Genomic DNA, 115,343 nt, shown 5'->3' with positions numbered 1-115,343 from the left:
TACTTTATCTGCTTCTTTAATCGCTTCTTTAACTTCTTCACGCGCACGCTCAATCACTTCTTTTTCTTTCTCTTCGTTCCATAATTCTTTTTCTTCTAAGAACTTTCTGAAACGAACGATTGGGTCTTTTTTCGCCCATGCATCGTCTTCATCTTGTTTTCTATAACGTGTTGGGTCATCTCCTGACAGTGTGTGTGCACCGTAACGGTAACATACTGTTTCGATAAGAGTTGGTCCTTCACCTTTAATTGCACGGTCACGTGCATCTTTTGTTACTTTATAAACTGCAAGTGCGTCCATTCCGTCCACTTGAACAGATGGAATACCTGCTGCAACACCTTTTTGCGCTAACGTTTTAGCAGCTGTTTGTAAAGATCTCGGTGTTGAGATTGCATATTGGTTATTTTGAACGACGAAAATCGCTGGTGCTTTATAAGCGCCTGCAAAGTTAATACCTTCATAGAAGTCACCTTGAGACGTACCACCGTCACCAGTATACGTAATTACGACGTTTTCTTTTTCTCTCTTTTTAAGACCTAAAGCGACACCAGCCGTTTGCACGTACTGTGCCCCGATAATAATCTGCGGGCTTAAAGCATTTACACCTTCTGGGAACTGGTTACCTTCATAATGCCCTCTTGAGAATAAGAATGCTTTGTATAACGGTAAACCATGCCAAATTAATTGTGGGACATCACGGTACCCTGGTAAAACATAGTCCCCTTTTTCAATTGCAAAATGACTTGCAATTTGTGATGCTTCTTGTCCAGCCGTTGGTGCGTAGAACCCAAGTCTACCTTGACGGTTTAAAGACGTAGAACGCTCGTCTAATACTCTCGTCCACACCATTCGCGTCATAATCTCCACTAATTCATCATCAGAGAGTTCAGGCATTTCGTTTTTATTTACGACTTTACCTTCCTCATCTAAAATTTGAAAAAGTTCAAATGACGCCTCAATATCTTGTAATTGAGCAACCGGATCGAATCCTTTTTTCTTCGGTGCCATACTTCTTCACCATACCTTTCATAAAAATGCTTACAGTAATAATAACATAAAGTATTCACGCATTTAAAAGATATCGACTTTTAAACGGTACTTCTGTTTCATTATATAGTATTTTGGACGTATCAGTAACTCTTTTTGTCATACTTCTATAATATAATGTATAATTAAAAAATGAATTTTAGCTTAGGAGAGATTTTATGCTTACAATGGATGATATTGTTAGAGATGGACATCCAATATTAAGAACAAAAGTAAAAGAAGTCACTGAAATTGACGAAGAGACAAAACGTCAATTACGTGAAATGCGTGAGTATTTAGTAATGTCACAAGATGAAAAAACCGCTCAAAAATATAATTTAAGAGCAGGTGTTGGACTTGCAGCACCGCAAGTGAATATCGATAAACGTATGATCGCGATTTACATTACAGATGAAATGAACGAACCAGTGTATGATTATATGCTCATTAATCCGAAATTAGTGAGTCACTCTGTACAAGAGACATATCTTCCAGGTGGAGAAGGATGTTTAAGTGTCGATGAAGATATCGACGGAATCGTCCACCGCTATAAACGTTTTAGAGTATCTGCATTAGATATTGACGGCAATAAAATTGAAATTAAAGCAAAAGGATTACTTGCAATCGTCCTTCAACACGAGATGGACCACTTAAACGGTGTGATGTTCTATGACCATATCGATCAAGAAAATCCAAACGAGCCGCATGAAGGTGCAGTACCATTTGAAGATTAAATAAAATCGTCATTTCTAGTGACGTAACGAATTCCTTTATCGTTTAAAATATCGATGAGTTGTTCGTACGTCTCTTCGTTTAAAATAAGTGGATCTGCCTCATGTGGTATAAAGTGATGTTCGTACGTATTTGAAGTCACATAATCATAAATTAAATTCATAATGTACATGTCATTTCTTACGTTAAACTCTATGAAATCGACGCGTTTATCTTCACGCGCCATCTCACGGCGAATCGTATCGTAAATTTGTAAAGCATCCATTGCCTTACCCCCTTTATTATTATTATAAAGTCTTTGCAACACATTCGTCTATGAGGTAGAATAAACTTAAGTATAAAGGTACGAATTGTGTTTATGAAAATGAGCACAAATTGACATGTTCAATAACATCTAAAAGCCGAAATGGCAGTTGGCAACTTAGTATAAAAGGATATCTATCCGGTTGAAGATGTGCTTTCATGAACGAGCACATCTTATTTTTTATAAAACATTTAAGGAGTTTATTTGAAATGGAAATTTTTAAAGTATTTTATCAAAATCATAAAACGCAACGTATTATTCGTGAAGAAACAAAATCAATGTACGTTGAAGCAGAAAATTTAGAACAAGTAAGAAAGTATTTCGGTGACAAAGAAGTCACTTTAGAGCACATTGAAGCGTTAACTCCCGATCATTTAGCATACGAAAAAGAACATAACGAAGACTTTGAGGTTACGAAACTATAATGACTCAAACATCCAAAGTAAAAGTGTTCGCCCTAGGTGGACTTGGGGAGATCGGGAAAAACACTTACTGTGTGGAATACAAAGACGAAATTATTATTATTGACGCGGGGATTAAATTCCCAAGTGACGATGAACTTGGCGTTGACTACGTCATACCGGATTATACGTATTTAAAAGAAAACGAACATAAAATCAAAGCTCTCGTCGTCACACATGGTCACGAAGACCATATCGGTGGAATTCCATTTTTATTAAAAGAGATTTCAGTGCCTATATACTCTGGCCCACTAGCACTTGGCCTTATTCAAAACAAATTAGAAGAACATAAGTTAATGCACTGTACATCATTAAATCCAATTACTGAGTCAGACGTGTTAAAGTTTGAACATATGTCAGTAGAATTTTACTTAACGACGCACTCTATACCTGAAGCGTACGGTGTCGTTGTAAAAACACCTGAAGGTAACATCGTCCATACGGGTGACTTTAAGTTTGACTTTACACCGGTTGGAGAGCCTGCGAACATTACAAAAATGGCCAATTTAGGTGAAGAAGGCGTACTTTTACTTCTATCAGACTCAACGAACGCGACTGTACCAAATTTCACAATGAGTGAAAAAGAAGTCGGTCAAAACGTTGAAGATATTTTTAGACAATGCTCCGGTCGTATTATATTTGCGACATTTGCATCTAACATTTATAGAGTTCAACAAGCAATCGATGCTGCTGTAAAATTCAACCGTAAAATTGTCGTTTTCGGAAGAAGTATGGAAAACAACATTAAAATCGGTCAAGAACTCGGTTATATTAAAGCGCCAGTAGACACATTCATAGAAGCAAAAGAAATTAACCGTTACGAAAAACACCAAATTATGATCCTTTGTACAGGATCTCAAGGTGAACCGATGGCAGCATTGTCTCGTATCGCAAACGGTACACATAGACAAATTTCAATCATTCCAGATGATACAGTCGTCTTTAGTAGCTCACCTATTCCTGGGAACACGATGAGTGTCAATAAAACAATTAATGCTCTTTATAAAGCAGGTGCAGACGTAATTCATGGACCGTTGTCAAACATCCATACGTCTGGACACGGCTCACAAGAAGAACAAAAACTAATGCTTAGACTCATTCGCCCAGAGTACTTTATGCCTATTCACGGTGAATACCGTATGCAAAAAATCCATAAAGAACTCGGTATCGACACAGGTGTCGATAAAGATAAAATCTTCTTAATGGAAAATGGTGACGTCTTATCTATCGATAGAAACGGTGCAGAGATTTCAGGAAAAGTACCAGCTGGAACAGTATTTGTAGACGGTATCGGAATTGGAGATATCGGAAATATCGTACTACGTGACCGTAAAGAACTTTCAGAAGAAGGTCTAGCAGTCGTCGTCGTATCTATCGACTTTAAAACACAGACACTACTTTCAGGTCCAGACATTATTTCTCGAGGATTTGTGTATATGAGAGAATCATTTAGACTGATACGTAGTGCAGAAAAACGTCTAAAAGAATCTATCGAAGAATTATTAGAAGAAGACAACGTCGAATGGTTTAACGTCAAACAACTCATCATTCAAGACTTATCGAATTACTTATACAAAAAAACACATCGTAAACCGATGATTTTACCAATGATTATGAGAGTTAACGACGAGACGTTAGAAGATAAATAAAAACTTGAAAATACCCGTTACTTAATTGTAACGGGTATTTTTTAGTTGTCCCCCATCACTATTTCAAAGTGTGAGAGATCTTCATCGCTTGCAATTAATATTAAAATATCGTCTTCAAGAATTGGCGTGTGCGAATCTGGCGACACGATAATGTGCTCATGTCGTTTAATGGCTAATACGGATACTCCAAATTTATTTCTAAAGTCTAACTCATCTAGCGTACGATTTGTAAAAGCTTCAACTGCTTTAAATTCTACGATTGAGTGGTTATCTGAAATTTCGAGTATATCGAGAGTATGTGTCGATACGAGTCGGTGTGCAAGTAATCGCCCGATATCTCTTTCAGGGTGAATCACAGCATCTGCACCGATTTTTTCTAACACTCTACCGTGATAATCATTTTGAGCTTTAACCGTCACTTTTTCGCATCCGAGGTCTTTTAATATAAGTGTCGTTAAAATACTGCCTTGAATACTCTCACCAATCGCAACGATGACGTGGTCGAAGTTAGTAATACCTACACTTTTTAAGACGTTTTCATCCATCGTATTACCGATCACCGCTTCAGTGACAAGATCCTTATATTCGTTAATAACCGCTTCATCTTTGTCAATCGCAAGAACGTTCACATTTAACTTTTGTAATTCTTTAACGATACTCGAACCGAATCTTCCGAGTCCGATTACCGCAAATTCTTTTTTCATAACTTACTCCTTACCTTGTACGTAATCTTTGTCGAATAAGAATAATCTCATTAATATTATAAGACTTGGAATAAGTAATAGTAAACCTAAAACGAACACAATGACGAGTGCGATGGCCATCGAGTCGTTAACGACCGCATCGAGTTTTATAAACGGATATAAAATATAAGGTAATTTACTAATTCCATATCCGAAAAATGCGAACGCAAACTGTAACATCACCATAACAAACGCGACACCGTAATTTTTCTTTTTATAAACTAAGTAAGCCGCGATTGCCATAAATACAATACTACATAAGAAGAAGTACCAATAGTTTTGTGTGGCATTGTCAAAGTGCTCTCTATTCGTTGCGCGAAGCTCTAGGAACACAAATTGAGAAATGACGAGCATTGGAATTGTCCATGTTAAAAACCATGTACGTGTTAACTCTACTGCTTGCTTTGCTTTTGCACGATTCGAATAGAAAAGTAAAAAACCACTCGAAATATATAACACAGAAATGACTGCTAAAAATACGACCGACCACGTATACCCGCTAAAAAATAGTTCTACATAGTCTAAATCAAGTCCAGCAGCAGTTTCTTCTATAAAACCACCTTCTGCTATGACTAATGCGACTGAAAGCGACGCTGGGATAAATAACCCTGTTACACCGTATAAAAACGTCCAAACCATATTCGTTCCTTGTGAATATTGGTTAAAAGCATAATAACTTCCGCGAATCGCTAACATGATTAACGAAATGGACGCTGGAATCAACAATACCGTACCGAAATAGTATGCCGAGTCCGGGAAAAATCCGACGATCCCAACGAAGAAGAATACGAAGAATACGTTTGTGACTTCCCATACAGGATTTAAATAGCGGTTAATAATCGGTGTAATAATATTATCTTGATTCGTTAATTTTGCATAGAAGTTATAAAACCCTGCACCAAAGTCAATCGATGCAATGACGACGTATCCGTATAAAAACGTCCAAAGTACTGTAATACCTAGTGTTGCAAAATCCATTAGAATCGACCTCCAGTCTCATCTAAACTTTCAGTACCATAATATTGAATTTGGCTATCTTTTGCTGATTTATCTTTAAACATACGCGTTAACACGAGAATAGTCGTCGTTACTAATACGAAGTATAAAACACCGAATAGGATTAGCGTTAACCCTAAACCACTCGCCTCGGTGATCGCTTCACTGACGCGCATATATCCACGTACCATCCATGGCTGACGACCAAGTTCAGCTGTAAACCAACCCGCTTCAATTGCTAAAAATGATAACGGACCGGTTAAGACATATATATACAACATCAACTTACTGTGTAGTAACTCCGGTTTTAACCATTTTAAGATAAAGTATAAAAGACTCGCTCCGAATCCAAACATTCCAAAGAATACCATGACGTCAAAGAAATAGTGAATGACAAGTGGTGGCCATTCATCTTTAGGGATATCGTTTAACCCTGTCACTTCAGTACTCGGTTTCCAGTCCGATAAAATACTTAACGCGCTCGGAATTCTGAGTGCACCTTTCACTTCTTGGTTTTCTTCATCGAGTACACCAAATAAAATTAAATCCGCGTTACTTTCTGTTTCAAAGTGCCACTCCATTGCAGCAAGTTTTTCTGGTTGATGATTATGTAAATACTTTGCAGATAAATCTCCTGCGAGTAAAGTGAGTCCAGACATAATTAAACCAATGACCATCATCACTTTTAAGCCTTTTTTGTGATACTCACGATCTTCATCGAATTTAGACTTTAATAAGTTAAACGCTGCGATCGTCACCATAATAAACGCTGCTGTCATATACGCTGTAACGAGTACGTGGAACACTCGTTCTGGCATCGACGGGTTAAACATCGCTTTTAAAGGATCGACATTTTTTAACACACCGTCAACGATTTTAAAGCCTGCTGGAGAGTTCATAAAGCTATTTACCATCGTAATAAACACCGCGGAAATTCCTGCACCAAGTACGACTGGAATTGTTAAATACCAGTGGTGCCAGCGATTTTTAAATCGATCCCACGTATATAAGTAAATACCTAAAAATATCGCTTCAAAGAAAAACGCAAATGTTTCCATGAATAGTGGTAACGCAATAATATGACCGGCAAGTTGCATAAACTGTGGCCATATTAATGATAATTGAAGACCGATAATTGTACCGGTAACAACACCTACGGCAACAGTGACTGTGTATCCCATCGCAATTCTACGTGCCATCGTTAAGTAGTGATAATCATTCTTTTTAATGCCTAGAAATTCCAGTACCATAATGAGTAACGGAATTCCTACTCCTACTGTCGCATACAGAATATGTACACCTAACGTTAAACCAGTCAATATTCGACCAATTAAAACATCTTCCATACTTTTCCTCCTCTATTATTAACACTTCTTGTATCTAGTATAGTACACATGTTCAGACTTTCACAAAAGATTCATAATTAAAATCAAAAAATCCTAAATACGAGTGTATTTAGGTTGATTTATCGAGTTTGCGTGCGATAGACAGCAGTTCTTCTTCTGTTTCAATTTGTGCGAGTAAAGGACGCAGTCTTTGCAGCTGTTTAATTTTTAACTGTGAAATACGAGTTTTCACTTCTACCATTTTATTAGGATCGATACTAATATGACGAATACCAAGTCCAAGTAATATCGGTAATGCTTCTAAATTTTGGCCGAGCACACCGCATATTGACACAGGGATATCGTATTTTTTCCCGCTCATAACGACGTTACGAATCACTTTAAAAATACTAGGATGCATCGATTGAGCGAGTAAATCAAAGTTCGGGCTCGTACGGTCAAACGCAAGTAAAAACTGTGTTAAATCGTTCGTTCCGATACTTAAAAAATCCGCATGTTTAGCGAAACTATCGACGTGTATTGCTGCAGCCGGTGTTTCAATCATCGCACCGAGATCGATTTTGTCTGTCATTCGTAAATGAATTTTTTCTTCATTTAAGATGTTTTTAATCCATAAAAACTCTTCGACGGACGTGACCATCGGCACCATAATTTTAACCGTACCAAATCGACTCGCACGAATGATCGCACGGATTTGTTGACGAAGTGTACGTTCATGTAGTTTTAAAAATCTTACTCCACGGGTACCGAGTGCTGGGTTGACTTCATCGAGCAACTCTTCAGGATGATAAGGTAAAAACTTATCCCCACCGATATCGAGTAATCGAAACGTCACGTCATCTAGTGCTTTTACGACGGATTCATAAACTCTATTTTCATCTGTCTCTTTTGGGAAATCATTGTGACTCATATACATGAATTCCGTGCGCATTAACCCCGCGCCATCAGCTTTATATTGAATGGCTTCTTCTACGGATGACTGAACAGAAACGTTAGCAGATACACGGATTTTTACGTGATCTTTTGAATACGTATCTTTCGTCAGTTCGATTTGTTCATTGTTTTCTTTCATAAGAAAAATTGCTTCTAGTTCTTCTTTTGTCGGAGAGAAATTAATGACACCGTCCGCGCTGTTTAAAATCGCATAATGGCTGTCCTCTGCGTAACTTAAAACGTCACCGACGTTAAATAACGCAGGGATTCCCTTTGACATTAAGAGTAAGCCTGTGTGAGAATGTTTTGCACCGGATTCTAACACGACGCCTTTAATATACTTTTTATCGAGACTTGCCGTAATAGACGGTGGCAATTCTTTTGCAACGATAATCGTATCAGAATTTAGTTGTGAAAAGTCTACACGTGGCGTATCTAAAAGATTTGCAATAATACGTTCTGTTAAGTCAATGACGTCGTTACGACGTGCACGTAAATACGCATCTTCAATTGCATTAAATGATTCCGTCAGTGCTTCTTTTACAAAGTTAACCGCGTATTCTGCCGTCTTCCCTTTGTTAATAACATCTCGAATATCCTCGATAAAGTACGGATCTTCGAGCATCATAATTTGTGCTTCTAATATCGCTTCATCACCTAAAGAAATAGAGAACTCCCTATTATCTTGAATAACACGAAGTTCTCTTTTAGATGTCTCTATTGCGATATCGAGTCTTTGATGCTCTCTCCAAATAGAAGCAGCGTCTACCTCGTTCTTGTTAATATCAAAGTTGACGTCTCTTATGACGACAACTTTTCCACTAACGATTCCTGGTTCAACTGTAATACCTGTGAGTTTACTCATCACCTATCAGACCTTCATGAACTAATGTGTTTTGAATTGCTTCAAGCGCTTCTGTTTCATCATCACCGTCTGCGTGAATCGTAATTTCAGCACCCTTGCCAACACCAAGTGACATGACGCCCATGATAGACTTTAAGTTTACTTTTTTACTGTTATATTCTAAGTCAATGTTTGCTTTAAACTTCGTTGCTGTTTGCACAAGTTTTGTCGCAGGTCTCGCATGAATACCTGTTTCATCGACAATAGAAAAAGTCTTTTGTTGCATAATCTCTCTCCTTTACAAGTCGTTTAAACATCTGAATTAAACTAATTGTACACGATTTCATAAAAAAATTCATCTGAGACTTTAATTTTTTATTTTTTTAATTGTTGAACGACAAAATCGATATGGTTGTCACCGAGTTTTTTCATTAAGAAGTAACTCACTGCACCGTTTACACTATGCGTAACAATTTTAGAAACTGCAAGCGACGGTTTATTATTCTTTTTAGAGATTACTTTTAAAATTGCTTTTGTAGAAAACTTAGATACGACGTCACCGACTCCACTTGAGAACATAATCATAATACGTGTTTTTATAGAGTCTGCATTATTTTCGATTTCTTCTTTCGTCACACCGAATACTTCGTTAATTTCGTCTTCAATTTCTGTCATATATTTAACGTCTGTTCCTAAATCGAGTAAAGGGACAGGTAAAGCTGCTGCAATTCCAGATTTAATTGCTTTCTTTTTAACGAGTTCACGTGCGATTTCTATTTTTTCATTTAATAATTGTTCACTATATTCGTACATGTAAATTCCTCCATGTTATTTATTCTTCTCTGTGAGTAATGTTAACACAATGAATGCAGCTAAACTTGAAGTACGCTCATTGATATCAAGTGGTGGTGATACTTCTGAAACGTCAAATGACGTTAAATTGTTTAACGTTCCGAAATATTTCACTGTCGAAACGACTTCTTCAGCAGTAAATCCGTTTGGTGACGGCGCACTCGTTCCAGGTGCCACTCCTTCTTGAACGCTATCCATACATAGCGTCATGAAGACGTGATCATAGTTTTCGAGTTCTCCCTTAATTGTGTCAAGTAGTGATTCGTTTTGTCGTACTTCGTCGAGCGTCCAGTATTTCACACCGAATTCATCTGCAGTTTCAAATAATGTTAACGTGTTTCCGAGTTGTTGTATTCCGATGACGTAATAATCGATATTGTCGTCTTCAGAAAGCATTTCATAAAACATCGTGCCGGAACTTTTACGTTCTTTTCTAAGATCAAAGTGGGCATCTAAATTTAAAACGGCAATTTTTTCTTCTTTAAACGCATCTCTTACGCCTAGGTAATGCCCGTAAACTGTTTCGTGACCGCCACCTAAGATTACAGTGAAGTTATCATTTTGAAGAAGTTTTGATACGACATTCCCGAGTTGTTGTTGGGACGCTTCTAAATCTTCGGTACCCTCAATACTACCAATGTCATAAACATCATTCATGTACGCCATTGACGACATTCTCTCACGAATTTTAGTCGGTGCTTCTTTCGCACCGACTCTTCCTTTATTTCGTTTCACACCTTCGTCAGACATAAATCCGACGATGACGTCTGACTTTGTTTCATTCGTATACGACTGAACGACTTGGTGGAAACGTTCTTTACGATCTGAATCAATGCGACCTGTATATTCGTGTTTAATCATTTCTCTCACCTCTAAATGTTTTAAATATACTCATTAAAAGAAGTGGCGTTGTCAGTAACACGAGCGAGATATTCAAAGGTAATATAAAAATGCTTAACTCGACATCTCTAAATAATGTTATAAAGAGACTCGTCGTTACTTTTAGCCATAAAGCGACGATGATAATCATTTGTCTGTTGTATGCTTTATCTTTTAACGTATTAAGCACTGTAAATAAAATATACAGTACCGCAAGCAGAAACGTTAACGCTAAGTTAAACCACTCGTACATATATTTTACATTTGAAATTTTAAATAGCCCTTCAAATACGACGTTGTTACGGTTGTTAAACTCTAAAAAGATAACGATTAACGTCAAGAATCCAAAGACGAGTTCAAAGTAATTCACTTTTACCCAGCGGATCGGCTTAATTTCAAAAAAGTTATAAAAAGCGTTAATTACTTTGTCACGCACACGGTATACAGCATGCATAAACGTAAAGTATTTGTTGACGTCTACGTTTAACTTAATTTTACGTCTCGCGTGAACACGTGACATTTCTCGTTCTTCATCTTTCACTGGTCGTTTTAAAATGTTTTCTGATTTAGATAAAAAGACACCGACTGATAGTGTGAGTAATGCGAGTGTCCACGTCATCGTGTAGTACATGTTGATCGATAATACGTCTGTTGGACGAAGCCCAGAATCGATATTAGAGTACACGCTATTTTGCGTAACAAAATAAGCCACACTGTAAAAGAATAAAATGACTAAATATTGTGCTTTACGATATATTTTATCGAAATACTCATTAAAGACGTTATAAATCATATGTACACTAAACGCGAGTAAAAATAAAATACTGCTCCATCCGTATACGTGTGACATTAAAAATGTCGACCATAAAAACATGACAAACGTTAAACTAAAAAAGAATACGATAAAACGACGGTCGTAAGCTGTCGTTCTATTCATTACTTTCGCAAACTTAAACATCAGTAGTCCGAGTCCGACAAGGACAACGCCTGACAGTAACGTAATCAGTATAGAATGCTGAAACACAATACCTAAAATATTTTTAAGCTCTATAAAAAATATATTGATAAAATCAAATACGTTTTTAATCTTTTCCCCGGAAATATCTTGTTTATTTGTAATACTTTTAAAGTTAATTAATATAAACAATCCTTGTATAAGAAAAAATACGCCAAGTAGCGTACAAGCGATTGTCTCTTTGTGGTCATTAAATCGTTTATACATGACTTCACCTCTTTAAATATTATACAGAAAAGAGACGTGTAAATCATCAAATTAAAAGACGAGCTACTGCTCGCCTTTCTCTTTACTGCTATTTAATGCACGGTGACCGATATCTTCTCGGTAGTAAAAATCTCCGTCATTGTATTTGATTTGTTTCATGTGTTTATATACTTTGTTTAACGCTTCTTCGATTGTATTACCGTGGTTACACACCATGAGGACGCGTCCTTTACTTGATATATAACTGCCATCTTCTTTTTGAGATAGCCCACTAATATACATATGCTCTTTTAAAGATTCAGGGAAATCTAACTCGAGACCGACGTTTTCTTTATATGGATAGTCTTTTGTCGCAAGTACAGCACCTGCCATAAAGCCTTTTTTCCACTTCATTTCAAAAGACTCTTTACGTTTTAACTTTTCAAGCATATTTAAAAAGTCGTTTTCTAACATACTCATTAACACTTGTGCTTCCGGGTCACCAAAACGTGCGTTATACTCTAACACTTTTACGCCGTCTTTTGTATGCATCGCTCCTAAAAATAGGACCCCGAAGTATTTCATCCCCTCTTTAACCATCGCGTCAACTGTAGGTTTTACAAGTGTATCAATCGCTTCTTGGCGTACTGAATCGTCAAGGTGTGTGATTGGAGCATATGCTCCCATACCGTTTGTATTCGGTCCGACTCCACGCTTATACGCAGATTTATGGTCTTGAGCGATAATTTCAAACGGATGAAATACATCTTCATTGACGAGTACCATTAACGAAAACTCTTCTCCGTCTAAATATTCTTCGATAATAATCGGCTCGATTTTAGGTGTGTCTTCTCCTTTAAATTGAGCGATATAATCGAGTGCTTCATACGCTTCATCTTGTGACTGTGCGACGACAACTTTCGTGTTGTCACCGAGTCCATCATGTTTAATAACGATTGGATATTCAGATTCTGTTAAATAGTTTTTTGCTTCGTTGTAGTTTGTAAATATTTTATAATCCGCAGTTGGGATATTGTATTTATTAAGTAATTGCTTCGTAAATATTTTAGAAGTTTCTATTTGAGCCTCGTGTTTACGTGGGCCAAAAACAGTTAAACCGTACTCATCGATTAAAAAGTCTGCTAAACCTTTTTCGAGTGGTTCTGGCGGTCCGATAATGACCCAGTCGATTTGTCTTTCGATACAAATACCTGCAATTGCATCAAAGTCATTTGGGTCTACTCTATACATCACTTCACAAATATCATTCATGCCAGCATTACCAGGTATTGCAATGATTTTATCTGCAGCCTTAGAGTCTGCTAACATTTTTACGATCGCATGTTCTCTTCCGCCGCTACCTATAACTGCTACATTCATTTTACATTCTCCTAAATTACCTGTTGTACTTCTATTATACAAAAAACGCTTTCACTTTGAAAATAATAGGTTGTTTTTTATCGACCTTTGTTTAGTAGAATTTTTTGAAAAAATTTGTAATAATAACAGTAACACGAATATAGGGGGATATTTCATGACAGCAGAATTATTAGACGGTCGCGAGATCGCGAAAGATTACCGAGCAGGTTTACAAGAACAAGTTGAAGCATTAAAAGAAAAAGGAATTACACCAAACTTAACAGTCGTTATCGTTGGTAACGATGGTGCTTCATTATCATATGTAAAATCTAAAAATAAAGCCGCAGAAAAAATCGGTATGTCGTCAGGTATTATTCACTTAGAAGAAGACGCAACAGAAGAAGAAGTACTAGACACAGTTCGTCGCCTAAATGAAGACGACAACGTACACGGTATTTTAGTTCAAGTACCACTTCCAAAACAAGTAGATGAAAACAAAGTCCTCGAAGCAATCGCTCCGGAGAAAGATGTCGATGGATTTAGTCCAGTAAACATCGGACGAATGTACACAGAACAAGAAACGTTCATTCCATGTACACCACTTGGAATTATGGAGTTATTAAAACATACAGGATCACTCGAAGGAAAAGAAGTTGCAGTAATTGGACGTTCACATATCGTCGGACAACCAGTTTCTAAACTATTAACAAACGAAAACGCAACAGTCACACTGATGCACTCACGCACAAAAAACATGGTCGAAAAATTAAAAGACTATGACGTCGTAGTATCAGCAGTAGGAAAACCAGGACTCGTTCACGGAAAAGACCTTAAAGAAGGCGCAATCGTGATTGACGTAGGAAACACAGTCGTCGACGGAAAACTCGTCGGAGACGTCGATTTCGAATCTGCAAAAGAAGTCGCTAGCTACATCACACCAGTACCAGGCGGTGTTGGCCCACTTACGATCACAATGGTATTAAACAACGCACTCATCGCAGCAAAACGCTTAAACAATGTAGAGTAAAAAAATGTCCAGCACTCTGCTGGACTTTTTTATGGAAGTGACCCCACTGTTAATGTGACGCCACTGTGTGTCGCGTCAGTGGGTGGTTTTTCTCTTGGTAATAGTGAGGCAGCGTGGTTGTTGGTGTGTTTTTACTCTTTAAAGGGGTTTGGTGTTTTTCTTCGGATTTTATTTAACATATTTCGCCTCGACGGCGACGTTTTTGTTAATTATAAATTTTTATCTAACAAATTCCGGTGCTGCGATCCGATTTTTGTTAATTATCTTGATATATTTAACAGATTAGCAGTTTTTTTGTAAATAAGGGAGGCTCTGAAGGGTCTTTATCCTCTTAAAAGATAAAAATACTCTTTCCGCCCATTTTATTTAACAAAAAAATCGCGATTTTGTTAGATATCGTGGTTTATTTAACATATTTCGCCTCAACACCACTGTTTTTGTTAATTATAAATTTTTATTTAACAAATCCCAGCATTACAACCCGTTTTTTGTTAATTATCTTGATATATCTAACAGATCAGCTGATTTTTTGTAAATAAGAGATGCACAGAAGGTTCTTTATCCTTTAAAAAGATAAAAATACCCATCCAGCCTATTTTATATAACAGAAATATCGCGATTTTGTTAGATATCCGAATATATTTAACATATTTCGCTTCGACGCCACTGCTTTTGTTAATTAAAACTTTTTATTTAACAAATCCCAGCGCTGTGAGCCGGTTTTTGTTAATTATCCCAACATATCTAACAAAAACAAGCAAATTCTGTTAAATAAACGAAGCAAGCCACACCTTCACTCAAGTTGATGCTTTTTTCTTTTCAGATTTCATAGTAAACTATTATTAAGATGTTTGAAGGAGAAATTTGTATGAAAACTGCTTTAATTAAAATTATGATTGGTATTTTACCGACTGCTTTTTCTGCTGATGCATTAGAGCATGCTACGATAGAAGATAATAGCGATAATTCTGTTCAAATTGATAAACTAATCGAGGACTACGACGGCAACTATCCGACGATTTACAACATCGGTGAAGTGAATGTTCAAGTCGGTGATAGCTTTGATCCGCTCGCTGGTGTGTACGCAATTGATTCTAAAGATGATTTAACTTCTGACATTGAAGTATCTGGTGACGTTGATACGAATACTGAGGGTCAGTACGTATTAAATTATAAAGTAACAGCTGAAGACGGGTCATGGTATGAAAACTCTAGACTCGTTACTGTGTCACAAGAGCCGTCGACTGAACTTCCTAAGTCACCTTCAAAAAGTAAAGAAGGTCCACGCGTCACATTTAAAAACGTGAAAGACGTGACAGTTTCTCAAGGCGAGTCGTTTGATCCTAAAAAAGATATCACTGTCATCGACACAGACGGCCATGATATTACGGAAGATGTCTACATCGTTGGAGATGAAGTAAACACTGACAAGCCAGGAGAGTACTATATCGCTTATACAGTCATCGACCGCTTCGGTAAGCCGAACGCGAAAGCCATTACGGTGACTGTCGAATAAAACACTCCCGACAAAACACCACAACACAACAAATACTCAATACACAAAAAAGGGTGAGACGCATTTACTACGTCTCACCTTTTAAATTTATTTAAGAGCTTCTTCGATTGCTTTTGTGAAATCATCGAAGTCATCTGGTGTACGGCTCGTCACTAAGTTGTTGTCGACGATGACTGATTTGTCTTCCCAGTCTGCACCAGCGTTAATTAAGTCAGTTTTAACGTTTTTAACTGACGTTAAATTTCTGCCTTTTAATAATCCTGTGTCGATTAAAAACTGTGGTCCGTGGCAAATTGCAAACACTGGCTTATCTGCTTCTAAGAAATGTTTTGCAAATTTTGCTGGTCTATCTTCAGCGTCTCCACGTAAAACGTCTGGTGAGAATCCACCTGGTACGAGAAGTGCTGCGTAGTCTTCAGCATTTGCATCGGCTACTGAAACATCCGCTTCAAATTTTCCGCCTTGCTTACCTTCAACTACTTTACCTTCTGGTGATACGACTTCTACTTCGTATCCTGCTTCTAAAATTGTATCTTTTGGTACTGTGTACTCACTATCTTCTACTAAATCTGTCATTAATACTGCAACTTTTTTAGTCATAAAATAACTGCCTCCTAAATCGTTGTAGTACATATATAACCGAATTTACATACACTTAAACATTAAAACCATAAAAGATAAACCGTCGTGACTGTAATAATCATCGTAATAATCGATAGCGGAACTCCGACTTTAATATAATCGGTAAACTTATATCCCCCTGGCCCGTAGACGATTAAGTTTGTCTGGTAACCAATAGGTGTGATAAAACTACTGCTCGCAGCGATCGTAATCGCAATTACAAATCCAAGATAATGCGTGTTCATCATTTCCGCGACTTCAACAGCAATCGGGAACATAATTACAGCAGCAGCACTATTCGTAATCAGCTCTGTAAATATATTTGTAATCAGATAAAGTGCAGCGAGTAGCGCGAGTACTCCAATTGGTTTAGCGAACATTACGATATGCTCTGCGACAAACGTTGCGAGTCCGCTATTCGTAATTGCTTTACCGACTCCAAATGCACTTCCTATTAACAGTATGACGTCAAACTGAATCGAAGTCATCGCATCTCTTGGAGATATAATTTTAAACACGAATAGTATAACGACCATAACAAGCATCGCCTTTAACATCGATAAAATACCAGCAACGACTAATCCGATCATAATACCGAGTAATAATAGAACACCAAATCCTTGACGTTTATTTTGCATAAACTTATCTGGCGGTGTTAAGTTACTCACGATATAAAAGTCATCGCTATACTTATTAACATCTAAAAACGATTCGTCCGCAAGTAATAGTAACGTATCCCCTGCTTTTAAGACGATATCTCCAACTTTTGAGTTGATACGTTTATTGTTACGGTGAATCGCGATAACCCCAGCTTGATAACGCGTTTTAAATCGCGATGTTTTTAGTGTCTTATTTAGAAGAATCGAACGGTGTGAAACGACCGCTTCAATCAGTACGGCCCCTTCAGTTTGAAGGTCTTCAAGCGTGAGTTCACTACCTGTTCTTAACTTTAATCCTTTGACGTCCTTTATATCTCCAATCGCGTCTAGCGTCGCACTAAATATAATACGGTCTCCAGCTTGAATATACGAATGGGCGTTCACTTCAGGGAGTGGTCTTTTATCCCTAATAATTTCAATGATATAAATCCCTTTTATCGCATGTTTTGTCACGTCAATAATCGAATGATTACAATACTCAAAGTCTTCACTTATCTCAGCTTCTGCTAAAAATTCTTTTGCCTCACTTTGAATTTTTTCAGTCGCAGTTAAATGCTCTGGCAGTAACTTGTAACCAACTGTCACGATATAAATAAGTCCGAAAATTAAAATCACAATACCGACAGGTGCAAGCTGAAAGAAACTATACCCGTCTTTACCACTAGAGATTAACAACCCGTGGATAATTAAGTTCGTCGACGTACCAATTAACGTGAGCGTACCACCGATAATCGTAATATAAGAGAGCGGGATTAAAAACTTCGACGGACTAAAGCCACGTTTTAACGCCCAGTCTTTAACAATCGGCGTGAGTGCTAATACGATCGGTGTATTATTTAAAAATCCTGACGACACACCGACTGGCGGTAAAAGTTTTAATAATGCGCCTCTTGGCGTCGTTTTATCGCCGAGTAATTTGTAGACGACTCCTTCTATAATGCCGTGCTTTTCAATCGCACTCGCGACGACAAATAATAGTAATATCGTCATTAAACCTTCGTTACTAAAACCGCTAAGTGCGTCTTCAGTCGAAATGACATTCGTCATTAAAAATATTACTAAAAATAAAAATACGACAAAGTCAGCTCGGCTTACTTCAAACAGTAATAACGTAAGCATAACAACGACCATGCCGAGTACAAACAGCATTTCTAATGTCATAGGCATCTTCCTTAAAAAGATTGATTACTTATATGATGCCGTATTTTATAAAAAAATAAACCACTTGATAAGTTTACCAAGTGGTTTAATAACACATATGTTAATTTTTAACGAATTTGTGTTTAATATTCATCAGCACTTCATATACAATCGGTACAACGATTAACGTCAGTAACGTAGACGATACGAGTCCGCCGATTACAGTAATACCGAGTGCTCTTGAAATTAATATCGATGAATCTCCACCGAAAATAAGTGGCGTTAACGCACCGATCGTTGCGAGTGCTGTCATTAGGATTGGACGGACACGTGTCGATGCCGCTTCAAGTAATGCATCTCGCGTTGAAAGTCCTCTTTCTTCCATATGAATGACTCGGTCGATTAATACGATTGCATTTGTAACTACAATACCGATCAGCATGAGTAATCCAATGAGTGCTGGTACGGATAACGTCTCACCTGAAATGAGTAATGCGATAATTACCCCAGTAATTGTAAATGGTAGACTAAATAATATTGAGAACGGTGCAATTCCACCGTGGAATGTTAACACGAGAACGACATATACGATAAGAATCGCGGCTAACATCGCAAGGCCAAGTTGCTGAAAGCTTTCTTCAATATCATCGTTCGTTCCACCAACTTCAACTGTAACACCGTCTTCTACTTCTAGTTTATTCACTTCTTGAATGACTTCAGATGTAACAGTACCGACGTCATTTGATAATATTTTACCGCTCACTGTCGCGTACATATCTCCGTTTAAACGTTTAATTGTATCTTGAGTATCTCCAGTTTCAATCGTAGTAAACTCACTATACTTCACGTCTTTACCGAGTGGAGATTTAATCGTATTATTTTTTAAATCGTCTTCTGTCCAGTTCTCTTTTTTATCGTGCTTTAAGATGACTTCTTGTGTTTTACCTACTTCACCGACTTCAGTCACGACTTGTTTCGGTTCGTATTGGTTTAACTCCATCGCGATTTGACCTGCAGTTAACCCGAGTTTTGCTGCCTTTTCTTGGTCAACGACGATACGATACTCTGTATACGAATCACTGACATCGGATTTGACATTAGATAATTCTTTGTGCTCACTTAAAACAGCTTCTACTTCTTCAGATGCTGCTTTAATTTTATCGAAGTCTGTACCTTTAATTGTTACTTTGACTTCGTTAGACGCACCACCTGTTGCGACATCGATACTCGACCACGTACCTTTATGGTCAAATTGTTCGAGTTTTTCTAACACTTTTGCAGATTCTTCTTCGAAGTTCTCTGTATCAGATTTATACTCGACCATCATCGCCATATCATTCGATGCGACTGGGTTAAATGGATTATCTCCTCCAGCAGAATATTGAATGTTCGTCACGTCACTATTTTTCTTAAGTTCTTGTTCAGCCTCCTCACCATGTTTCACGACTTCTTCGATCGTTTCACCTGGTGACGGTTTATATGTGAGTGCTAAAAACTTATCTTCACCTGTTGAAATAAAGCTCGTTCCAACAAATGGTGTTAACGCTAAACTTCCAACAAAAATGACAACAAGGACGATGCTAGAAATCACTTTGTGTGATAGTGTCCACTCTAAAATCTTTCTATAGCTATCTGCGATACGGTTTTTCTTATGATGTGGTTTGACTTTCACACCTTTTCTAAAGAAGAAGTGCGCAAGCATCGGTACAATCGTGATTGCAATTAAAAGTGACGCAAGTAGTGCAAATACGACTGTTAACGCGAACGGTTTAAAGATCTGACCGACTTCACCCGTAATAAATGCAAGTGGTACGAATACGACAATCGTTACAATTGTCGACGACATAATCGGGATAAACATTTGTTTTGTCGCAGCTGTAATCAGTTCACGACCCTGCAACGTTTCATCCTCTTTCGTAAGTCTTCGGTATATGTTTTCTATAACGACGATCGAGTCATCGATGACACGCCCAATTGCGACAGTCATTGCACCGAGTGTCATGATGTTAATCGAAACGTCGAGTTGTTTTAAAATAACAAATGCCATTAAAATCGACATTGGAATCGACACGACAGAAATTAACGTCGACTTAAAGTCTCTTAAGAAGAGTAAAATAACGATTACTGCAAAAGCTGCTCCGAGGAGTGCTTTTTCGAACATCGTTTTAATTGAATCTTCAATCGGCTTTGCTTGGTCCATCATTAAAACTGCGTCGATATCTTTGTTATCTTTTAAAAACGTATCGACTGTTTCTTTAATTTCATTCGCAACTGCTACTGTGTTCGCATCGTTAGATTTTACAACTTGTATCGCAAGCGAGTCTTTACCATTTGTTTTAGAAATAGACTCTCTTTCTGATACCGTATTAATTTCTGCAACGTCTTTTAATTTAACTGTTTTCAGTCCTGCATCTAACGCTTTTTGTTCCATTTCTTTTTGGAATTCTTCACGCTCAGCGTCACTCATTGCAGCAAGTTTCATTTTCGTTTCATCGTCAATTTCAGGTGCTTCAGGTTCTCCAGCTGGTATGTTTAACTCTTTTAACTCCTCTACCGTATTAAAACGACCATCGATTAAAATAGAACGGAGTTCATCGTCAAACGTATATAATCCGAGCGGGAAATCATTTGACGTTCCCGAAATAAATTGTAAGACATCATCTTCTTTTAAATCATGCTTTTTTAATGCTGCTTCATCGAAAGAAAGCTCGACTCTTTCGATTTGTTGACCTGAAAATGACGCACTTGATACGCCTTCGACTCCTTCAATTTCAGGTATTAAATCTTCTTCTAAACGCTGTGTTAAATCTTTAAGATCATTGTCTTTTTCGGTAAATGAATAACTGATAATTGGGAATGTATACATCGAAATCGTATCTATACTAGATGACTCCACACCGTCTGGTAAATCTAATTCATCAATTATCGTTTCGACTTCGTCAGTCGCCTTATCCATATCCGTACCGTAATCATAAATCACAGTGATTGCAGACGCATTTTGCAGCGACTGACTTTGAATATCTTCGACACCTTCCATCGATTTTACACGTGACTCTATTTTTTCTGTCACGTCATTTAATACCGTCTCTGGCGTCGCACCTGGATACGGTGTTGTGATTGTCAGCACTGGCGAGTCGATGTCCGGTAACATTTCCATCTTCATTTTTGAAGCGGAATACACTCCACCAAGCGTGATGATAATCGTCATTAATACGATCGCGAGTTTGTTTTTAATCGAGAAATCTACAATTCTTTTTACCACATTTGCACCTCTTTATTTATTTCAATATGTATTTCTAATTGATAAAAAGCCAAAGGGCAACGTTACGATATCCCCTTGGCAAATGTTAGTCTTCATTCGTCGGTATCAATTCACCTTCAACGACTGCTTTAATTGTCGGCTCTAAAAATTCGATGACGTCTCTAAACGGTATTTCTACTTTTGGTGTTCCCATCGCACTACTTCCAATTTCGTTTTGATCATAGTGGAACTGTACGACGTCTCCTTTAAAGTCAACATTCGAAAACGTCTTTGAAATATCCATCGTTCGATCTTCTAATTTTTTCGCGTCATAATACGGTGCATACGCCGGATTATCACGAATCGCCTGATCTAATCGTTTAAATAACGCCTCTCGTGATGATTGACCGATGTTAAACAAGTTGTCGCTTATAACCGCTTCACCACTCGCGGTATTCACTACAAGTACACCGTGAATCGAGTATTCCGTATCTTTAGAAAGCTTAACAACTCTCGTAATGTTAAACATGTAAATATCGCCTCTAACATCATGTGCGTTAAAAACAATCTTTAACGATGAATCCATATGCTCATCATCATCTTTAACAATATCTATGAAATCATCGAACTCCTTATTACGTGCACCTTCGATCTTTTTATCGATACGTTCCACACCAAAATGTGGGTAGTGAATTTCAACGTTATAATCATTCGCAACAAATTTCAAGTCATCAAAATCTTGATTATTTGAATGTTCCTTATATACAACACCATGTTTTAACTTAACAGGCTCATTCGTACTCGAACATCCAGCAAGAATAAAAGCAAAAATCATGAACAGTGAAAAGAGGCCAAAACGCTTCATATAAATGCCTCCAATGTTGTTTATATTATAATTGTAGCAAAGCCACGATGAAATTAAAAAGAATATCGACTCATGTTTTTAGTAATTGTTTGGTCATTTTTGAATTCACAAATAATATAGTGTAAAATTTTAGTAAATCATCGAAATAAATAAGTGGAAGGTGTTATTTATGATTTACGCTGGTATATTAGCTGGAGGAATTGGATCAAGAATGGGGAATGTTCCTCTCCCAAAACAATTTTTAGATTTAAATGATAAACCAATTATTATCCATACAGTGGAGAAGTTTATTTTAGAAAATGATTTTAATAAAATTATTATTGCAACTCCTGAAAAATGGATCGGACATACAAATGATATTCTCTCTAAACATAATATCAACTCAGATAAAGTAATCGTAATAAAAGGTGGAGAAGATCGTAATGAAACGATTATGAACATCTTAGACTACATCGATGAACATCACGGTACAAATGATGACGATATTATCGTAACTCATGATGCGGTAAGACCATTTTTAACACATCGCATTATTAAAGAAAATATTCAATTAGCAAAAGAATATGGTGCTGTAGACACGGTTATAAGTGCGATTGATACCATAGTGACTTCAACAGATGGTAAAACAATTTCAAGCATCCCTGTCAGAGATCATATGTATCAAGGTCAAACTCCACAATCTTTTAACATAAAGTTATTAAAAGAAAAATACAGTTCACTTTCAGAAGAACAGAAAAACATTTTAACTGATGCTTGTAAAATTATTGTCGAACAAGGTGGAGAAGTTCGCTTAGTAGACGGTGAATTATTTAACATTAAAGTCACAACACCATACGACTTAAAAGTTGCGAATTCAATTATTAAGGGTGGTATAGCAGATGATTAATCAAATTTATCAGTTAGTATCTCCTAGACAGTTTGAAGTAACTTATACAAATAAAGATATTAACTCAAATAAAGTGGTTGTAAGACCAACATATTTATCTATATGTGCTGCAGACCAACGTTATTACACAGGTACACGTGGCGAACAAGCAATGAGAGAAAAGCTACCAATGGCTTTAATTCATGAAGGTGTTGGAGAAGTTGTTTATGATAGTAAGGGGCAATTTAAAGTCGGCACAAAAGTATTAATGGTCCCTAACACTCCAACAGAAGTGGATGAAGTAATTGCAGAAAACTACTTAAAATCTAGCAAGTTCAGATCTAGTGGTTATGACGGTTTTATGCAAGACTATGTCTTTTTAGATCACGATCGTGCTATTGTTTTACCTGACGAAATGGACTTCAGTACTGTTTCTTATTCTGAATTAGTTTCAGTAAGCATACACGCAATCGATCGCTTTAAAAGAAAATCTATTTCAAATACATCAAGTTTCGGAATTTGGGGAGATGGCAACCTTGGTTATATAACTGCCATTTTACTCAGAAAAATATATCCCGATGCTAAAATTTACGTGTTCGGGAAAACGGAGTATAAGTTAAGCTACTTTTCATTTGTCGACAAGACTTTTTATATAGATGAAATCCCTGAGGATTTAACTTTTGATCATGCATTTGAATGCGTCGGAGGACGTGGTAGTCAAAGCGCAATTGATCAAATCATTGATCATATAAATCCTGAAGGCTCAATAGCATTGTTAGGTGTTAGTGAGCATCCTGTCGAAATAAATACAAGAATGGTATTAGAACGTGGACTTACACTCATCGGTAGTAGTCGTAGTGGTGCAAAAGACTTTCAAGCAGTTGCTGATATTTATCGACAGCATCCAGATATTGTAGATAAACTATCATTATTAAAAGGAAAAGAATTTACAGTTCGCACAATTGATGACGTTACAGCTGCTTTTGAAGCAGATCTATCAACATCATGGGGTAAAACAGTCATGAAATGGGAAATCTAAATTAACGAGGTATAAACATGAAAGAACGCAAGGTTGTAATTGAAAATATTAGATGGGAACGCGTGCAATTCTTTATAGAAGGACGCTTCTTAGATGGAGATTTTTCATCTCCAGAATTCTATTTAAGAAATCTAGATGAATCGAAAGTAATGACTGCCAATGAGGTCAACATCGAGGGGGATAAGTTCTCTGCACGATTTTCTTTATCTAACATAAATAATGGTAATTACTTACCAGAAGATGATTATTTAATAGTCGTTGAAGATGAATATACGTACATTGCTCAAACTTCAGAGACACTTCTAGATGCTTCAAAACTTGAACTGACAAATGACGAACAAGAAACATTAAATGAGATTATAGAATTAGGCGATGAGAATACTATTCATAATTTTGTCTTATCATATTATGGAAAAGAGTTTAAACGAAGTGGAACTTCAAAAAGTACAGTTTATACTGTAACTCCAATGTTATCTACAGAAGTCAACGAGTTCTTACTTTCAATATCTTTTAAACAACCAAAAGAAAAATTGGATTTCTATGAAGCAACAATGAAAAGTATTCGTAGAAATTATAATAAAACATCATTCTCAATCAGGGATTTTATATTCCATCTCATCTTTAACTGGTCAAAATATAGAAACAAAAATAATACGAAAGATGTATTATTTACATCAGACTCAAGAGCAGAAATGTCTGGAAATTTCGAATATATTTTTAGAGAGATGATTCGACAAGATAAAGATAAGGAGTATAATATTCACCAACAATTTAAACGCCATATAACGGATCGAAGAAACTTTTTTGACAAGTTTAAATTCCCCTACCTACTGGGTAAATCTAAATACATCTTTGTGGATGACTTTCATCCAATGATATATAGAGTCAATTTTAGAAAAGATCAGGAAATCATCCAAGTATGGCATGCGGTCGGTACATTTAAAACATTTGGCTATAGTAGAGTTGGTAAATCAGGTGGTAATTTCTTTAATACGCGTTCTCATAGAAACTATACAAAAGTATATGTTTCCGCAGAGAATGATATTCCATATTATGCTGAAGCATTTGGTATTAAAGAATCTAATGTCATTCCAACTGGAGTTCCAAGAACGGACATATTCTTTAATGATAAATATGAGAAAAAAGTAACGAAGGAATTATATTCTATTTACCCACAAATTAAAGATAAACAAGTGATTCTTTTTGCACCTACTTTTAGAGGTAATGGTCATAATTCTGCTTATTATCCGTTCTTTAAAATAGATTTCGCAAAATTAGCGAAATACTGTGAAGAATCAAACTCAGTCGTACTGTTTAAAATGCATCCATTTGTAAGAAACAAACTAAAATTCCCTATGAAATACAATAAGTATTTCATCGATATATCAAGCTACAGGGAAGTAAATAACATTTTATTTATTACAGACATTTTAATCAGTGATTATTCGTCATTAGTATATGAGTTCTCTTTATTCAAGAAGCCAATGCTGTTTTATGCATATGACTTAGAAGATTACGTTTCTAAAAGAGACTTTTACGAAACTTATACAGACTTCGTACCAGGAAAAATTGTACAAGATTTCGATGAGCTGATTACATCTCTATATAACAAAGATTTCGAGGAAGAAAAAATTACTAACTTTATAAATAAACACTTCAAATATACAGATGGTCGATCAAGTGAGCGTCTTGTTAATGACGTGTTTAATAAAGAAAAGTAATGACACCTCATACCCTAAAGCTATCAAGGAGATCTTATGAAAAAAGTTAGTTTCTGTATTCCTGTATACAATCGAGTAAATAAAATTGACAAATGCATTCTATCATTAATCAACCAGACTGAGCCTGAAGAAAATTATGAAATTATAGTTGTTGATGACTGTTCTACAGATGGAACATTCGAAAAAGTTAAAAGCATTTTTGAAGAAGAAGAATTCAAAAACTATAAGCTGTTAAAACTTGATGAGAACTCTGGTAATGCTAGTATTCCAAGAAACACAGCAGCTGAACACGCTGAAGGAGAATATTTGTTTTTTGTAGATTCTGATGACTTTGTTGCAAAAGAGCTAGTAACTCACCTATATGATTTTGCTAAAACAAACAATTCAGATATCATCTACCCTAAGTATGTGAAAGGCAATGAAGATAACATCAAAGGTAACGTACCGAGATCATTTGCCAAGCATGGATCATTAGGTAATGCAGATATTATCGAGAATAATATGCTAACTGCCTTATCCGTACTTAAAGCTTTTAAAAGATCAGAGTGGGATCGGTTAAATTTAAAATTTGACAAAGATGTCTTGATTGGCGAAGACATGCTCGTGACAGCACGATTTCTTTTTAACACAAAAGTTCATAGTATATTAGCTGATCAGCCTTATTATTATATCGTACATCATACAGATGACCGGTTAACCTCAAGTAAGCAGTCTAAAAACAGGACGTTTGAAAATTATAAAGAAATCTTAAATATAATTTATGATGGTGAACTTGGTGACCAAGAGTTTAAAGATCGTGCTGCTGCTGCTTTTGTAGATAGAATAATGAATTTTGGTATTGGAAACACACTTAATTATTTAATCCATATCCATAAGACAAAAGTCCACAATGACTGGCTAGAACTGTTTGCTGACTTGTTCAATAGCTCTTTCCCAGAAAGGGCCGAAGAATATGTAAACGATCGCTTTTATAACCGATTAAGGGCTTATCGTCAAAAAGATGGTAATGCTGTACTATTAGCGTATAAAGCTGAATTGCAACAATTAAAAATAGATGAATTAGAAAGAAAAATAAATGCATTAACAAAAAAAGATAATTCATTTATAAACCGAAACAAAAAGAGAGTAAAACGTAAATTAAAAAGCGTCGCAAAAAAAGTGTATTATAAAATAAAATAATAAATGCCCTTCTGTATATTTTTAAAAATACAGAAGGGCTCTTTTATTTTACTATGAATTTATTCACTTTCTTTTGTATATTTCGCATTCAACCAAACTTGTTCATTATCAATTATTGCTTTATACCATATATTACGACCGATGAACCATGTCTCAATGACATGTATTTCTGTCCCTGTCAGTTTCTTTAAATCTGCAAATGCTGCGTTTTTCTTACCACCCCATGGCATATAGAACGCACTACCTTCACCGTTCAATATGACATGCTTATTATCTTGGTCTATTAAAGAAAATGTATGTGATTGAATGTCTTTTTCTTTCATCCAACCAATGACTCCATCTTCTGCACTTCGTGAAGTCGATAATAAATAATACTTCTCAAATCTATAATTTGCTGATCGGGTAATATAATATACATGATGTTTAAAGTCATTAGATGATTTTACATTCTCTCTACTATTTGGTGCTTCATATACAGATGATTTACCACCTCTAATATGGCCTAATCTACTTTCCATGTGAAGTTCATAATCATCTTTTTCTGTAATGTACTCATCTGTTTGAGAATAGATTACCGTATTACCTATTTCTTGTTTATTATCTGTTGTGGCTGGAGACGATAATATATTATTACGGTATTCATCGCGTTCTTTCTTTGTCATCTTTTGCCATTTTCTTAAGTATCTTTCATACATGCCGAGAACTTCATTCGTTTCACCATATGCTTTAACACGACCAAATTCTAACCAAAGTATTTTGTTACAAAATTGCTTCATTTGACCGAGCGAGTGCGAAACGAAAATCATCGTCTTGCCTTGTTCTTTAAAGTCTTTCATCTTTTGTAAACTTTTCTCAGCAAATGCCTTATCTCCAACTGACAGCGCCTCATCGATAATAAGGACATCCGGATCTACACTTACTGAAATTGCAAAACCAAGTCTAGACCTCATACCACTAGAGTATGACTTTACTGGCTGATCAATAAATTCCCCTAGCTCTGAAAATTCGATTATTTCTGGCTCTAATTCTTTAATTTCCTGTTTACTAAATCCGAGCATTAAACATTTTAACTCAATGTTCTCTCTGCCTGTTAAATTGTTATTGAGTCCTGCAGCAACTGCAATTAAAGCAACATCACCACGGGTATGTACCTCTCCTTTTGTTTCGGGTACAATTCCTGCGATAATATTAGATAATGTTGATTTACCAGATCCATTTGTTCCAATAAATCCAACAACATCACCTTCATATGCTGAAAAACTCACAGAATCTAGTGCATAAAAAGCTTTTCCATATTTTTCTTTATTAAACAAATTTAAAAACTTTTCTTTAGAGTCATTGAACAACGTATATTTTTTTGAAACATCTTTTACTTCTATAACTTTCTCCATATTATCCAACCTCTATAAGTAATCAATAAAGTTTCTTCTAAATCTCATGTGAAGCGTTGCACCTATTAATAATAATATTAATACTACTGCCCAGAAGTATAATCCATACTTCCAATGTTCAATAATGTACCACCCTGAACCTAAAAATGCATATCGATATCCATCAATGACGTAGATAAGTGGGTTAAATTTTAATACGTACATCACTTTCGGGAAATCACTTAACATCGTTAATGGCCACAGTACTCCTGAAACATATAGACCCATTCTGAGTGTTGAGTTTAAAAACAGGTGCACATCTCTGATAATTGTAGATAACGTCGACATAATTAAGCCAAATGCAAAAGTAAAGACGTATAAACAAAAGATGAAGTATACGACCTGTATTAAATAAATTGAAACATAATATCCATAAATTTGATGTACGATAAGTGCAATAACTAGCATTCCAAAATGTATATAAATTTTAGACAAAATAGGAATATTCGGTATAACACTCATTGGGAAGTTCATTTTAGATAACATTCTAAGTCTAGTATATATAGATTTAGATGCTTCTATTGAAGCTTGGTAGAAAAAGATCCACACTAAAAACCCAACTATTAGCCATAATATAAATGGTGTTTCATCACCATTGACGATAACTGGCGCACGGTTTCTTAGAGTTCCAAATACGAACCAATAGATTAGTATTTGAGTGAGTGGATTTAATAATTCCCAGAGCATACCTAGATAATTGTTTTTATTACTACTTTTTAATTCATATAATGACAATCGTCGTGCTAAGTAGAAATATTCTGTTTGTTCTTGTATTAGTTTAAATAAAGATTTCATTTTATTCCCTTTCAATCATTACCGTAAAATACTATTAACTACACGCTCGGACGCTTTACCGTCCTCTAATGCGCAAAACTTTTCTCTAAATTCGTGTCGAATGACAGAATAATCTTGTAGCTCAATATTCTGTATGGCATGTAAAACTTCATCAGTATTGTACAATAAAGGACCTGGTGCTTTTTGTTCAAAATCAAAATAAAACCCTCTTACAACATCACGATAACTGTCAATATCATACGTAAAGAACATCATCGGACGATCTAAAATCGCGTAATCAAAAAACACAGATGAATAGTCGGTAATTAGCATATCCGATACTAAGTATAAATCGCGAATATCTTCATAATTTGAGAAATCGAGTACGAAACCATTGTATTTTGCCACATCTAGATTCTCTGCAATTAAGTAATGCATACGTAATAAAATTATGTAATCATCACCTAATTCTTTTTGCATTTGATCTAGGTCAAGTTGGATGTCAAATTTATAACGTCCACGCTCGTGATATTCATTGTCTCTCCAAGTTGGTGCATAAAGAATCACTTTTTTCCCGCGTTTGATACCAAGTTCGACTTTAAGTTTATGAATATAATCCGGAATATTAAAATTGACTAAGTAATCATTTCTAGGGTAACCCGTCTCTAACATTTCTTTATTAAAATTAAATGCGCGTTTAAATATTTCTGTTGAATATGGATTCGGAGAAATTAAATAATCCCATTTACTAGATTCTTTAGTAAAGTTTTTCTTATATCTTTCTGTGTCTGTATCAGCCATAAGTACTTCATCCATATCTAATGCTAGACGCTTTAACGGCGTACCATGCCATGTTTGTAAATACTTTGTAGATCTTGGCTTAGGAATCCATAAAGGTAACCTACTATTTGAAACCCATATATGTGATGTATTCATTGCGATTAACCACTTTAGTGAGAATCTCTTAAAATACGGCACGCCATGTTCTTCGAATGTTTTTACGTGACGCTTATCCGCACTCCAGATAAGTTCGTATTCGCTATAATGCATTTTCATATATTCATATAATGCACGAGGATTATCACTGAATTGCTTTCCTAAAAAACTTTCGAACATAATTCTCTTTTTATTTTTAGGTAGAATTAGTCCTGCAGTAAAAAAGATAAACTTGTATATATTTAACCAAAATGACTTTAAAAATTTCATTTAAATCTACTTTCTTTCTTCATTAATTATAATATATAGACTATATTATACCGAAGTTTTGTCAAAATGCGTAAAGTAATATACTATAACAATCGTAATTTGTACAGTTTTGGTATAGACTGAAAAGATAGAAATAATTATTAAGGTGAAATCCAATGAAAAAGATTATAACATATGGAACTTTTGACTTATTACATGTCGGACATATCAATATTTTAAAACGTGCGAAGCAGATGGGAGATTACCTTGTTGTCGGATTATCAACCGATAGTTTCAACAGCTTAAAACATAAAGAAGCATATCACTCATATGAGGATCGTAAACTTATTTTAGAAGCGATTAAATATGTCGATGAGGTAATTCCAGAGAATAGTTGGGATCAAAAACGTGATGACGTAAAAAATCACAACATTGATACATTCGTAATGGGTCATGACTGGGAAGGTGAATTCGACTTCTTAAATGATTTATGTGAAGTCGTATATCTACCGAGAACCGAAGGTGTATCAACAACTAAAATTAAGAAAGATCTTAATCAAAATGATTAAAGAACTTTTTATACGTGTGTACAATTTTTTTGTCTCACGTTTCTTTTTATTGATGCGCGTATTACCTGTTAAAAACTCTGTCGTGATTTTAACTTCTTTTGGCGATAATATCGATTATATTATCCGTCATCCGAAAATGCGTCTCTACGATGAAGTTAATATTTTTTCATCGCGCCAGTATGATTTTAAAACGTTTGATAACGTTAAAGTGTATACACATAGTAGTTTAAGCGTAAAAGAATTATATGAAATTGGTCGTGCAAAAAATATTATTGTCGATAATCATTTCCCTGTAATTGGTGGTATGTCTACATTAAAACCTTATGTTAAAGTATTTCAAACGTGGCATGCGGTTGGTGCTGTAAAGGCGTTTGGGTTAATGGATGAGTCATTTAAACACCGTCCAGACTGTGCAAAAACTCGGTTTAAAAAAACGTATCAAAATGTGGATTATTATGTCGCTGGATCTAAACGTATGGCAGATATTTTTAAACAGACGTTTTCTATTGAAGATAAAAAAATCATAAAAGCAGCGATGCCACGTCTTGATTTTTATAGAGAACAGTCGAATATTCAATCGACTCGAGATAATGTTCGAAGTCGCTTAAATTTAGACGACGAAGTTATCGTTGTAACGTATGCGCCGACGTATAGAGAAAATCAGTTTAATATTTCTGATATACCACTCGACATCTCTAAAATGAGTCAACAGTTGCCAAGCAATTATAGAATCGCGTTAAGACTACACCCTACTGTTCAGTTAGACACTGATATTAAGGGTGTCATTGATCTAAATGACGGATTTTCGTTAGAAGAAGTGTTAAGTGTGACTGATATTTTAATTACAGACTACTCTTCTGTCGGCTTTGAATTTGCGAACCTTATGCGCCCAGTTATCTATTATCCTTATGATTTAGATGAGTATAAGAATACAAAAGGTTTAATAGATGATTATGAATCTCTCGTCACGACAAATATCGCATATAGCACAGATGAAATTCTTGAAATGATTAAAAATGATGACTTCTCTGCGGAAGAAATACGTCAATTTAAAGATCTTTGGAATGATTATAACAACCAAAATAATACAAATACTCTTTTATCAATGTTACAATAAAGGTTATTATATTATTTTGAAGTTCGGAGATTACTATGAAAAAATTCCTTAAAATTATTTTCGTCATACTTTTAGTACTCGGCATTGCTGGGGCCGCTTATGGTGGTTATATATACTATACAGTCAACAAAGGAGTAAACTCTTCATTTTCCGGATTAGAGGATAAGTCGAAACTTCGTGAAGATGGTGAAGAAGTAGATATCGAAGATAGTTTTACAGTACTAATATTAGGAATTGACGAAAACGAAAAACGTGCTAAAAAAGAACAATTAAAAAGAGATGAATTTAGAACGGATACGATGATTTTAGCTACGTTTGACCGTGAAGGTAACGTCATTAAAATGATCAACATCCCTCGCGATACGCTAAGTCTAATTAGTGATGAACAAGCATTCGACAAAATCAACCACGCACATGCACTCGGCGGAATTGAAGGAGCTGTCGATTCAGTTGAAAACTTATTCAACATCCCTGTCGACTTTTACATTCGTGTAAACTTTGACTCTGTTGTGGATATTGTAGACACACTTGGTGGTGTTGAGTTCGACGTACCTTTTGATATGGAAGAACCTAACCGAGATGATTCAGGTAAAACGAAAGTTAAAAAAGGTCGTCAAATGTTAAATGGTGAAGAGGCACTTGCAGTAGTTAGAAGTCGCCGAGTAGACTCAGACTTTGGACGTGGTGAACGTCAAATGCAAATGATTCAGGCGATTATGAATCGTTCAAAATCTACTGGTGCAATTACAAAAATCGATAAACTCGTCGATGTTGTATCTGAAAATGTCACACATAACTTTACGATGAATGAAATTACAAACTTAGCAAAATATTTTGCAAGTAATGATGTTAAATTTGAAACAACAAGATTACTCGGTGAAGATTATATTGGATATACTGGTGCATATTACTACAAACCAAGTGAAGAACACTTATTTGTACTAAGCAAAACATTAAGAGAAATTCTTGATTTAAAAGCACCAGACGTCAATGACTTCGCAAATATTCGCCTATCCTACTGGTTAAACCCAACAGTACTAATCGGCGAAGATATTATTAATAACTATAAACTCGAAGGCGAAGATATACCGTTTTTCGCCGATCCAACATATAAAAGTAAGTATGGTGACGGCTTTAACATTCCAAAAGAACAATTAGAAAACTATGAAGACAATGAAGGCGACACAGATGTTAGTCAACCTGACGGACAAGACTACACTGAACCAACAGAAGAAGAAAATTTAGATGAGTCATATGACGACGATTATTATTACGATCCAGGTACAAACCCAAGAGATGAATACTTCCCACCTGAGCGTGATGATAGAGAGAATTATGAATAGTGTTATATAATGACTAGGTACTGCCTAGTCATTATTTTTTTAGGAGTGTCTATTATGAATATATATATTACAGATGATAAGAAATACTACGATGATTGCGTGGAGATTAGAAATAAAGTATTTGTAGAAGAACAAGGTGTTCCAGCTGATTTAGAATTAGATGAGTACGAAGAAGAATGCGTTCATATCATTTTACTATTTAACGATGAACCAGCCGGTACAGTACGTTACCGAGTGCTTGATGATTCTACAATTAAAGTCGAAAGAATGGCTGTTTTAAAAGAATATAGAAAGCTCGGATTCGGACATAACTTAATGACGTTCGTTCATATTCATGCGAGACAACAAGGTTACGTATGGGCAAAACTTGGTGCACAAACTCACGCGATTAAATTTTATAACAAACTCGGCTATGAAAATTTTTCCGATGAATATTTAGACGCAAACATCCCACATATCGATATGATTAAACAGTTGTAATAAAAAAACTCTAACAAAAATGTTAGAGTTTTTTTCGTTCCACCGCTTCATATATACGTTTACAGTTATGTTGATCTTGATATTTAATAATGCCACTAATATCTTTTACTTTATTTTCATAGTTATGTTTAATCGAATCTTCGATATAGCTAATCAGAAGTTCTTCTGTTTCCGCGATATCTCCTAAAAATGTTTCATTTACAGGTCGTAATATCCCTCTACTAAAGAATCGATCTTCGTCGAAGTGATAGTATATTACTGGTTTTTTCATCATTGTAAAGTCAAAACTTACACTACTAAAATCTGTAATGAGTAACGCATGTTCAATGAGTAAATCTTGTACAGTACGTTCTCCTAGCGTAATAAATTCAATGTTATCTGTCGCTTCAATATGCTCTTTTGTAAAGAACTGCTGTGCACGATAATGCGGGTAGAAATTTAATTTGACGTTATATTTTTTTAGTACTTCATGAAGGCGTTCGTTTTCGATTAAATTTTTATAACGGTGATAATACTCACTGTTTAAAAATCGTTCGTCAGTGTTAATCCAGTCACGCCACGTCGGCATAAGTAATATGTCTTTCCCTTTTTTGCCAATCGGTAATTGGTCAAATCGTGCAAGACCTGTAACGATGACTTCATCTTCATCGTATCCCATCTCTTCAACGACGACGTCGTACTTCTCACTTGAACTCGATACGATAAATATATCAAACGGATCCTCATAGTATTTTTTATGATATTCAGCTGGTTTTCTACCGAGTACACCGTGCTGTAGAAACACTTTAAAAGTATCACCATAGTTAAAGAATTCTTTCGCTGGTTTGTACGGTAAAATATTTTCAAAATCGTGCGTACATAGTAATACCCCTGCTCTTAAACTAATGTCGTAATGTGCATCACTACCGAAAACGAGTACGTTTTTTTCGTCTTTAATCTTTTCATAGTCTTTAGATTCTCCGTCTATCACGTAGTACGCTTCGACTTGTTTGTCTTGTAAATATTTAAACAATGCATATCCATTTTCTTGTGCAGTATCTGTACGTTCTCCGAGTAACCATATATTGTTGTCTCGCGTGACATTCGTGTTGACTGATTTTGGTACAACAAATGTTTCGATTTTTAAATTGTTAAATGGTGTTGTCGTCACGAGTAAATAAACTTCTCGGTCTTTTTCTTGGACAATTTTTAAATCGTAAAAATCATCTTTTTTATAATCTGAATGTTTGTATGGGATTTTTTCCCTTGCGATGATGTCGCCGTCTTCATTTCTCATACCGACGTAAATATCAATCACTGTCTTACCACGACTCATCAAATTGATGATATCTTCAGGTACTACTTTTATTTTAAATTTATCGTCTACTGGATATTCGACAGTTTTTTGACTGATACGATCTTCAAATATAATGACGTTCTCAGCATTAGAGAACGACTCTCTCCCCTTCATAAAACCTTTAAACGTAAAGTCTTTAATAGATGTCATACGTCTTCTTATACGTGGACGAGATACTTTAAAACCTAAGTAGTTGTCTTTTCTTCTATAAAAATGAGTGTTGAGATACTCATTGTCATGAAGATGTTTACCGACCATATCATCGGTAATTTTTGCATATCGAATATCAAGTTGATACACGATACCATCATTTATAAAGTTGATTTTTTTATTTGTAAATCCGTCAATCAGCACTCCAATTGGTATATCACATCGTAATTGATCTGTTAAATCGATATCCACCGACGTATCAAGCCTCGGGTTAAAGATACTTAATTTCGGTTGATTGATTAACATATCTTTTTCTAATTGAATATTGACTGTGACGACGTTATCTTTTATTTCACTCACGTAAAATGATTCGAGCACGATCACATGCTCTTTAACTTCAAGCGTTAACTCCGGCTCTGTCTTAAGTGTGTACGAATAATATTCAGTAAAAAGTTCTTGTTCTTTTAATTTGCCTTTTAATAAATAAACATCTTCTTTTTGAGCGATATAAAATACCGCTTCACCGTTTGTAAGTTGTTCTAGCCCCGTTACTTTTAACGTATAATCATCAACTAACGTCGTCGGTATTTCTACGAACTTATGAATATAACTTAAAAAGAGTACAGAATCTTTGTCCACTTTCGTATTAAACGTTAACACTAAAGAATCTTTTAATACGTTCGCGTCATTTACAAGTTGTGTTTCATCAGTAAAGTTTAACGTCATATATCGTTTAGAAATATGTACATCTCTTTTTACTTTAATGTTATATAGTTTATTGTTCACAAAATATTGAGTACGCGCTTTAAGTTCCTTACTTCGTTTTATACGCATTGGTTTATTAAATGAATATAACTGAATAGATAAATTATCCGGTTCATGGTTAAAATACGTTTCAGATATACGCACTGTAATATGATCGTTATTATATTCACACGGAACTTCATGTTCTATTTCATCAATTAAAACAGTCGCATTATAATTTGAAATCACCCGAACATTAATAAACGGGAGGACTTTATAAGTGAATATAAAGTCGCCCCCTCTTCTATTAATATCGATGAGTTCAATTTCTTTTATAAATCGTTCTCTTACATGTTTAGAGAAATAATTTGTAAATCGACTCATACATATTCACCTTTAACTTTCATCAAAATTATTGACGACACCTAAAATCTCTATTCCACTTTCTTCTAGTCGTGAAGCCAGTTCGTTTGACTGAACGATATGACGTTCCTTATTTTTTACAATCACCGCCGCATCGATTGCTTCTTTTGTTGCATCGACATTCGCCGCGTCATACATTCTCATGCCAGCATCAATAATACAATAATCAAATTTATTTCTTAACGTTCCAATTATATATTTAAATTTACTCGATAGAAACACTTCGTTGCCAATCGACGTTTGTAGCCCAACATGAATCATAGAAAGTCCATATACTGGTGTGTCATACGTCACTGATAGTATGCTTTTGTCAGTCGCTATCGCATCTGTAATACCGCTTCTTAATTGAACGTGAAATGTGTCGTGAATTGTCGGGTCGTCTAAATTTGCATCTAAAAATACGACGTTAGCGCCCCTACGTGCTAAAGCGATCGCAACGTTAGTTGCGATTGTCGTAACCCCTTCTTTTTGATATTCAGATGCAAATAATAACACTCGTTGCTTGTTTTGTGTGTAATATTTAATACGGTCTGCGATATTAAAATATTTTAAAGCGACATCACTTTCTGGCTCATTCACTACGATATGTCTTCTATTGTCTAACATATATTATCACTCACTTACACTAATATTTTGGTATCGAACCAAGTACCGTATAATCTGATTCCGCTGATTTACGTTTGCCGACACGTGGTTTTTGAAATGTGTCAATTAACGTACCAACAAAATATCCAATAATAAGCCCAACAATAACGTAGATTAATTTAACTTTATGTGACTTGTCTTCTACTACACCGTCATCTGGAGCTGTCACATACTCCACTGTACTCCCTTGTACAAATGTTTCTATTTCATCAGTAGCGATTTGTGCAAGGCTCTCTGTGATCAGTATAGAGTCGCGTCTATTGTCTAAACTTACCGAAACTTTTAAAGTATCTGAATCTTCGTTATACGTGACAGTAATCTTCTCTTTTAATTTTTGAACAGGAAGCGTAATGTTCTCTTGTTCTTTTAGTTTTGTAACGACTTTATCAGATTTAATAATCGCCTCATAAATTCCTGGATCTACTGATTCTTCCGTATGCACGTTAAATTCAGCAGTCGCGTTGTACTGATTATCAATAAAAAACAACGTAAATAACGACGCAACTATTCCACCAATTAATATACTCGCTAATAATATAAAATCTTTACTTGATACATTACGTTTTGACATAGAATCTTCCTTAACGTTTAATCATTTTTTAGTAGTGTTTTTATCATAAAACTAAACACTTTAATATTTCTTTTAATGCGTTCTGGTTGTTTAATCATGCGGTACAACCATTCTAAGTTTAATTTAATCCAAATATCTGGCGCACGTTTCACTGCTTTCGCATGGACGTCTAAACTTCCACCAACACCGATGAATAGCCCTTTTTGTGCATTTTTAATATGACGATCGATGAATAATTCTTGCTTTGGTGCACCGAGCGCGACGAATACGATATCTGGTGACTGTTCATAAATCTCATCATGAATTTTTTCATCATCAATATCGATATATCCGTGATGTCTGCCGACAATATTTAAATTCGGATAAGTCGATTGAATTTGTTTTGCCGCCTCTTTATTGACAGACTCTTTTGCACCGAGTAAATACACACTTAAATTTTCGTCATCGGCATATTGCAGTAAATCGACCGTTAAATCAAACCCGGTAATTCGCTCTTTTAGCGGACGTCTTTTTAACTTTGAAAGTAATACAACTCCGATACCATCCGGCGTGACATAATCCGCACGTTTAACGACATGTTGAAATTCGTTATCTTCTTTTGTTTTCATTAAAATTTCTGGGTTTGCTGTTACGACGAACGTCTTTTCTTTTTGCTCAAGACGTCTCTTTAGTTCGTCTACAAACTGTTCATGTGTCGTATTTACAAACGGAATTCCAAGTAAATGTACTACCCTTTTAATCATGTCTTTCACTACTTTCAGTCTTATCTATATCATACATGATTTTTAAACTTTTTTCTTAATTATTCGGGCTCTTTTTTTGTTGTAAAATACGTTCGAGTTGTAGAATCGGAACGTAACCAATCGTAACTTTTCCATCTTGTTCTATATACGTTGGCAATTTATCGACCTCAGTAAATGGAACTTTTCCGCGTTCAAAACGCCCAATAATCGTGTATAACCTATGAATCAGTCGTGTAATATCGTCTAATATACTTTGTGATATTCTAGCGACTTCGATATGGATAAACGGATTCTCTTTTTCTTTTTTAGGATATCGATATTTTTTAATCCAATGAATGTCTTTTTGAGACATTTCATCTTTTGATTTATACTCAATCGCAAAAAATGGGAGTCTATCGTCTTCTTTAAACGCTTCGTCAAATTGCTGTCTAAAACTATAAAACTCTAAATGGTTTTCTTCTTTACGAATGACGTACTGCTCTCCATTTTGTTGGATATAAAAGATCGTACTGTTCGGTACACGGTATGTTTTTTTAATATCGATATATAAATCTGACATTTTAATAAACTGTGTATAGTCTAAATCTAAGTGTGCGATATTTTTATCTTTACTTTCTAAAATTGAGAGTTCTAGCGTTAAATCATCTGACGATAACTTCGCTTTATTTAAAGCATCGAACAACTTATTTAACTTCATTTCATACAATTCGCTATACGAATACTCACCATATGTTAGCTTAGATACTTCATGTGTTAAATATGGTAAATCGTCTGTTAACAACGCAATCAAATCTCTTACTTTTTGATCAAGTGATAATTTATATTTAAAAATTTGTAATTGATGCGTACTATCTTTAACTTTGACTTTAATTTCCATACTATCCCTCTTTTCGCATCATGTCATTAGTTTATATTATACATTGTTTTTTTAGTTTCTGCGCTTAAATATCTTCTTCTAAAATGTCTAAACTTCACGTACCTGTCATATATTTGCGTCGCTTTTACATACTGACTTTCACATTGGTTATATGAAATTTCGACATCTAACGTATCTCCACATATAAACTCAATCGTCGTACCACTTTCACGTTTTATACACCGATATACTTTAGCCAAATTAATAAAATACACGTTCTTATTTTTATTTGAATTTAACGGAAACATAATAAATTGATATTCGAGATCCACACAAATCGGTATCATACGATGGATGTTGAAATTCAATTGAACATGTTTACGTATTGCAGATAGATTCGTCGCATAAAAATATGTTAAATACTCATTTAACCAGTTTTCCGACGATTTCTTATATTGAACGATACCAGATTCTGATACAGCCTGACACATATATGTTGGATCATAAATCGGTTCTATATATTTAACGTCTCTTGTAAAATATGGCAATCCTTTCATAGGAAGTCCTCTTTCATTAAAATTATAGTATTAGAACGAATTATACATCATTTCATGTTTAAATACATTACATTGTTAACTATTATTATAGTTAAGGTTAACTTTTGTTAATTAAGGCGCCTGTTTGAACGATTAAAAACCCGGTACATTACACATATCCGGAAATAATTTAAGAATCGATTCTTACAGGAGTCACAATGGAAAAGATTATATCGTATGAACCGATGATTGCTTCAATTATTAACAGGCTGAACATTTTATATGACCGAGATGAGTATATGCAAATTGGCCGATTAGCGGTTTACGAAGCGTTAAACAAGCACGACGAGTCCATATGTAAAGAATCACAATTTGTCTACACGATGATTTATCAACGTTTAATCGATGAAATTCGAAAAAATGCACGTCGATTAGAGCGATATCAAGTGACAGAAGATGGAGTTCTAGATACGATCCCTATCGATTCTATCGATGCGAATTTGTATTTAATCGGTGTAAAAGAAAAACTAACTGAGCGAGAATATGCATGGCTACTTATGACGATTGATGGATATGCACTCGTTGAGATCGCCAAACATTTAGGGGTGAGTTTATCAACAGCAAAAAACATAAGAAAACAAGCGAGAAAAACGTTGTATACACACTTCTATTGAGAAAAATAGTTGAAAATTGTATAATAGTATAATGATTATTTGGAGGGGTTACGATGAGTAAGAACAAAGACGAAGTAGAAATTGTACCAGCAGAAATCGGAGATATTGTTGAGTTCGATGGCATGCTTGGTAAAGTTGAAAAAATCAATGAAAATTCAGTCATCGTCGACATTACAATAAACGAGGACTGGAACGAAAACGAAGATTTTGAAAAGACAGTAGTAAACCATAAACGATATACAATCAAAAAATAATGATTAAGGCGTAAGCTCGAATGCTTACGCCTTTTTTCTTTTTATTCTTATTTCTAACCGACTGTTAAATGCTCTGTCGGATATTTGATTATCGTCTTTTTCTTGCTACCAAAACTTAATAAGAAACTCACAAAACCGACACGGCCAATAAACATCAGTGCAATCAATATAAGCTCACTGCTTGTCTGTAAGTCATTTGTTATGCCCATCGACATCCCGCACGTTCCGAACGCGCTCGATACTTCAAAGATGATAGACATTAAACTATGTTTGTCACCTTCAACAAACGTGATGACGGATATTCCTAAAAATAGTAAAACAATTGACATGACGAACACGACAAATGCGCGTTCAACATCTTGTTTTGCGATCGTCCGTTTAAATATCGTCGGGTATTCTTTACTTCTTGCAAATGCAATTACTGTCAGTAACAAAATCGCAAATGTCGTCGTACGAATCCCCCCACCCGCACTGGATGGTGATGATCCGATAAACATTAACATACTTAAAACAAGCTGTGTGGCTTCGTTTAGTAACGACGGGTCTTCGATAACGATTCCTGCACTTCTTGACGATACACTCATAAACGAGGCGTTCGTCATTTTAGTAATAAATGAATCTTGAAAACGCGGACCATTCCACTCGATGATTAAATAAAACACTGTACCAATTACATAAAGTAACGCATACATCGTCGTCGTCACTTTCGTAAACAAACTAAATCTAAAGTGAGGGTTTTTATGACTAAAGAACTCTTTCACTTCGATTAATACAGGATATCCAATCGCTCCGAGAACGATTTGGAACATTACTGGAACCGTAAGAAAGAAGTTTGTACTATGTCCGATCAACGATTGATGATATAAATCAAATCCAGCGTTTGTCGTCGCAGATACTGATAAAAACGTCCCTTGAAGGAGTGCATCTTTAAACGAACCGGTTAAATAATAAAACACTGACGTATAAATAATTGCACCAATCAGTTCGATTAAAAACAGTAAAGACACGATATTTAAAACGAGCTGTACCCCACCTGCAATTGCGGATTGGTTGTTGTCGACCATGATTGCTGCTCGGTTTCTTAATGTGATCTTTCTACCGAGTAAAATCCATATAAACGTCGACGTCGCCATAATACCAATACCGCCGAGGTTGAGTATGAACATTAGGAGAATAATCCCGTACGTATTAAACGTGTCGACAATATTTACCGTCGTAAGACCCGTAACAGAGATACCTGAAGCTGTGACGAATAACGTATCCATAAATGATATGTATGTACCTTCATTATAGAAAAATGGCAGTTGCATGAGTAACGTAGAAACAATTAACGCGCCTAAATAATAAACAAAAATGGAGCGTTGCGGGCTCATACGGTCTAATAAATTAATGATTATTTTCACACAGTATCTCTCCTTTAGACATACTATACGCCTATTAAATCAATCTTTCAATTTATTTTAATATAAAAAAAACGAGCATTACTGCTCGTTTAAAATCTTTTTATAACTGGACGTCAGTCTCATACTGTCTACCGTCTAAATAATACGTTACAGTAATCGTGTCGCCTGATTTTTTGTTGCCATATAAATATTGTCTAAATTCCATCGCGTTATTGACTTCAGTGTCATCTAATTTCGTAACGACCGCTAATTCTTCTAATCCTGCATATTCAGCTGGAGAACCTGGTTCAATACTTGAAAGAACGACGCCTTGTTTAACATTGCTCGGTAATTTTAAATAGTTACGTTGATCGCTCGTACTAATTAAATATAAGTCGAGCAAGCCAACTCCGATAAAAGGACGATCCACTTCTCCACCAGTTTCTAACTCTGAAACAATTGCTTTAACATCGTTTGATGGAATCGCAAAACCAATACCTTCGACATTCTCTAAACCAATTTTCATCGAGTTAATACCGATTAATTCACCTTTACTATTTACGAGTGCACCACCAGAGTTACCTGGGTTAATAGCTGCATCTGTTTGAAGTACTGCCGCTTCCCAGTCATCCGTACCGTTTCCATCAATATCAACCGGTACACGTCTATCTAATGCAGATACAATTCCTCTAGATACAGATCCACTAAACATATCACCGAGTGGTGAACCAATTGCGATTGCCTCTTCACCGACGAGTAATTTATCGCTATCTCCAAATTCGATTACATCAGTTATGTTACCTTTTGGCATTCTTAAAACTGCTAAGTCTGTCCAAATATCTGTGCCGAGAATCTCTGCTTCAACACTGTCACCTTCAGAAGTGTTTACTTGAACTTCAGTTGCTTTATCAATTACGTGATTATTTGTAATAACGTAAGCATATTCGTCATCTGTTTTATAAATGACTCCAGACCCAGTTCCCGCTTCAGCGAGTGACGACTCATTACCAAATAAATTCGTTTGGCTTTGTAAGTTAATGACTGATACGACTGCAGGCTTTGCTTTTTCAACAGCGACAATTGTATCTGTAATCACTTTGTCCTCATGTTTACTTTCAATTTCTTGACGAACTTCTGCTGTGTCTTTTGTGTTGTTTACGACATCATCTGCGTTGTTTGAGTCGTTAGATAAAAAGTGATACAACGAAACGACTAAAATCGCACCGATAATACCAGCGAGTAATCCGGGTAAGAACGATGATTTCTCACGTTTAGCGCGTGGTTTAGGTGTATCTTCTTTAGGTACTTCATGTTCTTCACGGAAATCATCGTGAGATGGTGCTTCTCTTTCATCAACATGCTCGTCTTTGACATCATCTTTTAAATCATCATCATCGATCTTTTCAAATTGAACTGTATCGTGCTCATCTAAAGCGTGCGTGCGACGTCTATATTTTTCGTCAAAACTTTCTCTTCTATCATCATTGCGCATTCATATCATCCTTCACATCTGTTTTTTTACCACCAGCAAACCATCCGATTAGGATAATGATAAGCATTACTGCCCAGAATGTTAATTTCCAAATTGTTGAATGTGGGAAAGTCTCTGGTAAAATACCGACTGCTTCATGCGAGAGTGTTAACACTGCTAACTTAACACCAACCCAACCAACGATAGTAAATGCTGCGACTTCTAAACTTGGTCGTTCGGCAAGTAATTTTACGAACCAGTTCGCAAAGAAACGCATAATAATAACTCCAAGTAAACCACCGACTAACATCACTGTATATTGACCCACGTTTACTCCGAAGAAATCTCCACCGACTTGTGGTAACGCGAGTGCAATTGCCGCAGCTGCTAAAATCGAATCGATTGCAAACGCAATATCTGCGATTTCTACTTTAAGTACAGTCATCCAAAATCCTGAACCCTTTTTTTCGTTCTTTTCAATTAATGCGTCAATTTCTTCTTCTGATCGACCTCTATGCTTATATATATCTTTTAAATGACTAATCGATACGTAGAATAAGTATAACGCACCGAACGCTTGGACAAACCACCATTGTACGAGCCAAACGAGTAATAGTATCGCAATCATTCTAAATACGAACGCTCCGAGTAACCCGTAAAATAGTGCTTTCTTACGATCTTTTGGCGATAAATGTCTCACCATAACCGCAAGTACAACCGCATTGTCTGCTGCAAGTAAACCTTCTAATACGACAAGTACAATAAGTACCCATGCGTATTCTAATAATATAGCATAATCCATTTCTTCACTCCTTAAATATAAAAAAGACCACAGCAAATAGACACTGTCTAATTACTATGGTCTCACAGAACAATAAATATTGCTTAACACACCGGGCGATTTGCCGTAATGACGATGTGTTACTAGTAAACTAGTCGTTACTCCCCATATATTATTCATTGACATTATTATACGCGTTTTATTTGATTAAAGTAAACTATATAATTTGATTTCAGGGTATTTATCGCTAAACCATCTCAGTGCAAAATCATTTTCAAATAGAAATACTTTGTTGTCGTAACGGTCATACACAAGTGTAGAACGCTGTGTATCCATTTGCTCTCTGATATCTTCTTCGTTTTCGATCCAACGTGCTTGCTTATTGCCGATTGGTTCCATTACGACATCTGTATTATATTCGTTTTTCATACGGTGCTCAAATACTTCGAATTGAAGTTGACCGACTGCGCCGATAATCGGTTGATTCGTATGAATCGTCTTATAATACTGAATTGCACCTTCTTGAACGAGTTGCTCGATACCTTTATAGAAGTGCTTTTGCTTCATCACGTTTTTAGCAGAAACTTTCATAAATAGTTCTGGCGTAAATTGTGGTAGTTCTTTAAATTCAATATGTTTATCAGATGTTAGCGTATCTCCTATTTGATAGTTACCTGTATCGTATAACCCGATAATATCTCCAGCATACGCAACGTCTACAGTTTCTGTGTCATCCGCCATAAACATCGTCGCACGCGTGACCTTTTGTTTTTTACCTGTGCGTTGTAATTTCACTTCCATGCCGCGGTTAAATTGACCGGATACGATACGTAAAAATGCGAGTCTATCTCGATGTTTTGGATCCATATTCGCTTGAATTTTAAAGATAAATCCAGAAAATTCTTCTTCTGTTGGATCGATCATTTCACCTGATTTTGTTTCAAGTGGTTCTGGACTCGGTGCAAAATCGACGAACGTATCTAAAAATTCCTCAACACCAAAGTTAGATAATGCTGAACCAAAAAATACTGGTGTTAAATCTCCTGCCACAATTTTTTCTTCATCGAATGCGTCTCCTGCTTCTTCAACGAGCATAAATTCTTCAATCGACTCTTGGAATGCAGAGTCTTTTTCGATGTCATGTGGAGTTTCTAATTCGTAATCGTCGTTTAACTTTAACATCGTCTCTTCACGGTACGGATTAATTTCTTTTGTACGTCGATTAATAATCCCAAAGAAACTTGGTCCCATACCAATTGGCCACGTCATCGGATACGTTTCAATATCTAACGTTTCTTCGATTTCTTCTAAAAGCTCAAACGGATCTTTCCCGACTCGGTCAAGTTTATTGATAAATGTAAACACTGGAATCCCACGCATTTTTGCTACTTTAAAGAGTTTTAACGTCTGAGGTTCGATCCCTTCTGCTGCGTCGATGACCATAACAGCACTGTCAACGGCCATTAGTGTACGATACGTGTCTTCTGAGAAGTCTTCGTGTCCAGGTGTATCTAAAATATTTACTTTATATCCGTCAAAATCAAACTGCATGACAGAACTCGTTACTGAGATTCCACGCTCTTGTTCGACTTTCATCCAGTCTGATGTTGCGAATTTACCTGTCTTTCTACCTTTAACGACACCCGCTTCACGAATCGCACCACCGAATAGTAATAGCTTCTCAGTTAGCGTCGTTTTCCCGGCATCCGGGTGCGAAATAATCGCAAATGTTTTTCTTTTATTGATTTCTTCTTTAAGTCCCATACAATCTCCTTAATTCAATTCTATCTATTATTAGTTTTCATATCCTGGAAAGTTATATTTTTTATACGCAAAATTTAATGCAATCAAATCATCGCGATGCGGTTCTTTAATATGATTTTCCATAATTTGATACGGCTCGCGTCCTTTTCCTGCAAGAAACACAGTATCTCCAGGTTCAGCATAATCTATAGCGATTTTTATTGCTTGTTCACGGTCGATTTCTGTCGTGTAATTATCGTGTGTCATCCCTTCTTCGACGATATCAATTAACATGTTTTTATCGTCATTACCCGGATTATCAACAGTGATTACGACATAATCTGACAGACTCGCAATACGACCCATCTCTTCGGCTTTTGAATAATCTCTTTCACCAGTCATTCCATACACTGTAATCAATTTACCATCGTTAAACGGACGAATTGTTTGAATGACTTTTTCTAACGCATCTGGCGTATGTGCAAAGTCGATGATTAAATGAATCGGTAATTCATTGTCTAACACTTCTAAACGACCAGATACAGCTTTCATTTGCTTAATTGCTTCAATCACATCATTTAAGTCGTATCCTTGTAGCCATTCACTAATTATCGCACACATTAAATTCTCAATATTATAATCCCCAACAAATGGCGACTCTACATAAAACTCACCGTCTGGCGTGTGTAACGTAAATGTCGTTCCTTCTAAACTCCCTTTAATATCTGTCGGATAAAAATCTGCACTTTCATCTAGTCCATATGAAATCACTTCATAAGGTGTCATCGTAGCATATTCTTTTGACCACGGATCAGAATTGTTTAATATGACGTATTTTGTCTTTTTTAAATCTTGACCGAGTTGAGAAAAGAGTAGCCCTTTAGTGAACCCGTAGTTTTCCATCGTGCCATGAAAATCTAAATGATCTTGTGTTAAATTTGTAAATATCACAATATCAAAATCCACACCAAACGTACGCCCAAGCTTTAGTGCGTGACTCGACACTTCCATCGTAAATACTTCAGTTTCTTTTTTTACCGCTTCATTAAAATTTTTATGCAAACGAGTCGTTTCAGGAGTCGTATTTAACGATGGATACGTATCTTCGTTAATCATAAATCCATTCGTTCCTAAGTATGCACTCTTTTTATTCATACTCATACTTAAGTTATGAATCATCGTTGAAACAGTCGTCTTACCATTCGTCCCAGTGACACCGACCATCGTCATACTTTCATGCGGGAAGTCATATAAGTATTCTGCAAAAAGCGCAGACACTTTTACTGGGTCTTTCACTTTTAATAACCCAACGCCTTCAGGTAATTCCCTATTTCGGTCTGATAATATCATCCTACTTCCTTTTTCAATCGCTTGATCGATATAATCAAACCCGTCTGTCGTTGCACCTTTTAACGCGACAAATATCGTTCCTTCAGATACTTCTCTAGAGTCGATTGTAATATCGAATACATCTTCCGGTAACGTCCCATATATTTCTTTTATTTTTAGTAATGAAATTAGTTGTTCAGTTTTCATATTCTCACCTCTAACGGTTTGATTTAATTATACATTAATAAAAATAAAATACGCCCCTAGAGGCGTATTTATTCTGCACGTTTTTGTTGACGTCTTTCACGTCGTCTTATAAGTACGATACTAATCTCATATAACACAATCATTGGCGTTAGTGTTATTAAATGTGTGAATACGTCTGGAGGCATAATAATCGCCGTTAAAACTAACAGTCCAAAGTAAACGTATTTTCTTATAGCGACCATCGTTTCTGCATTTAATAATCCTATATAGTTTAAAAATAGTATGACAACAGGCAGTTGGAATATTAACCCAAAAGGAATTGTCGTCATTAATAAAAATCTCATATATTCATCTGCAGTAACAATTACTTCAAAGTTCTTTTCTCCGAGTGAAATTAAAAAGAAATAACCGACCGGGTGAACGACAAAGTATCCAAATAGTAAACCTGCTATAAATAAAATTAACATTCCTGGTAACGAACTTTTAATAAACATCGTCTCTTTTTCGACGAGTCCTGGTTTCATAAAGCCCCAAATAAACCAGCAAATAAATGGTATAGATAACCCAACACTAATCGCACCAGATGTTTGTAAGTAAAAACGAATCACTTCAAAAGGTCCTAATACGACAATATTCGCACCCTTTGACACGTATGGAAACCACCAACCGACCGTCGCAAAAATCACAATAAAGCATAAAACGACAGTGATTGCTGATTTAATAACGACAGATCTTAAATCGAGAATATGGTCCATTAAAGGCGCCATATTATCTTCTTGAGTTAGCTTTTTACGCTTTCGTCTCACTTGTACTTCTTTATATTCATCATTGTTAGACATAAATATGTACCACCTAATCCAATCAACGAATTTTTAAAAATAACGCATTAAATCATCTATCTATTATAGTACACATTGTGTTGATATAAAAGATTATAAACGTGGTTGTAGCTGATTGAAGCGGTTTTATTTTCTAACCTGCGTATAGTTGATCCAAAACAGCGTAATCGTTAAATAGATGAATTACCTTTTTACGCAAAAGGGATTTGCGTTAAACGGACCTCTGTTTATTTCACGCAAACGGCGTAATTGTCAAATAGATGAACTACTCTTTTACGCAAAAGCGATTTGCGTTAAATTAAACGTGCTAACGGCACCTCTGATACATTTCCGACCTATCTTTCAGATGAAAAAACTCGTAAATTTTGATTTGCGTAAAATTAATTTCATAGTCGTTTACGCAATTGCGTGTTGCGTTAAATTGTTTTTCATCTTTTTACGCAAAAGAGATTTGCGTTAAAAGGGGCACTGTTTCGTTGACGCAAACGGTGTAATCGTCAAATAGATGAACTACCCTTTTACGCAAAAGCGATTTGCGTTAAATTAAACGTGCTAACGGCACCTCTGATACATTTCCGACCTGTCTTTCAGATGAAAAAACTCGTAAATTTTGATTTGCGTAAAATTAATTGCATAGTCGTTTACGCAATTGCGTGTTGCGTTAAATTGTATCTCTATTCGTTGACGATAAAGAAAAAAGACTGTAGAAAACATCTACAGTCTCATATAAATTAATTTACTTCTCTAAACGTTTTTTATCTTTATGATACTTAATAACACCTTCTGCACAGCGGTATGCTAATGCACCGACTGTTCCTGTTGGGTTGTAACCAGAGTTGTGTGCAAAGTTTCCTGCTCCAACTACGAATAGGTTGTCTCTGTCCCAGTGTTGTAACCAGTTGTTAACAACTGAAGTCTCAGGGTCGTCTCCCATTGTAGTACCACCTGTGTTATGTGTTGATTGATAAGGTACGATATTGTAATCGCCTGGCTCTTCATCAACGTCTACTTGTTTTGCACCCATTTTCTCTAAGATTTCTCCACATCTATCAGCAAGATATTTTGTTCTCTTTCTATCCATATCTGTGAAGTTATAAGTCAGTTTTACGAGTGGTACTCCAAATGCATCTTTATAGTCATTATCTAAATCTAAGTAGTTGTCTTTATGTGGGCTTGATGCACATTGTCCAGATACTGATATAGATCTCGTATACTGTTTAATAGACTCGTCTTTAAATTCCGCACCCCATGAAGGTGTTCCTTTACGAACAGGGTTCGTTAAGATTGGTCGTGAACCATATTGAGCAACTGTAATATTTCCACCGTGTAAGAAGTCTAGGTCTTCATGGTCGAAGTTATCTCCGTTAAAGTCATCCATTGACATACCTAAAGCACCAGCACCCATGAAAACATTGAACTGTTCATCGAAGAATCCTCTAGCGCCTCCAAACGTCTGATAACAATAGTTACGACCTAGCGTACCTTTTTCAGTTTTTGGATCGTATTGTTCACCAATATCAGATACCGCAAGTAGTTTATAGTTATTGAATACATAACTCGTTAATACGACGATATCTGCAGGTTGAATGAATTCTTCTTTCGTAAGTGTGTCAACGTATTTAACACCTGTAACTTTTGAATTATCTTTGTCATCAGTTAAAACTTCTACGACATTACAGTGTGTACGAAGTTCAAAGTTATCATGACGACGTGCTGTTTTTAATACTGTTACTTCTGGCGTTGCTTTCGCGTCGTATTCACACGCGAAACGCTCACAGAACGCACAATATTGACATGGATTTAACTTTTCACCATCTGGGTTTTCGTATGCTGCTGACATATTTGCTGATGGTAAGAAGAATGGGTGGTACCCCATATCATTTACAGCATCTTCAAACATTTTCATCATTCGAGTTTTAATCATTGGACCGTTTGGATAGTCTTTACTTCTTTTACCTTCGAAGTGGTTTACTGTACCACTGATACCCGCTGTTTGTTCAAACTGTGAAAAATATGGTTCTAACTCATCATACGTAATACCCCAGTCTCTAAAACGGTATCCGTCTTTTTCTTGAAGTCTTTCTTCACCGTATCTCTCTTTCGTTTGAGTTGCGATTTCAAAGTCATATGGTAAGAAACGATAAACGTGCCCGTTCCAGTGAGTTCCAGCTCCACCAACGTTATCACCAAGTAAGAATGATCCTTGTTGACGCATTGGTAACGCTCTTTGATCTGGTTCGTTTCTAAATGTGAGAGTTTCTTTAGAAGTGTCTTGCATTAACTCATAGCGAATCGCATATTTTAATTCGTCGTGTACGTGTTGATAATCTGCTGTACCTCTTTCTTTACCTCTTTCAAGACTGAGTACTTTTAATCCTGCTTTTGCTGCCTCTGCTGCAACAATGCCCCCTGTCCAGCCGGCTCCGACTGTGAGTACATCTACTTTTTCTAGTTCTTTCGCCATTTAATATGTCTCCTCTTAACCAAAGTTTGGTAATGGTTCAATGTCCATAAATTCGTCTGATTCAATTACGTCTAAGTATGAGTGCTGGTGGCCTGGGAATTGTTTCATCTTCCAGCCTTCCATGTTTCTGTTACCGTGATAAATCGGATCACAGTATGCACCTTCTAGAGTTGCTGAACGTAGCATCGTAAAGAAGTAACTTGACGTTGCTGTTGATTTTGGTACACCAAAGTCAACTTCACCTTCTTGGAAGTCTTTTAGAATTTCATCTTGTTTCTTTTCGTCGAGTTGAGAGAAGCTTTCGTCGTGACGACTTTTTGCTTCTTCTTGAAGTTTTTTAACACCGAGTCTGAAGTATTCTGCACGGTTTAAGTTTGACTGATACCCTTGAGTAGGAAGTCCTTCGTGGAAAGGTCCTTGCATATATTCTTTTGAGTTAAATCCGTATGCTCCAGCGAGCTGTCCGTCTAAGAAGTATGCTGCACCGAGCCCTTTAGCTCCTGGTCCAACGTCAGTTTCTGGGAAGATTCTTTCCATTGCCGCTTCAATCGTTGCAAAATCTGCGTCGTTTTCAAAGAACACACGACCTTTGTCTGGTACGTCGAACATACCGCCTCCGCCGCCGTGTCCATCGTGACCACCGTGGCTATCTCCACCGCCTTGATCACTAGAATCTTTTGAACTGTCACTTGATTTACCATCGAGGTTAAATCCGATTAAACCTCCAAGTAAACTACCACCGATAATACCACCAGTAGCTACTCCCGTTGTTTTTAGGAAATCACGTCTTGAGAATTGTTTCTCATCCGCCATAATCCTCACTCCTTAATAATTTTCATCTGCAAAAACAGAATAGATAACTATAATTGTACACCTTTTAAAGAAGATATAAATAGGTTTTGACAATTTTATGTCAAAATTGTGAAATAATTTTCGAATTGTCTTTATAAATTGTGAAAAATTGTCTATAATTAAAGTATTAATAGGATATTGAAAGGGAGACACCACACAATGAAGTTTTTTGAAGCATTAAGATGGCCAAATGATCACATGGATCTGCGTTATGAGACAGATAAGTATACGAACTTACCAGTCGTTACTCGCGTTTACGATACTGATAGAGCAAACGATGCTGACGTAGGTTTTGTTACACGTGAGTTTGCGTCAAGAATTAAACAAGCACAAGATCAAATCGAGTCAAATCGTATTATGATGCTCGTGTTATACATTGCTGCAGTATTGCTTCCTGCACTTGTATTAACTGTCGTCAAAGGGACGATCTTACCAGCTGGATTTGCTGTTGTATATGCATTCATTGTAATTTTCGTCGTTGAAATGTTCAACCAAGTTACAATTAACAGAATGTTAAAAGAAATTGATGACGGTGCCGGAAATAACGGTCGTCGTAAATAATTAAAAGGCTTCAAATCTTAACGATTTGAAGCCTTTTTTTATTTAAAATGACCATAAATATTTTGTTGAGTACCAGATGACACATATCCAATATTTAACTTTAACCAATAGTGTCCGTCTTTATAAGTTACTGTTCTAAACTGTAATCTATCATTCGGTTGTGCAGATGAAATAACTTCCCCTTTTAAGCTCGGTTTATTTCTAATGTTCATATTGTATTTCGGGATAAATATCCCGTTAAAATATCGATCTTTTCTTAAATCAATATCGTATGCACTAATACCATTGCATACAAAATCTTTTTCTTTTAAATACCCATATCGCTGAAACTGAATGTGAAGATGGCTTGCCATAGGTGCATTTAAATTGTTTGTATCTCCTTGATATCCAATTGTTTCACCGTACTTCACATGTTGACCGATTGTCACGATTAAATTTCTCTTTAAATGGCCGTATATTACTTGGTAACCAAGTGCTTTGTTTGCAATTACGACTGTTCCACCAAAATTTCCGTAATTACTCGTCCCTTGTACGACGACCCCGCTCATCACTGCAGGAATCGCTGCACCGTCATGTTTTGCAAAATCATACGCTCTGTGAAACCCTCCACAATACGCGTCATAATTAAATCCATTCACAATATAATTTCTAAATCCAAACGGCGTCATCGCATGCGGATTACTCGTCATTTTAAAATTATGTTTCTTTAAAGTATTAATTGGATTCAAAAAAATCCCCTCCTTGCTCTATATATCGAGTACAGGAGAGGATTAAGCTATTTAATACTTTTGTTTTGGTACTTTAACGTCACTTATTAACGTTTGACTTAAATCACGTCTATAACGCCAGATGTTTTGAACGATGGATTTTAAAACAGCGTATGTCGGAATCGCAATTAAAATTCCTAAGAATCCTGCGATATTTCCTGCTGCAAGTACAATTGTAATAACTGTTAAAGGATGTAACGCAAGTTGCTGACCCATAACGTTTGGCGTAATGATATTCGACTCGATTTGCTGCGCTGCAAGTGTGATGAGTGATACCCAAATGAACATAATTGGATCTTGAATGAGCGCTAAAATCGCTGCTGGTAAAAATGCGACCCATGGTCCAACGAACGGTACGACGTTCATAAATAGCGCAAACACCGCGAGTAATAGTGCGTAATCTAAACCGATAATCTGATAACCGATAAATAAAATAATACATAATATAAACGACACGAGCATTTGTCCTTGTATAAATGCACGGAGTGTTTTATCGATATCTTTAATCGTATCGAGTAAAAATAATTTAAAACGACCTGTAAATGGACGTGTAATTGTCGGTACAAATTTTTCGTGATCTTTTAACATAAAGATAAAGAAAAATGGTACTAAAATAAGTGAAATCACAATCGATACTGTACTCATTATAATTTTAAATGCATTCGCTACGACGCTACTAAACATCGTAGACCCTGTTTCAAATACTTGATTCGTTATTTCATCTAAATTTACTTCAAACGGTAAACGGTCCCTTTGAGTAATTACTGTGTTCATGAAGCTTTGAATTTCACGTTGAATGAGCGGTCCACGTGTAATTAAGTTTTGAACTTGCTCAGTGATTACCGGAATAACTGAGATTGATAATACAGTTAGAACGATTGCAATAATTAAAAATACAGAAGTCATCGATAGCCAGCGTGGTGCGCTATGGCGTTCTAGGTATTCTTGAATTGGAATCGTAATGTAAAATAAGACGCCAGCAAGTAGTACAGGTACGAAAATTGTCGCAATGATTTGGAAAAACGGTACAAATATATACTGTACTTTCACTGTCATGTATATAATGATGAGCGTCATAATCAGCGCTACACCACTTTGAAACCAAATCTTATTCAGCATAGACTTGTCTCCTTTCGAAACTTGTTTTTATTATATCATTGAATGCAAGAAATAGTTGAAAGAATTATCCTGATTAACTGCAATATTTTGTAAATACGTTACACTATATATAAAAAGGAGATAACAATGGATTTTACAACAGGCATTCATAACAATGAAATACATTCCAATATTTTAAACGAAACGATTATGTTCGAGTACTATATACCAAAAGATTTTGACGAAAATCGTAAATATAATGTCTATTATACGTTTGACTCACAAGACTTTTTTAAATACGGTCAAATCAATCGTATTTACGAACGACTTTTTAAAGATGGTGAGATAGAAGCTGCGATTATCGTCGGAATCCCATACCCGAGTGTCGAGTGGCGTAACCATCACTTCCAACCAGAAGGTGAACATACAGACGAGTTTATGGAATTTATAGCTAAAGAATTTGTTCCGTTTGTCGACGATACGTTTCCTACAATTCAAAATCGCGACAGTAGAGCTTTAATGGGTGAAAGCTTAGCGGGTAGTTTCAGTATTAAACTCGCGATTAATTACCCAAAAATGTTTAAAAATGTTCTCGCTTTTAGTCCCGAGGTTACTGATGAATTTTATAATGAAATTATCGAAAGAGAAGGCACTGAAAACATTCATCTTTACCATACAATCGGACTTGAAGAGCAAGATTTCATAACAATTACAGGCAGACAAGCGAACTTCTTAGATCCAAACCGCGAATTAAACGAAGTGCTCTTTTCAATTCCAGAACGATACGAGTATAAAGAGCTAGACGGTGGCCATATATGGAAGACGTGGAAACCAGAAATTGAACACGCACTTAGATTCTTTTATGGAGTGTAAAGATAAAAAAGCTAAGACCAGATGGTCTTAGCTTAATTTTTATGCCATTGCGTGATATCCTGAGTCGACGTGTAATACTTCTCCTGTAATTCCTGATGCTAAATCTGATAATAAGAACATTACAGCATTACCAACTTCTAATTGGTCGACGTTTCTCTTTAATGGTGCACGTTCTTCGATTTCTTTAAGAATCGTTTTGAATTCACCAATTCCTGATGAACTTAACGTACGAATTGGACCAGCTGATACCGCGTTTACACGGTATCCATCTTCACCAAGGTCAAGTGCTAAGTATTTAACACTTGCTTCTAATGCCGCTTTCGCAACACCCATAACGTTATAGTTTGGAAGTGCACGCTCTCCACCTAAGTAAGTCATCGTTACGATTGACCCACCTGGGTTTAAGATTTTCTTCGCTTCTTTTGAAACGATCGCAAGAGAATATGCTGAAATGTCTAATGCAAGTTGGAATCCTGCACGTGATGTTTCAGAGTATCCACCTTTTAACTCGTCTTTATTCGCAAATGCAATTGCGTGTAACACACCATCAATCCCACCTGTGTGTTCACCGATTTCTTTAAATGCACGCTCAACGTCTTCGTCTGACGTAACGTCACAGTTTACCATGAAGTCATGGTCGCCTTCGAGTTCACCTTTTAACTTTTCGATTTGATCTTTAAAACGGTCGTTTAACGTCGTGAATACGATATTCGCTCCCGCTTTGTCTAATGCACGCGCTGCTCCCCAAGCAATTGAACGTTGGTTCGCAACACCCATTACTACATATGTTTTACCTTTTAAATCCATGAGAATCCCCCATTCTTATTAGTACCTACTACTAATTTTAAATTGATTCTCAAAAAAATGCAACGAAAATCTATACTAAAGCACTCATTAATGCATTTGCGAGTGAGAAATAGATCATTAAACTAATAATATCGTTCGATGTTGTAATAAACGGACCACTTGCTACTGCAGGGTCAATTCCAAACTTTGACATCCCCATCGGTATAAATGTTCCAGACAACGTCGCAAATGTCATCGCTACAAATAATGAAATACTTACAATAATTCCGACGACAGGTTGTCCGAATAGAATCGTAATGATAATGAATAGTAATACCGCGCAAGTGAACCCTGTCATCATACCTGTAAGAATATCTTTAATCGCAAGTTTTAATAGGCTCACACGTTTAATTTCACCTGTAGCAAGTCCACGGACAGCGACCGCTAAACTTTGCGTCCCAGCATTCCCTGACATTCCACCGATAATCGGTATAAACGCTCCGAGTAACGCTACTTTTTCAAGCGTTTCTTCAAACGTAGATAACATCGTCGCGGTAATCATACCCATAAGCGTTAAACCAATGAGCCATGGAAGTCTCTTTTTAGCTGCTGTAAATGATGAATCGTCAAGTGGTGACCCTTCATCACTCATACCGGCAAGTCTATAGTAGTCTTCCTCTGCTTCTTCTTGGATAACGTCCATGATATCGTCGGCAGTAATGATACCGACTAAGTGTTCTTGATAATCTAGAACTGGTACTGCTAAGAAGTCATAGTCTCTCATCATGTACGCAACTTGTTCTTGGTCGTCTGCGACATTTACCGAGATGACACGTTCTTTCATAATATCGCCAATATATTCGTCTTCATCCGCAATTATTAAATCTCTAAGCGAAATAATACCGACGAGTTTGTTGTTAATATCAGTGACAAATAAGTAGTAGATCGTCTCGCTATCTGGAGCTACTTTCCTTAAGTGCACCATCGCCTCATGGACAGTCATTTCACTGTCGATTGAGACGAACTCCGTCGTCATGATACCTCCCGCAGTATCATCTTCGTAGTTCATTAATATACGAATTTCTTCGCGGTCTTCTTTTTTCATTAGTGCTAAGAAGCTCATCATGACTTCTTTTGGTAAGAAGTTCATAATGTCCGCTGCGTTGTCGTACTGCATTGCACCGAGTACTTGTGCAGCGTATCTCGCGTCCATACTTGTTAAAATCTCTTCCATTTCCTCATTCGAAATAGATAGCGTGTCAAAGAAATCCGCCACTTCTTTTGGACTGAGTAAATGATATAATTTTTCTCTATCTTCATCATTTAATAGACTGAAGAACTCACCTTGTTCGTATTCGTGGAGTTTTAAAAACTCTTCTCGAAACGGCTCATAAGATTCTTGTTCTAACAGCATAATCAAGTTATCATATGCTGCTTTTATCTCTATGTCTTCCACATGTTTTGTGTAGTCTTTTTCTTCTGTTTCAACTGACATCTTACTCACCTCTCACTTGATATAAACGACTCCCTGACTCGATGCCAAAATGGAAAATGTCTAAAACGGGCAAATTTTATCGTTTCCTCTGCCACTTGATATTCAATTGAACGAATACCATTTTTCTGAAAATGTAGGTGATCGATTGTCAGTAAATGCGTATCTGCTTTATTTGGATACACGTTTAACGTGTGATGGCTCGGTAAAATAATCGATGAACCAATCGTTCTAAATACTCGGTTGTTAATCGATGCGATTTCTGTAAGTTGAATCGATCGAAATGACGGGTGAATTAACGCACCACCCAGTGACTTGTTGTATGCTGTAGAACCAGACGGTGTGGACACACAAATACCGTCTCCTCTAAACTTTTCAAAATGTTTCCCACCGATACCAACATCCACCGCAAGCGTCGACCCTTGTACCATTTTTAATGTCGTCTCATTTAACGCGAGATGACGTTCTTCACCGTCATCTGTATTTACTGTAACAGCGACTAATGGGAATTCTGTTTCAACAAATTTCCCACGGTCTATTAAGTCTATTAACAGGTCCGCTTCTTCTGGATGAAAGTCTGCGTAAAATCCAAGGTTTCCAGTATGGACACCGACAAACATCGTTTCTTTTAATAAATGTTGATACATATGAAACGCACCGAGTAACGTTCCATCGCCACCGACGGAGATAATAATTTCCGGATGTATATTATCTTCTTCCATACCGCGTTTTTTCATCCCTTGAATTAAATACTCGCGTGTATACTTTGACTTTTCGTCGTTTTTTGAGATAACTGTAAATCGCATAATTATCTCCTCCTCGTTTAGATGTTGCGCTTCTTAGAAAAGAACTTCTGTGCCTCTTGAACTTCCTCACGTATTAATGACATTTCTTGGTCGAGCTGATACGCAGCGTCCGCTGCATTTTGAAGTCTTTCTTTAATTTCTACTGGGTACTCACCTTTATATTTGTAGTTCAGCGAGTGTTCAATCGTCGCCCAAAAGTTCATAGAAAGTGTACGGATTTGAATTTCAGCTAATATATTTACCGTACCGTCTACTGTTGAAACTGGGTATTCTATAATGATGTGATACGAACGATATCCACTTTCTTTCGTATGTTTAATATAATCACGCTCTTCGATAATTCTCATATCTTCTCGCTTATCGATTAAGTCTCTAATAATCATAATATCATCGACGAACTGGCACATAATACGGACACCAGCGATGTCGTACATATCTTTTCTAAGTTCGTCATAAGAGATATTATTTTTACTCGCCTTCTCAATAATACTTTGTACTGGCTTTACTCTTGCAGTAACAAATTCTATTGGAGACGAACGGTTCGTTAATTTATATTCTTGTCGAATACCTTTTAACTTAATTTTAAGTTCATCGATGGCTTGTCGATACGGAGATAAAAATACGCTCCACTCATCCATATTTTAAGCCCCCTTTTAAATTGTAAAAGTTTCTACAATTTTACCTTCAAACTCTTTGCCATAATTACTATTATCTTTAATATTGTCGAGTAACACATCTAATTCCGTGAAAAACTCTTTAAGCTCTACTTGATCGTTTACAGTGACAGTTTTGTTATAGTATCTCGCTAACATTTCCCACGTTTCGGATACGAAATGTGTGCGGATGTACTCTTCACCATCATCTAATATGTAAATAATCGTAAAGTTATCAGAGTCTACAATCATTTGCTCTGTACTTATGAGTGTTTTATTCGTCAAATCATTTTCAACATAACATTTTAATGTATCGTCTTCATATTTAATTTCATTAATATATATATCCATTACTTTCACCTCTACCGGTACTTATTCTACCACACTTGTACCCTTTCGACGTACTTAATGTGTAATGCTTTACTTAATCTTATGAAATCGCAATAATAATGAATAGGAGGTCATTATGCAAGAGACTGAAATTGAATTTAAAAACTTATTAACTAAAGATGAATTTGAAAATATAGAACGTGCGTTATTTAAAGATGTTGAAGCTGTCTCTCAGACGAATTACTACGTCGATACGGACCGTTTCGATTTAAGAAGTAATCACTTAATGCTACGTATTCGAAAGCGTGAAGATATGAATATGTTGACGCTAAAAGTTCCGATGGATGAACACGTGACTGAAGAGTTTCACAACCCTCTTTATGAAGATATACATATCGGAGATATTGTAAATAAAGATATGCTCAGTCGTCCGATGTTTTTAATTATACGTAGTCATTTAATTAACCGAACATTACGTGTCGTAGGCAAATTAACGACACTTCGTAAAGAAATAGATTATAATGGTGGAACACTCGTTTTAGATTACAGTACATATTTAGGTCATGAAGATTACGAAATCGAATTTGAAGTAGATGACGTGTCGAAAGAGACGGTCTTCAATGAGCTGTTAGATACGTTTAACATTACAAAAAAAGATACACCCGTTAAAGTTGAACGTTTTTATAATGCATTAGAGTCGAATTAAGGAGAAATAGATGGTTACAGTATATAAGCAACTTGGTGAAGAGACAATCGAAGCGTTAGTCGATCGTTTTTATGATTATGTTGATAAAGACCCACGCATGCGTTTTTTATTTCCAGATGATTTAACTGAAACGCGCTACAAACAAAAACTCTTTCAAATCCAATTTCTCGGTGGTCCAAATAAGTATAATGAAACATTTGGTCATCCGATGTTAAAAATGAGACATATGCCGTTTCCTATCACAACAAAGGAAAGAGATGCTTGGCTCGACAATATGTCTAAGGCAATGAATGACTTAAACATTCCAAACGAAGTTAAAATTCAAGTATTAAGACGTTATGAAATTACAGCAAACGCGATGGTTAACAGTCGCTGATTTATTATTATTTAGAGGTGACAGATTTTGAAACATTCAAATGTAATTTCACTATTCCTCGAACCAGTAGAACATCAAATTGAAATATATTATTTCTTTGATCCGTTCCATAAAGATGCTTTAAAAATGGAAGCAATCGTAAACAAGCTACTACTCGAGTATGGTGATTATGTTCGTATCAATAAAATACTTGCTCCCTCATTAAGAGTACTGACAAAATGTCAGGCACAGTCGACTTCAAAGATTGACAATATCGCTCTTGCGTACAAAGCAGCAGAAGTGCAAGGAAGAAATAGAGCACGTAAGTTTATGCGTTATTTATTTAACAGAATTTCACCGACGAATTCTGTGTGCACAAAAGAACATATTATCGATAGCGCAACGCTCGCAAACCTTGATATTCATTCATTTATGGATGAGATGGAATCTGAAAACTTACACACGTTATTAAATCGTGATCTTGCATTATATCATGAACTAGATATCAATCTACTACCAACATTTGTATTTTTTAGTGGTGACATTGAGTCCGAAGGTCTCAAAATTGAAGGTGTTAACGAATATTTCATTTACTCATACGTCATCCATGAATTACTAGAAATCGATATACAAAAGAAAGCATTGCCTCATATTTATGAATATATTAAAAAGAACGAACTCGTCAGCATCGATGAGTTAAAGATAATCTATGATTGGCAAGATTCTGTACTACTAAAAGAATTAAAACAACTACAATTGTCACAGTATATCAGCTCTGTCACACACGGAGATGAAATCTATTTTGAAGCAGTCGGCAACCATGTATAAATGGTTGCTTTTTTTATATATAAAAATATGAGAGTCACGAGTGACTCTCATATTTAGTTTATATCATTATTTATTTTTAATGAGTTGTTCGAATTGATCTAACTTCTCTTCAAAGAATTTCATCGCTTTTTCAATTGGTTCACGCGTTGTCATATCGACACCCGCATTTTTTAAGATTTCAATTGGATAGTTTGATGAACCTTTTTTCAGGAATTCGTTAATGTAGCGATCGCTATCTTCTTTTGTACCGTTTAATACGATTTCAGATAACGTCGCAGCTGCTGAATAACCTGTTGCATATTGATAGACGTAGTAATTCATATAGAAGTGTGGAATTCTTGCCCACTCTTTACTTATTAAATCGTCATATGATACTGCGTCACCGTAGTATTTCTTGTTTAAATCACCATACACTTCGTTTAATTTGTCCGCTGTTAACGGCTCGCCGCTTTCTTTTAACGTATGAATCTTATGTTCGAATTCAGCAAACATCGTTTGACGGAATACCGTTCCTCTGAATCCTTCAAGTTGCTCATTTAATAGATATAATTTCTTTTTATCGTCATCTAAATTTTTATATAGATAATCTGCAAGTAATGCCTCGTTAAATGTAGAAGCCACTTCTGCGACGAAAATTGAATACCCTGATTGGTTCGCTGTTTGGTTTTTACGGCTGTAGTAGCTGTGTACTGAATGCCCAAACTCATGTGCTAACGTAAACATGTTATCAACGTTATCTTGCCAGTTCATTAAAATATATGGATTTGTACCATATGTTCCAGAAGAATACGCACCAGAACGTTTACCTTTGTTTTCGTAAATATCTACCCAGCGGTTGTTAAATCCTTCTCTTAAAATGTCTTGATACTCTTCACCGAGTGGTGCCATTCCTTCGATGACGTGATTTTTTGCTTCTTCGTATGTGACTTTAAAGTCTTCGTCGACGAGCGGTGTATAAATATCATACATCGTTAACTCATCTAAACCTAACATCTCTTTACGTAACTCAGTATATCTGTGTAGTAAATGAAGGTTATCATTAACTACGTCAACAAGTTGGTCATATACTTCTTCAGGAATGTGGTTGTTTGATAACGCTTGATCACGGCTTGACTTGTAGCCACGTGCTTCAGCAGTGAACACATGACTATCGACTTCACCAGAAAGTGTTTGAGCTAACGTATTTTCATATTCTCCATACTTCTTGTATAGAGTTTCATATGCTGATTTTCTAAGCGTTCTATCGCTTGATTTAAGTAAATCAATATACGTCCCTTGAGTTAATACGTATGAATTTCCGTCAGAGTCTACTGCATTATCAAACGATAAATCTGCGTTATTAAAAATCGCATATGTCGATCCTGGGTTGTTTAATACGAGACCTGCTTGAGCGAGTAACTTTTCTTCTTTATCGCTTAATACGTGTGCACGTTGTTTGTTAATCTTTTCTAGGTCGAACTTAAATTCTTTTAATTTATCTTCTTCAGCATAGCTGTTTAACGTCTCTTCATCGATTTGCATAAGTGCTGGAGTTAAGAAGCTCCATGCTGAAGCAAATTTTGTATATAAAGACATTGCACGAGATTCCATGCTTTGGTATTTGCTGTTAGATGTATCCTGGTCATGTTTTAAATGTGAATACACATATACTTGTGATAAAGTAACGCCTAAGTCTCTTTCAGCTTCAAGCACTTCTAGTAAGTCGTCAGAACTTTGAATGCCTTTTTCTCTGAACGTATCCGCTTCAGAAAGACGATCCTCTACTTCTTTATATGCTTCCTCCCATTTTTCATCTGATTCAAAAATTGATGTTAAATCCCACGTATCTTCTACGCGTTGATCTTCACGTTTTAATAATTCTCCCATAATGTACCTCCAAATTTGTAATCACTTACATTTTCTCAATATTTAGACTTTGATGCAACTAATTTTGTTCGCAATTCGAAATATTTCTTTAAATTCTTTTAATAATCGATTCGCGATATCATATTCACTCATCCCATTCACTTTTCGTATACTTAGAGATTTTACAAATTGATTAAAGTCATAATTTTTATTAATTGCAGCATGGTACAAAAAGAGCTTCCATTCAAGTGGATTATTATTAATAAATCTCTCGGATGGTGTCATGTAGTATAGAAATTTTGGTAAATGATTTGTATTAAGGGATAACTGATATAAAAGTGAAATCGTCGGGTTTAAATAACTACGTTTATTTCTTTCTTTTTGAATTTCATTTAATAATTCTTTATCGTTTCGTTCTTTAATAGAAAATAGCGGACAGTAGTGATTCAATATGTCTTCGTAGCGAATCTCTTCGATTTTAAAGTGCCATTTATTTTGTTCAACATTTTTAAGTAATACATAACGTTTTAAAGTTAGTTGATCGTTTATCGTATACAGTACAAAATCTTTCATCACTGCATAGTGAAACTGTGTTAAGTACAGAAGATTCTCTCTTAGAATTAAGTCCTCTTCTTTTAATAACCACGTGACGTCAATTCCTTCTTTTTTATATCCTTTTGTTCGATTTAATATAATCGTCGGAGAAACTTTTGATAGTTGAATTTCAACTGCGTGATTATCATCGATAAGTAAATCTGGTATTTGCTGGATACGTTCTAAATAGTATTCCATTTTCACGTTAAAAATTTGTCCAAATTTAAAGTATAAGTCGTGTTTTAATTTTAGATGAAGTTCCGATTCACGGTTATATAAATGGCGCTCACACATATGAATGCTGATGTGTGAAAAGTGCTCTTTTTTAATATCACCACGTTTTAGTTGAACTTCGCTATTACATACCGGACAGTAATATCTTTCATTTCGTTTGGCGTCTTTTGCATCGATTTCATTTCCGAATTTATCAATTGCGATTAACATAAAAACACCCCTTTTTCTATATATGCTAGAAAAAGGGGCTTTGTCTTTTTTTATTTTTTAATTTCGAATTGTTTTCTTAATTGACGTCTTACATTGTATGCCATAATTGTCTTTCCGTATTCGATTAAAACTGCTTCGTTTCTATCTGAACGTTCACCGTACTCAAGTAAATTGAGTTTCATTTTCTCTGCATACGGATGACCCTCATTTGTGAAGTACACTAAATAATAGAACGAATTATTATATGATAAAAGTAAATCGTCATATAGCGTTTCATCTTCTTCTTGACGATAGCTATAATCAATTAATGTATCGATATCATCAAATTTAACGATAAACGGTCGCGTATAATCACGCTCCATTTCTTCTTGTAACATTTCTTTTAATTTCTCGAATTCTTCTACATCCATTGATTCTTGCGTTTCTAAAAAGTCTTCAATTAAATCATCTTTATCTTTTTTATTATCTATATCATCATCGTCGTTGAACGTTTCATCGAGTAATTGTTGTAATTCAAAATCATCATGTTTACTTGAAAGTCCAAATCCATTTTTGTTTTCTGACTGGGATTTTGACACGATTACTTCGATTCCTCGGTCAAATGCATGAACTTGAATCCATAATGGGCCATCACTCATGAATTCTTTTGTATGTTCGTCACTTACCTCGTTCATGAGTTTCCAGAAAAATTCTTCACCACGTTTACGATCCATCCATAACTCTTCTCGACTAAAACCTCGATTTTCAATATCATTATAAGAAATATAGAATTTCAACGTCTCATCGTCAATTCTTTCAAATCTCATGCACTCACCCCTCACTTTTAATAGTAACGTTCATTATACGAGTTTTGCAACAAAAATGCCAATTTAAAAACTCAAATAAAAAAGCTTGTAACTTTTCAGTTACAAGCTATTAGTTTATATAATTATTCAGCCATACGTTTTGCTTCTTCTAAATGTAATGTACGAACTTTTCTTGGTAAGAAGCGTCTAATTTCATCTTCATTATAACCGACTTGTAGTCGTTTATGGTCGATAATGATTGGACGTCTTAACATACCAGGATTATCCATAATTAAAGTATACAGTTCATTCATTGGTAAACTGTCGATATCTACATTTAATTTTTGGAATGTCTTAGAACGTGTTGAGATGATTTCATCTGTTCCGTCTTCAGTCATTCTTAAAATTTCTTTAACTTCATCAAGCGTTAATGCTTCTGAAAAAATATTTCTTTCAGTGTATGGAATGTTATTGTCTTCTAACCATGCTTTAGCTTTGCGACAAGACGTACAACTCGGTGATGTAAATAATGTAACCATAATTTTCACACTCCAATATTTTCATTTATAGTAAAAACAGACATTTTTTAATTAATTAAACATCTTATTCCTTTACTAATTATATTATATACCTTAAACATTAAAATAACATGAAAATCTCTTAAAAAGTTTGAAAAATATTTGAATTTATGTTAGATAAATGAAGTTTGATAGAAATCTAAAACAGTATTAAAATGAAGATAATACATTTTTCGGAGGCAAATCATATGAAAACATTATTTTCTGGTATTCAACCAAGTGGTATACCAACAATTGGTAACTACATCGGAGCGATTACCCAATTCGTCGAAATGCAAGAAGAGTATGAGTCATATTTTTGTATCGTCGACCAACACGCGATTACTGTACCACAAGATCGATTAGAATTACGTAAAAATACTAAACTACTCGCTGCAATTTATCTTGCAGCTGGATTGGATCCTAAAAAGGCTACACTTTTTATACAATCTGAAGTTCCAACGCATATACAAGCAACGTGGATTTTCCAGACGTTATCGTACATGGGTGAATTAGAACGTATGACACAATTTAAAGATAAAGCACGTAAACAATCTCAAAAAGAAGGTATTCCAGTCGGATTATTTACTTATCCAACATTAATGGTATCAGATATTTTACTATACAATGCAGACGTAGTACCAGTTGGTGATGACCAAGCGCAACACTTAGAGTTAACGCGCACACTCGCTGAGCGTTTCAACTTCCGTTATAAAGAAATCTTTACGATTCCTGAAACACGACTTCCAAAATTTGGTGGGCGTATTATGAGCCTACAAGATCCAACGAGCAAGATGAGCAAAAGTGATGCAAATCAAAAAGCGTTTATTTCTCTAATGGACGATCCAAATGCCGCTGCAAAAAAAATCCGTAGCGCAGTGACGGATTCTGACATGGTTGTAAAATATGATAAAGAAAATAAACCAGGAATTTCTAACCTACTCGTCATTTATTCGAGTTTTACAGATTATACGATTGAAGAAATCGAAGCGAAGTACGAAGGTAAGACATACGGTGATTTTAAAAAGGACTTAGGTGAAATCGTTAAAGAGTTTTTAATCGATTTCCAAGAAAAAGTAAATCATTACTTAAACTCTGAAGAACTCGACGAAATTTTAGATGAAGGCCGTGATCGTGCATTTAAGAAGACAATAAAAACGTTAACTAAAATGGAAAATGCCGTCGGACTCGGACGAAAAAGAAAATAAGCACAAAAATAAAACGGGGAATATTTCCCCGTTTTATTTTATTCTAATTCATGTTTGATAATTGATTTTACTGTATTAAGTTCTTTTTCAACATCTTGAGCTGGTTTTGCTGTAAATAGACTTACAACAACAGTTACGATTAAGTTAACGATGAAACCTGGTAAAATTTCATATAAGTTCCAGAAATCTGAACCCGTCTCACCCATTGGTGAAATAACTGTAATCCAAAGAATAACCGTCACTGATGCTGCGATCATACCTGATAATGCACCTGTTCTTGTTAAACCTTTCCAGTAAAGTGAGAGGATTACGATTGGACCAAATGCTGCACCGAATCCTGCCCATGCGTTACCTACTAAGTCTAGGATTGTAGCATTCGGACTCCATGCAATAACCATCGCTACTGCTGCAACGAGTAGTACTGAAACACGTCCAACCATAACAAATTCTTTTTGACGATTTTCAGCATTTTCTTTACCACGAATTAACTTATAGAAGTCTTCTGTTAACGCACTAGACGTTACGATTAATTGTGACGCAATCGTACTCATAATCGCTGCTAAAATTGCTGCGAGTAAGAAACCACCAATTAATGGGTGGAATAATAATTGCCCCATTAAAATGAAGATTGTTTCTGGGTCTTCGAGTACTAATCCGTTACTATTTACGAACGTAATTCCTGTTAAACCAACGAGTACCGCACCGAGTAGGCTGATTGCCATCCAACCAATACCAAAGCGACGTGCGGTTCTTAATTTTTTAACGTTTTGAACAGACATAAATCGAACGATGATATGTGGTTGTCCGAAGTAACCTAGACCCCATGCAATAAATGAAATAATACCGATAACTGTCGTACCTTTAAACCAATCTAAGTTTGTCGGTTTAATTTCTGCTGCTTGGCTTAAAGTATCAAAGCCTGATAATTGAAGCATCGCCACAATCGGTACCATTACCATCGCAATTAACATAATAACACCTTGGAAGAAGTCTGTGAGTGATACTGCTAGATATCCACCAAAGAATGTGTAAACGATGATGATTACACCAATTAAGATTAAACCGAAGTGGTATGACGTACCAAATGCACTTTCAAATAAACGTCCACCTGCAACGAGTCCTGAGTTTACATATAATGTAAAGAATACAACGATAATCAGACCTGAAATAATCTTAATTAAGTTTGTGTTATCACTTAAACGGTTATTTAAAAATTCAGGAATCGTAATCGAATCATTTGCGATTTCAGTATACACACGTAATCTCGGTGCAACGACGAAGTAGTTCACATAAGCACCCACTGTTAAACCAATCGCAAGCCATGCTGCTGAAAGACCAACTGAGTATACCTCACCCGGTAGCCCCATGATCATCCAACCACTCATATCTGCTGCTCCTGCGGATAGTGCGGTTACATATGGTCCAATGTTACGACCACCTAGCATATACTCGTTTAAGTCTCCAGTAGATCTTTTGTAACTGTACCAACCAATGAATAATAATATTAAGAAGTAAAGTACAATCATAACGTACGTTTGCCAATCTAAAGTGACAGCATCACGTACACGTGTAGCTCCTAATAATAGCACTAATAGCGCCTCCTTTTACAATATAAGTTTAGTATACAAAATCATAAAAGCGTTTTACATAGTATTTAAAGCGTTTTTATATAAATAATTCTTTTTTATTGTTTTAATACATGTTTATTTAGTATAAAAAAATACACGCGATATCAATTTAGATATCGCATGTATTAAAATTTTGCCTATATATTATTCTGTGTATTTTTTTAACACGAGTGTCGCGTTATGACCACCGAATCCTAGACTATTTGTAACCGCATATTCGATGTCTAATTCTTCTTGTCCATCTTTAACATAGTCTAAATCAAGTTTAGGATCTTGATTTGTTAAGTTAATCGTCGGATGGATTTTGCCTTCTTGAATACTTTTCGCAGTAATAATCGCTTCCATAGCACCAGTTGCACCGAGTAAGTGACCAGTCATTGATTTTGTTGAGTTGATTTTTAAATTGTATGCATGATCTCCAAACACTGTTTTAATCGCAAGTGTTTCAAACTCATCGTTGTATGGTGTTGATGTACCGTGTGCGTTAATATATTGAACTTGTTCTGGTTGAATACCAGCATCGTTTAACGCCGCTTGAATCGCACGTGCACCACCTTCACCTTCAGGTGCTGGTGCTGTAATATGATGCGCATCTCCTGTTGAGCCGTAACCGACGACTTCAGCATAAATTTTTGCTCCGCGTGCTTTCGCATGCTCTAACTCTTCTAAAATAACGATCCCTGCACCTTCACCCATTACAAAACCTGAACGGTCCTCTGAAAATGGAACAGAAGCATAGTTCGGATCGTTCGACTTACTTAAAGCACGGTTCGCTTGGAATCCAGCGACACCCATATGCGTAATTGGAGATTCAGTTCCGCCTGAAATCATGACGTCAGCATCGCCTCTTGCAACGATTCTAAACGCGTCACCAATTGAATTCGTACCTGTTGCACATGCAGTTACGGTCGCACCGTTAGGGCCTTTTGCGTTATGGCGAATCGATACTTGACCAGCTGCCATATCTGGAATCATCATCGGTACAAATAATGGGCTCACTCGTTTTGGACCACGGTCGAATAATACTCTTAAACCGTCCTCTAATGCTTGAATACCACCGATACCTGATCCGATCCATACTCCTGTACGTTCTGAAATTTCGTCGATATTTAACCCAGAATCTTTAACCGCTTCATCTGAAGCAGCAACTGCATATTGCGTAAAGCGGTCCATACGACGTGCCTCTTTACGGCCAAAATATTCTTCACCGTCAAAGTCTTTAAGCTCACCAGCGACGTGTACATCATAATCACTCGTATCTATTCTCGTAATTTCACCAATTCCGTTTACACCGTTTAATGCGTTTTCCCACATCTCATCGACAGTATTTCCAATCGGTGTTAATGCTCCCATACCTGTAATTACAACTCTTCTTTCGTTCATTTATATTCCTCCTATTATTTTCCCCAAGTCATACAGACAGCGCCCCATGTTAAGCCGCCGCCGAACCCAACTAAGACGATATTATCTCCATCTTTTATTTTATTATGTTTGACTTCATGTTCAATGCTGATTGGAATTGAAGCCGCAGACGTGTTTCCATATGATTGAATCGTTTCACTCATTTTTTCTCTCGGTAAGTTCATTCTCTTTCTAGCCGATTCCATAATACGAATATTCGCTTGGTGCGGGATGAGCATATCGATATCCTCACTTGACATACCTGCTTTTTCTGTAACAGATACGCTGAGTTCTCCCATAATTCTTACTGCGAACTTAAATACTTCTCTTCCGTTCATTTTAATGTATTTCGTGTCTTTATCGTCATATAGCCACTTACCACCGTCACCGTTACTTCCGAGTTCAAATGATTTTATTCCATAGCCTTCACTGACTTCTCCAACGACAGCTGCACTCGCACCATCGCCAAACAGTATCGCAGTAGATCGATCTTCAAAATCAATCATTTTTGATAACTTATCTGCACCGATGACAAGCACCTTTTTATAAGTACCTGCTTTTATGTAATTATAAGCGGTAACTAACCCATATATAAATCCTGTACAAGCCGCTGCTTGATCAAATGATGGTACATGATTTAACTCGAGTTTACTTTGAACGATATTCGCGACTGTTGGAAAGTGATGGTCTGGTGTTGAAGTAGCAACGATAATCATATCGATGTCATCTTTTGTTACTCCAGAGTTCTCCATCGCTCTTTTAGCTGCTAATACTGCCATATCACTCGTATCCATATCTTCTTCAGCAAATCTTCTTTCTTTTATACCCGTCATTTCAGTAATCCATTCATCTGACGTATCTAATATCTTTTCAAAGTCGTGATTGGTCATTACTTTTTCTGGTAAATAACTACCCATACCGATGATCCCTACATTCGTCATCTCACCACACCTCACCTTTTTATTACTAGGTACTAATTTAGCACATTTTTTTGTTTTAATCAAACAAAAAAAGCTTAAGTACATTAGTACTTAAGCTTTAGTGAGTAGCGAATTACTCTTCATCTACACCGACTTTGTATAATTGGAAGTCAGGGTTATATCCGTACTCTTCAGTCCAGTTTTTAACACGTTTGTTAACTGGTACTACGTATGCACGGTAAAGAGTTGGGAATACTGGAATTTCTTCAGCCATAAATTCTTGCCACTCATTGTATACTTCTTTTCTGTATTCAATATCAAGTGCTTCTTGTGAGTTACCTTTTTTCAGTAATTCATCGTTTTTCTCAGAAGCGTAACGTGGGTAGTTGAATGCAGCTTTTCTTCCGTATAATCCTGAAGGGTCAACGTCAGAACCTACACCCCATGCACCTTGGTAGATGTCAATGTCTTTGTCATCGTTTTTAAGCATGTCGTAGAATGTGTTGAATTCGATTAAACGACCGTTAGTTTTTTCTACGTTAAGTCCAATTTCTTTCCAAGATTGGATGTAGTAGTTTGCTAATGGTTCAGCAATGTCTCCACCTGACATAGAAGCGAAGTTGATTTGTAGTTTTTCACCGTCTGGTGTTTCAACGAATCCGTCTCCGTCTGTGTCTTCATATCCAGCGTCAGCTAAGATTTGTTTTGCTTTTTCTGGATCGTATTTAGGAGTTTCTAAGTCTTCTTTATACCAGTCTTTGTGGTAAGGAGTGATTAATGAGTTCGCTCCCCAACGTAGACCTTTATAGAACTTATTACCGACAGCATCGTTGTCAACTGCGTGCCACATTGCGCGACGTAATTCTTTGTCACCCATTTTCATTTCGTCTGGCTTGTAGTTAACTTCGTTTTTGTCTGCATCCCACTCACCAAGTTTGAAACCAATGTAAGTGTATGCTCCGTCAATTTGACCTAACCATTCAACATTATCCATTTCAGCAACGTCTGGATATTGGTCAGTTGGGAATGATAACGCTACGTCGATATCACCTTTTTGAACCGCATCAGCTACAGAAGATGAAGGAATAACTTTGATTTCGATTCCGTCCATTCCTGGTTCACCTTGCCAGTAATCTTCGTTTTTCTCTAAGATAATCGCTTCACCTGAAGTGATTGATTTAACTTTATATGGTCCAATACCAATTGGGTTTTGACGTGTTTGATCTGCTGCTGCCATATCTTTAACTTCTACACCTTCGTAGTATTTTTCAGGGAATAAGTATGCCCAGAATCCACCAGCTGTTAATGATGGTGCAAGTTCTTTGTATGTAAATACAGCTGTTTTATCGTCTACAACTTCGATACCAGAGATTTCATCAGCTTCACCAGCTTGATACTCTTCGTATCCTTCAATTAATGTAAATCCATCGCTTGATCCGCGAACACCGTCGTAGTCAGGGTGACCGATTACTTCGTATGATGCAACATAGTCTTGGATAGTAACTGGTGTACCATCGTGCCATTTAGCATCTGCTTGTAATTTGAACGTTACTGTGTTGTCTTCTTCGTTTAACTCAAATCCGATTAATCCGTCTTGAGTGTACTGGAAGTCAGCATCCATTCTGAATGCACCTTCATCGAAGTATCCAATCATAGTAGCATCTGGAGCACCTTGGTAGAACGCCCAGTTTAGTGTACCTTCAAATGGAGTATCTGAAGTGTAACCTACTTTTAACGTACCTGAACCAGAAGGTTCACCTGTGTTTGAAACTGTTTTGCTGAAGTCTTCGTAATTATAGACTCCCTCTTCGCTAGGCTCTGCGTTACTTGTACCGCCGCCGTCATCTTTTTTGTCCTTATCGCCGTCAGCAGCGTCATCGCTTCCGCCGCCACTACAAGCAGCAAGAACAAGTGCTAGAGATGATCCCATACCGAAAAGTAAGCGAGACCAATTGTGTTTCTTCATCTTTGTTTCCCCCTTTAGATATAAAAGATAACGGTATAGAAATGTTATCTAATTTTGATATTATCATAAAATTCAGATTAATCAATATCAAAATTGAATTTCTTTTCAAAAAATTGAAACCGTTTTAAATCTATACCAATATTATACCCTATTTTTAAAAAATGTGAAATCGTTTTCGAATATTTTTTAAATTTTTTGTATTTATTAAATAAAACAAAAAAGACCAAGCATTCGCTTGGTCTTAAATGTAATTTTATGCATTACGTTGTCTCGCATCTCCTGCTCGGCGTAACGCCTCACCAACGTTACGTACACAAAGCATTAATATTAAGATTAATATCGCAGCTGGCGCCCAGATCCATGGTCTTAAGCGTAGTGTTTGCGTTTGTGTTGCATAAGATAATAACGTTCCGAGTGACGGTGTATCTTCAGGGAATCCAAATCCAATGAATGAGAGTCCCGACTCAATACCGATATTCGAAGCGAGTGATAGCGTTGAGTTAACAATGATAATACCGATTAAGTTCGGTAATAACTGTGTAAATATAATTTTAACGTGAGAACTGCCTAACGTTCTCGAAGCGTTAATGTAGTCCTGTTCTTTCTCTTGAATCGCTAGTGAACGTATTAATCTCGCTGTACCTGTCCATAAGAACGCACTCATGATGAGTGAGAAACTTATGACATTATAGCTTGGTGAAATTGTAACGTACACAACGATGATCATGATGAACGGTAAAACCATCATAAAGTCTACGATACGCATGAGGATATTGTCCACTTGTCCTCCGAAGTAACCAGAGATTACTCCATAAGCCGTACCGAATGATACTGATATTGCTGTAACGAGGAAACCAATTAGTAACGAGTTTCTCGTACCGATAATTAATTGTCCAAAAATATCACGTCCACCGTAGTCCGTACCGAGTCTAAACTCTTCGTTTGGCGGTTGGTTCAGTGATAATAAGTCTACTGTTACGATTTCTGATTGTTTTAAGAACATCGTTAGTCCAAAAACGTATGATGTAATTGCAATCATAATAATTAAGCTGAAAAGCGCAACTTTATCTACTAAAATTTCTTGAAGTAAAACTTTCCACCCCGGTGTCGATCTCGGCAAGTTCTCTACGTCGATTGAATCGTGTGATTCAATTCCGTACACACCTGCTTGATTATGTGTATCTATATTCGTCGGGTGTGCATCATTTTTGTCATTCTCAAAACCTGTGTTGTCTGGATTGACATCTTTTAACTCACGGTTTTCATCATTTAAATTTTTATTATCCTTTGTCATGTGACACCCTCCTTATTTAATACGAATCCTTGGATCGATAATACTTAAAATAATGTCAGATAATAATGTACCAACAATTGTTAAGAATCCATAGAATAAAATTAATACGTTCGCAACACTGAAGTCACGCGTTGAAATTGATTCTAAGAATAAGCGACCCATTCCTGGATACGCGTAAATCATCTCGATGAAAATCGAACCACCAAGTAATCCTGCGATTTCATAACCAAAGAATGCAGCGATTGGGATAATCGCGTTTCTGAAAATATGTCTTCTATACACTTTACTTTCAGATAAACCTTTTGCACGTGCAAGTGTAACGTAATCTTTTTGTTTCGTTTCAATAATACCACCACGTAAGTACTGAACCGTACCAACGAGTCCAATTAAAGCAATCGATAGGGACGGTAATATTAAGTGGTGTATTTTACTAATGAAGTATTCTATCGTCCATGGTTCTACATTCGGGTTCACTGAACCTGAAGTTGGGAACCAACCTAAATTAAATCCGAATACTAACACCATAAGTAAAGCGAACATGAATGTTGGTGTTGCGAAACCTAAGTATGTGTAACCTGTAATAACGTTGTCTAATAATGAATCGTTATAACGACCTGATAACATTCCTAATGGAATACCGAGTAAGTAAATTAAAATTGTAGAGAATAATGATAACCAAACTGTGTTCATTAAACGGTCACCAATAACATCTAATACTGGCTGTTGTTTAAAGTACGAACGACCAAAGTCTCCTTGAAGCATGTTGAATACCCAGTCTCTATATTGAATATACCATGGGTTATTTAGCCCCATTGCCTCACGTTGTCTCTCTAATGCTTCTGCAGAAATATTCGGGTCTAATACCCCACTTAACGCATCCCCTGGCATTAAACTTGCGAGGAAGAAAATTAATAAACTCAGCAAGAATAATTGTGGTAATGCAATTAAGAATCGTCTAATAGTAAATTTGATCATTTAATTTTTACCTCCTTCTGGCGGTAAAGCGACTCTATGATTCTCAGAAATTTCAACGAGAGGGAAAGGCTTACCATCTTCATCTAAATAATCTTGGAAATGATTCTCATATTCTTCTTGAACTTCTTTACGTTTACGTAAGTTCTCTTCGATATTATCCACGTTTACATCCGGAATTGCAGCAATTAATTTTTTCGTGTAAATATGTTGTGGATTTTTAAAGATCACTTCGGCTGGACCTTCTTCTACAAGTCGGCCTTGATACATAATTCCAATCCACTCACACATATGTCTCACTACCCCTAAGTCATGGGCAATGAATAACATCGTTAAATCCATATCTTGCTGGATTTCCTGCATGAAGTTAAGTACTTGTGCTTGTACCGATACGTCTAATGCCGATACCGGCTCATCAGCGATAATTAATTTCGGATTTAACGCGATTGCACGCGCAACACCGATACGCTGACGTTGACCACCAGAGAATTCGTGTGGGTACTTGTAAATTGAACCTGGTGGTAAGCCAACACGAGAAAGCAGTCGGAGCACTTCTTTAATTAACTCGTCTTTTGATAACTTCTCGTAGTTTTTAAGAGGTTCAGCAACGATATCAAATACACGTTTACGTGGGTTTAATGATGAGTACGGGTCTTGGAAGATCATTTGAACGTCACGACTGACGTCTACTTTTTTACCACTGTTTAAGTGTTTACCTTCGAAGTAAATGTCCCCACCACTAACTTTATTTAGTCCCATAACAGCTTTACCAGTTGTCGTTTTACCTGAACCGGATTCTCCAACTAAGCCGTATGTTTTTCCTTTTGGAATTTTAATCGTTACGCCGTCAACTGCACGGACGTAATCCTTTGTCGTATTAAAGAACCCACCTTTAATTGGGTAATAGACCTTTAGGTCGTTAATTTCTAATAAGTATTCCGCCATTACTCATTACCTCCTTGGTGCAACGCTCCAAACTGTTCCTCTTCTACTTCTTGAGTTAATTCAGCTGAAGAATCTAAGTAGAAGTGTTTATAGCACGTACATCTTACAAAATGTCCGTCTTCAACTTCACGTAACTGAGGATTCTCTTCGTGAGCCGACTCGTCAATCCATGGAATACGTGGTGCAAATCGGCAACCTGTACGATCCATCTTATCAAGTGCTGGAACTACACCTTGAATGACGTGTAATTTATCCCCTAACATATCTTCAGATGGTAACGAGTTGAGTAAACTTCTCGTATACGGATGAAGTGGGTTTTTAAACAATTCTTTAACAGGTGCCATCTCCACAATTTGACCTGCATACATAACAGCAACTTTGTCTGCCATTTCTGCAACGACACCTAAGTCGTGAGTAATTAGAAGTACACCTGAACCTAAGTCGTCTTTTAGTTCACGAATTAAATCTAAAATTTGTGCTTGAATCGTAACGTCAAGAGCAGTTGTCGGTTCGTCAGCGATTAATAGCTTTGGCTTGTTTGCGATTGCAATCGCAATAACGACACGCTGTCTCATCCCACCAGATAATTCATGCGGATATGCTTCAGCGACTTGTTCTGCTCTCGCAATACCAACACGTTTTAATAACTCGATTGCATAAGCTTCTCTTTCGTTTTTCTCTTTCGTTTTATGAATTGTTAAAGTTTCTATAATTTGATCCTTTATTCTCATTAAAGGATTGAGCGCTGTCATCGGGTCTTGGAAAACCATAGAGAATTCGCCACCGCGAATGTTATTCATTTCTTTCTCGCTTGCTTTCAAAATATTCTTATCTTCAAAGAATACTTCACCTTCAACACGCGCGTGTCTATGTAATTTCATAAGAGAAAATGCTGTCGCACTTTTCCCTGAACCTGACTCACCTACGAGAGCGAGTACTTCGTTTTTCTTAATATCGAACGAAACATTATCAACAGCCGGGTAGTATTCCCCTTTAATTTTAAATGATGTCGTTAAGTTCTTTACTGATAGTAATTTTTCATCCATATTGTTCACCAAACTTCCTTTCATGATTTTAAAGGATATGCAAATAAGTTGTTTTTAATTGTAAAGACAATTGTAAGATAAATCAATATTATCATAAAATTTAATAAATTCTGATACGTTTTTTAAAAAATTGCCTTACATGTAAACGCATACACATATTATACTCTATGTTGTATACTTTTTGAATGATTTATTGTAAAATAAATATTGAAAAGAGAATTAAATTATTAGGAGTGTCTGATTTGAGATTTGTAATCACGTTCATTTGGGCATTTTTGCTCACTCAAATGATTAACTTTATCCTAAACAGTTTAAGTGGTGGCGGACAGCTATATCCTGAGATTGGATTATTATTTGCTGTGCTTATTACATTAGTCGTATTCTTCTTAGATATCGTCATGAAGCCTCGCCATAATTACACTGAGGACAAGCAGTAATCTATACTTACTAGAAGGCTCTATTAATAGATAGAGTCTTTTTTTCTATCATTATTTAAAAGAGGTGACCGAATGAGTTACATATTATCAATCGATCAAGGAACGACATCTACACGTGCAATCCTCGTCGATAAAAAGGGAGACATTAAAGCGACATCCCAAATGGAATTTAAACAATATTTCCCTAAATCTGGCTGGGTAGAACATAACGCAAACGAAATTTGGAGTTCTGTGTTATCTGTGATCGCTCAAGCACTCGGAGATAACAATTTAACAGCCGATATGATAAAAGCAATTGGTATAACAAACCAACGTGAAACGACCGTCGTGTGGAACAAACACACTGGTCTTCCGATTTATAATGCAATTGTATGGCAATCAAGACAAACTGATGGAATTACCGAAGAGTTAAGAGAGACTGGCCATGAGGAACTATTTAAAGATAAAACCGGTCTTATATTGGACCCGTATTTTTCAGCGACAAAAGTTCGTTTTATACTCGATAACATTGAAGGCGCACAAGAAATGGCAGAAAATGGTGATTTACTATTTGGAACGATCGATAGTTGGATTGTGTGGAAATTAACATCTGGTAAAACACATATTACAGACGTCACAAATGCAAGTCGTACGATGTTATTTAACATTCATACGCTCAAGTGGGATGATGAGATTTTAGAAATTCTAAATATTCCTAAGAAAATGTTGCCTGAAGTAAAATCTTCTAGTGAAATTTATGCGTATACGGATACAAATCATTTCTTTGGTGCTTCAATTCCAATCGCAGGAATCGCTGGTGATCAGCAAGCGGCACTATTTGGTCAGACATGTTTTGAAGAAGGAGAAGCAAAAAATACTTATGGTACAGGTTGTTTCCTACTATTAAATACAGGCGAGGAAGTGCCCGCTTCAAACTATGGATTAATATCTACTATCGCATATCAATTAAAAGATGAACCTGTTAAATACGCACTGGAAGGATCGATATTTGTCGCGGGGAGTGCCGTTCAGTGGTTAAGAGATGAAATGATGTTCTTTGATGATGCGGCAAAAAGCGAACAACTCGCAACTGAAATTGATGACACGGATGTCTATGTCGTTCCTGCGTTTACAGGACTCGGTGCGCCATATTGGAATATGCATGCACGCGGGGCGATGTTTGGTATCACTCGCGGCACGTCTAGAGAAGACATTATACGTGCGACGTTAGAATCACTCGCATACCAAACGTATGACGTTCTAAATGCGATGCGTAAAGATAGTAAGACTCAAATCAAGCAGTTAAACGTCGACGGCGGTGCTTCTGCAAATGACTTTTTAATACAGTTCCAGTCGGATTTACTTGAATGTACTGTTGAAAGGCCAAAATATTTAGAGTCAACTGCACTCGGAGCAGCATTTTTAGCAGGACTCGCGGTTAACTTCTTTGAATCTAAAGAAGCGTTAAAAGATTTAAAGTCAATTGATCAGGCGTTTCATCCTCAAGAAAATAAAGAAAAAATCAACAAGAAGTACGACGGATGGAAACGCGCAGTTAAAGCGACAGAACTATTTTCAAACTAAAAAAACTCTATTGAGATTTTCCTCAATAGAGTTTTACTTTTATTGTAAGTCAAATGTAAATGTGCCGTCTTTTACGTCGATATCGACGTGTAGACCTTCTTCTAAGTTCGACTCAATCATTTTAATTGCGAGTGGTGTTTCAATTTCACGTTGAATGTAACGTTTTAATGGTCGTGCACCAAACTCTGGTTCGTACGCTTCTTTAACGATATATTTTTTAGCATCTTGTGATACTGAAATACTCATATGTTGGTCACTTAATCGTACATTTAATTCATCGACTAACTTATCGACGATACCTGTCATATTTTCTTCAGTTAATGGACTAAACATAACGATGTCATCCATACGGTTTACGATTTCTGGTTTAAAGTGCGTTAACACTTCACTCATAACGACTTCTCTCGTTTTATCGTTAATTTCTCCACCTTGAATCATCGTATCGAGTAGATAATGTGATCCTAAGTTCGATGTCATGATGAGAATAGTATTTTTAAAATCAACAGTACGACCTTGAGAATCTGTCAGTCTACCGTCATCCATAATTTGAAGTAAGATATTAAACACATCTGTATGTGCTTTTTCAACTTCATCTAAAAGAATCACCGAATACGGATGTCTTCTCACTTGCTCAGTTAATTGTCCACCTTCTTCGTATCCAACGTATCCTGGAGGCGCTCCGATTAATCTAGACACTGCGTGTTTTTCCATATACTCACTCATGTCGATACGAATCATGTTGTCTTCACTATCAAACATCGTTTCAGCAAGTGCTTTTGCGAGTTCTGTTTTACCGACACCTGTTGGTCCTAAGAATAGGAAGCTACCAATTGGACGGTTTGGATCTTTAATACCTGCTCTTGCACGAATAACTGCGTTAGATACGAGTTCTACCGCTTCATCTTGACCAACGACACGCTGATGAAGTAATTTCGGTAAATTAAGCAGACGATCTTTCTCTGTTTCAACGAGTTTTGTCACTGGAATTCCTGTCCATTGTGATACGATCATACCGATTTCTTCATCTGTAACAACTTCACGGATAATACGGTCTTTACCGTCTGTTTCGTCATGAAGTTCTGCTTCAAGAGCATTTAACTCTGCTTGAAGTTTCGGAATAATACCGTGCTGAAGTTCAGCAGCACGCTCTAATTGATAGTTGCTTTCTGCTTCCTCTAATTCTTGGCGCGCTTTATCGATTTCTTCACGTTTACGAGATACTCCGCTAATTTGCTCACGTTCACGCTCTACTCTTGCAGTTAGAGATTGTTGTTCTTCTCTCGCATCAGCAAGTTCTTTTTGAAGTTCTTCTAAACGTGCTTTAGATACTGGGTCGTCCTCTTTTAATAATGCTTGTTCTTCGATTTCCATCTGCATTACTTTACGATTGATTTGGTCGAGTTCAGTTGGGTTAGATCCCATTTCTGTACGAATTGTTGCACTCGCCTGGTCGACTAAGTCGATGGCTTTATCTGGTAAAAATCGTTCTGTAATATATCTGTCTGACAATTCTGCTGCAGCAACTAACGCACGGTCTGTGATTCTTACCCCGTGGTGTACTTCATAACGTTCTTTTAGTCCACGTAAAATTGAAATTGTGTCGTCGACTGTCGGTTCGCTAACGAGTACTCTTTGGAAACGACGCTCTAATGCTGAATCTTTTTCAATATATTCACGGTACTCATTTAACGTCGTTGCACCAATCATATGGAGTTCACCGCGTGATAACATCGGTTTAAGCATGTTACCAGCGTCCATTGCCCCATCTGTTTTACCTGCGCCAACGAGCATGTGTACTTCGTCGATGAATAATAAAATTCTACCGTCTGCTTCTTTGATTTCTTCTAATACTGCTTTTAAGCGCTCTTCAAATTCACCACGGAATTTTGCTCCTGCAACGAGTGCTGCTAAATCTAATTCAAAAATTGTTTTATCCTTTAATGAATCTGGCACGTCTCCACGAACGATACGCTGTGCGAGCCCTTCAACGATTGCAGTTTTACCGACACCCGGTTCACCAATTAATACTGGGTTATTTTTACGTTTTCTACTTAATATACGAATCGTGTTACGGATTTCCTCATCTCTACCGATCACAGGATCCATATTACCTTTACGTACTTCTTCGACAAGGTCACGACCGTATTTTTGTAATACTTCATATTGAACTTCTGGATTTTGAGTCGTCACGTGTTTTCCTCCTCTAATCTTTTTAATAATCTCTTTTACGATTGTATCTTTATTTCCAACTTGTGTTTTTAATATGTCGTCTACATTTAATGCTGCGAGTAAAAGATGTTCTTGAGAAATATATTCATCGTTCATATCTCCCATTACTTTTTCTGCTTCACTAATTACACGACTAAATCCTTGAGACATATATTGCCCATACTGGACATTGTCCCCTTCTACTTTGTTAAAACTTTTGAGCTTTTCATCATATTGTTTAATTAATTCATCTACATTAATATTTGCGCGTTGTAAAATATCTTTTGCCATTGAATCACTGACTGTAAATAATGCTTTTAATACAGCAGCGAGTTCGATCGTTTGAATTTTATGTTCAACTGAAATTTGTTGTGCACGTTCGATGATTGACTGCACTTTAAAAGTCATTTTATTGATATCCATTTCCTCACCTCAAGTGTTTGACCAATTTTGACTATACTTATATTATACATCGTTATATTTTAATTTCAAGCGTTTCACTCAAGTTTTTGACCTTTTTTGACTATTTATTTTCGCTTTATTTATATATCACTTTGTACTATAGTTGTAATATTGATTAGGAGGACTTTAAATCATGGATATCGATATAATAGAACTGATTAAATATATATTCTTAGGGATATTACAAGGGTTAACCGAACCAATTCCTGTCTCTTCGAGTGGTCATTTAGTGATGGCGCGTGAACTTTTTGGAATTGAAGCGCGTGGTTTATCGTTTGAAATATTTTTAAACACCGCTTCACTCATTGCAGTGTTGTACATATATTGGAAAGATATTTTTGAAATTGCGAAAAACTTTTTACGATATGTATTTAAAAAAGATAGAGATATAGAAGCAACGACGGATTTTAAATATGTTATTTACTTAATTATCGCAACAATTCCTGTTGGAGTTTTAGGATTTTTACTAAAAGATGTTATTGGAGATAACGTATCGATTGGATTTGTTGGGTTAATGCTTCTCGTTACAGGGACTGCTCTATGGTTTATAAAAAATAAATCAGGTGTTAAACGTGACGGTGAATTAACTGTTAAAGATTCCATCATCGTCGGTCTCTCACAATGTGTGGCGTTAATTCCAGGAATTAGCCGAAGCGGTGCGACACTCGTCGGTTCGATGGCAGTTGGACTTGAGAAGAAAAACGCATTAAGATTTGTATTCTTACTATATATACCAGTGTCACTTGGTACGGCAATATTATCGATTTCAGATATCGCGACTGATCCGATGCTCGACACACTACTCGTTCCTTACCTTGCATCATTCGTCGTTACAATAATCGCGACGTATATCGGGTTTAAATTACTAGAAGGTGCATTAACGAGTGGTCGCCTCATATATTTCAGTTACTACTGCTTCGCAGCAGGTATATTTGCGATTATGTACCAATTTATCGTGTTATCGTAAACGAGTGATTGCTTAATTTAACGCAAAATGCTTTTGTGTAAACGACCACTCGATTAGTTTGACAATTACGCGATTTGTGTTAATGAAACAGAGGCTCGTTTAACGCAAATCGAATTTACGTTAAAAGATGAAAAACAATTTTACACAACACGTAATTACGTAAACGGCCATGCAATTAATTTTACGCAAATCAAAATTCACGAGGTTTTTCATCTGAAGATAGGTCGGAGATGTGCTGAAGGCGCCGTTAGCACATTTAATTTAACGCAATTCGTTTTTCTGTTAACGAGAACTCTATTTCGTTCATGCATTTTACCTATTCGTTAACAAGATGAAGCACGCGTTTACGCAAAATGACTTTATGTAAACATCTTAATCATTTCATGAACAAAAAGAATCTAAACGTCAACGAAAAATAAAAGTCGTTCATGTAAATCTAATTTACGTTAAAATAAAAAACCAGCCGAACTTTTTAAGTTCGACTGGTATTTTTTATCTTTCTTCTGGTACAAATAATCGCTTTGCGACTGAGTATAAAATAATAACAATTGCTATACATACTGTCGTATTAATTAAGAACGTTGTACCATTAGCAATTAAGCTATATAACCAAGCTGGTTGGCCTTCTGGTGCGTAAATCCCCCAGAAAATCCACCCTGCAAAAAAGTGCATCGTGTAACGTAACAGAATCGCTAAAAATGAAAATGCAACAATTGATACTAAGTTTTTATGTTTAGATGCAAGTCCAGCAACTCCGAGTATACCGAATGCGAGTGGATATTCTAAAATAAATTGTACCGGATGTATGTAGTTCCCTGCCGCATCTCCTGTTACAATTTGTAAAATCGCCCAGATTAAACCTCCGAGCACACCTGCGCCGACTCCACGTCTGATCGCAAGAATTAAAATTGGTACCATTGAAAAACTAAAACTGTACGGACCAATTTTAAATGCAGAATCGATCCAGTCGATTCCCATACTTAATGCAGCTAATATCGCAATCTCCATCATCACGACTAGCTTGTCATTAGACCTTGTCATAAATACACTTCCTAAAAGTTTACTTATGAATCAATCGCGTATCATATTCCTTCGCGAGAATTACCTCAACAGGTTCTAGGGTATTATCTCAGCAATTATGCACCCCTTATGATTCATAGCAATTAATAGTATATTGTAAACACGCTTTCCTATCAACTCTATTTTAGAAATTAAAAAACGCTCAACGTAATGTTGAGCGCTTAAATATTATGATACACCTAAAGCGATTTTAGCATAACGTGACATGTTGTCTTTTGACCATGGTGGGTTCCATACGATTTGTACGTTAACATTTTTAACTTCTGGCAACTCGAGTAATGACTCCTCTACCATTTGAACGATCTCTGGACCCATCGGGCACCCCATTGACGTAAGTGTCATTTCAACACCCGCATTACCATCTTCATCTAAAAACACACCGTAAACTAAACCTAAGTTTACAATATCTATACCGAGCTCTGGGTCAATAACGTTTTCTAACGCACCGAGCATGCTTTCTTCCATTGCTTTATCCATTTTCTGTCACCTCGCATATATTATCGTATATTCAATATAACAAATATTAAACAACTAGTGAATAATAATGCTATTATTAAAGTAGTCGAAAGGATGATTTTCATGAAACCGTATCTTATATGTTTAGATTTAGACGGCACGTTACTCACTGATGAAAATACAATTGGAGACTATACAAATCGTGTCGTTCAAGAATTAAAAAGACAAGGACACTACGTCATGATTACTACGGGGCGACCGTATCGTGCGTCAGTTCCTTACTATAAAGAGTTACGATTAAACACACCAATCGTTAACTTTAACGGTGCATTCGTGCACCACCCATTAGATTTTGAATTTAAAACATTACAAGAAACATTACCTCAAGATGTTATCGAGGATATCGTCGTACATATCGATAAATACGACATTAAAAACATTGTCGCAGAAGTTCGTGATGATTTATACTTCCAATATCACGACAGCGTCTTAATGGATGAGTTTTATATGGGAGACCCTAAAAAAGTCGCAGGTGACTTACGTGATAATATGCCAGAAGAAGCAACGTCACTTCTCATTAAAACAACTGAAGACCGCATCGATTATATTCGTCACGCATTTGATAATGTGTATGCTGAAACACTTGCACATAGGCAGTGGGCACCACAACTTGCGATCATCGAGATTATCAAAAAAGGTGTCTCAAAAGCGACAGGTATCAAATATGTATTAGATGCTTTAAACTTAGATGAGTCTCGTACAATCGCATTTGGAGATGAAGACAACGATCTTCAAATGATAGAGTACGTCAGTCATGGTGTCGCTATGAAAAACGCCATCGATGAATTAAAAGATATCGCGAAAGACGTCACACCGTATGATAACAACAACGACGGTGTCGGTCGATATTTAAACGATTACTTTAACTTAAATATAGAATATAAGGAGTCATAATATGAAATTATTAGTAGATAGCTGTTCAGACATCAGTTTAGATTTTGCTAAAGAACACCAGTTATTTTTTATACCACTTAAAATCAACGTCGATGGTAAAGAATATCTCGACAAATACGAAATTTCAAGTGAAGAAGTATCAAAAGCAGTCGATGATGGCATTCGTCCACTGACGAGTCAAGCAAACCCTGAGGAGTTATACAACCATTTTAACGAAGCTTTAAAAGAAGACTCGACGATTATTTATTTATCGTTTTCAAGTCAATTATCTGGAACGTATCAAAGTGCGAACATCGCGCGCGATATGATTTTAGAAGAGCGTGACGACGTTGATATTACTGTCATCGATTCGTTAAGTGCCAGTTACGGTTATGGACTACTCGTTGAACGCGCTACAAAATATGTAAATGACGGTTTATCTAAAGAAGAAGTTATTAAAAATATCGAAAGAGATAAAGCACACATTCGTCATTTATTTACAGTATCTGATTTAGATTATCTCGCAAAAGGTGGTCGTCTCTCTAAAGGGCAAGCATTTTTAGGTAGCCTTTTAAACATTCGCCCGCTTCTCCATGTAGAAGACGGAAAACTCGTACCGATTGAAAAGTATCGCGGAGTGAAACGCGTTTTAAAACGTATGGTTGAACTTATGAAAGAAGAAGGTGCAGCGACTGAAGTACACATTACTCATGCTGACAACTTAAAAGATGCAGAAGCGTTAAAAAATCTAATTTTAAAAGAGACGGATTTAACGAACGTTCAAATTTCTAGTATCGGTCCAACGATTATCTCACATACTGGGAACGGAACAATTGCACTATTTTACTTTACTGAAGGAGTGTAATATATGAAACTTGTCATAATCGGTGGATTATCAGGTGGAATGACGGTGGCAAGTCAATTTAGACGACTCGATACAACGAGCGAAATCGTTGTATACGATAAAAATCCATTTGTTAGTTTCGCAAACTGCGGCTTACCGTATTATTTATCCCGTGAAGTGAGTGAGAGATCTGATTTAATCGCGCGTACTCCTGAACAATTAAAAATTCAAGGCATCGATGTGCATACTGAACATGAAGTCATTTCAGTAAACGATAAGGAAAATTATGTTACAGTTAAAAATTTAAAAACAGGAGAAACATTTGACGATTCATACGACAAATTAATAGTATCTCCTGGCGCACAAGCGAATGAAATAGACGCAGTAAAACACGCGCCCCAATCATTTGTACTCCAGCACTTACATCATTTAGATCTTATCGAACAATATATTACTGAACATGATGTCAAACATGCAGTTGTAATCGGTACAGGATTTGTTGGTCTTGAAGTGTCTGAACAGTTATGTAAACGTGGCCTTGGAGTAACAATCCTCCAACATAACGATAGAGTATACCGCACAATTGAAGAAGAGTTTAGCGAACCGATTAAAGAAGAGATGGATAAAAATGGGATTCGATTAGTTCTTAACAGTGAACCTGTAAAGTTAGATGGAACAAAGTTAACATTAAATAGCGGTGAAGTCATCGATGCAGAACTCATCATTCAAGCAATTGGTATTACACCACGCACAGACTTTTTAAAATCATCAAACGTCGTCATGAATGACGGCTATATACCAGTCGATGAATATGGATTAACAAACATCGATAATATTTACGCTATTGGTGACGCAATAGAAACGCATTATCAGCACGTACCACATAAAAAAGTATCTGTGGCGCTCGCTTGGCCAGCACATCGACTCGCGTACATTATCGCAAATCACCTTGCTGAAAACGATCAGTACAAACACGACGGATTACTTTCGGTATCTATTTTAAGATATTTCGATGTTGCTGTTGGTAAAATGGGATTATCATTAAAAGACTTAGAAGACGAAGACTACATCATCGTTGAGCAAACACAAAACAATAAAGCAGGATATATGCCAGGTGCAAAACCTTTATCTTTAAAAATTTACGTCGACAAAAACACACGTAAAATTTTAAGAGCATCCGGTATAGGCGAAGAAGGACTCGACAAACGTTTAGATATACTCTCAACACTCACACGTCTCGGTGGGACTGTTGATGATCTAATTAACATTGAGGTTGCATATGCACCTCCATTTAGTAGTCCAAAAGATATCGTCAATATGCTCGGATATAAAGCAATCGGGAAGCTATAATAGCTTCCCGATTATTTTATGCATTCTCTTTTCTTTTACTACGTTTTGCAACGATAAATATAAATATCGCAAATCCACCGAATATTAATAGACTTGAAATTAAGTACCAATGGTTTAGACCAGGTGATTCAATGACTGCAAATAATTCTGTTAACTCTCTGTCAATGACAGGGTATAATGAATTTCCGTGCGGTTGCACACGCTCACCAAGTAGTAACCCACTCAGTTCTTTTCCATCTTTTACATATTCATTAGTAATCTCTAATTTTTGCGTCTCACTCGTGTTGTTAATTTCTAATATAAAATCAACGTCGTCTGTTTTAAATAACACAGTATATAGACCGTGATCATTTACAATCGTTTCAGTGTCACGATTAAATAAATTAGGATGTTGAGTAAATACTTCAGCAGTTGTTTTCATAAACTCATGAACTTCTTTATCTGTCCATAAATTCATTTGTGGATGAATCGTTTCAAAATTATCCCCGTTTTGTGCAATTTCAGTTCCGTAAGTTACAAACACTGGTCCATCATGCGCGATTAAATACGGATATAACATTTTTACACGAGTCCCAGGGAAGAGATTGTTTTTAACTGAATATGACGTAAAACGTTCACTAAAGAAGTGATCCGCCATTAAAATTTCTTCGCTATTCGTATACTCAGGAATATCTTTATCGAGTCCACCGAATGCTTCTGCAATACTTTTTCGTTTTGAATCGTAAGCAGTGTAATCAAAGTTAGTAGCATCGACATCTTCACTTAAGACGACCGCATATGTTTTAATATCGTCTGGTAAAATTTCTGTTCGATTGACATTTTGTACGACGTACATACTGACGCCATCAATATCAAAGTTATTAACGAATTCTGTCATCAATTTTTTGTATTTTTGACGATTTTCTTCATTGTTAAAATCAATAAATTGACGGTCGATTAAATCGAAATATTCTTCCATAATCGGCGTCATATTTGGACGATCTAACGCTGTAAACTCATCTGTCGCTGTCGTTGGAAGATCTACGATCACTTTTAAATTTTTATCGTGAGCTTTACTTATAAAGTCTTTAAACTTCTCTTCTCCACCGAAACGTTCAGCTATTTTTGTGTAGTCCGTGACACTATACCCGAGGATGTCAGAATCGTCCATTTCAAATACTGGACTTAATTGAATCGTGTCAAACCCCATCTCTTTTATGTAGTCTAACTGATTCAGAATACCTTCTAAGTCTCCACCGTACGGTAAGAAATAATCACTATTTTGGTTATCAAACGAATCATTATCTTCATTTTTATTTAAAAATCTATCGATTACAATTGTATATACACGTGACGTATCGTCAGACTCTGCATAGACGTCACTTATATGTATAGATGAAAACATTAAGATAAATAACGTGACATATAAAAACTTCTTCAATCTACGTCCACCTTTCAATTATGTACTTTCAATTATACTGGATTTTAATTTTTTATGTATAGAAAAATAGTAAGTTCACTGATTCTACATAAAAAAACTGCAGATTGCTCTGCAGTTTTAATATTATAAAACACCTAGTGGTAAGTAAGAACCAAGTAGAACTGTAACGATAATTACGACAATCGCGATGATTAAAAGCATTTGTACGTTCGTTTCTTTTTTCTCACGAACGAGCGTCATTTCCATTAGAGCAATCGCTCCAAGTCCGAGTAATGCTTTTAGACCATACATCATATGACCGTTGCTTACGTTACCAATGATACTTAAGTTTTGAATGAAAATCATTACACCACTAAATAGTACGATAATGTAAAACAGTCTTAGTGTCATGTGTAAAATAAACGCTCTACGATTTTCAGATGTAGGATTTCCTTTGTATGAAAAATACGTAATTAGAAATAATACAAAAGCGAGCGCAATTGCTGTTAAGTGTAAATGTAACATCATGTGTCTCCTTTATTTAATATAAGTTGTTAATGTACCAATTCCATTAATTGATACGCGAACCGCATCGCCTGACTCTAAGAAATCAGGGTGCTCCATTCCTGCAGCTACACCTTCTGGAGTTCCTGTAGCGATAATATCTCCAGGTAACAGTTTCACGTACTTAGAAACTTCTGCAATAATATCTTCAACAGAAAGAATCATATCACGCGTATTACCGTCTTGACGAATCTCATCGTTCACTTTTGTAACGATCGATACGTTATTTAAGTTCGGTAATTCATCTTTAGTCACGATATATGGACCAACTGGTGCTGCTAAACTTTTCCCTAAGAAAAATTGTTTGAATGATTTTTGTAAATCACGTGCTGTGATGTCGTTTACAATCGTATAACCGTACACGTAATCTAGCGCTAAGTGTGGTTGAACGTTATGCGCTTCTTTACCGATTACAATACCGAGTTCACCTTCATAATCTAACTCTTCAGTGACGTCACTAAATGAGTCGATTGTACCTTCATCACCAACTAAGCTTGAATTTGCTTTAGTAAATACAGTCAGTGATACTTCATTATTTAACTCATCTGCATGTTTTTTATAGTTACGACCAAAACAAATCAGGTTGTTTGGAGGTGCAACTGGTGGTAAAAATTCGATTTCGTTAAACGGTGCTTTGTATAAATGGTTATTATCGTCCGCTTCAGCTTTTTCAACTAAAGTACGAACGATTTCTTGGAAATCTAACGTATTATATGTCGTAATTCCTTCTAGTAAAGTTTTTGGATAATCTTTTTCTTCTCCAAATTGTTCAAATAGTTTTGGTAAGTTCCAAGCACTATCTTCTCTTTTCACTTTCACTCCGTAAGTCGGATTGCCTTTATAAGTAAATGATAAAAATTTCATGAGACGACTCCTTTATCCCTTTTAATTAGTATAACAAAACATCGCTTTAATATCTTTAAAATTAACTAACGATTACTTTTAAAAATTTCTAAAAGTGTAATATTGAATTTATTTAATATAAGCATGATCGCATATAATACGATGAGTATTATAAATATAACCAAAACGAGCGTTGCTACTGTGACTTCTCCGTAATAATTAAATCCTATCCCGTAAAAAATTATACTCATTAAAAAGTTAAATACGATAAATAATAACAACACGTATTTCCCAGGAATTTCAAACAGTAGTGTCGCTAATTTTGGTGCTTGCTCGACCAGTAATATTATCGTTAAGAATAATGAAAATCCGAGCATCATACCCCCGATATTTTCGCCGATTAGTTTTCCACTTCTACTGCCTAAACTTAACACTTCGATCATTTTTATAAGAAGTGCACTCGTTAATACAACAAGTGTTAAAATATACCCTTTTGTTTTAAAGTACGTCTCGATATCGATACGTTCTAATATACTACCGATAAAAGTGAATGGTAGTGAGACGAACATAAACAGACTAAAGAAATCCATTGCACGGATGGAAGATACGTTTAATTCAATCATCGAAATGATATCTTTTTCACGGTATACTCCAAGATAATTATTCAGTTGTTGGATGCTTGAGTATATAATATCGTTCGTTGAAACGGACGTTAACGCTGGTATAATTGTCCAAACGACTAAATATAAAACTAATAATATAACAGCTGTAATTAAGCTTATTATTAATGAACTTTCTCTAAAAAATAAAACGACCATACCACTTAATGGGATGACAAATAATATAATAAAACCATTAAATAATACACTACATCCAAGTAATACTAAAAATACAAGAGATAACCGTTTTAAGACAGTTACCTTATCATATTCTTGCCTTGAAATGATTAACCCCGTCACAAGAGACAGAAGTGGTATCATTACCCCACTAAATATTAAATGGTAGAGCTGAAAAGATCTCAGCTCTCTACCATATAAATACTCGTAAGGATTTACGTAAATAATCGGAAGTAAATAATAAATCCCGACAGCAAACATTGTAAAAATAATTGTAAAACCAATGAGTGCATTATCCTTTTTGACAGTCATAGACATTTAACACTCCATAATTGAAATAATATAAGTACACATCTACTTGTGCGTTTAATGCGTGTTCAATTGAACGTCTATAAATATCCATCTGAACACTGTATCGCTCAATTAAATCTGCTTCTGATTCATTTGTAACTCGATCCGTTTTGTAGTCAATAATAATATAACGATCATCATGTTTCACTAAGCAGTCTACAATACCTTGTACCATCTTACCATTTACATCACTAATATCGATCGTTTTTTGACTCATTATAAATGGTAATTCTGTATAGTTTTGTAGAGACTCTTTAAATATAGATTGTATCGTTTTATCTTCAACAAATCGTAATCCATACTCCGTCATTCGTGCTCTATTCTCTTCAGTTACATATTCTAAATCTTTTGTGTAGTTATGAACGATTGCACGCACTAAACTTTCTTTATTGTCACTTTGAATAATCGAGTCTATTCGATGAACGATTTGTACCATCACTTCATGCATAATCGTCCCAAAAATCGGTGCGTCTTTTGTGTCATCTAAAAATGCAGGCTTTCTAAGTCGAACTTCTTTTTTGTAAATGTCCGTTCTTAACTCTGCGGTTTCATCGATCGTTTCGTTTCTGCGTTTAATTTCAGTGACAGAGTCTTTGACACTCTCTAAATAGTCGTCTCCACCTTTATATTGATAATTGAGTCGTTCAATAATTTCTGGTGAAGGATACACGCTATCCGTTAAATCAAATAAGTCATCAAGCGATAGACGTTCTGTCACTTCAGCAGTCTCTTCTCCATTATCGTAATACATAGATGTCTTAAAGTATGGATTATCTTTATTTGCAAATAAAATTGGAGCGAGTAATGTTCTGTAATCACTAGCGTTTAACCTGAATTCTTTTGGTAGTGGTACGTTCGGTTCTATTGAATCGATGTCAATGTCTTTAATTTCAAACACGTCTAAAAACGATGCGTTTTCTTCTTGATACGATTCGAACTTATCTAACGGTTCGTCTTTTAATAACGGGATGTATAAACATTCCTCTGCTCGTGTTAATGCAACATATAATAAGCGAAGTCTTTCTGAAATATCTTCTTTATGAAGCATATCTTTCATATATTCATAATGTAAGTTAGACTGTATAAGTTTATGTGTCGCGTCATAAGTTTTCATCGACACACCATACATTGGGTGAACGAGTATCGAATTATTTAAATCACGACTTCTTAAACTGCGCTGATTATTCACTAAAAAGACGTGTTTAAATTCTAATCCTTTAGATGAGTGAATCGTCATCACTCGAACGACATCTTCTTCCTCACTCACGACTTGCTCCTCACCAAAATCAACATTACGATCTGATAAGTACTGAATATAGTTTATAAATTCATACAGTGAATGGTAGTTTCTTTTCATAAATTCCATACTGTAAATCATTAATCCATTTAAATTCGCCTTACGTGTATCACCACTCGGAAGTCCAGCAAAGAATTCTATAATATCGTATCTGTCGTACATATATTTTATTAACGATGTGACCGAACGATATTTCGCTTCTTCTTGTAACAACTGTAATTCTGATAAAAGAAACTCAATTTTTTCTTTTGTTTCATCGTCTACATCATAATTTTTTAAAGACTCATAGAAATATCCACGTTTATTTTCATCGTTAACTCGTATTTTAGCGATATCTGTATTTGTAAAGTTAAAGAAAGGCATACGACACAGACCAACTAAATGATCGTCTTGAAGCGGGTTATCAATCACTGAAATAAAGTTCACCATCGTGCGTATTTCAAGCGTGTCAAAATACCCCGTATTATTTTCGTATACTAACGGTATGTTATATTCTTTAAATTTACTATGATACGTATCGATGGCTTGTCGTGCTGGTGTTAAAATTACGATATCTTTATAGTCGACGTTTTGTTCGCGTAACTCCAAAATTTTCTTGATGACGTAATTGATTTCTGCTTCTTCTTTAGAAAGTGCACCTTTTAAATATACGATGCCTTCAATTTCCGTTTGTACTGGCGTTTTATTTTTCTCAAGACCAACGTGTAACGCTTCGTTATCCGTATAGTCGATTTCACCGACATCTCGGTCCATGAGATGCTTAAAGATAAAGTTCGTCGTTTCTAACACGCCGATATTCGAACGGAAGTTTTTATTTAGCGTAATTAACGTACCAGAATCTTCTTGTTGGAACGCATCCATCTTTTCTAAAAAGAGTTTAGGTTCTGCTTGACGGAATCTGTAAATCGATTGTTTAACGTCTCCAACCATAAATAAGTTTCCGTCATGCGCATCACCAGATTTTAAACGCATAATAATCGATTCTTGTACTCTGTTAGTATCTTGGTACTCATCAATCATCACTTCTTTAAACTTATTCTGATACAGTTTACTAATCTCTCCATCGTTACAAGATAAAATATCAATCGCGTAGTGCTCGTAATCGTTAAAGTCCATCGTGTTAGATTCACGTTTACGTTTTCCATACGCTTCTATTAATTCCACTCCGAGCTGTATAAAAGTATTCCGTACACCGTTCATATTTGCCATTTCTTCTAAAAATGAATCTAACGTCATAACGCTTAATTCTATGACAGCTTTTCGCTTTTCACTCGTTTGATCAATCAGTTGACTAATATAGTTTTTATCCGCTTCATCTTCGATACTCTTATATACTTTAGTACTTCTAGGAAGCACTTTTTGATTTACTTCTGTTGAAGATGCAGTGTTATTTCTAACTTTTAAATGGATGGCTTTAAATTCATCCGCGAGGTTTTGTAATTTTTTAATTTGTGCATCGTTATAATCTAAGTCCACATGTACTGAAAATAAACCTTCTAGCAGCTGGTCTACCGCTTCAAGTGCTTCTTCGATTATTTTTAAGTTTTTGTCTTTATAGCGGTCGTAAATTTCCGTTAACATTTCGACATCTAACCACTCGTCCATTAACCCTTCTAAAAATGAAAGTGGATGTTCTGTCGCAATCGCTTCGTTATATAACTTTAATACTGCTCTTTTTAAATAATCGTTTTGTTTATCTGTAGATAAAAACTCCTCAAGCATTACAAAATTTTCATCGTTATCTTGATAATGTGTTTCAAGAATTTGATCTAATACATCATTTTTTAACGTCGCCGTTTCTTCGTTAGATAACGTGCGCATGTCTGGAGAAATACCAATCGTATTGTAATGGTTTTGAATTAAAAACTGACAAAAGCTATGTAGCGTACTAATATGTGCATCATTTACTTTTAATATCTGACTTTCTAAACGTTTCTTTTCGCTATCGTTTGTCGAGTTTTTTAAGCGATCAATTAATGCTTCTTCGAGCTTTGATTTCATATCTTTCGCACTTGCGTTTGTAAATGTCGATACGAATATTTCATCGATAGAATATGTATCGTTTAATATATTCGTAATAATACGCTCGACGAGGACAGCTGTTTTACCACTTCCTGCTGCTGCAGACACTAATACGTCACTACCTCTTGTATCAATCGCACGTTGCTGATCTATCGTAAATTGTTTACTCAACTGCCTCGCCTCCTCGCTTAATTTTCTCTACTGCTTCAGTTACTTCTTGCGAATCTTTATCAACAAAATCACGTTGGTTCATCATATAGTCGATGTTACATGCAGATTTAAATTTACAATAACGACAAGGTTCAAGCACGCCTTTCTCTAAAATAGGGTTTATTTTAACATTGCCGTCGTATATATCATCAACCGCATGTTTTACTTTCTCAACCGCATAGTCCTTAAAACGTTCATACATATCAATGGATAAGAATCGTGATTCTGATTGGCCACTTACCTTACCTTTTGATTTAAACCCTTTATAATAACCTCTAGGATCAGCTTCCGCTTTTAAAAGTGGTGATAGACTATCAAGAGTCGATGCTTCTAAATAATCCACGTCGTTTTCATTAACAACAATTAAACCGTTCGGTTTTAACTGATCTTCTTTTAGTTCTTTTAACATCTCTTCATACTTTTCAGGTGTTTTCGCAGTCAATAATTTATTTTGCGTTTGATTGTTAGCACTCGTTTTTGTAGTTACGACTGGATAGAACATCATCGTTAACGGCAGTACATTTTCTCCGAATTTATCAGCATTTGACTCAATAATATTCATATAAATAAATTGTTGAAGTTCTGTTCCGAGATATACGTCTTTTAAATCGAGGTCTTTAGTTTTACTTGATTTATAATCGATTAAAGAGATATAAGTACCATCTTCACGTACATTTGTATCAATTCGGTCGATAACTCCTCGTAGATTTACTATGTTTTTCTTTTCAGTCTCGAGTTGATACGCACCAAACAAATCGTTTTCGTGACCGAATTTTTCTTCTAAATATTGAATGTTAAAATTCGATGCCTCTAAATAACGTTGTAAGTTAATCACGACATCTGTGATTGTCTCAATACTTTTTAGTTTTAATATTCTATAGTATCCCGTATGTTCAAATATACCGTGAGAAATATTTTTAACTGCAGTATTCACAGACTCTGTTACTGCTTTGTTAATATCAGATGGTGTTTTTTCACGAAGTTCATAGTTAAAATGATTTTTCAACACATCTTCTATAACTGAGTGGTATAAGTTACCGAGGTCTACCGCTTCAAGCTTAAATTCTTCACGCTTATCGATTTTTAAACCATAGTCCATAAAGTGTTGGAACTGACAGTTATAAAAGCTTTGAAACCTCGATACAGACCCATTTAAAGTGTCACCGTATAATTCTGTCGCGACTGATGTATCGATTTTTTCACTTTCGTTTTTATACGATAACTGTCTCACTAACTGATTAAATATGTCTTTATGATTAACGTCATTTTTAAGCGCTTGAAGTGCTTCTAAAAACACTTTATCCTTAACACCTTTTGTCAATGTATCTTTATATTGTTTCGGTGTATTTAATATATTTCTTAAATGCTCAAGGAGTAAATCACGCATACTATTGATGCTGGAGATATTATATTCCACATCTCGAGTACCATATAAAGACGGATTGATAACCGGCATGTTTGAAGCGTTTTTTAACTCCTCAACAAACGGGCTAATTTTTGTCGGTTCATTTTTTAAATTACTCACCGCATAGCTAATGAATAGTCCATCCGTTGGACGCGTCACACCATGATAAAATACAAAGCGCTCATCTTGACGAAGTACTTCATCTCTAGGAGAGATTTGAATGTCGTTCAATTCAAACGCTTCTTTTTCTTCGTCTGTGATAATATCGTTATGACTCATATCCATCGGCATGACGTTGTTGTTCATACCGATCATAAATATATATTTTTTATTTTCAACTTTCGCAAGGTCCAGTAATCCAACAGTGACTTCATCGAGCGTTGCTGGTAATAAGTTAAATTCCGCTTCAAATAGACCTTCCATTAAGTTATCGACAAAGATGTTAAACTCAACCGTTTCTTCTCCATATACGATATTCGCGTCATCTAGAAGACCGATAAAGTGATTGTATGCATCTTCAGTTTCGTTTTGACGATTTTTGTTATCAATATCATCGATATGTCGTTCAAGTCGCTCTAATACACCATTTTCTTCTAAAAAGCGATATATAGTACGGATGTAATCAATCGCTTTTGCACCGTCGTTCAATTTAGTGTAAAAATTTTCTAATGCGCCGAGCACTCTGTTTTTATAGTCGAGCATCGCTTTGATTTTTAGTTCATCATCTTCAGTGAGTTTTAATTCTTTACCGTCGTCTCGTGTTTCTAGAAAGCGTCTAAATAAATCATCATTAAATAGTCCGGATTTATAATCGATTCCAGATTCTAATATGACGTTTTCAAAAAAGTATAATGCATCGTCGTCATTTTTATAATTTAAATAACCACTTTTCATAATGTTAATGATCGATTCACGCTTAAAATTTTGACGATAGGCGTTAAATACACTCATCATAAATTGTATAAATGGATGCTGCACCATTTTATACTTTTGATCGACTGAATATGCGATATCGAATTTCTCAAAGTAATATCGTAGTACTTCAATATAACTACTATCTCGATATAAAATACCGATATCTTTATATCGAACATTTTTTGTACGGACGAGCGTTTCGATTTGTCGCATCACTTCTTCGACTTCGACTCTCATATTTGGTGCTTTTATAAGTTTAACGCCGTCATTACTATTTATCGGTGTACCTTTACGTAGAAATCGTTCAACTTCGTATAATCCTTCACTATTTGCACGATAGTTTTCATGAGAAAATTCGATGACTTTAACTCCATCGCCACCAAACAATTCCTCTCTTTTTAAACTATCGATGACGTTTTCTGTCTTTCTAAAGAGCTCTAAATTATCCCCGCTATGCATCAGTAAAAGTGTAATGTCATCAGTAAATCGAGTGAGCGTCTTAATAAGTTGAAGTTCTAGTTCTGTAAAGTTATGGAATCCATCGATATAAATCGTCGCATGATTTAAACTTTCAACTTCATTCACATCAATTGTCTGTAGTACTTCTAAAAAATGTGGCATTAAGTTAATGTTTTCAATTGAATAGTCTTCAATCGTATCGATCCATGTACGATACACTTTTACGAGGTCTTCATACTTCTCTTTCGTTCTGTTGTCTTTAAATGTTAAGCTCTCAATATCATCAGCACTAATATCATAGTTTATAAACTCTTGTATCGTCTTTAAAAGCTTTTGCGAGAATTTTATATATTGCCTTGAATCTTTATAGTACTTTAACGTGTCGGGTTCAAACTGCTCAAGGATTTTATGTATAAGCATAATATGTCCGACTTCACTAATACGATTTTTTTCTCGATGTCCAATTTCATTAAAAACATGCCAAATAAAACGAGAGAAGCTTAAGACTGTCGTTCTTAAACTTCCTTTGTACGTTTTATCTTCATCTGTCGTTAATATTTCTTCATACGTTAAAGTGTTTTGCGTTGGTGTTATGATATAAATTCGATGTCCAAGTGGATCATTATCCGTTTTCTCATTAATTTGTCTAAACATCTCTTTAGATTTACCGGCACCACTTATACCTGTCCATACTTTAATCATCGTATACCTCCTAATTAATTAGAGAAATCATTCGATATTTCAGAAAATGGCCAAAATCTTAAGAATACTTTTCCGATAATTTGATCATCCTCTATGAGACCAAATTGCCTTGAATCTTTACTTACTGGACGGTTATCCCCTAACACTAAATATTGTCCCTCAGGAATTACACCATTGACACCGAGGTCTGATAACTCAAAGTTATCTAGATAAGAATTTCCTTTGTACGACACGTATCTTTCATCGATGCGTTCACCGTTGACATACACTTCTTTGTCGACCATTTTAACGTCGTCTCCTGGTACACCGATGACGCGTTTAATGTACGCTTCGCCTTCCTTATTATCAAATACGACAATGTCCCCATGTTCAACGTCATGCATCTTGTAAGATACTTTACTTACAAATACTCTATCTCCATCTATAAATGTTGGCGCCATGCTTGCACCATCAACGACAAATTGTGTGAGTAAAAATTGTCTCACTAAAAATACGACGACAAGGGCGACGACTATCGTCACAACCCATTCTCTAATTTCCTTTAACATACTGCCACTCCTAATTACTGTTCATTTTTCTATTTAAATAACGTTCATATAATTTTGATATCACATATAATACGACTAAAAATACAACTGATAATATAAGTCTCGTTGGTGATGTAAAAAATGTCGTTACATCGTGACCGACAATTGAAATCGATAGTATCATTATAAATTTTGCACCGATTAATATATACAAATAGACGCGTTTTTTTACGTTAGATACTCCAGCTATCACGTTGACAACAGATGAGGGAGTAAATGGTAATGACATTAATATAAATAAAAACGTAAACCCTCTTTTGTCAATGAATTCTCGCATCTTAATTAATGTTTTATGTTTATTAATATAGCGCGTTGCGGGTGCTTTTAAGAAGTTTCTAACGACTAGAAATACTGAATAACTCCCGAGTACACTTCCTAAATAACTCATCAAAAATCCAATAAAAAAGCCATACGCGTTCGTATTTAATATGACGATAACGATCAGTGGTAAAAACGGTAAAAACGATTCTATAAAGACGAGTAATAAGCCGACGAAGATACCTAAGCCATCGAACGCTTCAAATATCTGCTCCAGCCCTTCTTTAGTTGTAAACAATTCGATATATTTCTGCATCGTTTCACCTACCGATTATCGTTTGTTATATTATAACACCTTTTAAATGATGAAGCCTTAGAGAGGCAACAAAAAAACTCTCATACACATATATGTATGAGAGTTTCGGCTTCTAGTATTATTTAGAAAGTACTTCTTTAATTTGGCCAATTGCCCAGTCTAAATCTTCTTTTTCGATAATTAGAGGTGGTGCAAAACGAATGACTGTGTCATGTGTTTCTTTACATAATAGTCCACGCTCTTTTAACGCTTCACAGTATGGTCTCGCATCTTCTGTTAGTTCCATACCGATGAATAATCCGCGTCCACGTACCTCTTTTATGATTGGGTTATCGATTGTTTTAAGTTCTGATTTCATGTACTCACCGAGTTCGTTTGAGCGCTCTGCAAGTTTTTCATCGAGTAAAACGTCGATTGCTGCAATAGATACTGCTGCTGCAAGTGGGTTACCACCGAATGTTGAACCGTGTGATCCAGGAGTCATTAACTCAAGTACTTCTTTGTCTCCAAGCACAACTGATACTGGTAATACTCCACCACCGAGTGCTTTTCCTAAGATGTACATATCTGGTTTAACGTCTTCCCAGTCACATGCGAATAATTTACCACTACGGCCAAGTCCACATTGGATTTCGTCAGCGATCATGAGAACGTTGTTCTCATCACATAACTCACGAACTTCTTTTAAGAAGCCGTCACGTGGGATGTTAATACCTGATTCACCTTGAATCGGCTCTAAGATTACAGCAACTGTATTTTCATTAATTGCCGCTTTTAATGCGTCAATATCACCATAAGGTACAAGTGGGAAACCTGGTACTAATGGGTGGAAGCCGTCTTTATATGCTTCTTCACTTGAAAGTGAAATCGCACCTAACGTACGGCCATGGAAGTTACCATTCATACCGATGATTTCTTGTTTACCATCTTCGATACCTTTCACTTCTTTACCCCAACGACGTGCTGCTTTAATTGCAGATTCAACTGCCTCAGCACCAGTGTTCATAGGAATACCCATTTCTTTTCCAGAAATTTCGTTAAGTTTATCTAACCATTCACCTAAGTTGCTTGAATAGAACGCACGAGATCCAAGTGTTACTTTATCTGCTTGTTCTTTAAGTGCTTCGATAATTTTAGGGTGACGGTGACCTTGGTTTACTGCTGAATATGCTGAAAGCATATCTAAATACTTGTTACCTTCTGGGTCTTTTACCCATACACCTTCTGCCACGTCAACGACGATTGGCAGAGGTTTATATGTTGGTGCTGCTACTTTATCAGCAAGTTGAATGATATCTTTTGATTGTGTCATACTGACACCTCCTATTATAGAAATGAATTATATTAGAACATTTCTGAAGTTGTTTTACCTTGCATGTGGAGTAATAAGTAGTCTGGTCCACCTGCTTTAGAGTCTGTACCTGACATCTTGAATCCACCAAATGGCTGGTATCCAACGATTGCTGCCGTACAACCACGGTTGAAGTATAAGTTACCAACGTGGAAGTCACGACGTGCTTCTTCTAAATGTTCACGGTTGTTAGTGAATACTGCACCTGTTAAACCGTAGTCTGTGTTGTTTGCAAATTTGATTGCTTCAGTGAAGTCTTTAGCTGTTGCGAATCCGACAACTGGTCCAAAGATTTCTTCTCTCATCACTTGGTCATCGTGTTTAAGTCCAGAGAATACTGTTGGATAAACGAAGTGACCTGTTTCATTTTCGATTTTACCACCGATTTCAAGTTTACCTTCTTGTTTACCGATTTCGATGTACTTCTCGATTTTATCTAATGACGCTTGGTCAATAACTGGTCCCATGAAGATATCTTCAGATGGGTCACCAACTGTTAATTCTTTTGTTTTTTCTACTACTTTTGCAAGTAATTCATCATGTACGTCTTCAAGTGCAATTACACGTGAACATGCTGAACATTTTTGTCCAGAGAATCCGAATGCAGAGTTTACAATTGCATCTGCTGCTTCGTCTAGATCTACACCGCTGTCTACAACGATTGTGTCTTTACCACCCATCTCAGCGATTACACGTTTTAAGTTTACTTGTCCTTCGTGAACAACTGCTGCACGTTCATAAATACGTACACCAACGTCACGTGAACCAGTGAATGATACGAATGCAGTATCTTTATGGTCAACTAAGTAGTCACCAATTTCTCTTGATGAACCTGGGATGAAGTTGATTGCACCTTTTGGTAATCCAGCCTCTTCAAGAACTTCAACAAATTTGTACGCAACAACTGGCGTGTTTGAAGAAGGTTTTAATAATACTGTGTTACCTGAAACAAGTGCTGCAGCTGCAGTACCTGCCATGATTGCAAATGAGAAGTTCCAAGGTGAGATAACATATCCAACACCTAAAGGAATGTAATCGAAACGGTTGTATTCATTTGCACGTGATTGTACTGTTTTACCATTCGCTAATTCTAAGTTTTGACGTCCATAGTAGTTTAAGAAGTCGATTGCTTCAGCAACTTCTCCGTCCGCTTCTTTCCATGGTTTACCCGCTTCTTTCACTAAGTGACCAGTAAATTCTGCTTTTCTGTCGCGTACGATTTGTGCTGCTTTGAAAAGAATATCTGAACGCATTGAGAATGAAGTTTTTCTCCATGATTCAAATGTTTCTTTTGCAACTTCCATCGCTTGGTCTGCTTCTTTACGTGTCGCTTGTGAAACGTATCCGATGATTTCTGATTTGTTTGCTGGGTTGTATACCTCACTTTTATCTTCAGTGAAAATTCTTTCACCGTTAATAACTAATGGGAATTCTTGACCGAAGATCTTTTGAGCTTCTTTAATTCCCTCTTTAACCCATGCTTTGTTTTCTTCTTTCGTATAGTCCACGAATGGTTCGTGTCTATAGTGATTCATAGAGTAATCCATAAAAAAGTATCCTCCTAAAAATAGTTTATCTTCTATTATAATCTCACATTACTATATGAGTATTCAAGCTATTAGATAGTTTTGTATAAACTTACAAATCTATGTATTATTAGTTCGTTTTTTGTAAACTAAAAAAATAAAAGACTTAGCGCTTGCTAAGTCTTTTACCGGTCATACATTTGTTCTTTTGCCTCTTTAATCCAAATAGGCATACGTTGTCGTAGGGAGTCAAAACCGTATTTTTCGGTTTGTTCAATCGTATCTAATATCGATTTTTCTGCCTTTTTCTTACACTTTTGCTTGAAGTATTCATTCTCTTTTAAGGTCAGATTTAATTTCCCATCCCTATCGTTCACTGCTAAAATTTTGCACTTTACAATCTGCCCTTTTGAAAGATAATGATGGATATTATGTACGAAGTTATCCATCACTTCTGAAATATGGATAAGTCCTTCTACACCATCCATCGTTTTGACAAAAGCACCGTATGGCCGAACGTTTGTTACTTTTACTTTAACAAATTGACCTGCTCGGTAGTGTTTTGTCACGAAAAAACCCCACTTCTATAACACTATTGTATAATAGCATATTTTAAGTGAGGCTTCCATTTATTCTATCTATTTATGATGATCGTCATGCACGTCTGAATTTATTTTATTTAAAACTTCTTGTTCGAACTCTTGTGCACGTTGTTCTTGTTTTTTTGAATATTTTCGAATTAATACGAACGCTACATACGCTAATACGATACAAACAACGAGCGTAATAATTCCAGGAATATATTCAGTTTTATCTTCAGGGAAATAAAGAAATTCCATCATAAGTCATTCACACACCTTTACCTTATTAGTATAACAAATTATGCGGATTTTCCTACGATGAAATTCTGACAATTATTTGTCGACTGAATTATAAAACTTCAATCGTTTCGATAACGATGTCCTCTACTGGTTTATCCATTGGACCAGTTGTTACACTTGCGATATCATCGACAACGTCCATTCCTTCGATCACTTGACCGAAAACAGTGTGGCGGTTATCTAACCATGGTGTTCCACCGAGGTCAGCATACGTTTTAATTACCTCTTCAGGATATCCAGCACCTTCTAATTGACCGAGCATGTTCATCGGAACACGAATCGCTTCTACGATGAAAAACTGTGAGCCGTTCGTGTTTGGTCCACGGTTTGCCATTGATAACGCACCACGGAAGTTAAATAACTCTTCGTGGAACTCATCTTCGAAGTCCTCATCCCAAATACTTACTCCACCCATACCAGTACCTGTAGGGTCTCCACCTTGAATCATGAAATCTTTAATAATTCTGTGGAGAATTTGACCATCGTAATAGCCGTTTTTAGCATGTGTGACGAAGTTTTCTACAGTTTTCGGTGCTTTATCTGCAAATAGTCGAACTGTAATGTCACCTTTATTTGTTTTAATAACGACACTTTGTTCGTTTTCTAATACTGTTTTGTCCATTTGTGAAAATGCCATTGATCTTTCCTCCAATATTTCAACATTACTTAAATTGTTGTATGATTAAACTTCATTTTGTTCCAACAGTCATTATAGAACATATCGTGTTCATTTAAAACCGATATTAATTCATGTATAATAAAGTCATATAATTGTGAGAAGGAGGTTATGGTGTGACGTTATTACATTTTTTAATATTACTACCATTAATAGCAGCTGTTATTATACCGGTAGTGTATAAATATCAAAAAGACATCCATCTCGGATGGTTTGTACTACCAGTACCATTCGTTATCGTGTCTTATTTATTTACGTTAATACCAACTGTAAAAAGTGGGTCAAACATCTACTACACGTTAAACTTTATGCCAAAAATCGGCATGAACTTCGATGTATACATAGATGGCCTTGGATTACTTTTTGCCATTTTGATATCTGGAATTGGAACGTTAGTCGTTCTATATTCGATTGGATATCTTTCAAAAGATGAAAAACTCGGTAACTTTTACGTCTACCTCTTAATGTTCATGGCAGCGATGCTCGGTGTTGTGACAATTGATAACGTTTTAATGTTATATATGTTTTGGGAGTTGACGTCGATCTCGAGTTTCTTACTCATCGCGTTTTGGACGACAAAAGAACGTTCAACTTACGGCGCTCAAAAATCGATGTTAATTACGATGTTCGGTGGTTTTATGATGCTCGGTGGTTTCATTTTACTTAGCATTATTACGGAAACATTTAGCATTCGAGAAATGATTGCTTCATCAGATGTGATCGCATCAAGTGGTGTTGGAGTCATTGCACTCGTGTTAATTTTACTCGGTGCATTTACAAAATCAGCTCAGTTTCCGTTTTATATTTGGTTACCTGATGCAATGGAAGCACCAACTCCAGTCAGTGCTTATTTACACTCTGCAACGATGGTTAAAGCAGGGCTATATTTAGTTGCGCGCTTTACACCAGTGTTTATGTGGAGCTTAACGTGGGTCAATACGATTTTAATTATCGGACTCATTACACTCGCATGGGCATCATTTAACGCAGTCGTTAAAGATGATATGAAAGCAGTACTCGCATTTTCTACCGTGTCTCAACTCGGTTTAATTATGTCATTACTCGGGCTTGGAGCTTTAGCTGTCACTGCTGGTTTTAATGAAGAAATATTTACAGTCGCAGTCATTGCTGCAGTATTTCATATTATTAACCACGCGACGTTTAAAGGTGCGCTATTCATGGTGACAGGGATTGTCGATCACCAAACAGGTACGCGTAGCATTAAACGACTCGGTGCGTTAATGACGATTATGCCAATCAGTTTTACAATTACGTTAATTACTGCATTTTCTATGGCAGGACTTCCGCCATTTAATGGATTTTTATCTAAAGAAATGTTCTTAGAAGCGATGTTTGAAATTTCTCAGTCGAACATCACTATATTAAGTACGATTAGTGTTTTATTCCCATTACTTGCGATTCTCGGAAGTATATTTACTTTCGTCTATTCGATGAAATTAATATTTGGGGTATTTACTGGAGAATCATTTGATACTCCAAAAGAACCTTCTGAAGCACCGATGCTGATGTTAATTTCACCAGTTATTTTAGCTTCACTCGTCGTCATTATCGGCTTATTCCCGAACATTTTATCGAATACGATTATTAGTCCAGCGGCCAGTGCAATTTTAGATCGTCAAAACTTTGTCGACGTATCGATTAGTTTTTGGCACGGTGTAACACCTGCTTTACTCTCTACGATTTTAATCGTCTTAGTCGGAGCACTACTCTACTACTTTAGAGAAAGCTGGATGTTTATTTACGATTATATTAAGGAGCGTTTTACGTTAAATAACTTCTATGACCAGTCACTCGTAAACAGTACAAAATACTCTAACAAAGTAACGAATACATTATCTACAGGATTTTTAAGAACATACCTACTGTATATATTCGGCTTCTTAACAATTTTTAGTATCGTTACGATGTTTAGAACTGGTTTAAATTTAAGTCTTACAGATCTTGCACCTATAGGAATTCAAGAAGTGATTCTAATTGTTGTTATATTAGTTTCACTCGGAATTATTATGATTACAAAATCTCGTATGGTCAGTATTATTATGCTCGGTGCAGTTGGATTTAGTATGGCGTTATTCTTCGTATTCTTTAGAGCGCCGGACTTAGCATTAACTCAACTCGCGATTGAAACTGTAACGACGACTCTATTCTTAGTATGTTTCTATCACTTACCTAAAGTGAGTAAGTTACCAGAAACACGTCAGTTTAAATTAACGAACTTCATCGTTGCAGTAATGGTCGGAGCAGTTTCGATTTTAATTGGATTATCTGCATACAGTCATCGTATATTCGAATCGATTTCTGAATATCATATCGAACACGTATATGACTTAGCTGCAGGTAAAAATATGGTAAACGTTATTCTCGTTGACTTCCGTGGTTACGATACTGTGTTTGAAACAGTGGTATTCGCAATCGCCGGAATCGGTATTTACATTTTAATGAGAATGACAAGCCTAAGAAAGGATGATGAAAATGAAGAGCACACTTAAAAGAGCCGGCTATAAGACACTCCATCGACAAATGAACGATGTGCATTTACAGTACATCTCTAAAGTTGCGTTTTTCATCATCACGATGTTTAGTTTGAACTTATTCTTTGCAGGGCACTATACGCCAGGTGGAGGATTCGTCGGTGGATTACTCATGAGTTCAGCAGTGCTACTCTTACTGATTGCTTATGATGTAAAGACGTTAAAGAAGATGCTACCGATTCCGTTAAAATTATTAATATCACTCGGGTTACTGTTCGCTATTGGAGTCCCGTTCTTATTAATGATGTTCGGTAATCCGTTCTTTACACATGCTTTAACAGATGTTTACATTCCATTATTAGGTGACGTGCATATCCACTCTGCAGTGTTCTTTGACCTCGGTGTCTTTTTAGTCGTATTCGGGGCAACGATACTCATTTTAATCGCAGTTGGAGGGGTGAAGGATTAATGGAATTTGTAATGATTATTCTTTCAGGTGTACTCATCGGATGTGCGACGTACTTAATCCTCTCTAAAGGTGTGTTAAGAATTATTATCGGTATTTCGGTATTATCCCACGGTGTTCACCTTATGTTACTCACGATGGGACAGTTAAAGCGCGGAAACGTTCCTATTCTAGATGAACGTGTCGAAGTGTATACCGATCCGTTACCACAAGCGATGATTCTTACAGCAATCGTTATATCGTTTGCACTGACTGCTTATAGTCTAGTGCTTGCGTTAAACAACTATAAAGTACTCGGTACAGATGATACTGAAGACATGAAAGGAAGAGACGATGGTTATTAACTTATTACTTATATTGCCATTAGTCATTCCAGGTCTTGCTGCGGTGATTATGTTACTCGTCGGTAGAAACCCTGTGTTACACCGAGCAATCACAACACTCGCAAGTATCTTAATGGTAATTTTTTCAATAGTTATTGTACAGCGTATATATACAGATGGTGTGTTAGTTACAAATATTGGTAACTGGCCTGCACCATTTGGAATTACAGTCGTTTATGATATGTTAAGTGCTTTACTCGTATTAACGACATCGATCATACTGTTTTTCGTTACAGTCTATTCGTTCCAATCGATTGGCGTTAATAACGAACGTTATTTCTATTATCCAATGATGTTATTTATGATCATGGGTGTAAACGGCGCGTTTACTACTGGAGATATTTTCAACATGTTTGTATTCTTCGAAGTGTTTTTAATCGCGTCATATGTATTACTTACAATTGGTAGTAGTACGATTCAGTTACGAGAAGGCTTTAAATATTTAGTCGTTAATATTATTTCATCGAACTTTTTAGTACTTGGAATTGGATTTTTATATTCTGTTGTTGGTAGTTTAAACATGGCAGATATCCACGTGAAGCTATCTAATTATGACGGTAATTTAACGGTCATTACGTTAATCGGTGTCGTTATTATGTTTGTATTCTTAACTAAAGCAGCGGTATTCCCGCTCTACTTCTGGTTACCAGATTCATATAACGCACCACCAATCCCAATACTTGCAGCGTTCGGTGCATTACTGACAAAAGTCGGTGTGTACGCACTGATGCGTACGTACAGTCTATTTTTCAATTTAGACTATAGCTATATTAGTACTGTTTTACTCGTCTTATCGATCTTAACGATTATTATCGGATGTATTGGTGCGATTTCAACGTACGACATGAAGATGGTCATCATCTATAACATTATGATTGCGATTGGGTTTATTATCTCAGCTGTCGCAATGCTCGATTTAGATGGTATGATCGGTAGTATTTACTACCTCATTCATGACATGATTATTAAAACAGCGTTATTCTTACTCGTTGGTTTTATCATTTATAGAACTGGTAAACATAACGCAAAAGATATACACGGCTTAATGTCAGTTCACCCAGTCGTTGGTTGGACATTCTTCTTAGCAGGATTATCACTTGCAGGAGTTCCACCATTCCCTGGTTTTTTCGGTAAAGTGTATATCGTGAAATCATTATTTATAAATGAACACTATATTTCAGGCGTCATTATTTTATTCTCTAGTTTAGTGATTCTATACAGTATTATGAGAGTATTTATACACGTGTTCTTCGGTGAACACGCTGTAGAAGAAGAGTTAAAACCAATGAAGACTGATAAACTGCTCTTTAGTGCGGTTGGACTCGTTATCGTATCCATCGTATTCGGTTTAAGTGCAGATTTCTTATATCCATACTTTGAAATGGCTGCACAAGCACTCGCAGATCCGTTTGTTTACTCAGAATATATTATGGGGGTGGAGTAAATGGCAATACAAGTATTACTCAATTTCTTACTCGCATTCCTTTGGGCGTTTATGAACAACAGTTTTACAGTGAGCACTCTCGTGATGGGGTATTTAATGGGGCTAATTGCCGTATCCATATTACGTAACTTCTTACCAGGTACGTTTTACCTCATCCGCGTATGGAGAATTGTTAAGTTATTCTTCGTATTCGTTTATGAGTTACTCGTTGCAAACATCGAAGTTGTAAAAATCGTCCTTCAACCAAAAATGAACGTATACCCTGGATTCTATGCGTATCCGTGTGATTTACAAAAGGATTGGGAAGTCGTACTTCTATCTTCTCTTATCACGTTAACACCAGGTACAGTCGTCGTTGCAATTAGTGATGACTTTAAGACGCTATATATCCACGGGGTAAACTTAGTCGATGCCGATAAAGAAATCGAGGCTATTAAAAACTCATTTGAACGTCTCATTAAAGAGGTGGGTCGTCCATGATTTCATTTTTACAAGTCATATTCATTATCGCAATTATTGGAATGGCAGTCGCGCTCGTTATCGCATCGTATAGAATTATTAAAGGACCGACGTTACACGATAAAATCGTAGCGTTAGATGCGTTTGGAGTTATGTTAATGGGAACAATCGGGATTTTCTCAGTCCTACTTGACACTCCGTACTTAATCGTTGTAATTATGATTATCGGTATGCTCGGTGCTGTCAGTACAATCGCAATGGCGAAGTTTTTAGAGAAAGGATGGGTGATCGATCATGATAGAGATCCTGATGACTAGTATCGTAACGATACTCGTATTAAGTGGGGTATTCTTTTCAATCGTTGCAGGAATCGGTATCGTGAGACTTCCGGACATGTACTCACGACTCCACGCAGCAAGTAAAAGTTCAACACTCGGTGTATCACTCGTTCTACTCGCTGTTTTCTTATACTTTTGGTATTTTGAAGAGCGATTTGAAATCACATTGCTACTCGCACTCGTATTCATTTACATCATTGCACCAACAGGTGCACATATGCTTGCAAGAAGTGCCTTCCACTCAGATGTAGAGCCGTATAAACTAACAATCTTAAACGAATTACGACGTGACGAACTTGGATACGAAGAACTCACAGAAGAAGATAAATTAAAAATTGAACAACGTAAAAAAGAGCAAGAACTTGATGAATAACAAAACGCCCATTCTAGAAGGCTAGAATGGGCGTATTTTTGTGGATTGAATTTTGGGTTTATATCATTTCTGTTAAATATCTCATCGATCTACCAATTCTTTAAAAATTTCATCATCTTCAGTTAAAATTTCATTTATCAAGTTTAAATCTAAATTGTTTTTCTTAACTTCTAATGATATTTTATCGTTATCTTCAATGAATTGAATTGTATCATTTACATTAACATCTAAGGCTTTTAAAACATTCTCTGGGATTTCTACATTAATAACTTTATTATTAATTTTGAGTTCGCTTAAAATTTTCATACAAATCACCTCATGTTCTATTTATATAAAAATGTTGTTTTAATATTATACCATGAAGATAATTATTATTAATTAATTTCTCCTTACAAAATACCTCCCTAAACCTATTTTTGATTTAGAGAGGTATAAGTTTACTTCATATTCGTCAAAGTCATTCGTCCAACTGCTGTGATTTTTCCTTCATCGTTTATAATTTCTGCTGTCCAAACTTGTGTTGTTCTACCGATATGAACTGGTACTGCTGTTGTTGTCAGTTTACCTGATGATACCGGTCGAATATGGTTGACGTTGATTTCAACGCCAGCTGCATATCCTTCTTCAACGTTTTCAGTACCACCAAGTGACGCTGCTGTTTCGATTAAGACAGCATTCATACCACCGTGTACGATACCAAATGGTTGGTGCATTTCTTCAGTAATATCGACTTCAATGACCGCACGTTTCTTATTTAACTCAATGATTTCGATGTTAAATGCTTCTAGTAAATTAGTCATACATAGAACCGTCTAAAATGTAGTCAACGACTGTACGGATCATTACACCACTCGCAGCTTTTGGACCATATGCATTTTGTTTTGCAAACTGCGATGTACCAGCGATATCAAAGTGTAACCACGGATAATCTTCAGTAAACTGATTAATAAATGCCGCTGCAAACGATGCACCGCCGTATGGACGTAAGTTACTGTTTAAAATATCTGCAACTTCTGTTTCTTTTACTGCCGCTTCATCGGATTCATCCATCGGTAAGTGCCATAACTTTTCGCCGACTTTTTCTGATGATTTTAAAACGTCTTCTAAGTATTGTCTACTTTGGTTTGTAAATAAACCTGTACGTGACTCTCCGAGTGCTCCGATTACAGCTCCAGTGAGTGTCGCAAAGTCCATAATTACAACTGGTTTATGTGTAATTGCTTCAGTAACCGCATCCCCAAGAACGAGACGTCCTTCTGCATCTGTATTTGTAATTTCAACGCTTAACCCGTTTTTAGCGATGACGACGTCATCTGGACGGTTTGCATTGCCTTTTACCATATTTTCAGCGAGCGCAAGTACCGCTACAACATTCACTTCACGTTTTTGATCGACGAGTGTCTTCATCATACCAAGTACGTTTGCTGCTCCACTCATATCGTATTTCATCGACACCATGCCTGTACGTGGTTTTAATGAATAACCACCTGAATCGTAAGTGATTCCTTTACCAACAAGTGCTATAGGTGCTTTATCGCTATTTTTGTACTCGATCGTAACGAGTCTTGGTTTTCTCTCAGAACCGTCACCGACTGAATGAAGGAGACCATAGCCTTCTTCTTTAAGTGTTTTGTCGTCTTTTACTGAAATTGTAACGTTGTCTTTTCCAGAAAATTCTTTTTCAATTAACTCGACTAGAGATTCCGGATATAGTACGTTTGGAGGCATTTCGCTTAAGTTACGACTAAAGTTCATCGCCTCTCCAGCTTGTTGACCTTCTTTCAGTTTGTCTTCGTTTACCTCTTTATTAAAAGATAACGTTAACTCATAAGGTTTAAAATCTTTTTTATAGTTGAACGGCTCGTATACACTAATTTCACCCATTAAGCCGACGTCGTATAAAAAATCGTCGTCTGAACTAAATGAGTCAACGTATAGATACGCATCTGTTACTTTATCTTTTTTAAGTGCTTGTAATACTGTACCGAACGCTTCTTGAAGCTTTAATTGTGTTAAGTCTTCAGATTTACCGAGACCAACTGTATATACTTTTCTTACGTTTGTTTGTAACACTGCACTCGATGATTCGATTTTTTTGAATTTTGACTGGATGACTCCAGCATCAATATATGATTTAAAGTTCCCATTAAATAATGCATCGAGTTCTTCGAAGTTTGAGTCGTTTTCAAAGTCTTCTTTTACACCGATGACGATTGCTTTGTTGTTGTCGTTTAAATTACTTTCAAAATTGTACTTCATATACTCACTCCTAGAACATTTGATAGCCAAGCTTACGTAAGTAGCGTATTGTTAATCCGGCTAATATAATACCGATAAAACCACTTAATAATATAATTACGTCAAAAATTTGGACGTTAATAATATTACTCCACGCTTCTTTAAATGCAGTGTTTGGCGATTTTATGTACTCTACAGTATCAATTCTGTCGATGATTAAAACAACGATTACAGGATAAACAACTGCCATAATCCACGTCATTTTTAAAATCATATTTAATATAAAACTAATACCGTAAAAGAGTACAAAATATAAAATGATAGATATAAATACTTGAACGATATTCACCGTGACACCTCTATTAAAAAAGCATGAGTATGACGAATACTCATGCTTAAAATTTTCTTACAAGAATTTACCTTTTGTGAATCCTAGTACTGGTCCACCAATTTTAGCGACTGCACGTGTATCGATTACTTTCTTCATAAATGCAGCTGATTTACCTTTAATTTCTTTACCATAAACGACACCGATACCGTTTTTAGCACCTAATGAACAAACTGTTCCTTTATCGTCATATACGAATGGTTCAACTTTTTTACCACGTAATTTTGCAGCGATAATTTTTGCAGTGTGTTCACCAAGTTGCATCGCAATTTGTGCTGTCGTTGGATATGGACGTGCGTTTTCGCCTGTTCCGTTCATAACCGCTGAAACGTCACCGATTGCGTATACGTTGTCGTATCCTTCGATTGTTAAGTCATCTTTAACGATGATTCTACCGCGCATAACGCCGTCGAAGTTTTCTTCCATTAACTTGTTACCACGAACCCCTGCAGTCCAGATTCTGTTGTTTGCTTTAACTGTTTCTTCTTTATCGTTAATTTTAACGACGAATCCTTCTTCGTTTGCAGCAACGATTGGTGTTCCGAGTAAGAACTTAACGCCTTTACTTTCTAAGTACTTTTTAGCGTAACCGCTGAGATCTTCACTGAACATCGGTAACATTGAAGGCATTGCTTCTACACACGTAATGCTTACGTCGTCGTAGTTAATACCTAAGTTGTCACATAAGATTGGAAGTGAATCTACTAATTCACCGAGGTACTCAATACCTGTGAATCCTGCACCACCAACTACGATTGCTAAGTCATTTTTATCTTTAGACTCTAAGTAGTTGTTGAAGTTCTTTTCAACTAATGCACGTGCTTTAAGTGCAGTTTGTGGGCTCGTAATTGATTCAGCATGTTCAGCCATTCCTTCAATTCCGAATGTTTCTGATTCGAAACCTAATGCAACGATTAAAATGTCATACTCGACATTTCCTTTTGTCGTTTCAACTACTTGGCTGTCTTTATCGATTTTTGTTACTTCAGCAACAACGAAGTTTGTTTTCATGTTGTCTACAACTTTATTAATTGGGTAAACGCCGTCTTCCCAGTTAATCGTACCTGCAGCTGTTTCATGTAACCATGTTGCTTCGTAGTGGTACTCATTTTTATTGATTAAAGTAATATCTGCTTCAGATAAACCTAATTCTTTTTGAAGACCAACTAATGCGCTAAGACCCGCGTATCCTCCACCGAGGATTACAATTTTCTTTCTTTCGAAACTCATCACTACATCTCCTAAATTTTTATAATATAAAAACGCTAATATATATAACATAATATTAGCGTTTCCAAGCATATATTTCAAGCATTCCCTAACAATTTAACATTGTTCTGGAGTGCCTTTATTTGTTTTTGTTCTAAATGATGCTCCGCATCCACATGCAACGCTCGCTAGAGGGTTATCAATCGTGAATCCACCACCGAGTAACGACTCTTTAAAATCGATTGTCGTACCATCGACGACTCCGATATCAAACTTATCCACTAACACGCTCACTCCGTGATGTGTAAATACTAAATCACGCTCAGTAGGTTCTTCTTCAGCAGCCATACCATACGTTAGACCCGTACAACCGCCACCCTCAACTTTAAAACGTAAATAGCCGTCTTGCATGTTATTATCTTCTAACATCGTTCTTACTTTATCTGCAGCAGCTTTTGTTAATGTCACTCGACTCATTTTTGTCACCTCTCTGATTCACTTATCTTTATTATAATGAATCTTTGATATAATCAAAAATATCTGGCTCGTCATCTTTTTTTAATTGTTCTAATACACGAACGAGTAGTTGTTCATCTGTCTTTGCCGCAACGCGTTTTCCTTCTACGATACAAAACGCAGTCCGACTACATACACCACAATCATTCGTGCATTCGTAATCCATAACGTCCACATCGTCTTTATCCATTAAGTGTTCGTAGGTGTGTTTAGACGTTTTTTCAATGTTTGATCGGCAAAATTCTACGAGTTTCATATGATCACCATAAAAATAAAAACTAGAGAATTGACTCTCTAGTTTTAGAATACTTGTTCAATTTCAACGAAACCAGGTACTTCTTCTAGTAATGCGCGTTCGATACCCGCTTTAAGTGTAATCGTTGAACTTGGGCATGTACCACATGCACCGAGTAAACGTAACATAACGACGCCATCTTCAACGTCAACGAGTTCAACGTCTCCGCCATCTCTTAATAAGAACGGACGTAATTTATCTAAAACCGCATCAACTTGTTCATACATAGTGTCTTTTGTTGTTGCCATATATATATCACTCCAAAAACGTTTATAGAGAAATCACTCTGTAAATATATTATAATAGATTAAAAGATAAAAATCTATCGGTATATAGGAGGATTCGTATATGAGCTATTCAGTAAATGTCTACGGAAGAGACGTCATTTGCGCGAGCTGTGTAAACGCACCGAGTTCAAAAGATACGTATCAGTGGTTAGAAGCATTATTCAGTAAAAAATATCCAGACGCGGACATTCGTGTAAACTACATCGACATCGACCGCGACGAAAACTTTTCAGACTACGACGAAGAGTTAATAGAACAAATCAACAACGACGAGTTATTTTATCCACTCGTCACAATCAACGACGAAGTCATTCAAGACGGTTACGTCCAATTAAAACCAATCACAAAATGGTTTGAAAAAAATGGTGTTGAATAAGACTTTGTGGTGTTGTACGACGCGCTCACTTCGGTGAGCGTTTTTTTGTGGCGTGGTTTGTGTTTTTTTATCCTAAAACAGAGATAAGACTTCTTCTTAAGATTTTATTTAACAATAATTTCGTGACTTTGTTATATATCTCGATTTATTTAACAAATATCGAGTCGTCGACCCGTTTTTTGTTAATTATATTTTTTTATCTAACAAAAACAGTGCGAGATCCTG

At 36.1% G+C, this 115,343-nt stretch carries 109 protein-coding genes, 1 pseudogene and 1 riboswitch (1 of these 111 running past the window's edge); of the genes and pseudogenes, 35 read left to right on the top strand and 75 right to left on the bottom strand.

The features are described from left to right. Nucleotides 1-1,008 carry the 5' portion of a pyruvate dehydrogenase (acetyl-transferring) E1 component subunit alpha gene (pdhA, locus tag BBS29_RS00550; protein WP_068128023.1) on the bottom strand. Its footprint begins 99 nt before the window's first position, so only the first 1,008 of its 1,107 coding nucleotides appear in the window; the start codon lies at nucleotides 1,006-1,008; the stop codon falls past the left edge of the window. Nucleotides 1,009-1,205: 197 nt separating this feature from the next. Here pdhA and def point away from each other — a divergent pair, with 197 nt between their 5' ends. Beyond that, nucleotides 1,206-1,760 (top strand): peptide deformylase, encoded by a 555-nt coding sequence (def, locus tag BBS29_RS00545; protein WP_068128020.1) that lies wholly within the window; start codon nucleotides 1,206-1,208, stop codon nucleotides 1,758-1,760. Here the strand turns inward: def and BBS29_RS00540 are convergent. Continuing rightward, on the bottom strand, nucleotides 1,757-2,023 hold the full coding sequence (locus BBS29_RS00540; RefSeq protein ID WP_068128018.1) for a hypothetical protein: 267 nt from the start codon (nucleotides 2,021-2,023) through the stop codon (nucleotides 1,757-1,759). The two genes, def and BBS29_RS00540, sit on opposite strands and share 4 nt — an antisense overlap. Before the next feature lie 248 nt (nucleotides 2,024-2,271). On the opposite strand from BBS29_RS00540, the gene BBS29_RS00535 reads away from it, so the two are divergent. Further along, nucleotides 2,272-2,487 (top strand): RNA polymerase epsilon subunit, encoded by a 216-nt coding sequence (locus tag BBS29_RS00535; protein ID WP_068128017.1) that lies wholly within the window; start codon nucleotides 2,272-2,274, stop codon nucleotides 2,485-2,487. Next, on the top strand, nucleotides 2,487-4,172 hold the full coding sequence (rnjA, locus tag BBS29_RS00530) for a ribonuclease J1 (RefSeq protein WP_068128014.1): 1,686 nt from the start codon (nucleotides 2,487-2,489) through the stop codon (nucleotides 4,170-4,172). The genes BBS29_RS00535 and rnjA overlap by 1 nt, the downstream gene beginning before the upstream one ends. 41 nt (nucleotides 4,173-4,213) lie before the next feature. On the opposite strand, the gene BBS29_RS00525 is transcribed toward rnjA, so the two are convergent. From BBS29_RS00525 to purD, 9 genes are all read right to left on the bottom strand, one after another. Beyond that, the gene (locus tag BBS29_RS00525) at nucleotides 4,214-4,876 is read right to left on the bottom strand and encodes a potassium channel family protein (RefSeq protein ID WP_068128012.1); all 663 of its coding nucleotides are present in this window, start codon (nucleotides 4,874-4,876) and stop codon (nucleotides 4,214-4,216) included. A 3-nt stretch (nucleotides 4,877-4,879) separates the two neighbouring features. After that, a complete protein-coding gene (locus BBS29_RS00520; protein WP_068128007.1) occupies nucleotides 4,880-5,893 on the bottom strand; it encodes a cytochrome d ubiquinol oxidase subunit II in 1,014 nt (337 codons plus the stop codon). Further along, the gene (locus BBS29_RS00515) at nucleotides 5,893-7,257 is read right to left on the bottom strand and encodes a cytochrome ubiquinol oxidase subunit I (protein ID WP_068128003.1); all 1,365 of its coding nucleotides are present in this window, start codon (nucleotides 7,255-7,257) and stop codon (nucleotides 5,893-5,895) included. The genes BBS29_RS00520 and BBS29_RS00515 overlap by 1 nt, the downstream gene beginning before the upstream one ends. Before the next feature lie 109 nt (nucleotides 7,258-7,366). After that, nucleotides 7,367-9,055 carry a phosphoenolpyruvate--protein phosphotransferase gene (ptsP, locus tag BBS29_RS00510; RefSeq protein ID WP_068128001.1) on the bottom strand — a complete coding sequence of 563 codons (1,689 nt, stop codon included), beginning with the start codon at nucleotides 9,053-9,055 and terminating at the stop codon, nucleotides 7,367-7,369. Beyond that, nucleotides 9,048-9,320 (bottom strand): phosphocarrier protein HPr, encoded by a 273-nt coding sequence (locus BBS29_RS00505; protein WP_068127998.1) that lies wholly within the window; start codon nucleotides 9,318-9,320, stop codon nucleotides 9,048-9,050. The genes ptsP and BBS29_RS00505 overlap by 8 nt, the downstream gene beginning before the upstream one ends. A gap of 89 nt (nucleotides 9,321-9,409) precedes the next feature. Further along, a complete protein-coding gene (locus BBS29_RS00500) occupies nucleotides 9,410-9,847 on the bottom strand; it encodes a hypothetical protein (RefSeq protein WP_068127995.1) in 438 nt (145 codons plus the stop codon). Nucleotides 9,848-9,862: 15 nt separating this feature from the next. Then, nucleotides 9,863-10,747: a formimidoylglutamase gene (gene hutG / locus BBS29_RS00495; protein WP_068127990.1), complete on the bottom strand. Its 885-nt coding sequence runs from the start codon at nucleotides 10,745-10,747 to the stop codon at nucleotides 9,863-9,865. Continuing rightward, nucleotides 10,740-11,987 (bottom strand): lipoteichoic acid stability factor AuxA, encoded by a 1,248-nt coding sequence (gene auxA, locus BBS29_RS00490; protein WP_068127988.1) that lies wholly within the window; start codon nucleotides 11,985-11,987, stop codon nucleotides 10,740-10,742. The genes hutG and auxA overlap by 8 nt, the downstream gene beginning before the upstream one ends. 63 nt (nucleotides 11,988-12,050) lie before the next feature. Beyond that, complete coding sequence (gene purD, locus BBS29_RS00485; RefSeq protein ID WP_068127985.1) at nucleotides 12,051-13,346, bottom strand: phosphoribosylamine--glycine ligase; 1,296 nt, start codon at nucleotides 13,344-13,346, stop codon at nucleotides 12,051-12,053. A gap of 154 nt (nucleotides 13,347-13,500) precedes the next feature. Here purD and folD point away from each other — a divergent pair, with 154 nt between their 5' ends. Both folD and BBS29_RS00475 read left to right on the top strand, forming a co-directional pair. Then, entirely contained in the window at nucleotides 13,501-14,352 is an 852-nt protein-coding gene (gene folD, locus BBS29_RS00480; RefSeq protein ID WP_040929293.1) for a bifunctional methylenetetrahydrofolate dehydrogenase/methenyltetrahydrofolate cyclohydrolase FolD, read from the top strand. Between the two features lie 868 nt (nucleotides 14,353-15,220). Continuing rightward, a complete protein-coding gene (locus BBS29_RS00475) occupies nucleotides 15,221-15,868 on the top strand; it encodes an immunoglobulin-like domain-containing protein (RefSeq protein ID WP_068127983.1) in 648 nt (215 codons plus the stop codon). 87 nt (nucleotides 15,869-15,955) lie between these two features. On the opposite strand, the gene BBS29_RS00470 is transcribed toward BBS29_RS00475, so the two are convergent. The 4 genes from BBS29_RS00470 to BBS29_RS00455 all read right to left on the bottom strand — a co-directional run bounded on the left by BBS29_RS00470 (nucleotide 15,956) and on the right by BBS29_RS00455 (nucleotide 22,394). After that, nucleotides 15,956-16,468 carry a type 1 glutamine amidotransferase domain-containing protein gene (locus tag BBS29_RS00470; protein WP_068127980.1) on the bottom strand — a complete coding sequence of 171 codons (513 nt, stop codon included), beginning with the start codon at nucleotides 16,466-16,468 and terminating at the stop codon, nucleotides 15,956-15,958. Between the two features lie 62 nt (nucleotides 16,469-16,530). Continuing rightward, the gene (locus tag BBS29_RS00465) at nucleotides 16,531-18,309 is read right to left on the bottom strand and encodes an SLC13 family permease (RefSeq protein WP_068127977.1); all 1,779 of its coding nucleotides are present in this window, start codon (nucleotides 18,307-18,309) and stop codon (nucleotides 16,531-16,533) included. 100 nt (nucleotides 18,310-18,409) lie between these two features. Then, nucleotides 18,410-21,550: an efflux RND transporter permease subunit gene (locus BBS29_RS00460; RefSeq protein WP_068127973.1), complete on the bottom strand. Its 3,141-nt coding sequence runs from the start codon at nucleotides 21,548-21,550 to the stop codon at nucleotides 18,410-18,412. 85 nt (nucleotides 21,551-21,635) lie between these two features. Continuing rightward, entirely contained in the window at nucleotides 21,636-22,394 is a 759-nt protein-coding gene (locus BBS29_RS00455) for an RsiV family protein (RefSeq protein ID WP_068127970.1), read from the bottom strand. A 169-nt stretch (nucleotides 22,395-22,563) separates the two neighbouring features. On the opposite strand from BBS29_RS00455, the gene BBS29_RS00450 reads away from it, so the two are divergent. The 4 genes from BBS29_RS00450 to BBS29_RS00435 are packed head-to-tail and all read left to right on the top strand — an operon-like array spanning nucleotide 22,564 to nucleotide 27,198. Beyond that, on the top strand, nucleotides 22,564-23,280 hold the full coding sequence (locus BBS29_RS00450; RefSeq protein WP_068127968.1) for a D-ribitol-5-phosphate cytidylyltransferase: 717 nt from the start codon (nucleotides 22,564-22,566) through the stop codon (nucleotides 23,278-23,280). Further along, nucleotides 23,273-24,298 (top strand): ribitol-5-phosphate dehydrogenase, encoded by a 1,026-nt coding sequence (locus BBS29_RS00445; RefSeq protein ID WP_068127965.1) that lies wholly within the window; start codon nucleotides 23,273-23,275, stop codon nucleotides 24,296-24,298. Before BBS29_RS00450 ends, BBS29_RS00445 begins: the two co-directional genes overlap by 8 nt. 17 nt (nucleotides 24,299-24,315) lie before the next feature. Next, nucleotides 24,316-26,019, top strand: a complete 1,704-nt coding sequence (locus BBS29_RS00440) for a CDP-glycerol glycerophosphotransferase family protein (RefSeq protein ID WP_068127962.1) — start codon at nucleotides 24,316-24,318, stop codon at nucleotides 26,017-26,019. 36 nt (nucleotides 26,020-26,055) lie between these two features. Then, a complete protein-coding gene (locus tag BBS29_RS00435; RefSeq protein ID WP_068127960.1) occupies nucleotides 26,056-27,198 on the top strand; it encodes a glycosyltransferase family 2 protein in 1,143 nt (380 codons plus the stop codon). 59 nt (nucleotides 27,199-27,257) lie between these two features. Here BBS29_RS00435 and tagH read toward each other — a convergent pair whose 3' ends face one another. From tagH to BBS29_RS00420, 3 genes and pseudogenes are all read right to left on the bottom strand, one after another. Beyond that, a complete protein-coding gene (tagH, locus tag BBS29_RS08555; RefSeq protein ID WP_068127957.1) occupies nucleotides 27,258-28,589 on the bottom strand; it encodes a teichoic acids export ABC transporter ATP-binding subunit TagH in 1,332 nt (443 codons plus the stop codon). A gap of 12 nt (nucleotides 28,590-28,601) precedes the next feature. After that, a complete protein-coding gene (locus BBS29_RS00425; RefSeq protein ID WP_068127954.1) occupies nucleotides 28,602-29,423 on the bottom strand; it encodes an ABC transporter permease in 822 nt (273 codons plus the stop codon). An 18-nt stretch (nucleotides 29,424-29,441) separates the two neighbouring features. Further along, nucleotides 29,442-30,575 (bottom strand): annotated as a pseudogene (locus tag BBS29_RS00420) (CDP-glycerol glycerophosphotransferase family protein); the annotation flags it as partial. 188 nt (nucleotides 30,576-30,763) lie between these two features. Between BBS29_RS00420 and tagD the strand changes: the two are divergent. The 4 genes from tagD to BBS29_RS00400 are packed head-to-tail and all read left to right on the top strand — an operon-like array spanning nucleotide 30,764 to nucleotide 34,096. Then, nucleotides 30,764-31,156: a glycerol-3-phosphate cytidylyltransferase gene (gene tagD, locus BBS29_RS00415; RefSeq protein WP_068127948.1), complete on the top strand. Its 393-nt coding sequence runs from the start codon at nucleotides 30,764-30,766 to the stop codon at nucleotides 31,154-31,156. Next, nucleotides 31,149-32,273, top strand: coding sequence for a CDP-glycerol glycerophosphotransferase family protein (locus BBS29_RS00410; RefSeq protein ID WP_068127945.1), 1,125 nt, complete (start codon nucleotides 31,149-31,151; stop codon nucleotides 32,271-32,273). The genes tagD and BBS29_RS00410 overlap by 8 nt, the downstream gene beginning before the upstream one ends. Before the next feature lie 35 nt (nucleotides 32,274-32,308). Next, nucleotides 32,309-33,616 (top strand): LCP family protein, encoded by a 1,308-nt coding sequence (locus tag BBS29_RS00405; RefSeq protein WP_068127941.1) that lies wholly within the window; start codon nucleotides 32,309-32,311, stop codon nucleotides 33,614-33,616. Nucleotides 33,617-33,670: 54 nt separating this feature from the next. Further along, the gene (locus BBS29_RS00400) at nucleotides 33,671-34,096 is read left to right on the top strand and encodes a GNAT family N-acetyltransferase (RefSeq protein WP_068127938.1); all 426 of its coding nucleotides are present in this window, start codon (nucleotides 33,671-33,673) and stop codon (nucleotides 34,094-34,096) included. A gap of 22 nt (nucleotides 34,097-34,118) precedes the next feature. Here the strand turns inward: BBS29_RS00400 and BBS29_RS00395 are convergent, their stop codons facing one another. From BBS29_RS00395 to BBS29_RS00370, 6 genes are read right to left on the bottom strand one after another with little or no spacing between them, the layout of a single operon-like run. Beyond that, nucleotides 34,119-36,710: a CDP-glycerol glycerophosphotransferase family protein gene (locus BBS29_RS00395; protein WP_068127935.1), complete on the bottom strand. Its 2,592-nt coding sequence runs from the start codon at nucleotides 36,708-36,710 to the stop codon at nucleotides 34,119-34,121. Nucleotides 36,711-36,722: 12 nt separating this feature from the next. Further along, entirely contained in the window at nucleotides 36,723-37,355 is a 633-nt protein-coding gene (locus BBS29_RS00390) for a tyrosine-protein kinase family protein (protein ID WP_068127932.1), read from the bottom strand. A gap of 19 nt (nucleotides 37,356-37,374) precedes the next feature. Continuing rightward, nucleotides 37,375-37,965, bottom strand: coding sequence for a hypothetical protein (locus tag BBS29_RS00385; RefSeq protein WP_068127928.1), 591 nt, complete (start codon nucleotides 37,963-37,965; stop codon nucleotides 37,375-37,377). A gap of 17 nt (nucleotides 37,966-37,982) precedes the next feature. After that, entirely contained in the window at nucleotides 37,983-38,708 is a 726-nt protein-coding gene (locus tag BBS29_RS00380; RefSeq protein WP_068127925.1) for a WecB/TagA/CpsF family glycosyltransferase, read from the bottom strand. A 55-nt stretch (nucleotides 38,709-38,763) separates the two neighbouring features. Next, nucleotides 38,764-39,585, bottom strand: coding sequence for a hypothetical protein (locus BBS29_RS00375; RefSeq protein WP_068127922.1), 822 nt, complete (start codon nucleotides 39,583-39,585; stop codon nucleotides 38,764-38,766). A 26-nt stretch (nucleotides 39,586-39,611) separates the two neighbouring features. Continuing rightward, nucleotides 39,612-40,121: a competence protein ComK gene (locus BBS29_RS00370; protein ID WP_068127919.1), complete on the bottom strand. Its 510-nt coding sequence runs from the start codon at nucleotides 40,119-40,121 to the stop codon at nucleotides 39,612-39,614. A 197-nt stretch (nucleotides 40,122-40,318) separates the two neighbouring features. Between BBS29_RS00370 and BBS29_RS00365 the strand changes: the two genes are divergently transcribed. Then, nucleotides 40,319-40,774, top strand: a complete 456-nt coding sequence (locus BBS29_RS00365; protein ID WP_068127916.1) for a sigma-70 family RNA polymerase sigma factor — start codon at nucleotides 40,319-40,321, stop codon at nucleotides 40,772-40,774. Nucleotides 40,775-40,854: 80 nt separating this feature from the next. Further along, on the top strand, nucleotides 40,855-41,028 hold the full coding sequence (locus BBS29_RS00360) for a DUF2187 family protein (protein WP_102167279.1): 174 nt from the start codon (nucleotides 40,855-40,857) through the stop codon (nucleotides 41,026-41,028). A gap of 53 nt (nucleotides 41,029-41,081) precedes the next feature. Here BBS29_RS00360 and BBS29_RS00355 read toward each other — a convergent pair whose 3' ends face one another. The 8 genes from BBS29_RS00355 to BBS29_RS00320 form a co-directional block, all read right to left on the bottom strand. Beyond that, a complete protein-coding gene (locus tag BBS29_RS00355) occupies nucleotides 41,082-42,431 on the bottom strand; it encodes a TrkH family potassium uptake protein (RefSeq protein ID WP_084778755.1) in 1,350 nt (449 codons plus the stop codon). Nucleotides 42,432-42,531: 100 nt separating this feature from the next. After that, a complete protein-coding gene (locus tag BBS29_RS00350; RefSeq protein WP_068127912.1) occupies nucleotides 42,532-43,902 on the bottom strand; it encodes a S1C family serine protease in 1,371 nt (456 codons plus the stop codon). Then, a complete protein-coding gene (locus BBS29_RS00345) occupies nucleotides 43,892-44,683 on the bottom strand; it encodes a TerC family protein (RefSeq protein ID WP_068127907.1) in 792 nt (263 codons plus the stop codon). Before BBS29_RS00345 ends, BBS29_RS00350 begins: the two co-directional genes overlap by 11 nt. A gap of 186 nt (nucleotides 44,684-44,869) precedes the next feature. After that, entirely contained in the window at nucleotides 44,870-46,426 is a 1,557-nt protein-coding gene (locus tag BBS29_RS00340) for a peptide chain release factor 3 (protein ID WP_068127904.1), read from the bottom strand. A gap of 30 nt (nucleotides 46,427-46,456) precedes the next feature. Beyond that, complete coding sequence (locus tag BBS29_RS00335; RefSeq protein ID WP_068127901.1) at nucleotides 46,457-47,941, bottom strand: UDP-N-acetylmuramoyl-L-alanyl-D-glutamate--2,6-diaminopimelate ligase; 1,485 nt, start codon at nucleotides 47,939-47,941, stop codon at nucleotides 46,457-46,459. Between the two features lie 68 nt (nucleotides 47,942-48,009). Further along, nucleotides 48,010-48,780 carry a twin-arginine translocase subunit TatC gene (gene tatC, locus BBS29_RS00330; protein ID WP_068127898.1) on the bottom strand — a complete coding sequence of 257 codons (771 nt, stop codon included), beginning with the start codon at nucleotides 48,778-48,780 and terminating at the stop codon, nucleotides 48,010-48,012. A gap of 736 nt (nucleotides 48,781-49,516) precedes the next feature. Next, nucleotides 49,517-51,244 carry a GMC family oxidoreductase gene (locus BBS29_RS00325; RefSeq protein WP_068127895.1) on the bottom strand — a complete coding sequence of 576 codons (1,728 nt, stop codon included), beginning with the start codon at nucleotides 51,242-51,244 and terminating at the stop codon, nucleotides 49,517-49,519. A 15-nt stretch (nucleotides 51,245-51,259) separates the two neighbouring features. Next, nucleotides 51,260-52,060, bottom strand: a complete 801-nt coding sequence (locus BBS29_RS00320; protein WP_373554029.1) for a gluconate 2-dehydrogenase subunit 3 family protein — start codon at nucleotides 52,058-52,060, stop codon at nucleotides 51,260-51,262. A gap of 195 nt (nucleotides 52,061-52,255) precedes the next feature. Between BBS29_RS00320 and BBS29_RS00315 the strand changes: the two genes are divergently transcribed. Further along, nucleotides 52,256-52,657: a hypothetical protein gene (locus BBS29_RS00315; protein ID WP_068127890.1), complete on the top strand. Its 402-nt coding sequence runs from the start codon at nucleotides 52,256-52,258 to the stop codon at nucleotides 52,655-52,657. 38 nt (nucleotides 52,658-52,695) lie between these two features. On the opposite strand, the gene BBS29_RS00310 is transcribed toward BBS29_RS00315, so the two are convergent. Then, nucleotides 52,696-53,385, bottom strand: a complete 690-nt coding sequence (locus tag BBS29_RS00310) for a peptidoglycan DD-metalloendopeptidase family protein (protein WP_068127887.1) — start codon at nucleotides 53,383-53,385, stop codon at nucleotides 52,696-52,698. A 51-nt stretch (nucleotides 53,386-53,436) separates the two neighbouring features. Next, entirely contained in the window at nucleotides 53,437-54,543 is a 1,107-nt protein-coding gene (locus BBS29_RS00305) for an AI-2E family transporter (RefSeq protein ID WP_068127883.1), read from the bottom strand. A 126-nt stretch (nucleotides 54,544-54,669) separates the two neighbouring features. On the opposite strand from BBS29_RS00305, the gene BBS29_RS00300 reads away from it, so the two are divergent. Then, nucleotides 54,670-55,395, top strand: coding sequence for an alpha/beta hydrolase (locus tag BBS29_RS00300; RefSeq protein WP_068127880.1), 726 nt, complete (start codon nucleotides 54,670-54,672; stop codon nucleotides 55,393-55,395). Nucleotides 55,396-55,434: 39 nt separating this feature from the next. On the opposite strand, the gene fabI is transcribed toward BBS29_RS00300, so the two are convergent. The 5 genes from fabI to BBS29_RS00275 all read right to left on the bottom strand — a co-directional run bounded on the left by fabI (nucleotide 55,435) and on the right by BBS29_RS00275 (nucleotide 59,483). Beyond that, entirely contained in the window at nucleotides 55,435-56,202 is a 768-nt protein-coding gene (gene fabI / locus BBS29_RS00295; RefSeq protein ID WP_040929324.1) for an enoyl-ACP reductase FabI, read from the bottom strand. 70 nt (nucleotides 56,203-56,272) lie between these two features. Then, the gene (gene mgtE, locus BBS29_RS00290; RefSeq protein ID WP_068127877.1) at nucleotides 56,273-57,676 is read right to left on the bottom strand and encodes a magnesium transporter; all 1,404 of its coding nucleotides are present in this window, start codon (nucleotides 57,674-57,676) and stop codon (nucleotides 56,273-56,275) included. 5 nt (nucleotides 57,677-57,681) lie between these two features. After that, nucleotides 57,682-58,479 (bottom strand): NAD kinase, encoded by a 798-nt coding sequence (locus BBS29_RS00285; protein WP_068127875.1) that lies wholly within the window; start codon nucleotides 58,477-58,479, stop codon nucleotides 57,682-57,684. A 17-nt stretch (nucleotides 58,480-58,496) separates the two neighbouring features. Then, nucleotides 58,497-59,117, bottom strand: coding sequence for a GTP pyrophosphokinase (locus BBS29_RS00280; RefSeq protein WP_068127871.1), 621 nt, complete (start codon nucleotides 59,115-59,117; stop codon nucleotides 58,497-58,499). Between the two features lie 15 nt (nucleotides 59,118-59,132). Next, the gene (locus BBS29_RS00275) at nucleotides 59,133-59,483 is read right to left on the bottom strand and encodes a hypothetical protein (RefSeq protein ID WP_068127868.1); all 351 of its coding nucleotides are present in this window, start codon (nucleotides 59,481-59,483) and stop codon (nucleotides 59,133-59,135) included. Nucleotides 59,484-59,598: 115 nt separating this feature from the next. On the opposite strand from BBS29_RS00275, the gene BBS29_RS00270 reads away from it, so the two are divergent. From BBS29_RS00270 to BBS29_RS00260, 3 genes are read left to right on the top strand one after another with little or no spacing between them, the layout of a single operon-like run. Next, nucleotides 59,599-60,168 (top strand): CYTH domain-containing protein, encoded by a 570-nt coding sequence (locus BBS29_RS00270; protein WP_083286878.1) that lies wholly within the window; start codon nucleotides 59,599-59,601, stop codon nucleotides 60,166-60,168. A gap of 10 nt (nucleotides 60,169-60,178) precedes the next feature. Next, nucleotides 60,179-60,544, top strand: a complete 366-nt coding sequence (locus BBS29_RS00265) for a globin domain-containing protein (protein WP_068127862.1) — start codon at nucleotides 60,179-60,181, stop codon at nucleotides 60,542-60,544. A 27-nt stretch (nucleotides 60,545-60,571) separates the two neighbouring features. Continuing rightward, a complete protein-coding gene (locus BBS29_RS00260; RefSeq protein WP_084778754.1) occupies nucleotides 60,572-61,351 on the top strand; it encodes a DsbA family protein in 780 nt (259 codons plus the stop codon). Between the two features lie 66 nt (nucleotides 61,352-61,417). On the opposite strand, the gene pepF is transcribed toward BBS29_RS00260, so the two are convergent. The 4 genes from pepF to spxA all read right to left on the bottom strand — a co-directional run bounded on the left by pepF (nucleotide 61,418) and on the right by spxA (nucleotide 65,558). After that, a complete protein-coding gene (gene pepF, locus BBS29_RS00255; RefSeq protein ID WP_068127854.1) occupies nucleotides 61,418-63,217 on the bottom strand; it encodes an oligoendopeptidase F in 1,800 nt (599 codons plus the stop codon). A 42-nt stretch (nucleotides 63,218-63,259) separates the two neighbouring features. Then, the gene (locus BBS29_RS00250; protein ID WP_068127852.1) at nucleotides 63,260-64,234 is read right to left on the bottom strand and encodes a competence protein CoiA; all 975 of its coding nucleotides are present in this window, start codon (nucleotides 64,232-64,234) and stop codon (nucleotides 63,260-63,262) included. A 50-nt stretch (nucleotides 64,235-64,284) separates the two neighbouring features. Next, the gene (locus BBS29_RS00245; protein ID WP_068127849.1) at nucleotides 64,285-65,040 is read right to left on the bottom strand and encodes an adaptor protein MecA; all 756 of its coding nucleotides are present in this window, start codon (nucleotides 65,038-65,040) and stop codon (nucleotides 64,285-64,287) included. Nucleotides 65,041-65,162: 122 nt separating this feature from the next. Continuing rightward, nucleotides 65,163-65,558 carry a transcriptional regulator SpxA gene (gene spxA, locus BBS29_RS00240; protein WP_068127847.1) on the bottom strand — a complete coding sequence of 132 codons (396 nt, stop codon included), beginning with the start codon at nucleotides 65,556-65,558 and terminating at the stop codon, nucleotides 65,163-65,165. Nucleotides 65,559-65,785: 227 nt separating this feature from the next. Here spxA and trpS point away from each other — a divergent pair, with 227 nt between their 5' ends. After that, entirely contained in the window at nucleotides 65,786-66,784 is a 999-nt protein-coding gene (gene trpS, locus BBS29_RS00235; protein WP_068127844.1) for a tryptophan--tRNA ligase, read from the top strand. Between the two features lie 38 nt (nucleotides 66,785-66,822). On the opposite strand, the gene putP is transcribed toward trpS, so the two are convergent. From putP to BBS29_RS00195, 8 genes are all read right to left on the bottom strand, one after another. Further along, entirely contained in the window at nucleotides 66,823-68,373 is a 1,551-nt protein-coding gene (gene putP, locus BBS29_RS00230) for a sodium/proline symporter PutP (RefSeq protein WP_068127841.1), read from the bottom strand. 183 nt (nucleotides 68,374-68,556) lie between these two features. Further along, entirely contained in the window at nucleotides 68,557-69,795 is a 1,239-nt protein-coding gene (gene fabF / locus BBS29_RS00225; protein WP_068127837.1) for a beta-ketoacyl-ACP synthase II, read from the bottom strand. Nucleotides 69,796-69,809: 14 nt separating this feature from the next. Continuing rightward, the gene (locus tag BBS29_RS00220; RefSeq protein WP_068127834.1) at nucleotides 69,810-70,754 is read right to left on the bottom strand and encodes a beta-ketoacyl-ACP synthase III; all 945 of its coding nucleotides are present in this window, start codon (nucleotides 70,752-70,754) and stop codon (nucleotides 69,810-69,812) included. A gap of 112 nt (nucleotides 70,755-70,866) precedes the next feature. Further along, entirely contained in the window at nucleotides 70,867-72,699 is a 1,833-nt protein-coding gene (locus BBS29_RS00215) for an oligopeptide ABC transporter substrate-binding protein (RefSeq protein ID WP_068127831.1), read from the bottom strand. Nucleotides 72,700-72,952: 253 nt separating this feature from the next. Continuing rightward, nucleotides 72,953-73,993 carry an ABC transporter permease gene (locus tag BBS29_RS00210; RefSeq protein WP_084778753.1) on the bottom strand — a complete coding sequence of 347 codons (1,041 nt, stop codon included), beginning with the start codon at nucleotides 73,991-73,993 and terminating at the stop codon, nucleotides 72,953-72,955. Between the two features lie 12 nt (nucleotides 73,994-74,005). Continuing rightward, nucleotides 74,006-74,968: an oligopeptide ABC transporter permease gene (opp4B, locus tag BBS29_RS00205; RefSeq protein WP_068127828.1), complete on the bottom strand. Its 963-nt coding sequence runs from the start codon at nucleotides 74,966-74,968 to the stop codon at nucleotides 74,006-74,008. Further along, nucleotides 74,969-75,910, bottom strand: coding sequence for an ABC transporter ATP-binding protein (locus tag BBS29_RS00200; protein ID WP_068127825.1), 942 nt, complete (start codon nucleotides 75,908-75,910; stop codon nucleotides 74,969-74,971). Continuing rightward, on the bottom strand, nucleotides 75,910-76,956 hold the full coding sequence (locus BBS29_RS00195; RefSeq protein ID WP_068127821.1) for an ABC transporter ATP-binding protein: 1,047 nt from the start codon (nucleotides 76,954-76,956) through the stop codon (nucleotides 75,910-75,912). The genes BBS29_RS00200 and BBS29_RS00195 overlap by 1 nt, the downstream gene beginning before the upstream one ends. Before the next feature lie 242 nt (nucleotides 76,957-77,198). Between BBS29_RS00195 and BBS29_RS00190 the strand changes: the two genes are divergently transcribed. Both BBS29_RS00190 and glpK read left to right on the top strand, forming a co-directional pair. Next, entirely contained in the window at nucleotides 77,199-77,393 is a 195-nt protein-coding gene (locus BBS29_RS00190) for a DUF2929 family protein (protein ID WP_068127819.1), read from the top strand. A 72-nt stretch (nucleotides 77,394-77,465) separates the two neighbouring features. Continuing rightward, a complete protein-coding gene (gene glpK / locus BBS29_RS00185; protein WP_068127817.1) occupies nucleotides 77,466-78,956 on the top strand; it encodes a glycerol kinase GlpK in 1,491 nt (496 codons plus the stop codon). Nucleotides 78,957-78,995: 39 nt separating this feature from the next. Here the strand turns inward: glpK and clpB are convergent, their stop codons facing one another. Further along, nucleotides 78,996-81,587: an ATP-dependent chaperone ClpB gene (gene clpB / locus BBS29_RS00180; RefSeq protein WP_068127815.1), complete on the bottom strand. Its 2,592-nt coding sequence runs from the start codon at nucleotides 81,585-81,587 to the stop codon at nucleotides 78,996-78,998. A 172-nt stretch (nucleotides 81,588-81,759) separates the two neighbouring features. Between clpB and BBS29_RS00175 the strand changes: the two genes are divergently transcribed. Then, nucleotides 81,760-82,593, top strand: a complete 834-nt coding sequence (locus BBS29_RS00175; protein ID WP_068127812.1) for an undecaprenyl-diphosphate phosphatase — start codon at nucleotides 81,760-81,762, stop codon at nucleotides 82,591-82,593. 492 nt (nucleotides 82,594-83,085) lie between these two features. Here BBS29_RS00175 and thiT read toward each other — a convergent pair whose 3' ends face one another. Continuing rightward, entirely contained in the window at nucleotides 83,086-83,634 is a 549-nt protein-coding gene (gene thiT, locus BBS29_RS00170; RefSeq protein WP_068127809.1) for an energy-coupled thiamine transporter ThiT, read from the bottom strand. A gap of 29 nt (nucleotides 83,635-83,663) precedes the next feature. Continuing rightward, a riboswitch (TPP riboswitch) is annotated at nucleotides 83,664-83,751 on the bottom strand. A gap of 90 nt (nucleotides 83,752-83,841) precedes the next feature. Beyond that, the gene (locus tag BBS29_RS00165; RefSeq protein ID WP_068127807.1) at nucleotides 83,842-84,150 is read right to left on the bottom strand and encodes a metal-sulfur cluster assembly factor; all 309 of its coding nucleotides are present in this window, start codon (nucleotides 84,148-84,150) and stop codon (nucleotides 83,842-83,844) included. A 102-nt stretch (nucleotides 84,151-84,252) separates the two neighbouring features. Here BBS29_RS00165 and BBS29_RS00160 point away from each other — a divergent pair, with 102 nt between their 5' ends. Genes BBS29_RS00160 through BBS29_RS00150 form a run of 3 tightly spaced genes read left to right on the top strand, consistent with a single transcriptional unit; the run spans nucleotide 84,253 to nucleotide 87,256 of the window. Continuing rightward, complete coding sequence (locus tag BBS29_RS00160) at nucleotides 84,253-85,083, top strand: Cof-type HAD-IIB family hydrolase (protein ID WP_068127805.1); 831 nt, start codon at nucleotides 84,253-84,255, stop codon at nucleotides 85,081-85,083. A 1-nt stretch (nucleotide 85,084) separates the two neighbouring features. Beyond that, nucleotides 85,085-85,927, top strand: a complete 843-nt coding sequence (locus BBS29_RS00155; RefSeq protein WP_068127802.1) for a DegV family protein — start codon at nucleotides 85,085-85,087, stop codon at nucleotides 85,925-85,927. Between the two features lie 3 nt (nucleotides 85,928-85,930). Further along, nucleotides 85,931-87,256 (top strand): CoA-disulfide reductase, encoded by a 1,326-nt coding sequence (locus BBS29_RS00150; RefSeq protein WP_068127799.1) that lies wholly within the window; start codon nucleotides 85,931-85,933, stop codon nucleotides 87,254-87,256. Between the two features lie 16 nt (nucleotides 87,257-87,272). Here BBS29_RS00150 and BBS29_RS00145 read toward each other — a convergent pair whose 3' ends face one another. The 13 genes from BBS29_RS00145 to BBS29_RS00085 all read right to left on the bottom strand — a co-directional run bounded on the left by BBS29_RS00145 (nucleotide 87,273) and on the right by BBS29_RS00085 (nucleotide 103,815). Further along, the gene (locus BBS29_RS00145; protein WP_068127796.1) at nucleotides 87,273-88,676 is read right to left on the bottom strand and encodes an alpha-amylase family glycosyl hydrolase; all 1,404 of its coding nucleotides are present in this window, start codon (nucleotides 88,674-88,676) and stop codon (nucleotides 87,273-87,275) included. Between the two features lie 123 nt (nucleotides 88,677-88,799). Next, complete coding sequence (locus BBS29_RS00140; protein WP_068127794.1) at nucleotides 88,800-89,180, bottom strand: YisL family protein; 381 nt, start codon at nucleotides 89,178-89,180, stop codon at nucleotides 88,800-88,802. A 12-nt stretch (nucleotides 89,181-89,192) separates the two neighbouring features. After that, entirely contained in the window at nucleotides 89,193-90,083 is an 891-nt protein-coding gene (locus BBS29_RS00135; RefSeq protein ID WP_068127791.1) for a fumarylacetoacetate hydrolase family protein, read from the bottom strand. 65 nt (nucleotides 90,084-90,148) lie between these two features. Further along, entirely contained in the window at nucleotides 90,149-91,216 is a 1,068-nt protein-coding gene (locus tag BBS29_RS00130; protein ID WP_068127787.1) for a DUF418 domain-containing protein, read from the bottom strand. Next, complete coding sequence (gene addA, locus BBS29_RS00125) at nucleotides 91,191-94,739, bottom strand: helicase-exonuclease AddAB subunit AddA (protein WP_068127784.1); 3,549 nt, start codon at nucleotides 94,737-94,739, stop codon at nucleotides 91,191-91,193. Before addA ends, BBS29_RS00130 begins: the two co-directional genes overlap by 26 nt. Beyond that, a complete protein-coding gene (locus BBS29_RS00120; protein WP_068127783.1) occupies nucleotides 94,732-98,259 on the bottom strand; it encodes a PD-(D/E)XK nuclease family protein in 3,528 nt (1,175 codons plus the stop codon). The genes addA and BBS29_RS00120 overlap by 8 nt, the downstream gene beginning before the upstream one ends. Before the next feature lie 14 nt (nucleotides 98,260-98,273). Beyond that, nucleotides 98,274-98,807: a signal peptidase I gene (gene lepB / locus BBS29_RS00115; RefSeq protein WP_068127781.1), complete on the bottom strand. Its 534-nt coding sequence runs from the start codon at nucleotides 98,805-98,807 to the stop codon at nucleotides 98,274-98,276. Nucleotides 98,808-98,817: 10 nt separating this feature from the next. After that, complete coding sequence (locus BBS29_RS00110) at nucleotides 98,818-99,420, bottom strand: TVP38/TMEM64 family protein (protein WP_068127778.1); 603 nt, start codon at nucleotides 99,418-99,420, stop codon at nucleotides 98,818-98,820. 118 nt (nucleotides 99,421-99,538) lie between these two features. Beyond that, nucleotides 99,539-100,732, bottom strand: a complete 1,194-nt coding sequence (locus BBS29_RS00105; RefSeq protein ID WP_040929361.1) for an ornithine--oxo-acid transaminase — start codon at nucleotides 100,730-100,732, stop codon at nucleotides 99,539-99,541. A gap of 32 nt (nucleotides 100,733-100,764) precedes the next feature. After that, nucleotides 100,765-102,318 carry an L-glutamate gamma-semialdehyde dehydrogenase gene (gene pruA / locus BBS29_RS00100; protein ID WP_371327357.1) on the bottom strand — a complete coding sequence of 518 codons (1,554 nt, stop codon included), beginning with the start codon at nucleotides 102,316-102,318 and terminating at the stop codon, nucleotides 100,765-100,767. Between the two features lie 164 nt (nucleotides 102,319-102,482). Continuing rightward, nucleotides 102,483-102,866, bottom strand: coding sequence for a S1 domain-containing post-transcriptional regulator Ygs (ygs, locus tag BBS29_RS00095; protein WP_068127773.1), 384 nt, complete (start codon nucleotides 102,864-102,866; stop codon nucleotides 102,483-102,485). A gap of 69 nt (nucleotides 102,867-102,935) precedes the next feature. Next, nucleotides 102,936-103,139: a hypothetical protein gene (locus BBS29_RS00090; protein WP_068127769.1), complete on the bottom strand. Its 204-nt coding sequence runs from the start codon at nucleotides 103,137-103,139 to the stop codon at nucleotides 102,936-102,938. Nucleotides 103,140-103,227: 88 nt separating this feature from the next. Next, a complete protein-coding gene (locus BBS29_RS00085) occupies nucleotides 103,228-103,815 on the bottom strand; it encodes a peptidylprolyl isomerase (protein ID WP_068127766.1) in 588 nt (195 codons plus the stop codon). Between the two features lie 155 nt (nucleotides 103,816-103,970). Here BBS29_RS00085 and BBS29_RS00080 point away from each other — a divergent pair, with 155 nt between their 5' ends. The 7 genes from BBS29_RS00080 to mnhG are packed head-to-tail and all read left to right on the top strand — an operon-like array spanning nucleotide 103,971 to nucleotide 109,809. Further along, nucleotides 103,971-106,364 (top strand): Na+/H+ antiporter subunit A, encoded by a 2,394-nt coding sequence (locus BBS29_RS00080; protein WP_068127762.1) that lies wholly within the window; start codon nucleotides 103,971-103,973, stop codon nucleotides 106,362-106,364. After that, nucleotides 106,348-106,815, top strand: a complete 468-nt coding sequence (locus tag BBS29_RS00075) for a Na(+)/H(+) antiporter subunit B (protein WP_068127760.1) — start codon at nucleotides 106,348-106,350, stop codon at nucleotides 106,813-106,815. Before BBS29_RS00080 ends, BBS29_RS00075 begins: the two co-directional genes overlap by 17 nt. After that, nucleotides 106,815-107,156, top strand: coding sequence for a Na(+)/H(+) antiporter subunit C (locus BBS29_RS00070; RefSeq protein WP_040929366.1), 342 nt, complete (start codon nucleotides 106,815-106,817; stop codon nucleotides 107,154-107,156). Before BBS29_RS00075 ends, BBS29_RS00070 begins: the two co-directional genes overlap by 1 nt. Continuing rightward, the gene (locus tag BBS29_RS00065) at nucleotides 107,146-108,639 is read left to right on the top strand and encodes a Na+/H+ antiporter subunit D (protein WP_068127758.1); all 1,494 of its coding nucleotides are present in this window, start codon (nucleotides 107,146-107,148) and stop codon (nucleotides 108,637-108,639) included. Before BBS29_RS00070 ends, BBS29_RS00065 begins: the two co-directional genes overlap by 11 nt. Next, a complete protein-coding gene (locus tag BBS29_RS00060; protein WP_068127756.1) occupies nucleotides 108,640-109,119 on the top strand; it encodes a Na+/H+ antiporter subunit E in 480 nt (159 codons plus the stop codon). It abuts the gene before it with no gap. Next, nucleotides 109,116-109,415, top strand: coding sequence for a Na(+)/H(+) antiporter subunit F1 (locus BBS29_RS00055; protein WP_068127753.1), 300 nt, complete (start codon nucleotides 109,116-109,118; stop codon nucleotides 109,413-109,415). Before BBS29_RS00060 ends, BBS29_RS00055 begins: the two co-directional genes overlap by 4 nt. Beyond that, nucleotides 109,408-109,809, top strand: a complete 402-nt coding sequence (gene mnhG, locus BBS29_RS00050) for a monovalent cation/H(+) antiporter subunit G (protein ID WP_246827393.1) — start codon at nucleotides 109,408-109,410, stop codon at nucleotides 109,807-109,809. The genes BBS29_RS00055 and mnhG overlap by 8 nt, the downstream gene beginning before the upstream one ends. An 81-nt stretch (nucleotides 109,810-109,890) precedes the next feature. On the opposite strand, the gene BBS29_RS00045 is transcribed toward mnhG, so the two are convergent. The 8 genes from BBS29_RS00045 to BBS29_RS00010 form a co-directional block, all read right to left on the bottom strand. After that, nucleotides 109,891-110,115, bottom strand: a complete 225-nt coding sequence (locus tag BBS29_RS00045) for a hypothetical protein (RefSeq protein ID WP_068127748.1) — start codon at nucleotides 110,113-110,115, stop codon at nucleotides 109,891-109,893. Nucleotides 110,116-110,246: 131 nt separating this feature from the next. Beyond that, the gene (locus BBS29_RS00040; protein WP_068127746.1) at nucleotides 110,247-110,609 is read right to left on the bottom strand and encodes a hotdog fold thioesterase; all 363 of its coding nucleotides are present in this window, start codon (nucleotides 110,607-110,609) and stop codon (nucleotides 110,247-110,249) included. Continuing rightward, complete coding sequence (locus tag BBS29_RS00035; RefSeq protein ID WP_068127743.1) at nucleotides 110,602-112,068, bottom strand: leucyl aminopeptidase family protein; 1,467 nt, start codon at nucleotides 112,066-112,068, stop codon at nucleotides 110,602-110,604. Before BBS29_RS00035 ends, BBS29_RS00040 begins: the two co-directional genes overlap by 8 nt. 10 nt (nucleotides 112,069-112,078) lie before the next feature. Further along, on the bottom strand, nucleotides 112,079-112,396 hold the full coding sequence (locus BBS29_RS00030; RefSeq protein ID WP_052327367.1) for a YuiB family protein: 318 nt from the start codon (nucleotides 112,394-112,396) through the stop codon (nucleotides 112,079-112,081). A gap of 57 nt (nucleotides 112,397-112,453) precedes the next feature. Further along, the gene (locus tag BBS29_RS00025) at nucleotides 112,454-113,665 is read right to left on the bottom strand and encodes an NAD(P)/FAD-dependent oxidoreductase (RefSeq protein ID WP_068127739.1); all 1,212 of its coding nucleotides are present in this window, start codon (nucleotides 113,663-113,665) and stop codon (nucleotides 112,454-112,456) included. Nucleotides 113,666-113,761: 96 nt separating this feature from the next. Next, nucleotides 113,762-114,121, bottom strand: coding sequence for a HesB/IscA family protein (locus BBS29_RS00020; protein WP_068127736.1), 360 nt, complete (start codon nucleotides 114,119-114,121; stop codon nucleotides 113,762-113,764). A 31-nt stretch (nucleotides 114,122-114,152) separates the two neighbouring features. Next, nucleotides 114,153-114,416, bottom strand: coding sequence for a DUF1450 domain-containing protein (locus tag BBS29_RS00015; RefSeq protein WP_068127732.1), 264 nt, complete (start codon nucleotides 114,414-114,416; stop codon nucleotides 114,153-114,155). A 44-nt stretch (nucleotides 114,417-114,460) separates the two neighbouring features. After that, on the bottom strand, nucleotides 114,461-114,703 hold the full coding sequence (locus BBS29_RS00010; RefSeq protein ID WP_040929377.1) for a NifU family protein: 243 nt from the start codon (nucleotides 114,701-114,703) through the stop codon (nucleotides 114,461-114,463). 100 nt (nucleotides 114,704-114,803) lie between these two features. On the opposite strand from BBS29_RS00010, the gene BBS29_RS00005 reads away from it, so the two are divergent. After that, entirely contained in the window at nucleotides 114,804-115,118 is a 315-nt protein-coding gene (locus BBS29_RS00005) for a YuzD family protein (RefSeq protein ID WP_040929378.1), read from the top strand. Nucleotides 115,119-115,343 lie beyond the last annotated feature (225 nt).

Origin of the sequence: Nosocomiicoccus ampullae, from assembly GCF_001696685.1 — a bacterium.
Classification (GTDB): domain Bacteria; phylum Bacillota; class Bacilli; order Staphylococcales; family Salinicoccaceae; genus Nosocomiicoccus; species Nosocomiicoccus ampullae_A.
This window is presented reverse-complemented; position numbering and strand designations above follow the sequence as displayed.

What these genes read in the sequence shown, in the direction of transcription:
- BBS29_RS00505 (WP_068127998.1), bottom strand. Translation starts at nt 9,320, where the DNA reads ATGCAACAAAAGACTTTTTCTATTGTCGATGAAACAGGTATTCATGCG.
- lepB (WP_068127781.1), bottom strand. Translation starts at nt 98,807, where the DNA reads ATGTTAAAGGAAATTAGAGAATGGGTTGTGACGATAGTCGTCGCCCTT.
- BBS29_RS00110 (WP_068127778.1), bottom strand. Translation starts at nt 99,420, where the DNA reads ATGCAGAAATATATCGAATTGTTTACAACTAAAGAAGGGCTGGAGCAG.
- BBS29_RS00435 (WP_068127960.1), top strand. Translation starts at nt 26,056, where the DNA reads ATGAAAAAAGTTAGTTTCTGTATTCCTGTATACAATCGAGTAAATAAA.
- BBS29_RS00015 (WP_068127732.1), bottom strand. Translation starts at nt 114,416, where the DNA reads ATGAAACTCGTAGAATTTTGCCGATCAAACATTGAAAAAACGTCTAAA.
- spxA (WP_068127847.1), bottom strand. Translation starts at nt 65,558, where the DNA reads ATGGTTACATTATTTACATCACCGAGTTGTACGTCTTGTCGCAAAGCT.
- clpB (WP_068127815.1), bottom strand. Translation starts at nt 81,587, where the DNA reads ATGGATATCAATAAAATGACTTTTAAAGTGCAGTCAATCATCGAACGT.
- BBS29_RS00130 (WP_068127787.1), bottom strand. Translation starts at nt 91,216, where the DNA reads ATGTCTATGACTGTCAAAAAGGATAATGCACTCATTGGTTTTACAATT.
- BBS29_RS00425 (WP_068127954.1), bottom strand. Translation starts at nt 29,423, where the DNA reads ATGAAATCTTTATTTAAACTAATACAAGAACAAACAGAATATTTCTAC.
- tatC (WP_068127898.1), bottom strand. Translation starts at nt 48,780, where the DNA reads ATGTCTAACAATGATGAATATAAAGAAGTACAAGTGAGACGAAAGCGT.
- BBS29_RS00395 (WP_068127935.1), bottom strand. Translation starts at nt 36,710, where the DNA reads ATGAGTCGATTTACAAATTATTTCTCTAAACATGTAAGAGAACGATTT.
- BBS29_RS00275 (WP_068127868.1), bottom strand. Translation starts at nt 59,483, where the DNA reads ATGGATATATATATTAATGAAATTAAATATGAAGACGATACATTAAAA.
- purD (WP_068127985.1), bottom strand. Translation starts at nt 13,346, where the DNA reads ATGAATGTAGCAGTTATAGGTAGCGGCGGAAGAGAACATGCGATCGTA.
- BBS29_RS00520 (WP_068128007.1), bottom strand. Translation starts at nt 5,893, where the DNA reads ATGGATTTTGCAACACTAGGTATTACAGTACTTTGGACGTTTTTATAC.
- BBS29_RS00390 (WP_068127932.1), bottom strand. Translation starts at nt 37,355, where the DNA reads ATGTTAGACAATAGAAGACATATCGTAGTGAATGAGCCAGAAAGTGAT.
- BBS29_RS00400 (WP_068127938.1), top strand. Translation starts at nt 33,671, where the DNA reads ATGAATATATATATTACAGATGATAAGAAATACTACGATGATTGCGTG.
- mnhG (WP_246827393.1), top strand. Translation starts at nt 109,408, where the DNA reads ATGACTAGTATCGTAACGATACTCGTATTAAGTGGGGTATTCTTTTCA.
- BBS29_RS00210 (WP_084778753.1), bottom strand. Translation starts at nt 73,993, where the DNA reads ATGACAAAGGATAATAAAAATTTAAATGATGAAAACCGTGAGTTAAAA.
- BBS29_RS00445 (WP_068127965.1), top strand. Translation starts at nt 23,273, where the DNA reads ATGATTAATCAAATTTATCAGTTAGTATCTCCTAGACAGTTTGAAGTA.
- BBS29_RS00155 (WP_068127802.1), top strand. Translation starts at nt 85,085, where the DNA reads ATGAAATTATTAGTAGATAGCTGTTCAGACATCAGTTTAGATTTTGCT.
- BBS29_RS00470 (WP_068127980.1), bottom strand. Translation starts at nt 16,468, where the DNA reads ATGACTAAAAAAGTTGCAGTATTAATGACAGATTTAGTAGAAGATAGT.
- BBS29_RS00065 (WP_068127758.1), top strand. Translation starts at nt 107,146, where the DNA reads ATGGTTATTAACTTATTACTTATATTGCCATTAGTCATTCCAGGTCTT.
- BBS29_RS00500 (WP_068127995.1), bottom strand. Translation starts at nt 9,847, where the DNA reads ATGTACGAATATAGTGAACAATTATTAAATGAAAAAATAGAAATCGCA.
- BBS29_RS00120 (WP_068127783.1), bottom strand. Translation starts at nt 98,259, where the DNA reads ATGATTAAAGTATGGACAGGTATAAGTGGTGCCGGTAAATCTAAAGAG.
- BBS29_RS00195 (WP_068127821.1), bottom strand. Translation starts at nt 76,956, where the DNA reads ATGGATGAAAAATTACTATCAGTAAAGAACTTAACGACATCATTTAAA.
- BBS29_RS00335 (WP_068127901.1), bottom strand. Translation starts at nt 47,941, where the DNA reads ATGAAAACTGAACAACTAATTTCATTACTAAAAATAAAAGAAATATAT.
- BBS29_RS00105 (WP_040929361.1), bottom strand. Translation starts at nt 100,732, where the DNA reads ATGACACAATCAAAAGATATCATTCAACTTGCTGATAAAGTAGCAGCA.
- tagH (WP_068127957.1), bottom strand. Translation starts at nt 28,589, where the DNA reads ATGGAGAAAGTTATAGAAGTAAAAGATGTTTCAAAAAAATATACGTTG.
- BBS29_RS00045 (WP_068127748.1), bottom strand. Translation starts at nt 110,115, where the DNA reads ATGAAAATTTTAAGCGAACTCAAAATTAATAATAAAGTTATTAATGTA.
- BBS29_RS00200 (WP_068127825.1), bottom strand. Translation starts at nt 75,910, where the DNA reads ATGGCGGAATACTTATTAGAAATTAACGACCTAAAGGTCTATTACCCA.
- BBS29_RS00285 (WP_068127875.1), bottom strand. Translation starts at nt 58,479, where the DNA reads ATGCGATTTACAGTTATCTCAAAAAACGACGAAAAGTCAAAGTATACA.
- BBS29_RS00150 (WP_068127799.1), top strand. Translation starts at nt 85,931, where the DNA reads ATGAAACTTGTCATAATCGGTGGATTATCAGGTGGAATGACGGTGGCA.
- BBS29_RS00540 (WP_068128018.1), bottom strand. Translation starts at nt 2,023, where the DNA reads ATGGATGCTTTACAAATTTACGATACGATTCGCCGTGAGATGGCGCGT.
- BBS29_RS00165 (WP_068127807.1), bottom strand. Translation starts at nt 84,150, where the DNA reads ATGGATAAAGCAATGGAAGAAAGCATGCTCGGTGCGTTAGAAAACGTT.
- BBS29_RS00090 (WP_068127769.1), bottom strand. Translation starts at nt 103,139, where the DNA reads ATGATGGAATTTCTTTATTTCCCTGAAGATAAAACTGAATATATTCCT.
- pruA (WP_371327357.1), bottom strand. Translation starts at nt 102,318, where the DNA reads ATGGATTACTCTATGAATCACTATAGACACGAACCATTCGTGGACTAT.
- def (WP_068128020.1), top strand. Translation starts at nt 1,206, where the DNA reads ATGCTTACAATGGATGATATTGTTAGAGATGGACATCCAATATTAAGA.
- BBS29_RS00305 (WP_068127883.1), bottom strand. Translation starts at nt 54,543, where the DNA reads ATGCTGAATAAGATTTGGTTTCAAAGTGGTGTAGCGCTGATTATGACG.
- BBS29_RS00175 (WP_068127812.1), top strand. Translation starts at nt 81,760, where the DNA reads ATGGATATCGATATAATAGAACTGATTAAATATATATTCTTAGGGATA.
- BBS29_RS00525 (WP_068128012.1), bottom strand. Translation starts at nt 4,876, where the DNA reads ATGAAAAAAGAATTTGCGGTAATCGGACTCGGAAGATTCGGTTCGAGT.
- BBS29_RS00455 (WP_068127970.1), bottom strand. Translation starts at nt 22,394, where the DNA reads ATGAAGCGTTTTGGCCTCTTTTCACTGTTCATGATTTTTGCTTTTATT.
- BBS29_RS00405 (WP_068127941.1), top strand. Translation starts at nt 32,309, where the DNA reads ATGAAAAAATTCCTTAAAATTATTTTCGTCATACTTTTAGTACTCGGC.
- BBS29_RS00060 (WP_068127756.1), top strand. Translation starts at nt 108,640, where the DNA reads ATGGCAATACAAGTATTACTCAATTTCTTACTCGCATTCCTTTGGGCG.
- fabI (WP_040929324.1), bottom strand. Translation starts at nt 56,202, where the DNA reads ATGGATTTAAAAGGTAAAACATATGTAGTAATGGGTGTTGCGAACCAA.
- BBS29_RS00215 (WP_068127831.1), bottom strand. Translation starts at nt 72,699, where the DNA reads ATGAAGAAACACAATTGGTCTCGCTTACTTTTCGGTATGGGATCATCT.
- glpK (WP_068127817.1), top strand. Translation starts at nt 77,466, where the DNA reads ATGAGTTACATATTATCAATCGATCAAGGAACGACATCTACACGTGCA.
- fabF (WP_068127837.1), bottom strand. Translation starts at nt 69,795, where the DNA reads ATGAACGAAAGAAGAGTTGTAATTACAGGTATGGGAGCATTAACACCG.
- BBS29_RS00140 (WP_068127794.1), bottom strand. Translation starts at nt 89,180, where the DNA reads ATGTTACATTTACACTTAACAGCAATTGCGCTCGCTTTTGTATTATTT.
- BBS29_RS00385 (WP_068127928.1), bottom strand. Translation starts at nt 37,965, where the DNA reads ATGTCAAAACGTAATGTATCAAGTAAAGATTTTATATTATTAGCGAGT.
- BBS29_RS00370 (WP_068127919.1), bottom strand. Translation starts at nt 40,121, where the DNA reads ATGAAAGGATTGCCATATTTTACAAGAGACGTTAAATATATAGAACCG.
- BBS29_RS00265 (WP_068127862.1), top strand. Translation starts at nt 60,179, where the DNA reads ATGGTTACAGTATATAAGCAACTTGGTGAAGAGACAATCGAAGCGTTA.
- BBS29_RS00350 (WP_068127912.1), bottom strand. Translation starts at nt 43,902, where the DNA reads ATGCGCAATGATGATAGAAGAGAAAGTTTTGACGAAAAATATAGACGT.
- trpS (WP_068127844.1), top strand. Translation starts at nt 65,786, where the DNA reads ATGAAAACATTATTTTCTGGTATTCAACCAAGTGGTATACCAACAATT.
- BBS29_RS00475 (WP_068127983.1), top strand. Translation starts at nt 15,221, where the DNA reads ATGAAAACTGCTTTAATTAAAATTATGATTGGTATTTTACCGACTGCT.
- BBS29_RS00280 (WP_068127871.1), bottom strand. Translation starts at nt 59,117, where the DNA reads ATGGATGAGTGGAGCGTATTTTTATCTCCGTATCGACAAGCCATCGAT.
- BBS29_RS00535 (WP_068128017.1), top strand. Translation starts at nt 2,272, where the DNA reads ATGGAAATTTTTAAAGTATTTTATCAAAATCATAAAACGCAACGTATT.
- BBS29_RS00270 (WP_083286878.1), top strand. Translation starts at nt 59,599, where the DNA reads ATGCAAGAGACTGAAATTGAATTTAAAAACTTATTAACTAAAGATGAA.
- BBS29_RS00020 (WP_068127736.1), bottom strand. Translation starts at nt 114,121, where the DNA reads ATGAGTCGAGTGACATTAACAAAAGCTGCTGCAGATAAAGTAAGAACG.
- mgtE (WP_068127877.1), bottom strand. Translation starts at nt 57,676, where the DNA reads ATGTCAGTTGAAACAGAAGAAAAAGACTACACAAAACATGTGGAAGAC.
- folD (WP_040929293.1), top strand. Translation starts at nt 13,501, where the DNA reads ATGACAGCAGAATTATTAGACGGTCGCGAGATCGCGAAAGATTACCGA.
- BBS29_RS00345 (WP_068127907.1), bottom strand. Translation starts at nt 44,683, where the DNA reads ATGGATTATGCTATATTATTAGAATACGCATGGGTACTTATTGTACTT.
- BBS29_RS00465 (WP_068127977.1), bottom strand. Translation starts at nt 18,309, where the DNA reads ATGACATTAGAAATGCTGTTTGTACTCGGCATGGTCGTTGTTATGCTT.
- BBS29_RS00245 (WP_068127849.1), bottom strand. Translation starts at nt 65,040, where the DNA reads ATGAGATTTGAAAGAATTGACGATGAGACGTTGAAATTCTATATTTCT.
- BBS29_RS00135 (WP_068127791.1), bottom strand. Translation starts at nt 90,083, where the DNA reads ATGAAATTTTTATCATTTACTTATAAAGGCAATCCGACTTACGGAGTG.
- BBS29_RS00440 (WP_068127962.1), top strand. Translation starts at nt 24,316, where the DNA reads ATGAAAGAACGCAAGGTTGTAATTGAAAATATTAGATGGGAACGCGTG.
- thiT (WP_068127809.1), bottom strand. Translation starts at nt 83,634, where the DNA reads ATGACAAGGTCTAATGACAAGCTAGTCGTGATGATGGAGATTGCGATA.
- BBS29_RS00450 (WP_068127968.1), top strand. Translation starts at nt 22,564, where the DNA reads ATGATTTACGCTGGTATATTAGCTGGAGGAATTGGATCAAGAATGGGG.
- BBS29_RS00010 (WP_040929377.1), bottom strand. Translation starts at nt 114,703, where the DNA reads ATGGCAACAACAAAAGACACTATGTATGAACAAGTTGATGCGGTTTTA.
- BBS29_RS00410 (WP_068127945.1), top strand. Translation starts at nt 31,149, where the DNA reads ATGATTAAAGAACTTTTTATACGTGTGTACAATTTTTTTGTCTCACGT.
- BBS29_RS00340 (WP_068127904.1), bottom strand. Translation starts at nt 46,426, where the DNA reads ATGGGACTTAAAGAAGAAATCAATAAAAGAAAAACATTTGCGATTATT.
- pepF (WP_068127854.1), bottom strand. Translation starts at nt 63,217, where the DNA reads ATGGGAGAATTATTAAAACGTGAAGATCAACGCGTAGAAGATACGTGG.
- BBS29_RS00325 (WP_068127895.1), bottom strand. Translation starts at nt 51,244, where the DNA reads ATGGCGAAAGAACTAGAAAAAGTAGATGTACTCACAGTCGGAGCCGGC.
- BBS29_RS00250 (WP_068127852.1), bottom strand. Translation starts at nt 64,234, where the DNA reads ATGTTAATCGCAATTGATAAATTCGGAAATGAAATCGATGCAAAAGAC.
- rnjA (WP_068128014.1), top strand. Translation starts at nt 2,487, where the DNA reads ATGACTCAAACATCCAAAGTAAAAGTGTTCGCCCTAGGTGGACTTGGG.
- BBS29_RS00035 (WP_068127743.1), bottom strand. Translation starts at nt 112,068, where the DNA reads ATGAAGTACAATTTTGAAAGTAATTTAAACGACAACAACAAAGCAATC.
- BBS29_RS00300 (WP_068127880.1), top strand. Translation starts at nt 54,670, where the DNA reads ATGGATTTTACAACAGGCATTCATAACAATGAAATACATTCCAATATT.
- BBS29_RS00025 (WP_068127739.1), bottom strand. Translation starts at nt 113,665, where the DNA reads ATGAGTTTCGAAAGAAAGAAAATTGTAATCCTCGGTGGAGGATACGCG.
- BBS29_RS00070 (WP_040929366.1), top strand. Translation starts at nt 106,815, where the DNA reads ATGGAATTTGTAATGATTATTCTTTCAGGTGTACTCATCGGATGTGCG.
- BBS29_RS00085 (WP_068127766.1), bottom strand. Translation starts at nt 103,815, where the DNA reads ATGGCATTTTCACAAATGGACAAAACAGTATTAGAAAACGAACAAAGT.
- BBS29_RS00220 (WP_068127834.1), bottom strand. Translation starts at nt 70,754, where the DNA reads ATGACGAATGTAGGGATCATCGGTATGGGTAGTTATTTACCAGAAAAA.
- BBS29_RS00515 (WP_068128003.1), bottom strand. Translation starts at nt 7,257, where the DNA reads ATGGAAGATGTTTTAATTGGTCGAATATTGACTGGTTTAACGTTAGGT.
- BBS29_RS00315 (WP_068127890.1), top strand. Translation starts at nt 52,256, where the DNA reads ATGAAGTTTTTTGAAGCATTAAGATGGCCAAATGATCACATGGATCTG.
- BBS29_RS00365 (WP_068127916.1), top strand. Translation starts at nt 40,319, where the DNA reads ATGGAAAAGATTATATCGTATGAACCGATGATTGCTTCAATTATTAAC.
- opp4B (WP_068127828.1), bottom strand. Translation starts at nt 74,968, where the DNA reads ATGATCAAATTTACTATTAGACGATTCTTAATTGCATTACCACAATTA.
- BBS29_RS00160 (WP_068127805.1), top strand. Translation starts at nt 84,253, where the DNA reads ATGAAACCGTATCTTATATGTTTAGATTTAGACGGCACGTTACTCACT.
- hutG (WP_068127990.1), bottom strand. Translation starts at nt 10,747, where the DNA reads ATGATTAAACACGAATATACAGGTCGCATTGATTCAGATCGTAAAGAA.
- BBS29_RS00375 (WP_068127922.1), bottom strand. Translation starts at nt 39,585, where the DNA reads ATGGAAATTAAAGTCAAAGTTAAAGATAGTACGCATCAATTACAAATT.
- BBS29_RS00055 (WP_068127753.1), top strand. Translation starts at nt 109,116, where the DNA reads ATGATTTCATTTTTACAAGTCATATTCATTATCGCAATTATTGGAATG.
- ptsP (WP_068128001.1), bottom strand. Translation starts at nt 9,055, where the DNA reads ATGAGTAAACTCACAGGTATTACAGTTGAACCAGGAATCGTTAGTGGA.
- BBS29_RS00380 (WP_068127925.1), bottom strand. Translation starts at nt 38,708, where the DNA reads ATGATTAAAAGGGTAGTACATTTACTTGGAATTCCGTTTGTAAATACG.
- tagD (WP_068127948.1), top strand. Translation starts at nt 30,764, where the DNA reads ATGAAAAAGATTATAACATATGGAACTTTTGACTTATTACATGTCGGA.
- BBS29_RS00040 (WP_068127746.1), bottom strand. Translation starts at nt 110,609, where the DNA reads ATGACTAATTTACTAGAAGCATTTAACATCGAAATCATTGAGTTAAAT.
- auxA (WP_068127988.1), bottom strand. Translation starts at nt 11,987, where the DNA reads ATGTATAAACGATTTAATGACCACAAAGAGACAATCGCTTGTACGCTA.
- BBS29_RS00005 (WP_040929378.1), top strand. Translation starts at nt 114,804, where the DNA reads ATGAGCTATTCAGTAAATGTCTACGGAAGAGACGTCATTTGCGCGAGC.
- BBS29_RS00075 (WP_068127760.1), top strand. Translation starts at nt 106,348, where the DNA reads ATGAAGAGCACACTTAAAAGAGCCGGCTATAAGACACTCCATCGACAA.